The organism is Pseudomonas frederiksbergensis (assembly GCF_001874645.1).
Lineage (GTDB): Bacteria > Pseudomonadota > Gammaproteobacteria > Pseudomonadales > Pseudomonadaceae > Aquipseudomonas > Aquipseudomonas frederiksbergensis_B.
The window spans coordinates 1,801,143-1,912,851 of the sequence record NZ_CP017886.1 but is presented as its reverse complement, the minus strand read 5'-3'; the positions used below and the strand labels follow the sequence as shown (position 1 = coordinate 1,912,851).

Below are 111,709 nucleotides of genomic sequence, written 5' to 3'. Positions count from 1 at the left end.
GACCAGCAGCACTACATGAATCGTCTGGCTCGCGAGCACGAAGAAATCTATGAGGCGATTGCCCGCCAGGATTCGGATGCGGCTCGTGCGGCCATGCGCCTGCACCTGACCAACAGCCGCGAACGACTGCGCCATGCTCATGAAGAGGCAGAGGCGCAGCGTTGATAGAGGGGCTGATCGGGTGAGCGCTTAGTCTTCGATACGAAGCACTACGGGTTCCGAACACGGAGTCAAGCTGGACTCATCCGAGAACTTGTAACGTAGTTCGATGGTGCTGTTCTTGTATTTTTCCAGCTCTGCTTCAGGCACTTCCAGTTCAACGCCCGTTACTTTTATCAGGTCGTCGCAGGCGTCGTCGTAGACTCCGGTGGGTTCTTCAGGGCCGGCCCAGTCAGGGGATTCATAATCCGCTCCGAGGATCAGATAAACGCCCCAATTTGCGGGGATTTCGTCTGAGTCAGGAATCTGGACTTTCAGGGCGCCACTCAGGCTCGATAACGTGACCGTCGTTTCCTTTGCAGGTGTGCTGACAGGGAATTGGGTCAGCATCGGGATCGAAAAACTCATGATAAGTCATCACTCCATGTGAAGCCGTCCGTGACCATTCAGGGGCGGCGACACACTGTAGAGTGCTCTTTCATGACGTACTGGAAACGATCATGACCAAGCATTACAAGACTGCGGCGCAGTGGTGCTGGGCTTAACCGGTCTTGAGGATCGAACGATCCACCCTCACCGCCAGTTTTCCGGTTACGGGCCTGGTATCAAACGCCACACGGCCCTTGTCATCCACAGTCGCCCGAGCAACCGGTACGCCGTTGGCCAGCAACTCCAGCGGTGCTCCGTTGAGGGATTGGCCCGAGGCCAGTTCGAGTGTCAGGTTGATAGTCATCAGTGATTTCCTTATCAGGCGTTGCGGTCAATGAACGTGGTGGTGTGGGCGTCGATCGAGCCGATCAGCTCCGGCGAGCCACCACGGAACTGGCGGAAGAGGTTGCGTGAGGCACCGTTGCCCGGAACGTTCAGCGTCGGCTGGAAGCGATCGCTCAGTTCGGCGTAATTCGACCAAGGGCCGATGTAGGACTCGTTCAAGCCGTGGCTGTAGCTGAAGGCGTAACGCACGGCATTGCCAGGTAACCAGTTGGGTTCGCCGGGTGTTTGACTCTGCCATCCATCGGCCTGGATCGTCGGGGCGACGGTGGGGGATTGCAGATAGCCGGCCGGTTTGTTCGGGGTGTAATCCTTGAGCAGCAGGTAGGTGCTCCAACCCCACCAGTTGTCGATCCGGTTAGTGTCGTTAAGGTTGTTGACGTCGCTGCGGCGCAGCACCTTGTTGCCGTCCAGAACAAATAACCCGGAGAAGTTACCCAGCGGTTTTTTCACGGCGTTAAGGTCTGGCAGGTACTTCAGCGCGACGTAGCTGGAAGGGGTGGGCATAACGCCGCTGAGGAAGGTGTCGAAGACTTCATCGGCCGAGCGCTGTACCGCGAGTTTGACCTGTCTGCGGTTGGCGCTGTCGACCGAGTCGAAGTAGCGTTTGTCGCCGTAGGCATGCCATTGATCGCCGTTGGCGTTGTTCACGTTGAGGCCGTATTTGCTGTCTTCGTCGTGCATGAAGCGGGTGATCAACGAACCCAGGTCACTCGGCGTCACCACCGCCGCCAGTTGTTTACGCGGAATCCGCAGATGCCCGGCAGAGAACAGGTCGGTCAGGTAGTGATCGGCAAAGGCGTTCATCGCGTAGGCCAGTTCCAGCTGTTTGTCATCGCCACTGTTACGTGCCAGAACGGCCTGTTGCAGGGCAGCAGTGTGTCCGGCGATATACGCCAGCAGCGCCCATTCGCCGAAGTGGTCGGTGTTGTTCGCCGCCAGTTTCAGATAACGCCCCAGGGGAAACAGTGCCGAGACGAAACTGCCACCGCCAGTGATCTTGTTCCACTCTTCGGACAACGTATCACCCAGGGCGTCGTAGGCCTCGTGGGGTTGCTTGCCGTCCTTGATCGCTTGGTTGGCGGCGACGATTTCCTTCTGCATCACGCCGAGAATCAGCCCGGCTTCTGCTCGCGACGCTGGCAATACGGCCAGCGAGTTGAACGCGTTGGTAAAGCGCTGGATGCGATCAACCGGGGTCGCGCCGTCGCAGATCGGCTGGTCGGGAATGCCGTAGAAATCACCGCCTAACGAAACGATTTGGCCGTAGGTCAGCGCCAAGCCATTGGGCAGGTGCAAGGGCACTTGCCAGGCCGCAATTGCCGGTGCGTCTTTGACGAAACGCAGCAGGGTGGCATCGCCGATGGCGGTGTGTTCTCCGCCTTCGAAGCGCAGTGAAGGCTGGGTTTTCAGCGATTGTCCAGTCAGACCGGGTGTGTGATGTTTGGGGCCTTGATGGCTGTGAATCATCAGTGTCAGATGATTACCGTCACCGGAAATGGCAATGCCACGTTCGGTAAACAGCTGATCCAGATCGGCAATGATTCGATCTTCGTGTTTGAGGTTTTCCTGCGATTGGGTGTGTAAACCTGACATTTCTGGCTCCTTGATATGTCGTAGGTTGGATCTTGAATAACTGTATGTATATACAGTTGTTGTCGAGCATAGCTGGAAATTTTCCTACGTCAAGGAAGTGGTTTTTCTGATTCGGATTTTCCATCTGACGATGAAATGCAGTTGACGGTTGTATTTTAAGTTGTACGATGACTTACAACTTCGGCGAGAGCTGAACGGGTTTTCTCATCACAACGTGCGTCCAGGGTGTTCGAATAATGAATCCACAAGAACTGAAGTCCATCCTCTCCTCCGGTTTGCTGTCCTTCCCGGTTACCGATTTCAATGCTCAGGGCGATTTCCATCGCTCGGGCTATATCAAGCGTCTCGAATGGCTGGCCCCGTATGGCGCTTCGGCGTTGTTCGCCGCGGGCGGCACCGGTGAGTTCTTCTCCCTGGCGGCCAGCGAATATTCGGAAATCATCAAGACTGCGGTCGACACCTGCGCCAGCAGCGTGCCGATCCTTGCCGGAGTCGGCGGTTCCACGCGTCAGGCCATCGAGTACGCTCAGGAAGCCGAGCGTCTGGGCGCCAAAGGCCTGTTGCTGCTGCCGCATTACCTGACCGAAGCCAGCCAGGACGGCGTTGCCGCCCATGTTGAGGCGGTGTGCAAGTCGGTGAAGATCGGCGTGGTGGTTTATAACCGCAATGTCTGCCGCCTGACCGCGCCGTTGCTGGAACGCCTGGCCGAGCGCTGCCCGAACCTGATCGGCTACAAGGATGGCCTGGGCGATATCGAATTGATGGTGTCGATCCGTCGCCGCCTTGGTGATCGCTTCAGCTACCTCGGCGGCCTGCCGACCGCAGAGGTTTATGCCGCCGCCTACAAGGCGTTGGGTGTGCCGGTTTACTCCTCGGCGGTGTTCAACTTCCTGCCGAAAATGGCGATGGATTTCTACCACGCCATCGCTCGCGACGATCACGCTACCGTTGGCAAACTGATCGATGACTTCTTCCTGCCTTACCTGGATATCCGTAACCGCAAGTCGGGTTACGCGGTGAGCATCGTCAAGGCGGGCGCGAAAATCGCCGGCTACGATGCCGGTCCAGTACGTACCCCGCTGACGGACTTGACGCCAGAAGAGTTCGAAATGCTCGCGGCGTTGATGGATAAGCAGGGCGCGCAATAACCCGCTGAATCAACCAGGGCCGCTGAGCCATCGGCGGCCTTTTGTGTAAGGACTTCTGTTAAGGGGAAAGTGCTGTGGCAGACGTAAAACGATTCGACAACTTCATCGGCGGCCAATGGGTCGCGGGTGCCGAGTACTCGACCAATATCAATCCGTCCGAGTTGTCCGATGTCATTGGCGAATACGCCAAGGCTGACCTGGGCCAAGTGAATGCCGCCATCGACGCCGCTCGTGCTGCATTCCCGGCCTGGTCGACCTCGGGTATTCAGGCTCGCAGCGATGCCCTGGATAAAGTCGGCAGCGAAATCCTCGCTCGTCGCGAAGAGCTGGGTACCTTGCTGGCGCGGGAGGAGGGCAAGACCCTGCCTGAGGCCATCGGCGAAGTGTCCCGCGCCGGCAACATTTTCAAGTTCTTCGCCGGTGAATGCCTGCGTCTGTCTGGCGATTACCTGCCGTCGGTGCGTCCGGGTGTCAACGTTGAAGTCACCCGCGAAGCCCTTGGCGTGGTGGGTCTGATCACTCCGTGGAACTTCCCGATTGCGATCCCGGCGTGGAAGATCGCCCCGGCCCTGGCCTATGGCAACTGCGTGGTGCTCAAACCGGCGGAACTGGTGCCCGGTTGCGCCTGGGCGCTGGCCGAGATTATCTCCCGTGCCGGTTTCCCGGCTGGGGTGTTCAACCTGGTGATGGGCAGCGGTCGAGTGATCGGCGACGCCATGGTCAACAGCCCGAAAGTCGACGGCATCAGCTTCACCGGCTCGGTGGGCGTAGGCCGGCAGATCGCGGTTAACTGTGTGTCGCGTCAGGCCAAGGTGCAGTTGGAAATGGGTGGCAAGAACCCGCAGATCATTCTCGACGACGCCGACCTCAAACACGCTGTCGAGCTGTCGGTGCAGAGTGCGTTTTATTCCACCGGTCAGCGTTGCACGGCATCGAGCCGCTTGATCGTCACTGCCGGGATTCATGACAAATTCGTCGAGGCGATGGCTGAGCGGATGAAGTCGATCAAGGTCGGGCATGCCCTGAAGAGCGACACCGACATCGGCCCGGTGGTTTCCCAGGCACAGCTGGAACAGGATTTGAAGTACATCGACATCGGCCAGTCCGAAGGTGCGCGACTGGTCAGCGGTGGTGGCTTGGTGACCTGCGACACCGAAGGCTATTACCTCGCGCCAACACTGTTTGCCGACAGTGAGGCGGCCATGCGTATCAGTCGCGAAGAGATCTTCGGCCCGGTGGCCAACATTGTCCGGGTGGCTGATTACGAGGCGGCACTGACCATGGCCAATGACACCGAATTCGGTTTGTCGGCGGGCATCGCCACCACGTCGCTGAAGTACGCCAACCACTTCAAACGCCACTCCCAGGCCGGGATGGTGATGGTTAATTTGCCGACCGCCGGCGTCGATTACCACGTGCCCTTTGGTGGCCGAAAAGGTTCATCCTATGGATCGCGGGAGCAAGGTCGCTACGCGCAGGAGTTCTACACCGTGGTGAAGACTTCCTATATCGGCTCGTAACACGCAACACCGCGGCATCCGGTTTTGCCGGATACCGCGGATACAAAAGATTCACCCGCGCATAAAAATAATCAGTGGGAGTACATCTACATGCAAGCGACCAAGCCGACCCACGTCCGCTATTTAATCCTGCTCATGCTGTTTCTGGTGACCACGATCAACTACGCCGACCGTGCCACCATCGCCATCGCGGGCTCCAGCCTGCAAAAAGACCTGGGTATCGACGCCGTCACCCTTGGCTACATCTTCTCCGCCTTCGGTTGGGCCTACGTGGCCGGTCAGATCCCCGGCGGCTGGCTGCTCGACCGCTTCGGCTCGAAAAAAGTCTATGCCCTGAGCATCTTCACCTGGTCGCTGTTCACCGTGCTGCAAGGCTATGTCGGTGAGTTCGGCGTCTCCACCGCCATCGTCGCGCTGTTCATGTTGCGCTTTCTGGTGGGCCTGGCCGAAGCGCCGTCCTTTCCTGGCAATGCGCGAATTGTCGCGGCCTGGTTCCCGACCGCCGAGCGCGGTACCGCTTCAGCGATTTTTAACTCGGCGCAATACTTCGCCACCGTGATCTTTGCACCGCTGATGGGCTGGATTGTCTACAGCTTTGGCTGGCAGCACGTGTTTATGGTGATGGGCGGGATTGGCATCGTGTTCTCGCTGGTCTGGCTGAAAGTTATCCACAGTCCGCGTCAGCATCCGATGATCAACGAGGCCGAGTTCAAGCATATTGCTGACAATGGCGGTCTGGTGGACATGGATCACGACCAGGGCAAACGCACCGACGGGCCGAAGTGGGATTACGTGCGCCAACTGCTGAGCAACCGCATGATGCTTGGCGTGTACCTGGGCCAGTACTGCATCAACGGCATCACTTATTTCTTCCTGACCTGGTTCCCGGTGTACCTGGTGCAGGAACGCGGCATGACCATTCTCAAAGCCGGTTTCATTGCCTCGCTGCCGGCAATCTGCGGGTTTATCGGTGGGGTGCTGGGCGGGATCATTTCCGACTATCTGCTGCGCAAGGGCCATTCGCTGACCTTCGCCCGCAAGGCGCCGATCATCGGTGGGCTGTTGCTGTCGACCAGTATCGTGGCCTGCAACTACGTGGACATTGAATGGATAGTCGTGGGCTTCATGGCCCTGGCGTTCTTCGGCAAAGGCGTGGGCGCATTGGGTTGGGCGGTGGTTTCCGACACCTCGCCAAAACAGATCGCCGGCTTGAGTGGCGGGCTGTTCAACATGTTCGGCAACATCGCTTCGATCACCACACCGATCGTGATTGGCTACATCATCAGTACCACCGGGTCGTTCAAATGGGCGCTGGTGTTTGTCGGCTGCAATGCACTGGTCGCGGTGTTCAGCTACCTGGTGATCGTCGGGCCGATCAAGCGCGTGGTACTCAAAGAGCCACCCGCCAATGGCTCCGAGCTGACCAACACATTGTCTCAAGCGCATTCCTGAGGAGCGGCGTCATGCAGTTGATTGAACATTCCGACTCGCCACGCTACATCCGGCTGCACGAGCGCGACAACGTGGTGATCGTGGTCAATGACCAGGGTGTACCGGCCGGCACTGAATTCCCGGACGGCTTGGTGACCGTGGAGTTCGTGCCTCAGAGCCACAAGGTGACGCTGGATAATATTCCCGAAGGCGGTCAGGTGATTCGCTACGGCCAGACCATCGGTTACGCCTTGCAGCCGATCCCGCGGGGTAGTTGGGTCAAGGAAGATCAACTGCGCATGCCCACTGCGCCACCGCTGGACAGCCTGCCGCTCTCCACCGAAGTGCCGGCCGCACAAGCGCCGCTGGAAGGCTTCACCTTCGAAGGTTATCGCAATGCCGATGGCACCGTCGGTACGCGCAACATTCTCGGGATCACTACCACGGTGCAGTGCGTCACCGGTGTGCTCGACCATGCGGTCAAGCGCATCAAGGATGAGTTGCTGCCCAAGTACCCGCACGTCGATGACGTGATCGCGTTGACTCACAGTTACGGCTGCGGCGTAGCCATTACCGCCACCGACGCCTACATCCCGATCCGCACCGTGCGCAACCTGGCGCGCAACCCGAACCTGGGCGGCGAAGCGCTGGTCATCAGTCTCGGCTGCGAGAAATTGCAGGCCGGGCAGGTGATGCACGAGAACGACCGTTCGGTGGACCTCAGCGAGCCGTGGTTGTATCGCTTGCAGGATTCCAGTCACGGTTTCAGCGAGATGATCGAACAGATCATGGCGCTGGCCGAAACCCGGCTGAAGAAACTCGACCAGCGCCGCCGCGAGACCGTGCCGGCGTCCGAGTTGATCCTCGGCATGCAGTGCGGCGGCAGCGATGCGTTTTCCGGAATCACCGCCAACCCGGCGCTGGGTTTTGCCTCGGACTTGCTGCTTCGGGCCGGGGCAACGGTGATGTTTTCCGAAGTCACTGAAGTGCGTGACGCGATCTATCTGCTGACCTCGCGGGCGGAGACCAAAGAGGTCGCGCAGGAACTGGTGCGTGAAATGGACTGGTACGACCGTTACCTGGCCAAGGGCGAAGCGGATCGCAGCGCCAACACCACGCCGGGTAACAAGAAGGGCGGGTTGTCGAACATTGTCGAAAAGTCTTTGGGCTCAATCGTCAAATCCGGCAACAGCGCGATCAACGGCGTGCTCGGCCCCGGCGAACGGTTCAAGCGCAAAGGGCTGATTTTCTGTGCAACGCCGGCCAGTGATTTTGTCTGCGGTACCTTGCAACTGGCAGCCGGGATGAACCTGCACGTGTTCACCACCGGGCGGGGCACACCTTATGGCTTGGCGATGGCGCCGGTGGTCAAGGTCTCGACCCGAACCGAATTGGCACAACGTTGGCCGGATCTGATCGACATCGATGCCGGGCGGATTGCCACGGGACGTGCATCCATCGAGGAGTTGGGCTGGGAGTTGTTTCATTTCTATCTGGACGTGGCCAGCGGCAGGAAGCAAACCTGGGCGGAGCGGCACAAGCTGCATAACGACATTACCTTGTTCAATCCGGCGCCTATCACCTGAGACCGAGTCGTCAGGGAAAAGATCGCAGCCTGCGGCAGCTCCTACAGAATGTAAGCCGACCCAATGTAGGAGCTGCCGCAGGCTGTGATCTTTTGATCTTAAAGTGTCAGCAGTGGCTTATCATTCGCCCCCTGACGACGCCCCTCAAGGTTCACCCGGCATGCTGGCAATCTTTCTCGAAACGCTGACCATCACCGCGCCAGTCTTTGCCATGTTGTTTTTGGGCGTCCTGCTCAAGCGTATCAACTGGATCAACGACGACTTTATCCACACCGCCTCGGCGCTGGTGTTCAACGTCACCATGCCGGCGCTGCTGTTTCTCGGGATCGTGCATGCCGACCTGCACGCGGCCTTGAAACCGGCGCTGCTGATCTATTTCTCGCTGGCGACGCTGGTGTGTTTCGCCATTGCCTGGGGCTGGGCGATCTGGCGTTGCCCGCGAGAGGATCGCGGGATCTATACCCAAGGCGCGTTTCGCGGCAATAACGGGGTCATTGGCCTGGCGCTGGCGGCGAGCATGTACGGCGATTACGGGATTTCTCTCGGGGCGATTCTTGCCGCGCTGGTGATCCTGTTTTACAACACGCTGTCGACCATCGTGCTGGCGGTGTACAGCCCGGTGATCAAGTCCGATCCCTGGAGCATCTGCAAAAGCGTGCTCAGTAATCCGTTGATCATCAGTGTGATATCTGCCGCGCCGTTCGCTTATTTCAAGATCGGCCTGCCCGGCTGGCTGGAGACTTCCGGCAATTACCTGGCGCAGATGACCTTGCCGCTTGCGTTGATCTGCATTGGCGGCACGCTGTCGCTCGCGGCGTTGCGCAAGAGCGGTGATCTGGCGTTGAGTTCAAGTCTGGTGAAGATGATCGGCTTGCCGATCCTGGCCACGCTGGGTGCCTGGCTCTGGGGGTTTCGCGGGGCGGAGTTGGGGATTTTGTTCCTGTACTTCGGCAGCCCGACGGCCGCCGCCAGTTTTGTCATGGCCCGGGCGGCCAATGGCAACCATGAACTGGCGGCGGCGATCATCGTCATCACCACGTTGATGGCGGCGGTGACCACCAACCTCGGGATCTTTGTGTTGCAGTGGGGCGGGTGGATCTAAGGCAAAGATCAAAAGATCGCAGCCTTCGGCAGCTCCTACGGAGGATCGCATTCCAACTGAGCTGCCGCAGGCTGCGATCTTTTCAATGCCGCGAAATCATTCAGGCTTCTGGTAGCTATCGATCACTTCCTGCGCGGCACGAAACGCTTCCATCGCCGCTGGCACGCCAGCGTAGACCGCGCAGTGCATCAGCGTTTCGCGGATCTCGTCGACGGTGCAGCCGTTGTTCAGTGCGCCACGCACGTGGCCTTTGAGTTCTTGCGGGCACTTGAGCGAGGTCAGCGCCGCGAGAGTGATCAGGCTGCGAGTTTTCAGCGCAAGACCGTCACGGTTCCATACCGCGCCCCAGGCATGTTCGTTGACGAACTCCTGAAACGGTTGGGTCAGCTCGGTGGCATTGCCCATGGAGCGGTCGACGAAGGCGTCGCCCATGACCTGTCGACGCACTTCAATGCCGGTCGGTTTGCTGGAGGCGGGTTTGTCGGTCATGGCGATTCCCTCTTGTTGTGTTGGCGGCGCCAGGCGCGCAGTGACGTAAACAGCAAAAACGCCACCAGCGTCGGCAGGACGAAAAACAGCATCAGGTGTTCAAGCTTGCCGGCCAGCGGCATGCCCGTGGTAAACGACACGACATGCAGCCCATAAGCCAGGTACAAAGCCAGAAACAGCAGGCCTTCGGCGCGGGTAATTCGATAGCCCGAATAGAACATCGGCAAACACAGCACGCTGACCGCCAGCATCACCGGCAAGTCAAAATCCAGCGCATTGGGCGATACCGACAGCGGCGTCGGCGCAATCAGCGCGGTGATGCCCAGCACACCCAGCAAGTTGAACAGATTACTGCCGATCACGTTGCCCACGGCGATGTCGCGTTGACCACGCAGGGCGGCGATCAGCGAGGTCGCCAGTTCCGGCAATGAAGTGCTGACGGCAATGATGGTCAGGCCGATGATCCGTTCCGACAGGCCGAGTTCGGTCGCCACCTCGACCGCCGCGCTGAGCAGCAAATGCCCGGAAAACACCAGTAATGCCAATCCGGCGAGCATCAGCAGCGCGCTGCTCAACCACGGCGCGCGGGATGTGTTGTTGCCGTCAGACCGAGTGTTGTGCGGGCGCACCGAGTGGCGTGACTGACGCAGTAACAACCCGAGGTAAAACACCAGCGCGGCTAACAGAATCGTGCCGTCGAGCGGTGTCAATTGTTCATTCCAGGCCAGGGCAAACACCAGCAGACTGGCGCCGATCATCACCGGGATGTCCAGGCGCACCAGTTGCCGGGAGACCCGCAACGGGATGATCAGCGCCGAGAGACCGAGGGTGACGAGGATGTTGAAGATGTTGCTGCCAATCACGCTACCGACTGCGATGTCGGTGTTTTGCATGAGGGTCGCTTGCAGGCTGACGGCCAATTGCGGCGCGCTGCTGCCGAGGGCCACGACGGTCAGGCCGATGATCAGCGGGCGCACCTTCAAGTGCGCGGCCAGGCGCGCGGCGGCGCGGACCAGCAACTCGGCGCCGGCGATCAGCAGTACCAGGCCACCGAGCAGTTGAAGCACGCTGAGCAGTGGTAAATTGGCAAGTCCGAAAATGATCGGTGCTCCGTCTGTCAGTTGTCGAGGGCTTGCACGCGAACCCGTGCGGTGCCGCTGCCCAGCATGCCCAAGCGCCCGGCCGCTTCGTGAGACAGGTCGATCAGGCGCCCACGGGTGTGCGGCCCGCGATCGTTGATACGGACGACACAGGATTTGTCGTTATTGAGGTTGGTGACCTTCACCCGGGTGCCAAACGGCAACTGGCGATGGGCAGCGGTCAGGGAATTGGGGTTGAAACGCTCGCCACTGGCAGTGCGTTTACCTTGGTGTTTGGCGCCGTAGTACGAGGCCACGCCGGTCTTGTCGTAACCGTGTGGATCGATGACATCGGTGCTGGCGCAACCGGCCAGCAGAGAGAGCAGGGCGCACGCGCCAAGCAGACGTTTCATTGAAAGAGCTCCCAAGTGATCGTTCCCACGCTCTCGCGTGAGAACGCATCCCGTGACGCTCCGCGTCACATTGCGATGGACGCGGAGCGTCCGGGGCGGCATTCCCACGCAGAGCGTGGAAACGATCCTCGGGCGCAAGACCACGGTTTAGCCTTCGAGCTTGCTTTTCAGCAGTTCGTTGACCTGTTGCGGGTTGGCTTTGCCTTTGGAGGCTTTCATCGCCTGGCCGACGAAGAAGCCGAACATCTTGCCGCGTTTGGCTTCGTCAGCCGCGCGGTACTGTTCAACCTGTTCGGCGTTGGCGGCGAGCATTTCGTCGAGTACGGCCGAGATCGCGCCGCTGTCGGTGACTTGCTTCAGGCCGCGCTTATCGATGATCTCGTCTGCGCTGCCTTCGCCGCCGGCCATGGCTTCGAACACGGTCTTGGCGATTTTGCCGGAGATGGTGTTGTCCTTGATGCGCAACAGCATGCCGCCCAACTGCTCGGCCGAGACCGGTGCTTCGTCGATTTCCAGGCCTTGCTTGTTCAACAGGCTGCCCAGCTCGACCATGACCCAGTTGGCCGCCAGTTTGGCGTCACCGGCGATGCTCACGACTTTTTCGAAGTAGTCCGCTTGCTCACGGCTCGACGCCAATACGCTGGCATCGTAGACCGACAGGCCGAACTGCTCCTGGAAGCGCTCGCGTTTTTGCGGTGGCAGTTCCGGCAGGGTGGCGCGGACGTCATTGAGGAACGAGTCCTCGATGACCACCGGCAACAGGTCCGGATCGGGGAAGTAACGGTAGTCGTTGGCTTCCTCTTTGCTGCGCATGGCGCGGGTTTCGTCTTTGTTCGGGTCGTACAGGCGCGTCTGCTGGATCACCTTGCCGCCGTCTTCGATCAGTTCGATCTGACGACGCACTTCGGTGTTGATCGCCTTCTCGATGAAACGGAACGAGTTGACGTTCTTGATCTCGCAGCGCGTGCCGAACTCAACCTGGCCCTTTGGACGGATCGACACGTTGCAGTCGCAACGCAGCGAACCTTCAGCCATGTTGCCGTCGCAGATCCCCAAGTAGCGCACCAGCGCGTGGATCGACTTGACGTAGGCCACGGCTTCCTTGGCGCTGCGCATGTCCGGTTCGGAAACGATTTCCAGCAGCGGTGTGCCGGCACGGTTCAAGTCGATGCCGGTGGCGCCGTTGAATTCTTCGTGCAGGCTTTTACCGGCGTCTTCTTCCAGGTGCGCGCGGGTGATGCCGACGCGTTTGACCGTGCCGTCTTCCAGCGGGATGTCCAGGTGGCCCTTGCCGACGATCGGCAATTCCATCTGGCTGATCTGGTAGCCCTTCGGCAGGTCTGGATAGAAGTAGTTCTTGCGGGCGAACACGTTGTGCTGGCCGATTTCGGCGTCAATCGCCAGGCCGAACATCACCGCCATGCGCACCGCTTCCTGGTTCAGCACTGGCAGCACGCCGGGCATGCCCAGGTCTATCAGGCTGGCCTGGGTATTCGGTTCGGAGCCAAACGTAGTGGCACTACCGGAGAAAATCTTCGATTGGGTGGCGAGCTGGGTATGAATCTCCAGCCCGATCACGACTTCCCATTGCATGTGTTTCTCCTCAGAAGCCTGTCGGGGTGCGGGTGTGCCAGTCAGTGTTGAGCTGATACTGGTGGGCGACGTTCAACAGACGGCCTTCCTGGAAATACGGGGCGAGCAGTTGCACGCCGACCGGCAGACCCTCGACGAAACCGGCAGGCATCGACAAGCCCGGCAGGCCCGCGAGGTTGGCGGTGATGGTGTAGACGTCTTCCAGGTACGCAGCGACCGGGTCGCTGTTCTTGGCGCCGAGTTTCCAGGCCGGGTTCGGCGTGGTTGGGCCGAGGATGATGTCGACCTCATTAAAGGCCGCCATGAAGTCGTTCTTGATCAGGCGACGGATCTTTTGCGCCTTCAGGTAGTAGGCGTCGTAGTAACCGGCCGACAGCGCGTAGGCGCCGACCATGATCCGGCGCTGCACTTCCGGGCCGAAACCTTCGCCGCGCGAACGTTTGTACAGGTCAGTCAGGTCTTTCGGGTTTTCGCAGCGATAGCCGAAACGCACGCCGTCGAAACGCGACAGGTTGGAAGAGGCTTCTGCCGGAGCGATCACGTAGTACGCAGGAATCGCGTGCTGCATGTTCGGCAGGCTGATTTCCTTGACCACCGCGCCGAGCTTTTCCAGCGCCTTGACGCTGTTGTGGATCAGTTCGGCGATGCGCGGGTCGAGACCTGCGCTGAAGTATTCCTTCGGCACGCCGATGCGCAGACCTTGCAGCGAGCCGTTGAGGCTGGCGCTGTAATCCGGCACGGGTTCATCGATGCTGGTGGAGTCTTGCGGGTCGAAACCGGCCATGCCTTGCAGCAGGATCGCGCAGTCTTCAGCCGTGCGCGCCAACGGGCCGCCCTGATCGAGGCTGGAGGCGTAAGCGATCATGCCCCAGCGCGAAACACGACCGTACGTCGGTTTCAGGCCGGTGAGGTTGGTCAGTGCTGCCGGCTGTCGGATCGAGCCACCGGTGTCGGTGCCGGTCGCCGCAGGTAACAGACGAGCGGCAACCGCTGCCGCCGAACCTCCGGACGAACCGCCGGGTACGTGTTCGAGGTTCCAGGGGTTTTTCACCGCGCCGTAGTAGCTCGACTCGTTGGCCGAGCCCATGGCGAATTCGTCCATGTTGGTCTTGCCCAGGGTCACGGCCCCGGCAGCAGCCAGCTTGGCGACCACGGTGGCGTCATACGGCGCCTTGAAGTTGTCGAGCATCTTCGAGCCGCAGCTGGTGCGAATGCCCTGGGTGCAGAACAGGTCTTTGTGAGCGATCGGCGCACCGAGCAGGGCACCGCTCTCGCCGTTGGCCCGGCGTACGTCCGCGGCTTTCGCCTGCGTCAGTGCGAGCTCTTCGGTGACACTGATGAAACTGTTGAGCTGAGGGTCGAGCTGGGCGATACGCGCCAGCAGCACTTTGGTCAGCTCTTCGGAGGAAAACTTTTTGTCGGCGAGTCCGCGGGCGATCTCGGCCAGAGTCAATTGATGCATTGCAGGCTCTTTCCCTTTAGTCGATGACTTTCGGAACCAGGTACAGGCCGTTTTCGACCGCTGGTGCGATGGACTGATAGGCCTCGCGGTGATTGGACTCGGTCACGACGTCTGCACGCAGGCGCTGACTGGCTTCCAGTGGGTGGGCCAGAGGCTCGATACCGTCGGTATTGACAGCCTGCATTTCGTCGACCAGCCCGAGAATGCTGTTCAGGGCCGAAGTGATGTGTGGAAGATCGGCATCATTGAGGCCAAGGCTGGCCAGATGAGCGATTTTTTCCACGTCGGAGCGTTCAAGCGCCATGGGATTCTCCAGTGGAAAACAGAACGGACGTCGTCCGTGTGTTAGATTGTCGGAACACTACCGCATTTCTACGGTCATAAGGCCGCGATTGTGGGGTTTGGTGCACAGAAAAGCGGCCAATTTAACATATTGGCGCCTTGCCCAAAATCCCTGTCGTTGTTAGAGTTTGCCGCACTTTTTTACCCACGCGTTGCCTAGGGTCCCTTTCCCATGTTCAAGAAACTGCGTGGCATGTTTTCCAGCGATCTTTCCATTGACCTGGGCACTGCCAACACCCTTATTTACGTGCGCGAGCGCGGTATCGTCCTGAATGAACCATCGGTTGTGGCTATTCGGACGCACGGTAATCAGAAAAGTGTCGTTGCTGTCGGCACCGAGGCCAAGCGCATGCTCGGTCGTACACCGGGCAACATTGCTGCCATTCGTCCGATGAAGGACGGCGTCATCGCCGACTTCAGCGTCTGCGAAAAGATGCTGCAGTACTTTATCAACAAGGTTCACGAAAACAGCTTTCTGCAGCCTAGCCCTCGTGTGCTGATCTGCGTTCCATGCAAATCCACTCAGGTTGAACGTCGTGCCATCCGTGAATCGGCCCTGGGTGCCGGTGCCCGTGAAGTGTTCCTGATCGAAGAGCCAATGGCTGCTGCGATCGGTGCCGGCCTGCCGGTAGAAGAAGCTCGCGGTTCGATGGTCGTCGATATCGGTGGTGGTACCACTGAAATCGCATTGATCTCCCTGAACGGTGTGGTTTACGCCGAATCCGTACGGGTTGGCGGCGACCGCTTTGACGAAGCGATCATCACTTACGTGCGTCGCAACTACGGCAGCCTGATCGGTGAATCCACCGCCGAGCGCATCAAGCAGGAAATCGGTACGGCCTACCCGGGCGGTGAAGTTCGCGAAGTCGACGTTCGCGGCCGTAACCTGGCTGAAGGCGTTCCACGTGCATTCACCCTGAACTCCAATGAAGTGCTGGAAGCTCTGCAAGAGTCCCTGGCAACTATCGTTCAGGCCGTGAAAAGCGCGCTGGAGCAATCGCCGCCGGAACTGGCGTCGGATATCGCCGAGCGTGGTCTGGTACTGACCGGTGGTGGCGCCTTGCTGCGTGACCTCGACAAGTTGCTGGCCCAGGAAACCGGTCTGCCGGTGATCGTTGCCGAAGACCCGCTGACCTGTGTTGCCCGTGGTGGTGGCCGTGCGTTGGAAATGATGGATAAACACACCATGGACCTGCTCTCCAGCGAGTGATTTCGCCGGGTGCTTCTATGCTGTTGACGCGCAGGCAGCACTTTGCAGTGCTGCCTGTTGGCGTTTATCTTCTGTCAGTCTGCATCCAGGCCGGTTTGATGCCGTATGAATAAAGAGAACATTTGCCTGGGAGGAGCGGCTTATTAAACCGCTTTTCGCCAAAGGCCCCTCAATGGGCGTGCGCTTTCTGGTGCTGGCCGTGCTATCGGTCGCGCTGATGGTGGTCGATGCCCGCTTTGAAGTGCTCAAGCCTGCGCGCAGTCAGATGTCGCTGGTCTTGATGGACGCCTATTGGATCACCGACCTGCCGGAGCGGTTGTGGCAGGGTGTGAGCAGTCAATTTGGCAGCCGTACCGAGCTGGTGGCTGAAAACGAAAAACTCAAGACTGAAAACCTGCTGCTGCAGGGGCGCATGCAAAAGCTTGCGGCCTTGACCGAGCAGAACGTTCGGTTGCGCGAGTTGCTCAATTCGTCGGCACTGGTCAACGAGAAGGTCGAAGTGGCCGAGTTGATCGGCGTCGATCCCAACCCCTTCACCCATCGCATCATCATCAACAAAGGTGAGCGCGACGGCGTGGTACTCGGCCAACCGGTACTCGATGCCCGTGGTTTGATGGGGCAGGTGGTCGAACTGATGCCTTACACCTCACGGGTGTTGCTGCTGACCGACACGACCCACAGCATTCCTGTGCAAGTGAACCGTAACGGTTTGCGGGCGATTGCCAGCGGCACTGGCAATCCGGAACGCCTGGAATTGCGTCACGTTGCGGACACGGCTGATATTAAAGAGGGCGATCTGCTGGTCAGCTCCGGCCTCGGTCAGCGCTTCCCGGCCGGTTACCCGGTGGCGACCGTCAAGGAAGTGATCCACGATTCTGGTCAGCCGTTCGCCATCGTACGTGCAGTGCCGACCGCAGCGCTCAATCGCAGTCGTTACATGTTGCTGGTGTTCAGCGACGGCCGCACCCCGGAAGAGCGCGCCAACGAAGCGGCTCAGGCCCAGGATGCGGATCAGCATCCTGGCGGCGCGGCGATCGTGCCGGCGACCGTGCCTAAACCTGTCGCCACTGTTGCCCCGGCAGCCGCTACGACACCTGCGGCAGCAACGGCCACACCCGTGACGGCCAAGCCTGCAACCAAATCTTCGACCCCGGCCAAGCCTGCTGCGCATCCCGTAGCGGCCAAGCCACCCGCTGCGCCAAAGCCAGCTGCGGCCAAACCGCCTGCCACGGCGCCTGAAACCACCATTCAGGGGAGAGAATAATGGCCAGTACTCGACCACGTAATGGCTGGATGATCTGGCTGACGTTTGTCATCGCCTTGTTGCTCAGTATCGTACCGTTCCCGCATGTCGAGATCCTGCGTCCAATGTTCGTCGCACTGCCATTGGCGTATTGGGCATTGGAAGTGCCGGAGAAAGTCGGGATGCTCACGGCCTGGTGTCTGGGCATGATGCAAGACGTGCTGTTCGGAACCTTGCTGGGACACAACGCGCTGATTCTGACCCTGATCACCTTTCTGATCATGTCGCTGCGACCGCGCTTGCGGATGTTTCCGATGTGGCAGCAAAGCCTGGTGATTCTGGTGATCCTGGGGCTCGCACAACTGCTGCAACTGTGGCTCAGCGCCTTGACCGGTAACCGTCAAACATTGGCCGTACTTTTACCAGCGCTGATCAGCGCGTTGCTCTGGCCTTGGGTCAGCTTCGGATTGCGTGGGTTGAGCCGCCGTTACAAAATCAATTAATTCGGTCAGGCATTTGCCACTCTGACAGGGAGATGTCTTGATGAATCCGCTTTACCTCGCCTCAGGCTCACCGCGTCGGCGTGAACTGCTCACGCAGATCGGCGTGCCGTTCACCGCCATCATCGCGGACATCGATGAAACCCCTCTGACTAACGAGTCCCCTGCGGCCTATGTCGAGCGTCTGGCGCGCGGCAAGGCCGAGGCCGGTCGTGCGCAGCTGGCGCTCAACGAACCGGGTGCCCCCATTTGTGTGTTGGGTGCCGATACGGCTGTGGTGCTCGATGGGCAGATTCTTGGCAAACCGCTTGACGAAGCGCAGGCGTTGAGCATGTTGATGAGCCTGTCGGGGCGTGAACATGAAGTGCTGACCGCCATCGCCGTGCTTGATGGCCAATATTGCGAATCACGCGTGGTGCGCAGCCTGGTGCGTTTTCGCTTTATCAGTCATAAAGAGGCAGCGGCCTACTGGGCCAGCGGCGAGCCACGGGACAAGGCTGGCGGCTACGGCATTCAAGGCCTCGGCGCGGTGTTTGTCGCAGAACTCAACGGCAGTTACTCCGCCGTGGTCGGCCTGCCGCTGTGCGAAACCTTCGAGCTGCTCGGCCATTTCGGCATACCCTGTTGGCAAAACCTTATCGCGCGCCCAGCGTCGTACTGACTTGATGCGGCCATAATCGTGAATATGCCTGAACGAGACCTTGCCATGAGTGAAGAGATTCTGATCAACATCACGCCGATGGAATCGCGCGTGGCGGTGGTCGAAAACGGTGTTCTGCAAGAGGTTCATGTCGAGCGCACCCAGCGTCGCGGGATTGTCGGCAATATTTATAAAGGCAAGGTCGTTCGCGTTCTGCCAGGCATGCAGGCGGCATTTGTCGATATCGGTCTGGACCGGGCGGCCTTTATCCACGCCTCGGAAATTTCCCTGCGTGAAGGCCCAGCGGTGGAAAGCATCAGCGCACTGGTGCATGAAGGTCAGAGCCTGGTGGTGCAGGTCACCAAGGATCCGATCGGTTCCAAGGGCGCACGCCTGACGACCCAGCTGTCGATTCCCTCGCGCTATCTGGTGTACATGCCGCGCACGGCTCATGTCGGTATTTCGCTGAAAATCGAGGATGAATCCGAGCGCGAACGCCTCAAGCAAGTGGTCACCGATTGTGTCGCGAAGGAAGGCATCAAGGAGGCGGGCGGTTTCATTCTGCGCACTGCTGCTGAAGGCGCCGGTGCCGATGAGATCCTGATGGACATCCGTTACCTGCGCCGCCTCTGGGATCAGATTGGCGCGCAGATCAAGACCGTCAGCGCACCGAACGTGATCTACGAAGACCTCGGCCTGGCCCTGCGCACCTTGCGCGATCTGGTCAGCCCGAAGATCGAGAAGATCCGCATCGACTCGCGGGAAACCTTCCAGAAAACCACGCAGTTCGTTGCCGAGCTGATGCCGGAAATCGCCGACCGTCTGGAGCACTACCCGGGCGAACGGCCGATTTTCGATCTGTATGGCGTCGAAGACGAAATTCAAAAGGCACTGGAGCGCAAAGTGCCGCTCAAGTCCGGTGGTTATCTGGTGGTCGATCCGGCAGAAGCCATGAGTACCATTGATGTGAATACTGGTGCGTTCGTCGGACACCGCAATCTTGAAGAGACTATCTTCAAGACCAACCTGGAAGCGGCCACTGCGATTGCCCGGCAGTTGCGCCTGCGTAATCTGGGCGGGATCATCATCATCGACTTCATCGACATGGAAGATGAGGAGCATCAGCGCCAAGTGCTGCGTACGCTGGAGAAACAGCTGGAGCGCGATCACGCCAAGACCAACATCATCGGTATCACCGAGTTGGGCCTGGTGCAGATGACGCGCAAGCGCACACGCGAAAGTCTCGAGCAAGTGCTCTGCGAGCCGTGCAGCAGCTGCCAGGGCCGTGGCAAGCTCAAGACCCCGGAAACCGTGTGTTATGAAATCTTTCGGGAGATCTTGCGTGAAGCCCGCGCCTATCAGGCTGAAGGCTATCGCGTACTGGCTAACCAGAAAGTGGTTGACCGGTTGCTCGACGAAGAGTCAGGCAATGTCGCGGAACTTGAAGGTTTTATCGGGCGAACCATTCGTTTTCAGGTAGAAACCATGTACTCCCAGGAACAATACGACGTGGTGCTGCTCTGATCCGCTGTGTTTTATTACTAACGGCCGGCCTCAGCTTGCTGCACGATTTCGCCATGGGAGCCAACTGACATGGATCGTCTGATCCGCATTTTGACCACATTGACCCGCTGGGGGCTGGGGCTTTGTGCGTTATTGCTGGTGCTGGCGGCGCTGTACGTCAGCCTCGGTCGCGAGTTTATTCCGTTGGTCGCCGAGTATCGCGCGGACGTCGAAGCCAAGGCCCGTGAAGCGTTGGGCATGCCATTGCAGATCGGTGGCCTGGAGGGGCGCTGGAGTGGTATGGCGCCGATTTTGCTGGCCCACGATGTGACGGTCGGTGATGGCGCCAATGCCTTGCACCTGGATCAGGTGCGGGTGGTGCCGGATGTCTGGGCCAGTCTGTTGTCGCGTGCGGTGCAGATCGCACACCTGGAACTCAATGGCCTGAAAATCAGCCTCAAGGAAGGTCAGGACGGTCAGTGGTCGCTTGAAGGCTTGCCGGTGCAGAAGGATCAGCCACTGGACCCCGAGCAACTGCTCAACCGTATGCAGAGGGTGGCGCAGTTGTCGGTGCTCGACAGCCAGATTACTTTGCTGCCGATCGACCATGTGCCGCTGACCCTGACCTATGTCGGTCTGAACCTTAAACCCGGCGTCAGCCATCAGCGCCTCGACGTTCGTCTGACCTTGCCTGACGGCCAGCCGCTGGCCATGAGTCTGAGCAGCCGGATTCGTGCCGATCAGTGGCAAGCGGCCGAAGTCGATGCCTACCTTAGCCTGCCACAAAGTGACTGGTCGAAATGGTTGCCCGAGCGCTTGACCCAGCAATGGAATTTTTCCGAGATCAAGGCCGGTGGCGAGCTTTGGGTTAACTGGAGCAAGGGCACCCTGCAACGCGCCGCGGTTCGTCTCAATGCGCCGCAAATCAAGGGTGCCTACGCCGAACGTACACCGATCAAGATCGACAATCTGGCGTTCAACGGGTATTTCCAGCGCGGTACCGAAGGTTTCCAGGTGTCCTTCGATTCTCTGGCCATGACCCTTGGGGAAACCCGTTGGGAAACCCATCTGCAACTTCAACAGACCGCGACCACTGAAAAGACCCCGGAGCTCTGGCACCTGCAAGCCGATCGCTTCGACCTCGCCCCGATCACACCATTGCTGAATGCTCTGGGGCCGCTGCCCAAAGACTTCGCCACGGTGGTCGAGCGGCTCAAGGTCACCGGTGCTTTGCGCAACGTGCTGATCGACGTCCGGCCCGAGGCGACCGATGACAGCAAATTCAGCTTCGCCGCCAATCTTGAGCGCGTCGGGTTTGATGCTTATCACGGTGCCCCGGCGGCGCGTAACGTATCCGGGAGCATCAGCGGCGACCTCGGCCAAGGCGAACTGCGCATGGACAGCAAGGATTTTTCCTTGCACCTGGACCCGATCTTCGCCCATCCCTGGCAGTACATCCAGGCCAATGCCCGGTTGACCTGGAAACTCGATCAACAAGGTTTCACCCTGATTGCGCCGTACCTGAAGGTACTGGGCGAAGAGGGCAAGATTGCCGGCGACTTCCTGATTCGCCTGCATTTCGATCACACCCAGGAAGATTACATGGACCTGCGGGTCGGTCTGCTGGAAGGTGATGGACGTTACACCGCCAAGTACCTGCCCGAGGTCTTGAGCCCGGCGCTGGATGAATGGCTGCGTACGGCGATTCTCAAAGGTGCGGTAGATGAAGGTTTCTTTCAGTATCAGGGGTCGCTGAACCACGATGCCATCGCCGCGGCACGCAGCATCAGCCTGTTCTTCAAAGTGCATGACGCCGAGCTGGCTTTCCAGCCGGGTTGGCCGCATGTCGGCAAGGTCAGCGGCGATGTGTTCATCGAGGACAGTGGGGTGCGCATTCTGGCCAGCAAGGGCCAGTTGCTCGACACCCAGGTTCGCGATATCTACGTCAACATCCCCCATGCGCCTGCCGGACAGAACCCTCACCTGTTCCTCGACGGCACGTTCGCCGGTGGTCTGGGTGATGGCCTGAAGATTCTTCAGGAGGCGCCGATCGGTACGGGGCCGACCTTCGCCGGTTGGCAGGGCGAGGGTGAATTGCAGGGCAGTCTGAAACTGGATATCCCCTTGGCCAAGGGCGAAGAGCCGAAGATTGTGGTCGACTTCAAAACCGCCAAATCGCGTCTGAAGCTGAGTGATCCTGTGCTTGAGCTGACGCAGCTCAAAGGTGATTTCCGCTTTGACAGTGCCAAGGGGCTCAGTGGCCAGAACATTACGGCACAGGCCTTTGAACGGCCGATCAGTGCTCAGATTTATGCCGAAGGCAGCCCCGGAAAACTCAACACCCGCGTCACCGCCAACGGCCAGGTGGGGGTGAAAAAACTCACCGATTGGCTGAACGTCACTCAGCCGTTACCGGTTTCCGGGACGATCCCTTATCAGTTGCAGCTCAACCTCGGCGGCGCCGACAGCCAGTTGATGGTCAGTTCCAGTCTCAAGGGCGTGGCAGTCGACTTGCCGGCACCGTTCGGCATGCCTGCTGCGCAAGGTCGCAACACGGTGTTCCGTATGACCCTGCAAGGGCCAGAGCGGCGTTACTGGTTCGACTATGGTGATCTGGCGGACTTCACCTTCGCAGCGCCCAGCGGCAATTTTGCCGATGGCCGTGGCGAGTTGTTCCTGGGTAGCGGCAACGCGCTGTTGCCGGGCGATAAAGGCCTGCGCGTACGGGGCGTGCTGTCCGAGCTGGATGTCGAGCCATGGAAAGCCCTGATTGATCGGTACGCCGGGCAGGACCCGGGCGGTAGCGCCAAGCAATTGCTCAGTGGCGCAGACTTCAAGGTCGACAAGCTCACGGGTTTTGGTACCACGCTGGATCAGGCCCGCCTGCAACTGGATCGCAAGCCGACAGCCTGGGCGTTGCAACTCGATAGCCAGCAGGCCAAAGGCAGTGTCGGGATTCCCGACGCCAAGTCCGCGCCGATTGCGATCAACCTGCAATACGTGCGGTTGCCGGCGCCTGATCCGAAGGTGCAGGCCGACGAAAATGCACCGGACCCGCTGGCTTCGGTCGACCCAACGAAAATTCCTGCACTGGATATCAAGATTGACGAGCTGTATCAGGGCGCCGACCTGGTGGGCGCCTGGTCGCTGAAGGTCCGTCCAATCGTCAAGGGCATTGCCTTCAACAGCATGAATCTGGGCCTCAAAGGCATGCAACTGCAGGGCGCGGGTGGCTGGGAAGGCGTGGCGGGTGCCAGCAGCAGTTGGTACAAGGGGCGTCTTGAGGGCAAGAACCTTGGGGATGTGCTCAAGGGCTGGGGCTTCGCGCCGACGGTGACCAGCGAAGAGTTTCATATGGACATCGACGGCCGCTGGCCCGGCTCCCCGGCCTGGGTCGGTCCGAAGCGTTACTCAGGCAGCCTGGATGCGACGCTACGCAAAGGTCAGTTCGTCGAAGTCGAAGGTGGCGCGCAGGCGTTGCGGGTGTTTGGCCTGCTTAACTTCAACTCGATCGGCCGTCGTTTGCGCCTGGACTTCTCCGACCTGTTCGGCAAAGGCCTGAGTTACGACCGGGTCAAGGGCCTTTTGGTGGCCAGCAATGGTGTTTACGTCACGCGTGAACCCATCATCATGACCGGCCCGTCGAGTAACCTGGAACTCAACGGCACGCTGGACCTGGTAGGCGACAGGGTCGATGCGAATCTGTTGGTGACCTTGCCGTTGACCAATAATTTACCGATTGCAGCACTGATTGTCGGTGCGCCAGCGGTAGGCGGTGCGCTGTTTCTGATCGACAAGCTGATCGGTGATCGCATGGCGCGCTTTGCCAGCGTCAAATACACCATCAAAGGCCCGTGGAAAGAGCCGAAAATTACTTACGACAAACCTTTCTGAATTTTTTTTGAAAAGCCACGGTTCGCCCTATGGAGTAGCATGGCCGCATACCTGATACGGAGTGGGCCATGTCTCTTGCGGTGATTCAAATGGTCAGCCAGAGCGATGTGCCGGCCAACCTGATCCAGGCTCGGCACCTGCTCGAGCAGGCGGCAGCGGGCGGTGCGCGCCTGGCGGTGTTGCCGGAAAACTTTGCGGCCATGGGCCGTCGTGACATCGCTGACATCGGTCGCGCCGAGGCCTTGGGCGAAGGCCCGATCCTGCCCTGGTTGAAACAGACCGCTCGCGACCTCAAGTTATGGATAGTGGCCGGCACCTTGCCGTTACCGCCGGTGGATCAACCGCAGGCGAAGTCCAATGCCTGCTCGTTACTGATCGATGAGCACGGTGAAACGGTGGCACGCTATGACAAGTTGCATTTGTTCGATGTCGATGTGGCGGACAATCGTGGACGCTACCGCGAATCCGATGACTATGCTCATGGCAGTAAGGTGGTGGTTGCCGATACGCCGGTCGGTCGGGTTGGCCTGACGGTTTGCTATGACTTGCGCTTTGCGGAGCTGTACAGCGAATTGCGCGCCGCCGGGGCAGAACTGATCACCGCACCGTCAGCGTTTACTGCGGTGACAGGCGCGGCCCATTGGGAAGTGTTGATTCGTGCGCGAGCCATCGAAACTCAGTGTTACGTGTTGGCGGCCGCCCAGGGTGGAATTCATCCGGGACCGCGTGAGACCTTTGGCCATGCGGCGATTGTTGACCCGTGGGGGCGTGTGCTGGCGGAACAGGATCAAGGTGAGGCCGTGCTGCTGGCCGAACGCGATAGCAGCGAACAGGCGTCCATCCGGGCGCGGATGCCGGTATCCAGTCACCGGCGCTTTTTCTCGCAGGGCGCGCAGCGACCTGCCTCAGAACGTGGAATTAAGGCGTAAAACCTATGAGCGAGTTGTTGTCCTCAGTCAGTGAACATCTGCTTGCGCCGGGCGGCGTGACGATCGAGAACCTGCAAAGCGTGCTGGGAGATCTGGCCGGCCCGGGCATCGATGCGGCCGACCTGTATTTCCAGGGACAGATTTCCGAGTCCTGGGCGCTGGAAGACGGCATCGTCAAGGAAGGCAGCTTCAACCTCGATCAGGGTGTCGGCGTGCGTGCGCAATCGGGTGAAAAAACCGGTTTTGCCTACAGCAATGCGATCACCCTTGAAGCCCTGGGCCTGGCAGCCCGTGCTGCTCGTTCGATCTCTCGTGCCGGGCAAAACGGTACGGTGCAAGCGTTCAGTACCCAAGACGTTGCCCGCCTGTACGGGCCCGACAACCCACTGGAAGTGATGACTCGCGCCGAGAAGGTCGAGTTGCTCAAGCGTATCGACGTGGCCACTCGCGCGCTCGATTCGCGTATCCAGCAAGTCACCGTGAGCATGGCCGGAGTCTGGGAACGGATTCTGGTGGCCTCCACTGACGGTGGTCTGGCGGCGGATGTGCGACCGCTGGTGCGCTTCAATGTCAGCGTGATCGTCGAGCAGAACGGTCGCCGCGAACGGGGTGGTCATGGCGGCGGCGGGCGTACCGATTACCGCTATTTCCTCGCTGAAGACCGTGCCATGGGCTACGCCCGTGAGGCGTTGCGTCAGGCGCTGGTGAATCTCGAAGCCATTCCGGCACCGGCCGGCACCTTGCCGGTGGTTTTGGGTTCGGGCTGGTCCGGCGTGTTGCTGCACGAAGCGGTCGGTCATGGTCTGGAAGGCGACTTCAACCGTAAAGGCAGTTCGGCCTACAGCGGCCGCATGGGTGAAATGGTTGCGTCCAAACTCTGCACCATCGTCGATGATGGCACATTGGCTGGTCGCCGCGGATCGCTGAGTATCGACGACGAAGGCACCCCGACCGAGTGCACCACACTGATTGAAAACGGCGTGCTCAAGGGCTACATGCAGGACAAGCTCAATGCTCACCTGATGGGATTGGCGCGCACCGGTAACGGTCGTCGCGAGTCTTACGCGCACCTGCCGATGCCGCGCATGACCAACACTTACATGCTCGGCGGCGAAAGTGATCCGGCAGAAATCATTGCTTCGGTGAAGAAGGGTATCTACTGCGCCAACCTGGGCGGTGGTCAGGTCGACATCACCAGTGGCAAGTTCGTGTTCTCCACCAGCGAGGCGTACCTGATCGAGGACGGCAAGATTACCGCGCCCGTCAAAGGGGCAACGTTGATCGGTAACGGTCCGGAAGCCATGAGCCGGGTGTCGATGGTCGGTAACGACCTGACGCTGGACAGCGGAGTCGGGACGTGCGGCAAGGATGGTCAGTCGGTGCCGGTGGGTGTCGGCCAGCCAACCTTGAAAATTGACGCGATCACCGTGGGTGGCACGGGCGCGTAAAAAGATGTGTAGGAGCTGCCGCAGGCTGCGATCTTTTGATCTTTTAAAAGCAAAGATCGTCCGAACGCGGCCCGAATCTGCGGCAGCTCCTACAGGGGCGAGGTTATTCAGCGCAAACCGCGTTGAGTCTCGTCCAGCTCACGGATGTACTTGAAGATTTTTCGGCTGGAAGCAGGAGGCTTGTTTTGCGCAAGCTCATGCTGGGCCTGACGGATAAGGGAGCGCAGTTGCTGACGATCCGCTTCCGGGTAATCGACGACGAATTTTTCCATGACGGCATCGTCGCCGGAGATCAAGCGATCGCGCCAGCGCTCCAGGCCGTGGAAACGTTCGTTGTACTGGCGAGTGGAGGCATCGAGTTGGTCAAGCAGCGACAGAATGGCGCTGGTGTCCTGATCGCGCATCAGCTTGCCGATGAACTGCAGGTGCCGTTTACGCGCGATGTTCGCGGTGTGCTTGGGCGCGTCGGCCAGAGCCCGGCGCAAGGCGTCGGTCAACGGCAGCTTTGCCAGCAAGTCAGGCTTGAGTGTTGTAAGGCGCTCGCCAAGGTCAACCAGAGCATGCAGCTCGCGTTTGACCTGGGTTTTGCTTTTTTCTCCCCCGTCGAGGGAGTCGTCGTAAGAATCAACCATGGTGGCAGTCCGCAAAGAAACGCCGCCATGATAACCAGTCGGGGGCCGCTTGTCCGGCCCGGTCGTTCGATGACCTTAACCGAAAGCAGAATTTGAGTGGAGAACAGCATGAGTGCAGTTGAAAGCGTCGGCCCACAAGCGTTGCCGGCACTGCAAGAGCAAGTCGAGCAGATCATCGCAGAAGCCAGGCGTCAGGGCGCAAGTGCCTGCGAAGTGGCTGTGTCTCTGGAGCAGGGCCTGTCGACCTCGGTGCGTCAGCGGGAAGTCGAAACCGTTGAATTCAACCGTGATCAGGGCTTTGGCATCACCTTGTATGTGGGCCAGCGCAAAGGCTCGGCCAGTACATCGGCCAGTGGCCCCGAGGCGATTCGCGAAACCGTCGCCGCCGCCCTGGCTATCGCTAAACACACCTCCGAAGACGAGCACTCGGGCCTGGCCGACGCCGCGCTGATGGCCAAGGACTTTCCGGACTTCGACCTGTTCCATGAATGGGACATCACCCCGGAACAAGCGATCGAGCGAGCGCTGGCCTGCGAAGCGGCGGCGTTTGCCACCGACAGCCGGATCAAGAACGCCGATGGCACCACCTTGAGCACTCATCAGGGCTGCCGTGTGTACGGCAACAGCCATGGTTTTATCGGCGGTTATGCGTCGACGCGTCACAGCTTGAGCTGCGTGATGATCGCCGAGGCTGACGGCCAGATGCAGCGCGACTATTGGTATGACGTCAATCGCCAGGGCAATCTGCTGGCCGATCCGGTCAGCATCGGTCAACGTGCGGCGCAACGTGCAGCCAGCCGCTTGGGTGCACGTCCGGTGCCGACCTGCGAAGTGCCGGTGCTGTTTTCCGCAGAACTGGCGGGCGGTCTGTTCGGCAGTTTCCTGGGGGCGATTTCGGGTGGCAACCTGTACCGCAAGTCATCGTTCCTTGAAGGCGCGCTGGGCCAGAAGCTTTTCCCTGAATGGCTGACTATCGATGAGCGTCCACACCTGATGCGCGCCTTGGGCAGTTCGGCGTTTGATGGTGATGGTCTGGCGACTTACGCCAAGCCGTTCGTCGAGAAGGGTGAGTTGGTGTCTTATGTGCTGGGTACGTATTCCGGACGCAAACTCGGCATGCCAAGCACCGCCAACGCCGGTGGCGTGCACAATCTGTTCGTCACCCACGGCGACGAAGACCAGGCGGCGTTGCTACGGCGCATGGGGCGTGGCTTGTTGGTGACCGAATTGATGGGTCAGGGCTTGAACATGGTCACGGGTGACTACTCTCGCGGCGCGGCGGGTTTCTGGGTCGAGAACGGTGAAATCCAGTTCGCGGTCCAGGAGGTGACTATCGCCGGCAACATGCGCGATATGTTCAAGCAGATCATTGCGGTGGGTAATGACCTGGAGCTTCGCAGCAACATTCGCACCGGTTCGGTGTTGATCGAGCGGATGACGGTGGCGGGCAGCTAAACTTTTACCGTTATGCAAAAAAGCGCGCCACCCATTGGGTGGCGCGCTTTTTTAATGGCTGCGAAAAAGATCGCAGCCTACGGCAGCTCCTACGGGATCAGGGTTCAAATGAATATCGCGTCGAACACACGTCATGTAGGAGCTGCCGCCGGCTCGGGCCGCGTTCGGACGATCCTTTACTCGCCTTCGCCGAAATAGTTGTTGATCAGTTCCTTCAACGCATCCAGCGCATCCTGAGCTTGCTCACCTTCTGCGTTAAGGTGGATCGTCGTTCCCTTGCCAGCGGCCAGCATCATCATGGACATGATGCTCTTGCCATCGACCATCTTGTTCACGTCAGGGGTGCGGCCCACTCTGATCTCACAGGGAAACTCCGCAGCTTTGCCCACAAATTTGGCGGAAGCACGGGCATGCAGACCCAGTTTGTTGATGATTTCAATTTCCAGAGCAGGCATCGCGGTGTGAATCCTTTAGCTAAGGTCGCGGTGGCGGACCTGGACGTTCTTCAGGGATTGTTGCAGGACCTGACCCAGACGTTCGGTCAGGTAGACGGAGCGGTGATGCCCGCCGGTGCAGCCAATGGCGATGGTGACGTAAGCGCGGTTGCTGGCAGCAAAGCGCGGCAGCCATTTGAGCAGGTAAGTGGAGATGTCCTGGAACATCTCTTCGACATCCGGCTGAGCCGCCAGATACTCGGCAACCGGCTGGTCAAGCCCGGATTGAGCGCGCAGTTCCGGCTTCCAGTACGGGTTTGGCAAGCAACGTACGTCGAATACCAGATCGGCATCCACCGGCATGCCCCGCTTGAAGCCGAAGGATTCCACCAAAAACGCAGTGCCCGGCTCTGGCTGGTTCAGAAGCCGCAGCTTGATGGTATCGCGCAACTGATACAGGTTCAGGTTGGTGGTGTTGACCTTGAGGTCGGCCAGGTCAGCAATCGGTCCCAGCAGATTGGTCTCGTCATCGATGGCTTCGGCCAGCGAGCGGTTGGCGTTGCTCAGTGGGTGACGGCGGCGGGTTTCCGAGAAACGCTTGAGCAGGGTTTCTTCGTCGGCGTCCAGGTACAGCACATCGCATTGAATGTGCCGACTGCGCACTTCTTCCAGCAGCTCCGGAAAACGTGACAGATGGCTCGGCAGGTTACGCGCATCGATGGAAACAGCGACCAGTGGCTGCGCCAGTTCGGTATGAACCAGTGCGCGCTCGGCCAGTTCTGGCAACAGACCGGCCGGCAGATTGTCGATGCAGTAGTAGCCGTTGTCCTCCAGTACATCAAGGGCAGTGCTTTTACCTGAGCCAGAGCGGCCGCTGACGATGATCAAGCGCATGATTAGTGACCGTTCTGCTCGTCGAGGACAACCTGGTACAAGGCTTCATTACTTTTTGCGCTACGCAGGCGATCGCGGACTTCTTTACGATCAAGCATGCTGGCGATCTGGCGGAGCAGCTCCAGGTGCGCATCGGTAGCGGCTTGCGGGACCAGCAAAACGAACAGCAGGTCGACCGGAGCACCATCGATGGCGTCGAAATCTATAGGGGCGTCCAGGTGCATCAAGGCACTGATGGGCGACTCGCAGCCTTTGAGACGGCAGTGTGGGATGGCGATGCCGTTGCCAAAACCGGTGGAGCCAAGTTTTTCACGGGCGACCAGGCTCTCGAAGACATCCTGCATGGCCAGACTCGGCACTTCGCGGGCGATCAGGTTGGCAATTTGTTCGAGGGCTTTCTTTTTACTGCCGCCCGGCACGTTCACCAAAGAACGGCCGGGGGTCAGGATGTTTTCAAGTCGGATCATGGGTTGGGAGTATTAACGACCGGTTGCGCCTTGGAGCTGGCCCTGGGTCTTTTCCTTATGCTTTTTGAGTTGGCGATCCAGTTTGTCGGTCAGGGCGTCAATCGCGGCATACATGTCGTTATGCTCAGCGTTGGCGACCACTTCTCCACCGGGGATATGCAGCGTGGCTTCGATTTTCTGCAACAGCTTCTCGACGGTCATCGTGACCTGCACGTTGGTGATCTTGTCGAAATGCCTTTCCAATCGGTCGAGTTTTTCGCCGATGTATTTGCGCAGGGGTTCGGTCACTTCCAGTTGGTGTCCACTGATATTGACTTGCATACAGCTTCTCCTTCGTTGCCAGTGCATAAGGTGGCAGGCTGGTTTGCCTGCCACTAGAGCGTGTCCGAAAAGTTTTCGAACACACCCTGGAACGCTGTGGCGTAGCCCGTCACATCAATCGCTTGCGTTCGCTCGAAGGCGCGATCCCCAGAGACTCGCGGTACTTGGCGACGGTGCGACGGGCCACCTGAATGCCTTGTGCCTCCAGTAAACCAGCGATCTTGCTGTCACTCAACGGCTTTTTCTGATTTTCCGCGGCAACCAGTTTTTTGATGATCGCGCGGATCGCTGTGGACGAGCATTCACCGCCTTCAGAGGTGCTGACGTGGCTGGAGAAAAAGTACTTCAGTTCATAAATACCGCGTGGGGTATGCATGAATTTTTGCGTGGTCACCCGTGAAATCGTCGATTCGTGCATGCCGACCGCTTCGGCGATGTCATGCAGGACCAACGGCTTCATTGCCTCATCGCCATATTCAAGAAAGCCGCGCTGGTGCTCGACGATCTGGGTGGCGACTTTCATCAGGGTTTCGTTGCGGCTTTGCAGGCTCTTGATGAACCAGCGCGCTTCCTGCAACTGATTACGCATGAAGGTGTTGTCGGCGCTGGTGTCGGCGCGACGGACGAAACCGGCGTATTGCGGGTTGACGCGCAGACGCGGAACCGACTCCTGGTTCAGCTCGACCAGCCAACGCTCGTTGTCTTTGCGCACGATGACGTCGGGAACCACGTACTCGGCTTCGCTGGACTCGATTTGCGAGCCCGGACGCGGGTTGAGGCTCTGTACCAGTTCGATGACCTGGCGCAGTTCATCTTCCTTGAGCTTCATGCGGCGCATCAGCTGGCTGTAGTCGCGGCTGCCCAGCAGGTCGATGTAATCGATGACGAGGCGCTTGGCCTCGGCCAGCCAAGGGGTCTTGGCGGATAATTGGCGCAGTTGCAGCAACAGGCATTCGCTGAGGTTGCGTGCACCGATACCGGCCGGCTCGAATTGCTGGATGCGATGCAGGACGGCTTCGATCTCGTCGAGCTCGATGTCCAGTTCCGGATCGAAGGCTTCGAGAATTTCCTCGAGGGTTTCGTCCAGATAGCCCTGGTTGTTGATGCAGTCGATCAGGGTCACCGCGATCAGCCGATCGGTGTCGGACATCGGCGCCAGGTTCAATTGCCAGAGCAGATGGCTCTGCAGGCTCTCACCGGCGGAGGTGCGAGTGGTGAAGTCCCATTCGTCGTCATCGTTGCTCGGCAGGCTGCTGGCGCTGGTCTGGTAAACGTCTTCCCAAGCGGTGTCGACCGGCAGTTCGTTAGGGATGCGCTCGTTCCAGTCGCCTTCCTCGAGGTTATCTACCGTGGGGGCGGTTTCCTGGTAGGAGGGTTCCTGGATATCGGTATTGGGTTTCTGCTCGATGTTGTCCGCCATCGGGTCGGCGTTATCGAAGTCGTCGCCTTCTTCCTGGCGTTCGAGCATTGGATTGGACTCCAATGCCTCCTGGATTTCCTGTTGCAGGTCCAGGGTCGACAATTGGAGCAGGCGGATGGCCTGTTGCAGCTGCGGTGTCATCGTCAGCTGCTGGCCCATTCTCAAGACTAGCGATGGTTTCATGGCAGGGGCTTAACACCTTATTCGCCGGCGCACATGCGCCATCCACTACAGGGCGCCGGAGCGCCAAACATAAGCAAATTATATGCCTGAAACTGAAGTGTTTGCCTAGAGCGCTGTAACAATAAATACGTTTAGTTTTTTATTGGGACAAGCGCTCCGACGACTGACCGGACACCTCAGTGCTTACAGGCGGAACTCATGGCCCAGATACACTTCCTTGACCAGGTCGTTGGCCAGGATGGTTTCGGCGTCGCCTTCGGCAATCAGTTGGCCGTCGTTGACGATGTAGGCGGTTTCGCAGATGTCCAGGGTTTCACGAACGTTGTGGTCCGTGATCAGCACGCCGATACCCTTGGCCTTGAGGTGATGAATGATCTGCTTGATGTCGCCCACCGAAATCGGGTCCACGCCGGCGAAAGGTTCGTCGAGCAGGATGAATTTTGGTGCCGTGGCCAGGGCGCGAGCGATTTCCACGCGGCGACGTTCGCCACCGGAAAGGCTCATGCCGAGGTTGTCGCGGATGTGGTTGATGTGGAATTCCTGCAGCAGGCTTTCCAGCTCTTTGCGACGACCGGCCTTGTCGAGTTCCTTGCGGGTCTCGAGGATGGCCATGATGTTGTCGGCGACCGAGAGTTTGCGGAAGATCGACGCTTCTTGTGGCAGATAGCCGATACCCGCTCGTGCACGCCCGTGCATTGGCTGGTGGCTGACGTCCAGGTCGTCGATCAGTACGCGCCCCTGATCGGCCTGAACCAGGCCCACGATCATGTAGAAGCAGGTCGTCTTGCCGGCGCCGTTCGGGCCAAGCAGGCCAACGATCTGGCCGCTGTCGATCGACAGGCTGACGTCACGCACGACCTGGCGGCTCTTGTAGCTCTTGGCCAGATGCTGAGCTTTCAGAGTTGCCATTACTGGGCCTTCTGCTCGTCGGTTTTCTTTTTCGGCTGGATAACCATGTCGACCCGTGGGCGCGGCGCAGTCACCGAGGCGCCGGTAGCGCGGCCTGCGTTAGCAACCTGCTTGACGGTGTCGTAGACGATTTTCTCGCCTTCGGTGGTGTTGCCTTCGTTGATCACCTTGGCGCGGTCAATCAGTACGATGCGGTTTTGCGCGGCATGGTACTGGATAGTTACCCCATAACCCTTGACCGGCTGCGGATCGCCAACCTTCTGCAGTTGCTCGAAATACGCCAGGTTGCCCACCGAGGTCACGACATCGATATCGCCGGTTTTGGTGCGGGTGATGGTCACAGTGTTGCCGGTGATTTTCATCGAGCCCTGGATGATGATCACGTCACCTTTGTAGGTGGCGATGCCCTGTTTGTCATCCAGCTGAGCGTCGTCAGCCTGAATGCGAATGGGTTGCTGGCTATCGTTCGGCAGAGCCCAGGCGCTCACGCTTCCCAGTGCTGCGCCCAGACTGAGCAAAATAGGGAGAGTTTTAACGAGCCTCATACTGTCCTCTTACGTTCGATAGCAGGTGTATCCTGCTGTCTTTCAAATACGCTTTCATTCCGTTACCAGTCGATACACCACCAGCGCCGTCGATTCTAACGGCTTGCTCGGTCTGCGCATATTGCTGTTGCGGGAATACAGTCATACGACTACTGGTAATCAGCATCGGACGGTTCTGCTCATCCGTACGTGCGATACGTACCGAGTCGATCAATTCAACTTCGGTGCCGCCCGAATTGACCTCGCCACGTTCGCTCTGGACGTGCCAGGGGAATGCAGTGCCCCGGTACATGTTCAGGTCGGGCTTGGTCAGCAGGGTGATGTCGGTGGCTTTGATGTGCTCGACCTTGTCGGACGTCAAGTCGTACTGCAATTTACCATCGGGCAGATACTGCACGCTGTGGGCGTTGATGGCGTAGTAGTCGATCTGGCTCTCGTCGACGTGCGCTACCGGTTTGTCGAGAAAACGTTCCGGGCTGATGTTCCAGTAGCCAACGGCCGCGAGTAGCGCGGCAATAACCCCGAAAAACAGTATGTTGCGAATCTTCTTGCTCAGCATAAGTGGCTCACAGGTACGCGGCATTAGCCGCTTCAAGGTTGCCCTGGGCGCGCAGGATCAGCTCGCAGAACTCGCGAGCAGCACCTTCGCCGCCACGGGCCTGAGTGATGCCATGAGCCTGTTCGCGGACGAAGCTGGCGGCGTTGGCCACTGCCATGCCCAGACCAACACGGCGAATCACCGGCAGGTCCGGCAGGTCGTCGCCCAGGTAGGCAACCTGTTCATAGCTTAGGCCCAGTTGCGCCAGAAGCTCGTCGAGCACCACCAGTTTGTCCTCGCGGCCCTGGTACAGGTGAGGAATGCCAAGGTTTTTGGCGCGACGCTCGACCACCGGGGTCTTGCGTCCACTGATGATGGCGGTCGTCACGCCGGAGGCCATCAGCATCTTGATGCCCTGGCCGTCGAGGGTGTTGAACGTCTTGAACTCACTGCCGTCTTCGAGAAAGTACAGGCGACCGTCGGTCAGCACGCCATCGACGTCGAAAACCGCGAGTTTGATGTTTTTGCCACGTTGCAGCAGGTCCGTGCTCATTACATGACTCCCGCACGCAGCAAATCGTGCATGTTCAAGGCGCCCACCGGACGGTCCTCGCTGTCGACCACCACCAGTGCGCTGATTTTGTGGTCTTCCATGATTTTCAGGGCTTCGGCGGCGAGCATTTCGGCGCGCGCCGTCTTGCCATGAGGCGTCATGACGTCGTCAATGGTGGTTTGATGGATGTCGATGGTCCGGTCCAGTGTGCGGCGCAGGTCGCCGTCCGTGAAAATGCCGGCGAGTTTGCCGTCAGCTTCCAGTACCACGGTCATGCCCAGGCCCTTGCGGGTCATTTCCATCAGCGCGTCTTTGAGCAGGGTGCCGCGCACGACTTGCGGCAACTCCTGGCCCGCGTGCATGACATTTTCGACTTTCAGCAACAAGCGGCGACCCAGAGCGCCGCCAGGGTGTGAAAACGCGAAGTCTTCGGCAGTGAAACCGCGGGCCTCCAGCAAGGCAACGGCCAGTGCATCACCCATTACCAGCGCCGCCGTGGTGGACGAGGTCGGTGCCAGGTTCAGCGGGCACGCTTCGTGCTCGACATGAACATTGAGGTTCACTTCGGCAGCCTTCGCCAATGGCGAATCAGGATTGCCGGTCAGGCTGATCAGTTTGATGCCCAGACGCTTGATCAGTGGCAGTAGCGTGACGATTTCGTTGGTGGAGCCGGAGTTCGACAGCGCGAGGATGATGTCATCGCGAGTGATCATGCCCATGTCGCCATGACTGGCTTCGGCCGGGTGTACGAAAAAAGCCGTGGTGCCGGTGCTGGCGAGGGTGGCCGCAATCTTGTTGCCGATGTGCCCGGATTTACCCATGCCGACCACAACCACGCGGCCTTTGCTGGCCAGAATCATCTCGCAAGCGCGTACGAAATCTGCGTCGATGTGGGCCAGCAAGCCTTCTACGGCTTCAAGCTCGAGGCGGATGGTGCGTTGTGCTGATTGAATCAGGTCGCTGGATTGGCTCATGTCAGAAATCGTATAGCCTGATGAAAAGGCGGCGATTATAGCGGTAATGATCAAATCCCTCACGTTAGTTCGTCGTGCTTTGTTCAGGCTGCTCCCCTAAACGATGAAACGTGCGGCTTTTTGCCTGTCTTGATGCTGAACGCCGCTGGCTTCGGCCTTGGGCGCTTTGTGTTAGCAGTGATATAGTTCGTCGCCAGTTCGGCCTGCCCAGGATGTATGTGCTCTCGGCAGAGAGCGCGGCGTCCGAGTGAGAGGCTTGCATCGCAAGGAGTTTAGATGAGTGCCGATAACGCCTACGCGGTCGAGCTGAAGGGAGTGTCCTTCAAGCGCGGCGCGCGCAGCATTTTCAATAACGTCGATATTCGCATTCCGCGCGGTAAGGTCACCGGCATCATGGGACCTTCCGGTTGCGGAAAAACCACACTGTTGCGCCTGATGGGCGCGCAGTTGCGCCCTTCAAGTGGCGAAGTGTGGGTCAACGGGCAAAATTTACCCACGCTGTCTCGTAGCGATCTGTTTGATGCGCGCAAGCATATGGGCGTGCTGTTCCAGAGCGGCGCGCTGTTCACGGACCTCGATGTTTTCGAAAACATTGCCTTTCCGTTGCGTGTTCACACCCAACTTCCGGATGAAATGATCCGTGACATCGTCTTGCTCAAATTGCAGGCGGTGGGGTTGCGCGGTGCCATCGACCTGATGCCCGATGAGCTGTCCGGCGGCATGAAACGTCGTGTCGCGCTGGCACGGGCCATTGCCCTCGATCCGCAAATTTTGATGTACGACGAGCCATTTGTCGGTCAGGACCCGATCGCCATGGGCGTTCTGGTACGCCTGATCCGTCTGCTTAACGACGCCTTGGGCATCACCAGCATCGTGGTCTCCCATGATCTGGCTGAAACCGCGAGCATTGCCGATTACCTGTATGTCGTGGGCGATGGGCAGGTGTTGGGGCAGGGGACTCCCGATGAGCTGATGAACTCCGATAATCCGCGGATTCACCAATTCATGAAGGGTGATCCAGACGGGCCGGTACCGTTCCACTTTCCAGCGACGGATTACCGCGCAGATCTTCTGGGGAAGCGCTGATGCGCAAGATTTCACTAATAGAGAGAGTTCGTCGATTCGGCCAGGCCGGCATCGACAGCATCGCGGTACTCGGTCGCTCATCGCTGTTTCTGTTTCACGCCCTGCTGGGGCGTGGTGGCATCAGTGGCGCATTTGGCTTGCTGGTCAAGCAACTGCACTCGGTCGGCGTGATGTCCCTGGTGATCATCGTGGTCTCCGGGATATTCATCGGCATGGTGCTGGCGCTGCAAGGCTTCAACATTTTGTCCAGTTACGGTTCGGAGCAGGCGGTCGGGCAGATGGTTGCGCTGACGCTGCTGCGTGAACTGGGACCGGTGGTGACCGCGTTGCTGTTCGCCGGGCGTGCCGGTTCTGCGTTGACCGCTGAAATCGGCAACATGAAGTCCACCGAGCAGTTGTCCAGTCTGGAAATGATTGGCGTCGACCCGCTCAAGTACATTATTGCCCCGCGCCTGTGGGCCGGCTTCATTTCCCTGCCGCTGCTGGCGATGATTTTCAGCGTGGTCGGTATCTGGGGTGGTTCCTGGGTGGCTGTCGACTGGTTGGGTGTGTATGAAGGCTCCTACTGGTCGAACATGCAAAACAGCGTGACATTTGACGGTGATGTGCTCAATGGCATCATTAAAAGCATCGTCTTTGCCTTTGTCGTGACCTGGATCGCCGTGTTCCAAGGCTATGACTGCGAGCCCACTTCAGAAGGGATCAGTCGTGCCACCACCAAGACCGTGGTGTATGCCTCATTGGCCATTCTCGGCCTGGACTTTATTTTGACTGCCTTGATGTTTGGAGATTTCTGATGCAAAACCGCACCCTGGAAATCGGTGTCGGCCTTTTCTTGCTGGCTGGCATCCTGGCTTTAGTGTTGCTTGCTCTGCGGGTCAGTGGACTGTCCCCTGTTTCGAGCACCGACAGCTATAAACTTTATGCGTATTTCGACAATATCGCCGGTTTGACGGTCAGATCAAAAGTGACCATGGCCGGTGTGACCATCGGCAAGGTCACGGCTATCGATCTGGATCGCGACAGTTTCACCGGTCGAGTGACGCTGCAGTTGGAGAAACGCGTAGATAATCTGCCGACGGACTCCACTGCATCTATTCTCACCGCGGGCCTGTTGGGCGAGAAGTACATCGGTATCAGCGTGGGCGGGGAACAGGCCCTGCTCAAGGATGGTGGAACTATCCATGACACGCAGTCGTCGCTGGTGCTTGAAGACCTGATCGGTAAATTCCTGCTCAACACCGTTAGCAAAGACGCCAAATAAGGAGTTTTTTGATGATCTCTACCTTGCGACGTGGCCTGTTGGTATTACTTGCGGTCTTGCCGTTCATGGCTAACGCCATGGCTGCGCCGTCCGCACACGATATCGTGCAGGACACCACCACTCGGTTGCTCGCCGATCTGTCGGCCAATAAAGCGAAGTACAAGCAGGATCCGAAAGGCTTTTACGATGCCTTGAACACCATCGTTGGGCCGGTGGTGGATGCCGAGGGCATCTCCAAGAGCATCATGACGGTCAAGTACTCGCGCAATGCCACCCCTGCGCAAATGAAAACCTTTGAAGATAACTTCAAGCGTGGCCTGTTCCAGTTCTATGGCAATGCCTTGCTCGAGTACAACAATCAGGGCATTGTCGTTGACCCTGCCAAGGACGAGTCGGGAGACCGTACAACCGTTGGTATGACGGTCAAAGGCAGCAATGGCGCAATCTACCCTGTGTCTTACACACTCGAAAAGATCAATGGCGAGTGGAAACTGCGTAACGTGATCATCAACGGCATCAACATCGGCAAACTGTTCCGTGATCAGTTCAGCGACGCGATGCAGCGCAATGGCAATAACCTGGACGCGACCATCAATGGTTGGGCCGGTGAAGTCGCCAAAGCCAAGGAAAAGACCGAAGCGGAAACGACCCAGAAGAAGCCAGCTCAATGAGTGAGTCGGCTGTCAGCATGGGCGAGGCCGGTGAGCTGATGCTCAGTGGTGTACTCGATTACCGTACCGGGCCGGCTCTGCGCAAGCAGGGCCAGGCGTTGATCAAATCGAGTACGGTGTCGGCATTGGTACTTGATTGCTCGGGTGTGCAAAAGTCCAGCAGCGTCGGTTTGTCGTTGTTGCTGTGTTTCATGCGTGACGCGCAAGCGGCGGGCAAGGCACTGAGCATCCGTGCTCTGCCTGACGACATGCGTGAAATCGCTCAGGTCAGCGAATTGACCGAGCTCTTGGCGCACCCATAACTATCATCTATAAAGAAGTCCCCCGTCAGAGTCCTGCTATGCGGGGTTCGCAGGCGCGGGGCTTTTTTGTATGATGTCCGACCCGCGCGCACAGGGCGCCGATTGAGGTTGAGCATGCAGGCCAACGAAGTGAAGAGCTTTCTTGAAGGAAAGCTGTCCGAGACTCTTTTATCAGTACAGGTAGAAGTTGAGGGCGAAGGCTGCAACTTTCAGCTGAACGTGATTAGCGATGAACTGGCGGCATTGAGCCCGGTCAAGCGTCAGCAGCAGATCTATGCCCATTTGAACCCATGGATCACCGATGGCAGCATCCATGCGGTTACTATGAAATTTTTCAGCAGCGCGGCCTGGGCCGAGCGCACCTGAGCCCAAGGGCGTCGAGATTCTTATGGATAAATTGATTATTACCGGCGGCGTTCGTCTTGATGGCGAAATCCGTATTTCCGGGGCAAAGAACTCTGCCCTGCCGATTCTGGCTGCAACGCTGCTGTGCGATGGCCCCGTAACGGTCGCCAACCTGCCGCACCTGCACGACATCACTACCATGATCGAGCTGTTCGGTCGCATGGGTATTGAGCCGGTGATCGACGAAAAACTCAGCGTCGAAATCGACCCGCGTACCATCAAGACCCTGATTGCTCCGTACGAACTGGTGAAAACCATGCGTGCGTCGATTCTGGTTCTGGGCCCGATGGTCGCGCGTTTCGGTGAGGCTGAAGTCGCACTGCCTGGCGGTTGCGCTATCGGTTCGCGTCCGGTCGACCTGCACATCCGTGGCCTTGAAGCCATGGGTGCAACCATTGACGTGGAAGGCGGTTACATCAAGGCGAAGGCGCCAGAAGGCGGTTTGCGCGGTGCAAACTTCTTCTTCGATACCGTCAGTGTGACCGGTACCGAGAACATCATGATGGCGGCCGCTCTGGCCAAGGGCCGCAGCGTTCTGGCAAACGCCGCTCGCGAGCCTGAAGTCGTCGACCTGGCGAACTTCCTGAACGCCATGGGCGCGAAGGTTTCCGGTGCCGGCACCGACACCATCACCATCGATGGCGTCGAGCGTCTGCACACCACGACTTACAAAGTCATGCCAGACCGTATCGAAACCGGTACTTACCTGGTGGCTGCTGCCGTGACTGGCGGCCGCGTGAAGGTCAAGGACACCGATCCGACCATCCTTGAAGCTGTTCTGGAAAAACTCAAGGAAGCGGGCGCCGAAATCACCACCGGCGAAGACTGGATCGAGCTGAACATGCACGGCAAGCGGCCGAAAGCCGTCAATGTGCGTACCGCTCCGTACCCGGCGTTCCCGACTGACATGCAGGCGCAGTTCATCTCCCTCAACGCGATTGCCGAAGGCACTGGCGCAGTGATCGAGACGATCTTCGAAAACCGTTTCATGCACGTCTACGAGTTGCACCGCATGGGCGCTCACATCCAGGTCGAAGGCAACACGGCGATCGTCACCGGCATCGAAAAGCTCAAGGGCGCGCCAGTCATGGCCACCGACCTGCGGGCTTCGGCCAGCCTGGTGATTTCGGCACTGATCGCCGAAGGCGACACGCTGATCGATCGCATCTACCACATCGACCGTGGTTACGAGTGCATCGAAGAGAAACTGCAGATGCTCGGCGCGAAAATCCGCCGCGTGCCGGGCTAGTTTCTGCTTTATGGGCACAAGGAGGTGCCCGACTGTTGAATCGTTCAAGTCGAGCCTGTCGTTTCAGGCTCGACGTTTGTCCGGCGCCGTTTGTGACCGGGCATAAGTATCCTGATAAGGACTGACGTTTCCCATGTTGACCATCGCACTGTCCAAGGGCCGCATCCTCGACGACACCCTGCCGCTTCTGGCTGAAGCGGGCATCGTGCCGACCGAGAATCCGGACAAGAGCCGCAAGCTGATCATCCCCACGACCCAGGCCGATGTGCGCTTGCTGATCGTGCGCGCCACCGATGTGCCGACCTACGTCGAGCATGGCGCCGCTGACCTGGGCGTCGCCGGTAAAGATGTGCTGATGGAATACGGCGGCCAGGGCCTGTACGAGCCACTGGATCTGCAAATTGCCCAGTGCAAGCTGATGACCGCCGGTAAAATCGGTGCGGTCGAGCCCAAGGGCCGTCTGCGCATCGCTACCAAGTTCGTCAACGTTGCCAAGCGTTATTACGCCGAGCAGGGCCGTCAGGTCGACATCATCAAGCTTTATGGCTCGATGGAGCTGGCACCGCTGATCGGTCTGGCGGACAAGATCATCGACGTGGTCGATACCGGTAACACGCTGCGGGCCAACGGCCTGGAGCCACAGGATTTCATTGCTGCCATCAGCTCCCGGCTGATCGTCAACAAAGCTTCGATGAAAATGCAGCACGCTCGTATCCAGGCGTTGATCGACACCCTGCGCAAGGCAGTGGAGTCTCGACACCGCGGCTGATTCACCAGCGCAACGTTGAGTCGCGCCCGTCTATCCGCCTCATAGCCAGAATTCTCAGGTGCCCAAGCGGATCGATAGTAGCTTCGGGTACCTGAGTTTTCGCCAATCCTATGAGGCTCTCGCTATGACCGCACCGACTGCAATTCGCCGACTCAACGCTGCTGACCCGGATTTCGCGCATCATCTGGATCATCTGCTGAGCTGGGAAAGTGTGTCTGACGACTCGGTCAATCAGCGGGTGCTGGACATCATCAAGGCTGTGCGTGAGCGCGGTGACGCGGCGCTGGTTGAATTCACCGAGAAGTTCGATGGCCTGCACGTGGCGTCGATGGCCGACCTGATCCTGCCGCGCGAGCGCCTGGAACTGGCACTGACCCGGATCACCGTGCCTCAGCGCGAAGCGCTGGAAAAAGCCGCGGCGCGGGTGCGCAGCTACCACGAAAAGCAGAAGCAGGACTCCTGGAGCTACACCGAAGCTGACGGCACGGTGCTGGGCCAGAAGGTCACGCCGCTGGATCGCGCCGGTCTGTACGTACCGGGTGGCAAAGCTTCCTATCCGTCTTCGGTGTTGATGAACGCGATTCCGGCGAAGGTTGCCGGCGTGACCGAAGTGGTCATGGTCGTGCCGACGCCACGCGGTGAAGTCAACGAACTGGTGCTGGCGGCGGCGTGCATCGCGGGCGTCGACCGGGTGTTCACCATCGGTGGTGCGCAAGCGGTTGCCGCGCTGGCCTATGGCACCGAAAGCGTGCCGAAGGTCGACAAAGTCGTCGGACCGGGCAACATCTATGTCGCCACCGCCAAGCGTCACGTGTTTGGCCAGGTTGGTATCGACATGATTGCTGGCCCGTCGGAAATCCTCGTGGTGTGCGATGGCCAGACCGATCCGGACTGGATCGCCATGGACCTGTTCTCCCAGGCCGAGCATGACGAAGACGCCCAGGCGATTCTGGTCAGCCCCGACGCCGGGTTCCTCGACCAGGTGGCGGCCAGTATCGCCAAACTGCTGCCGACCATGGAACGCGCCGACATCATCGAAACCTCGATCAATGGCCGTGGCGCGCTGATTCAGGTTCGCGACATGCAGCAGGCCATCGACGTGGCCAACCGCATTGCGCCGGAACACCTGGAATTGTCGGTCGCGGATCCGCAAGCCTGGTTGCCGCTGATCCGCCACGCCGGTGCGATCTTCATGGGCCGTCACACGTCCGAGGCCTTGGGCGATTACTGCGCCGGTCCCAACCACGTGTTGCCGACTTCTGGCACCGCGCGTTTCTCCTCGCCGCTGGGTGTGTATGACTTCCAGAAGCGTTCGTCGATCATCTTCTGCTCCGAGCAGGGTGCCTCCGAACTGGGCAAGACCGCTTCTGTGCTGGCCCGTGGCGAGTCGCTGACCGCTCACGCCCGCAGCGCCGAATACCGCATCGTTGACGAGCTCTTCATTGAAGGGCAGGGGAAATGAACATGAGTAAATTCTGGAGTCCGTTCGTCAAGGATCTGGTGCCGTACGTACCGGGCGAGCAGCCGAAACTGGCGAAGCTGGTCAAGCTCAACACCAACGAAAACCCTTACGGTCCATCGCCTAAAGCACTGGCGGCGATGCAGACCGAACTGAACGACAACCTGCGTCTGTACCCAGACCCCAACAGCGATCTGCTCAAGCAGGCGGTCGCTGAGTATTACGGCGTGCAGGGCAATCAGGTGTTCCTCGGCAATGGTTCGGATGAAGTGTTGGCCCATGTTTTTCACGGCCTGTTCCAGCACGGTCAACCGCTGCTGTTCCCAGACATCAGCTACAGCTTTTATCCGGTGTATTGCGGCTTGTACGGTATTCCATTCGATGCGGTGCCGCTGGACGAGCAGTTCCAGATTCGCGTCTCGGACTATGCCAAGCCCAACGGCGGGATCATTTTCCCCAACCCGAACGCGCCGACCGGTTGCCTGTTGGCGCTCGACGCGGTGGAGCAAATCCTCAAGGCCAACCCAGATACGGTGGTGGTCGTCGACGAAGCCTATATCGACTTCGGCGGTGAGACGGCGATCAGCCTGGTCGACCGTTACCCGAACCTGCTGGTGACTCAGACGCTCTCCAAGTCGCGTTCGCTGGCCGGTTTGCGCGTGGGCCTGGCGGTGGGGCATCCGGACCTGATCGAGGCGCTGGAGCGGATCAAGAACAGTTTCAACTCCTATCCTTTGGATCGCCTGGCGATCGTGGGTGCGGCAGCGGCGTTTGCCGATCGCGAGCACTTCGACAAGACCTGTCGGCTGGTGATCGACAGTCGCGAGTGGGTGGTCAAGCAATTGCAGGAGAAGGGGTTTGACGTGTTGCCGTCGGCGGCGAACTTCATCTTCGCCCGTCACCCGCAGCATGACGCGGCAGGCCTGGCGGCGAAGTTGCGCGAGCAAGGCGTGATCGTCCGGCACTTCAAGCAGGAACGGATTGCCCAGTTCCTGCGCATCACCATCGGTACGCCAGAGCAGAACCAGGCGTTGATCGACGGCCTTGGCGATCTCTAAATCTGCTGACTGATCATTCCCGCGCAGAGCGTGGGAACGATCTTCAGGTCGACGGTTTACTCGTGATGCGGTTTACCCAGGAACGTCAACGAACTGAACACTCCTCGCGTCGCCACATCCGGATTGCCCTTGAGCGGGATTTCCACCTGCGCGGCAATCACATTCAACCCTTCGTTGCGCACCAACACCTGCGCTCGACCTTGAGCATCGGTTTCTGTGCTCAAGGTGTTCGGCGCATTGCGATAGTCGCCAATCAACTTGATCCCCGCCGCTGGTTTGCCATCGAGCAACACCTGCACCGGCAATGATTTGCCCGGGCCAACAGTCAACGGATCGACCTCCGGCAAAATCAGCAATTTGATCTGATCAAGCTTAGGCAACTTCGCTCCCGGCTGATAAATCGCCAGGCTGTACTTGAAGGTCTGGGTCGATTCGATAGCACCCGGCACTTTGCTGCGCCCGTGATTGATCCACTTTTTGTCGGCGGTCTGCGACCACATGCCATTGTCCAGCGCCACGGCCAGCACCGCTGGCGATTTGAGCGGTTGCAGGCGCGCATGATCGGCCAGGCGTTCTACGGTAACCGGGATCATTTTGCCGCCGATGTCATAGGCCCAGGCACCGCTGATTTTCTGCGCCTTGAAGGCATCGTCTTCGGCACCGTGACCGTAGATGACTTCGATGTTGCCACGGCGTTGTTCGGTCCACAGGCCGTGGGCCGAGACTTGAGCGGCGAACAGCGTACCAAACAGCCCCAGCAGGGCCAGTGATTTAGCGTGTTGCATGGTGACTTCCTTTTACAGATTGAGTGTCAGGCTGACGGTGAAATTGCGCGGCTCGCCGGGGTTGACCCAGTAGTTGCTGTAGGAGCGCTCGTAGTATTTCTCGTCGAAGAGGTTGTTCAGATTCAGCCCCAGCGTGACGTTTTCACTGGCCTTGTAATGGGCCAGCAGGTCGACGGTATGGTAGGCCGGCAGTTCGAAGTCGCTGCCGGCTTCGCCCGAGCGATCACCGACATAGGTGTAGGCAGCGCCGACATCCGAGCCGCGCAGCAGACCTTCCTGAAACTCATAAACGCCCAGCAGACTGCCGCTGTGCCTGGCTACGCCGAGAATCCGGCTGCCGGTTGGGATGGCTTTGTCGCCTTCGGTGACCTCGGCGTCGATGTACGCGAACGCGCCGATCACCCGTACGGCATCGGTGAGTTGCCCGCTGACTTGCAGATCGAAACCCTGGCTGCGAGCCTTGCCCATGGCGCGATTGGAGTCAGTGGCGGGGTCGAGGGCGAGGACGTTTTCTTTCTCGATATGGAAGGCGGCGAGGGTGCTGCTCAGGCGTTCATCGAACAGCTCGCTCTTGATCCCGACCTCGTAGCCAACACCTTCTTCCGGGGCGAAGGATTTGCCCGTGGCATCCAGACCATTGTTCGGCTTGAACGAGGTTGAGGCATTGGCGAACAGTCCGTGCCGGGGTGTCAGTTGATAGAGCAGGCCCGCGCGTTGGGTCAGGGCGTCGTGGTTCTGGCGGCTGCGGTTGTTGAGGGCGTGATCGTCGATGGTTTGCTCGAAATGTTCGAAGCGCGCTCCGACCATGCCGCGCAGGCGGTCGGTGAAAACGATCTGGTCCTGAAGATTGAGTGCCTGACTTTCGACCTGTTCGAAAAAGTCCGGACCGGAGCGCTTGCCGTCGGGTTTGGGCTGACCATAAACCGGATTGTAGATGTCGATCGCGTAAGGGCCGCCAGCGAGGGTGGTGACCCGTTCATTCTTGCGGAAGTTTTCGTACTCGCTGCCAATCAGCAGTTCATGTTGCCAACTGCCAATGTCGAACAAACCGCGCAGTTCGAGCTGGGTGATGCTGTCGTGCCAACGGCTGTCGCGCTCGCGGTAGCGGCGGTTGACCGTGTGTTGATCTGTATTCAGCGGGCGGGTTTCCGAGGCAAAGCCCCAGAGTTTGCCTTCCTTGTAATGGCTGGCCAGGCGCAGTTTCCAGGTGTCGTTGAGGTGATGTTCGAGGGTCGCTTGCAGCAGGTTGTTGTGGTTGTCGATGTTGCCGTCGTCGGGTTCGCCAAGGAACGTCGAGCGCGAAACGCCGCTCCAGGTGTTGTTCGGTGCAACGATGCCGCGATCGAAGGTCGAGCTGTGACGGACGATCTCACTTTCCACCAGCAGGCTGGTGTCCGGATTGAGCTGCCAACTGAGTGACGGTGCGACGAACACCCGCTGGCTGTCGACGTGATCGCGGAAGCTGTGGTTGTCTTCAACCGCCAGATTGACCCGCGACAGCACATCACCTTGCGGGTCGAGCGGGGTGTTGACGTCCAGTGCTGTGCGGTAACGATCCCAACTGCCGGCGCTGGTCTGCAAGGTGCTGAAGGCTTCGGGCTGCGGTTTCTTGGTGACGATATTCACCGTACCACCAGGGTCGCCGCGACCGTAAAGGCTGGCGGCGGGTCCCTTGAGCACTTCAATGCGTTCGACGTTTGCGGCGTCTGGAGTGCTCGGGTAACCGCGGTTGGCGCTGAAGCCGTCCTTGTAGAACTCCGAGGTGGTGAAGCCGCGTACGCTGTACTCATACAGCGTCAGGCCGCCGAAGTTGTTCTGTTTCGATACGCCGCCGGCAAACTCCAGCGCGCGCTCTACATTGTGGCTGCCCAGGTCCTTGAGCACGCTGGCAGGAATCACACTGATGGATTGCGGGATGTCGCGGATCGCCGTGTCGGTTTTGGTCGCGCTGGACGATCGCGTGGCGCGATAGCCTTTCACCGGACCGGTGGCAGACTCGTAATCGGAGGTGACGCTGATGGCGTCCAGTTCAAGCGGTTGTGGGTCTTCGGCGAACACCGGATCCCCCAACAGGCCTAGAGCCAGGCCTGCCAGAGGAGCAAATTTACGAGACGGCATGAGAGCGTTCCAATAGCAATATTGAAACAATATAACATGCCTAATGAGAATGTATGCTTTTAGGGTGAGTCTGCCTCAGTGGAGATATCAGGTGTTGCCGAAGGCGCTAAAAGATCGCAGCCTCCGGCAGCTCCTACCCGCTTACTCTTCTTCTTTGACCGGTGCTGGTGGTGGACGCAGACCGATTTCTGCGGTCAGCTTGAGTTCCCTGCCGTTACGCATGACCTGAATGGTGACCTTGTCGGTCGGTTTGATCCGCGCCACCTGGTTCATCGAACGGCGGCCATCGCCGGCCGGTTCGCCGTCAATGCTGAGGATCACATCGCCCAATTGCAGGCCGGCTTTTTGTGCCGGGCCGTCGCGGAAAATCCCCGCAACGACAATCCCCGGACGCCCGGACAGGCCGTACGACTCAGCCAGTTCCTGACTCAATGGTTGCACTTCAATTCCGAGCCAGCCACGAATCACCTGACCGTGCTCGATGATCGACTTCATCACTTCCATCGCCAGCTTGATCGGAATCGCGAAACCAATGCCTTGTGAGCCGCCGGACTTGGAGAAAATCGCGGTGTTGATCCCGGTGAGGTTGCCGTTGGCGTCTACCAGCGCACCGCCGGAGTTGCCCGGGTTGATCGCGGCGTCGGTCTGGATGAAGTCTTCGTAGTTGTTCAGGCCCAGCTGATTACGCCCGGTGGCGCTGATGATGCCCATGGTCACGGTCTGGCCGACGCCAAACGGGTTGCCGATGGCCAGCGCGACATCGCCGACGCGCACGCTTTCCGAGCGGCCGACGGTGATCGACGGCAGGTTCCTCAAATCGATTTTCAGCACCGCGAGGTCGGTTTCCGGGTCGCTGCCGATCACGCGGGCGAGGGTTTCACGACCATCCTTGAGCGCGACAACAATCTGGTCGGCACCCGTGGTCACGTGGTTGTTGGTCAGCAAATAACCTTCCGGGCTCATGATCACTCCGGAACCGAGGCTCGACTCCATCCGCTTCTGCTTGGGCGCGTTGTCGCCAAAGAATCGCCGGAATTGTGGGTCTTCAAACAGCGGATGGCTGGTTTTGTTGACCACTTTGGTGGTGTAGAGGTTGACCACCGCCGGTGCGGCGATGACCACGGCATCCGCATAGGACACCGGCCCCTGTTGGGTCTGAGTGGTTAGCGGGGCTTGCTGCAGGTTCACATCCAGGCTGGGTAGTCCGACCCATTGTGGGTAACGCTGGATGATCAACAACGCGATAAGCACGCCGGCCAGCAGCGGCCAGCCAAAAAAACGCAGACCCTTGAGCATTGAAAAAATCCTGGGAGGTTACGAAGAGCCGCCTACGGCCCATAATGTCGCGCATTATACGAGGCCGTGCGCGCCTCTGAACGGGATATTTAGGAGTCTTTTATGGCCGTCGCCCTGAGCACCCTGGTAGAAGAAGCGGATCGTTACCTTGCCAGTTCACGGATTGCCGACTATTGCCCCAACGGTCTGCAAGTCGAAGGCCGGCCACAGGTCATGCGCATTGTCAGTGGCGTGACGGCCAGCCAGGCATTGCTCGATGCAGCGGTCGAAGCCAAGGCCGATCTGGTGCTGGTACACCACGGCTACTTCTGGAAAGGCGAAAACCCCTGCATCACCGGTATGAAGCAGCGTAGGCTCAAAACCCTGCTCAAGCACGACATCAGCCTCATGGCCTATCACTTGCCGCTGGATGTGCATCCGGAAGTGGGCAACAACGTGCAACTGGCTCGCCAACTGGACATTACGGTCGAAGGCCCGCTGGACCCGGAAAACCTCAAAGTGGTCGGGCTGGTCGGTTCGCTCGCCGAACCTATGACCGTGCGCGACTTTGCCCGTCATGTGCAAGAGGTCATGGGCCGTGAGCCGCTGCTGATCGAAGGCAGCAAAATGGTCCGACGTGTGGGCTGGTGCACGGGGGGGGTCAGGGTTATATCGATCAGGCGGTGCTGGCCGGTGTCGATCTGTACCTGAGCGGTGAAGCGTCCGAGCAAACCTTCCACAGCGCCCGGGAAAACGACATCAGCTTCATCGCCGCCGGCCATCACGCCACCGAACGCTTCGGCGTGCAGGCGCTGGGGGATTATCTGGCGCGACGGTTTGCTCTTGAACACCTCTTCATCGACTGCCCGAATCCAATCTGAGCAGACAGATTATCGGGGTGATGCATATTGCCCATGCCCCCTTGTAGGAGCTGCCGAAGGCTGCGATCTTTGGTCGTCGGCAGGTTCGCCCAAGATCAAAAGATCGCAGCCTTCGGCAGCTCCTACGTGGGGGCGGTTCCAAATCAACAGGTGGGGTGGTAGCCCAAACGCGGCGGTATATTCATATGCCCTTTCGATCTAGTTGGCGTCCTGATTAGAAGAGGTCGCTGTGCTAGCATTCGCCGCTCGAACACGGCCCGCTGGCCGTTCATAAGAAAGCTTTCGTGAGTAGCCATGGTCGACAAACTGACGCATCTGAAACAGCTGGAGGCGGAAAGCATCCACATCATCCGCGAGGTGGCCGCCGAGTTCGACAACCCGGTGATGCTGTACTCCATCGGTAAAGACTCCGCCGTGATGCTGCATCTGGCACGCAAGGCGTTCTTCCCGGGCAAGCTGCCGTTTCCGGTGATGCACGTCGACACCCAGTGGAAATTCAAGGAGATGTACAGCTTCCGCGACAAGATGGTCGCAGAGCTGGGCCTTGACCTGATTACCCACGTCAACCCGGAAGGCGTGGCGCAAGGGATCAACCCCTTCACCCACGGCAGTGCCAAGCACACCGACATCATGAAGACCGAAGGCCTGAAACAGGCTTTGGATCAGTACGGCTTCGACGCTGCCTTCGGTGGTGCGCGCCGCGATGAAGAGAAATCCCGCGCTAAAGAGCGCGTGTATTCGTTCCGCGACAGCAAGCACCGATGGGACCCGAAAAACCAGCGTCCGGAGCTGTGGAACGTCTACAACGGCAAGGTCAACAAAGGCGAATCGATCCGCGTATTCCCGCTGTCGAACTGGACCGAGCTGGACATCTGGCAGTACATCTACCTTGAAGGCATCCCGATCGTCCCGCTGTACTTCGCCGCCGAACGCGATGTCATCGAGAAGAACGGCACGCTGATCATGATCGACGACGAGCGCATCCTCGAGCACCTGAGCGACGAAGACAAAGCCCGCATCGTCAAAAAGAAAGTGCGTTTCCGTACCCTTGGTTGCTACCCGTTGACGGGCGCGGTGGAGTCCGAGGCCGAAAGCCTCACGGACATCATTCAGGAAATGCTCCTGACGCGAACTTCCGAGCGCCAGGGCCGTGTCATCGATCACGATGGCGCAGGCTCAATGGAAGACAAAAAACGTCAAGGTTATTTCTAAGGGGCTGTCATGTCGCATCAATCTGATTTGATCAGCGAGGACATCCTCGCCTATCTGGGCCAGCACGAACGTAAAGAACTGCTGCGCTTTTTGACCTGCGGTAACGTCGACGACGGCAAGAGCACCCTGATCGGGCGCCTGCTGCACGACTCCAAGATGATCTACGAAGACCATCTGGAAGCCATTACCCGCGACTCGAAAAAAGTCGGCACCACCGGTGACGATATCGACCTGGCGTTGCTGGTCGACGGCCTGCAGGCCGAGCGTGAACAAGGCATCACCATTGATGTCGCGTACCGCTACTTCTCCACCGCCAAGCGCAAATTCATCATCGCCGACACCCCTGGCCATGAGCAGTACACCCGCAACATGGCCACCGGTGCCTCCACCTGTGACCTGGCGATCATCCTGGTCGACGCCCGTTACGGCGTGCAGACCCAGACCCGTCGCCACAGCTTTATCGCCTCGTTGCTGGGCATCAAGCACATCGTCGTCGCCATTAACAAGATGGACCTCAAGGACTTCGATCAGGGCGTGTTCGAGTCGATCAAGGCCGACTACCTGAAGTTCGCTGAAGGCTTGAAGATGAAGCCCACCAGCATGCACTTCGTGCCGATGTCGGCGCTCAAGGGCGACAACGTGGTGAACAAGTCCGAGCGCTCGCCGTGGTACACCGGCCAGTCGCTGATGGAAATCCTTGAAACCGTGGAAGTGGCGGGCGACCGTAACTTCACCGACCTGCGTTTCCCGGTGCAGTACGTCAACCGGCCGAACCTGAACTTCCGCGGTTTCGCCGGCACCCTGGCCAGCGGTATCGTCAAGAAGGGCGACGAAGTCGTGGTGCTGCCGTCGGGCAAGAGCAGCCGCGTGAAGTCCATCGTCACCTTTGAAGGTGAGCTGGAACACGCAGGCCCGGGTCAGGCGGTGACGCTGACCATGGAAGACGAAATCGACATCTCCCGTGGCGACTTGCTGGTGCATGCCGACAACGTGCCGCCGGTCACCGACAGCTTCGAAGCGATGCTGGTATGGATGGCTGAAGAGCCGATGCTGCCGGGCAAGAAATACGACATCAAACGCGCCACCAGTTACGTGCCGGGCTCCATCGCCAGCATCGTCAACAAGGTCGACGTGAACACCCTGGAAGAAGGCCCGGCCAGTGCCTTGCAACTGAACGAGATCGGTAAGGTCAAGATCAGCCTCGACGCGCCGATTGCCCTCGACGGTTATGAGAGCAACCGCACCACCGGTTCGTTCATCATCATCGATCGCTTGACCAACGGCACGGTCGGCGCCGGCATGATCGTCGCTCAGCCTTTGGCTCACGGCAGCGCTACGCACCACGGCAAGTTGGCCCATGTAGCCACCGAGGAGCGTGCCCAGCGCTTCGGCCAGCAACCGGCCACCGTGCTGTTCAGCGGCCTCTCGGGTGCGGGCAAAAGTACCCTGGCCTATGCGGTTGAACGCAAACTGTTCGACATGGGCCGTGCGGTGTTTGTACTGGATGGCCAGAACCTGCGTCACGACCTGAACAAAGGTCTGCCGCAGGATCGCGCCGGGCGTACCGAGAACTGGCGTCGTGCGGCTCACGTCGCACGTCAGTTCAACGAAGCCGGTTTGTTGACCCTGGCTGCGTTCGTCGCACCGGACGCGGAAGGCCGTGAACAGGCCAAGGCGCTGATCGGCGGCGAGCGTTTGCTGACCGTTTACGTGCAGGCGTCGCCGATGGTCTGCGCCGCGCGTGATCCGCAAGGCTTGTACGCCGCGGGTGGCGATAACATCCCGGGTGATTCCTTCCCGTACGATGTGCCGCTGGACGCTGACCTTGTGGTTGACACGCAGACGTTGTCGCTGGAAGAAAGCGTCAAGCAAGTGCTGGATCTGCTGCGTAAACGCGGCGCGATCTAAGCGTTAGCCGGTCATGAAAAACCCGCCGATGAGCAATCATCTGCGGGTTTTTTTGTGTCCTTTGGATTGCCAGGATCGTCCGAACGCGGCCCGAACCTTCGGCAGCTTCTACAGGGGGGCGGCGTACACCCGTAGGAGCTGGCGAAGCCTGCGATCTTTTGATCTCAGGCTCTTGGATTCTCCCGATGCATCTGTTCCAGCAGCGCATCCTTGTCTTCCCATAACTGGTTGATCCAGCCCTGGAACTCCAGGCGGTACATGCCATCCTGGTCGTAGTTCTTGCCGATGAATTGCGGCGGGATCTTCAGCGCCTGAAAGTGCACCACCACGTCTTTCACGTTGCCGCACAGCAGGTCCCAATAACCGGGGCGCCCGGCCGGGTAGTGAATGGTCACGTTGACGATGGCTTCCAACTGCTCGCCCATGGCATCCAGCACAAACGCGATACCGCCAGCCTTGGGCTTGAGCAGGTGACGGAACGGCGATTGCTGTTGTGCATGCTTGCCTTCGGTAAAACGTGTGCCTTCGACGAAGTTGAAAATCCCCACCGGGTTATTGCGGAACTTGTCGCAGGTCTTGCGCGTGGTTTCCAGGTCCTTGCCTTTCTTCTCCGGGTGTTTTTCCAGATAGGCCTTGGAGTAGCGTTTCATGAACGGGAAGCCCAGTGCCCACCACGCCAGACCAATCACCGGTACCCAGATCAGCTCTTGCTTGAGGAAGAACTTCAACGGGCGAATCCGGCGGTTGAGCACGTATTGCAACACCATGATGTCGACCCAGCTCTGGTGGTTGCTGGTGATCAGGTACGAGTGCTGATAGTCCAGGCCTTCGAGCCCGCTGAGCTTCCAGCGCGTGTGCCCGAGCAAGTCCATCCAGGCCTTGTTGTTGCTGATCCAGGCTTCATGGATGTGGCTCATCAGCCAGTCGGTAAAGCGCTGTGCGATGGGGAAGGGCAGCAGTAATTTGAAGATCGCCACGACAAACAGCGGTGTGCAGCAGACGATAGTGTTCAGTGCCAACAACAGCGAGGCGATCACGCCTCGCAAGGGTGCAGGTAGAAAGTCCAGCATTTAAACATCCATAGGTCGGTTGGCGGCTTGAATCGCAGTCAGGGCAATGGTGTAGACGATGTCGTCGACCTGAGCGCCGCGTGGCAAATCATTGACCGGTTTGCGCAGGCCTTGCAGCATCGGCCCGAGGCTGACGCAGTCGGCGCTGCGTTGCACGGCTTTGTGGGTGGTGTTACCGGTGTTCAGGTCGGGGAAAATGAACACCGTCGCGCGACCGGCTACCTGACTGTTCGGCGCCAATTGTCGGGCCACGTCTGCGTTGGCCGCGGCGTCGTACTGCAACGGCCCGTCGATCAGCAGCGCGTTTTGCGCTTCGTGGGCGAGCAGAGTGGCCTCGCGGACTTTCTCGACTTCTTCGCCGCTGGCCGACTCACCGCTGGAATAGCTGAGCATCGCCACCCGTGGCGTGATCCCGAAGGCTGCGGCAGAGTCGGCGCTTTGCAGGGCGATTTCGGCCAGCTCGCTGGCGCTCGGGTGCGGGTTCATGATGCAGTCGCCGTAGACCAGCACTTCCTCCGGGAACAGCATGAAAAATACCGACGACACCAGCGTGCAACCGGGGGCGGTCTTGATCAATTGCAACGCCGGGCGAATGGTATTGGCGGTGGAGTGAATGACCCCGGACACCAGCCCGTCGACTTCATCCAGCGCCAGCATCATGGTGCCGATCACCACGGTGTCTTCCAGTTGTTGCTCGGCCATTGGAGCGTTGAGGCTTTTGGTCTTGCGCAGCGCGACCATCGGCTCGACATAGCGCTGACGGATCAGGTCCGGATCGAGAATCTCCAGGCCCTCAGGCAACTCGATACCCTGGGCACGCGCGACCGCTTGCACGTCTTCGGGTTTGGCCAGTAACACACAGCGAGCAATGCCGCGCGCCTGGCAGATCGCCGCCGCCTGCACCGTCAACGGCTCACTGCCCTCAGGCAGGACAATGCGTTTGTTGGCAGCCTGGGCGCGTTGGATCAGTTGATAGCGGAACACCGCCGGCGACAGGCGCATTTCACGCGGCGTACCGCAGCGTTGGTGCAACCAGTTGGCGTCGAGGTGGCTGGCGACGAAATCGGTGATGATCTCCGCACGCTCGCGGTCGTCGATCGGGATTTCCTTGTTCAAACCGTTCAATTGGTTGGCGGTGTCGTAGGAGCCAGTGCTCACCGACAACACGGGCAGACCAGCCTGCAAGGCACCTCGGCAGAGGTCCATGATCCGTGGGTCAGGCAGGGTGTCGCTGGTCAGCAACAGCCCGGCCAGCGGCACGCCATTCATCGCCGCGAGGCTGACGGCAAGGATGATGTCGTCGCGATCGCCGGGGGTCACCACCAGCACGCCGGGTTTGAGCAGTTCGACCGTGTTGCGCATGGTGCGGGCACAAATGATGATCTTGGTCATGCGCCGGGTTTCGTAGTCGCCGGCATTGAGCACCTGAGCGCCCATCAGGTCTGCCACGTCGCGGGTGCGCGGCGCGTTCAGTTCCGGCTGGAACGGAATGCAGCCAAGCAGCCGGAAGTCGCCGCTGCGCAGCAAGGGCGAGTGTTCCTTCAAGCGGGCGGCGAAAGCCTCCATGCTTTCATCAGTACGCACTTTGTTAAGGATCACGCCGAGCACTTTTGGGTCCTTCGGACCGCCGAACAATTGCGCCTGCAACTCCACTCGGCCAGACAGTTCGGTGAGCACTTCGTTTTCCGGCGCCGAGACCAGAATCACCTCGGCATCCAGGCTTTTCGCCAAGTGCAGGTTGACTCGTGCGGCGTAGCTGGCGCTGCGGGTCGGGACCATGCCTTCGACGATCAGCACGTCTTTGCCAATGGCGGCTTGCTGGTACAGGGTGATGATTTCTTCCAGCAACTCATCCAGCTGACCGTCGCCGAGCATCCGTTCGACGTGGGCCAGGCCCAGCGGCTGCGGCGGCTTCAGACCGTGGGTGCGGGCCACCAGTTCGGTGGAGCGTTCAGGCCCGGTGTCGCCTGGATGTGGCTGGGCAATCGGTTTGAAGAAGCCGACTTTCAGGCCGGCTCGCTCAAGGGTACGCACCAGCCCGAGGCTGATGGAGGTCAGACCCACACCAAAATCGGTGGGCGCGATAAAAAAAGTTTGCATGCGGATTCTCTGGAGGTGCATGGCAATGGCGACGGCCTATATCTGACTGTCTGCCGAAATCAGGCGTCAAGGTTATCGCTAACCGAGCCTTGAGCGCACCAACCGCAATCAAAGGGTTGGCCTATTTTTTCAATACGTTTGGCAGGGGCCAGCACCCAGGCCCGTGATTGCCACGGTGGCTGGTGGCGCAGATGCTGGGTATGGCCGCAGGAAAGCTCGACAACCCAGTGTCCGTCCTCGTCCTGATGGAAGCCTTGGATCGTCGACCCTGTCGAAGCGACCCGTCCGTCCGGGTTCCGTTCGCTTTCAGGCGTTTGCTTCGCTAAACTTGGTCTTTCTATATTCCTATGCAAAAGGTCTCGCCCCATGCTGATCGCCGCCAATAAGGCTGTCTCCATCGACTATACCCTGACCAACGACGCTGGTGAGGTCATCGACAGCTCCGCCGGCGGCGCGCCGCTGGTCTACCTGCAAGGCGCAGGTAACATCATTCCTGGCCTGGAAAAGGCTCTGGAAGGCAAAGCCGTTGGTGAAGAACTGAAAGTCTCCGTAGAACCTGAAGATGCCTACGGCGAATACGCTGCCGAACTGGTCAGCACTCTGAGCCGCAGCATGTTCGAAGGCGTCGACGAACTGGAAGTGGGCATGCAGTTCCACGCTTCCGCGCCAGACGGCCAGATGCAAATCGTCACCATCCGTGATCTGGACGGCGACGACGTGACCGTTGACGGCAACCACCCGTTGGCCGGCCAGCGTTTGACCTTCCAGGTCAAAATCATCGACATCCGTGATGCCAGCCAGGAAGAAATCGCTCATGGTCACGTCCATGGCGAAGGTGGCCATCACCACTGATTTTCTGCGCTAAGCTTTCGAGAACTGGAGAGGCGCCCGAGGGGCGCCTTTTTAGTCCGCGGCGGTCCTTGGCGACATCGCCAAGTGGCTGTTTCGAGAAGAACACGGGAAATTTGGAGTCCGTCATGAGTGCTTTTCACGACCTTACATTGAAAGCTTTGGATGGCCAGGAGTTGCCTCTGGCGCCCTTCAAAGGGCACGTCGTGCTGGTGGTCAACGTCGCCTCCAAGTGTGGATTGACCCCACAGTACGCCGCTCTGGAAAACCTCTACCAGCAATTCAAGGGCAAAGGCTTCAGTGTGCTGGGTTTGCCGTGCAACCAGTTTGCCGGGCAAGAGCCAGGCACTGAAAACGAGATCAAAGAGTTCTGCAGTCTCAACTATGGCGTGACCTTTCCGCTGTCCAGCAAGCTGGAAGTCAACGGTCACGATCGCCATCAGCTGTACCGGTTGTTGGCGGGTGAGGGCGCGGAATTCCCGGGTGACATCACCTGGAACTTCGAGAAATTCCTCTTGGGTAAAGATGGTCGCGTGCTGGCCCGTTTCTCGCCACGTACTGCGCCGGATGATCCGACGATCGTTCAGGCGATCGAAAAAGCCCTGGTCTGAACATCAAAAGATCGCAGCCTGCGGCAGCTCCTACAAGTAGCGTTGATCCGTAGGAGCTGGCGTAGCCTGCGATCTTTTCGCTTCTACCCTTTAATCACCCAAATCAATAGTGCTTCGCAAAACCTTGCACGCTCCATATTATCGCCGTCATAAACCTCGCCTCTCCATGGAGTGCCGCATGCCTGTCAAAGCCTTGTTCAAACCGTTCAACCTCGGCGCCCTGGAGTTGCCGACCCGTGTGGTCATGGCGCCGATGACCCGTTCGTTTTCCCCGGGTGGCGTGCCGAATTCGAACGTCATCGAGTACTACCGCCGCCGCGCCGCCGCGGGTGTGGGTCTGATCATCACCGAGGGCACCACGGTGGGCCACAAGGCCTCCAACGGTTACCCGAACGTTCCGCACTTTTACGGCGAAGCGGCGTTGGCCGGCTGGAAAAAAGTCGTGGATGCGGTGCATGCCGAAGGCGGCAAGATCGTTCCGCAATTGTGGCATGTTGGCAGCGTACGGCGCATCGGCACCGAACCGGACGCCAGCGTGCCGGGCTACGGGCCATCGGAAAAACTCAAGGACGGTCAGGTCGTGGTTCACGGCATGACCAAGCAGGACATTCAAGACGTGATCGCAGCGTTCGCCCAAGCCGCCAAAGATGCGCAGAGCATTGGCATGGATGGCGTCGAGATCCACGGCGCCCATGGCTATCTGGTCGACCAGTTCTTCTGGGAGGGCAGCAACCAGCGCACCGACGAATACGGTGGCAGCCTGGCCAATCGTTCGCGTTTCGCCATCGAGTTGATCCAGGCCGTGCGTGCGGCGGTCGGTCCGAACTACCCGATCATCTTCCGGTTTTCCCAGTGGAAGCAGCAGGACTACACCGCGCGTCTGGTGCAAACCCCGGAGGCGTTGGGCGAATTTCTTCAGCCGCTGTCCGATGCCGGCGTGGATATTTTCCACTGCTCGACGCGGCGTTTCTGGGAGCCGGAGTTCGACGGCTCCGAGTTGAACCTGGCAGGCTGGACCCGCAAACTGACGGGCAAGCCGACCATCACCGTGGGCAGCGTGGGGCTGGACGGTGAGTTCCTGCAGTTTATGGTCAACACTGACAAAATCGCACAGCCGGCCAGCCTCGAGAAACTGCTGGAACGCTTGAACAACGATGAGTTCGACCTGGTGGCCGTGGGTCGCGCCTTGCTGGTCGACCCGGACTGGGCGCTGAAAGTCCGTGAGGGTCGCGAGCAGGACATCCTGCCGTTCAGTCGTGAGGCGTTGATGACGCTGGTTTGATCGAATGGGGCATGGCCAGCAAAGGCCGTGCCCCAGCTTGCGCCTCGCAGGCCCCGCGCAACTGCCCTTCAAACTGCTCGATGATTGCCCCCCAACCCTGCCGGCTGGCGTGCTGACGCGCGTTGAGTCGTACGCAGCGCAAGGTTTCTGTTTCTTCCAGCAGCCAACGGGCGGCATCGCAAAACGCCTCTACGTCCCCCGGCATCGCCAGTACGCCGTTGTAGCCATGGCGAATGTGCTGAGCCGCGGCTGCCTGATCGTAGGCCACCACACCCAACCCGGAGGCCAGGGCTTCGAGCACCACATTGCCGAAGGTTTCAGTCAGGCTTGGAAACAGAAACAAATCCCCGGACGCATAGTGGCAGGCCAGGGCTTCGCCGTGCTGTGAGCCGCAGAAGATCGCCTCGGGCAGCTCCTTTTCCAGCATCGCTCGCTGCGGGCCATCACCGACCACGATCAGCTTCATCCGGCGCTGTGGATAAGTCGACTGCAAGGTCTGGAAACAGCGTTTGAGCAGACCCAGGTTCTTTTCCTGAGCGAGCCGACCGACATGAATCACCGCGACATCGTCGTTTTTCAGCCCCCAGCTTTCACGCAGCGAATCCAGCCGTTTGGCCGGGTGAAACAGTTGGCTGTCGACGCCGCGGGACAGCACCGCCAGACGCTCAAAGTGTCGGCGCTCCAACTCCATTCGCTGACTGGCGCTGGGTACCAGCGTCAGTTTGGAGCGGTTATGGAACCCGCGCAGGTAATGCGTCAGTAACCGGGTCAAGAGCCCGAGACCGTACTGGCTGGAGTACTGCTGGAAGTTGGTGTGAAAACCACTCACCACCGAAATACCCAGCCGCCGTGCCGCCCGCAAGGCCGACAAACCCAGCGGGCCTTCGGTGGCGATGTAGAGCACGTCCGGGCGATGACGCGTCCAGCGTCGCAGTAATTTGTGCATCGACGACTGGCCCCATTGCAGTCCCGGGTAACCCGGCAGCGGCCAGCCGCGGCAGAGCAGCAACTCGTCGTCACTGAGGCGGGTTTGATCGCTGCCCTGGCGCGGTCGCACCAGTTCTACACGGTGCCCGCGCGCGCGCAGGCCATCGCACAAACGGCCAAGGGTATTGGCTACGCCGTTGATTTCCGGAGGGAAGGTTTCGGTGATCAGAGTGATATGCAGAGCTGTCGTCATGACCTCAGTGTCGGCTGAGGCCATGTCGCCATTGTGTCAGTGCGATGATGGATTTGTGACGCAATCAGGCCGGCTTGGCCGCCAGGTTTTCCGCGCCGCGCTCGCGCACCCAAAACAGCGTTGCGCCTGCCACGGCGGCCGGCATCATCAGGATGTTGACCACCGGAATCAGCAGCGCCAGATAAACGATCCCGCCAAAACTCATACTCTGCCAGCGCTTCTCGCGCAGCCAGGCGAGCATCTCATCCCACCCAAGCTTGTGGTTATCCGCCGGGTAGTCGATGTACTGGATTGCCATCATCCACACGCCGAACAATAACCACAGCGGTGCAGCGACCAGGTTGACCACCGGGATGAATGAAAGGATCAGCAGCGCGAGGGCTCTGGGCAGGAAGTAGCCGAGTTTGCGCATCTCCCGGGCGAAGGTGCGCGGGATCATGGCGATCAGCTCGCCCCAGCTGAAGGTCGGGAAGTCGTCAGTGCCACGCACCACCACTTCGACTTTCTCTGCGAGAAAACCGTTGAAGGGCGCAGCGATCACGTTGGCCAGCAGGGTGAAGGTGAAAAACACCATCAGCGCCACCAGAACCACGAACAGCGGCCAGAGCACATAGCTGAGAAAACTCAGCCAGCTCGGCAGTGAAGGCATCAGGGTGTCGACCCACAGGCTGAACTGATGGCCGGCGAAGTAAATTAATCCGACGAACAGCACCAGGTTGATGGCCAGCGGCAACAGCACGAACAAACGCAGGCCAGGGCTCAAGACCAGCTTCAGGCCCTCGCGCAGGTATTGCGGGCCGGACAGAACGGGTGCGGGCATAGTGGGCTCCGAGCAATGAGAAAACGCGCCGACCTTACCGGCTTTGCCACACAGGCGAAAGTGCGGTAATGACATCGACATTAACTGTAACAAAGGCGCCTTTAAATCAGCCTCCTGGGTATAGAGACCGCCTATGAGCTGGATTGTTATTCCGTATTTCCTTAATCTTCGCCTCCTCGATACGCTGCACCCACTATTTTTCAGGGCTGTCCAACTACGGCGCTTCCCCAAGTGCTTGCTCGGTCCTTTTTTATTCCAGCCGGTCATCCGGCGTTCCGCGCCAGATTGAACGGGCCGGTCGATAGGAGTGAGTCATGTCTGATGTACGTCATTCGCGAGTGATTATTCTCGGTTCCGGCCCTGCCGGTTACAGCGCTGCGGTCTATGCTGCCCGCGCTAACCTCAAGCCATTGCTGATCACCGGCATGCAGGCCGGCGGTCAACTGACCACCACCACCGAAGTCGACAACTGGCCGGGTGACGTGCACGGTCTGACCGGCCCGGCATTGATGGAGCGGATGAAAGAGCACGCCGAGCGCTTTGAGACCGAAATCGTTTTCGACCACATCAACGCCGTCGACTTCGCCGCCAAGCCGTACACCCTGACGGGCGACAGCGCCACTTACACCTGCGACGCGCTGATCATTGCGACCGGTGCCAGCGCTCGTTACCTGGGCCTGCCGTCGGAAGAAACCTTCATGGGCAAAGGCGTGTCGGCTTGCGCAACCTGCGATGGTTTCTTCTATCGCAACCGTGAAGTGGCCGTGGTCGGTGGCGGCAACACCGCTGTTGAAGAGGCGCTGTACCTGGCCAACATCGCCAGCAAAGTCACCCTGATTCATCGTCGCGAGACTTTCCGCGCCGAGAAAATCCTGATCGACAAGCTGCACGCACGGGTTGCCGAAGGCAAGATCGTCCTCAAGCTGAATTCGACCCTTGACGAAGTACTGGGCGACAACATGGGCGTGACCGGTGCACGCTTGAAGAACAACGACGGCAGCTTCGACGAGCTGAAAGTCGACGGCGTGTTCATCGCCATCGGCCACACCCCGAATACGTCGCTGTTCGAAGGCCAACTGACCTTGAAAGACGGTTATCTGGTGGTGCAGGGCGGCCGTGAAGGCAACGCGACGGCGACCAGCCTTGAAGGGATCTTCGCTGCCGGTGACGTGGCTGACCACGTTTATCGTCAGGCGATCACCTCGGCCGGCGCCGGTTGCATGGCGGCACTGGACGCAGAGCGTTACCTGGACGACCTGCAGAACGCTTCGTTCTGAAGTCGTTGAAATGAAAAAAACCGGCCTAGGCCGGTTTTTTGTGGCCGACACAAAAAAGATCGCAGCCTGCGGCAGCTCCTACATGGTTTTGTGTACACCTGTAGGCGCTGCCGCAGGCTGCGATCTTTTGATCTTGAATCAGCGACGTGTCAGTGGCTGAGCCGTGAACTTCACCCCGGCCAAACCCTGCGCAATCAACGCACGGATGTTGCCATGATCGCTGCCATCCGGCGTGGCAACCACAGAGCGGTAATGCTCGCCGAACGCCAGCAGCGCCTCTTCATCGCTCAAGCCTTCCAGCAGCGCCAGGCCGAGGGTCTTGCACGAACCTTCGTTCTGTCCCGCGGCGTTTTCCACGCCACCGTTGTTGAAGGCTTGTGGCTGGTAATCATAGCCAGCGGTGATGAACGCCAGGGTATCGGCGAAGGCATGTTCACCGCTCTTGAGGCTGGCGCGCAGGGTGTTCAGATCAGTCATGGGTTTTTCCTTTGGCGAACGCCGCTTGCTGGTCGGCGTTGGCTTCTTGCTGGTAGTGGGCTTTCCACTCGGCGTACGGCATGCCGTAAACCACTTCGCGGGCGTCATCGAGGCTGACCTCGATCTGGCGTTCGTCGGCGGCTGCCTTGTACCACTTGGACAGGCAGTTGCGGCAGAAACCCGAGAGGTTCATCAGGTCGATGTTCTGCACATCCTTGCGACTGTCCAGGTGCGCGACCAGTCGGCGGAAAGCAGCAGCTTCAAGTTCCAGGCGTTGTTGTTCGGTCATGATGGGCTCGGTGCAATCAAACGTGGCGCGGATAATAAAAGCCTGGCGGTTTATGCGCCAGACACGGTCAGCGACTCGCGGCGAGGGTAATCGATACCGACTCGGCGAAACGCAGGGCGTGGGGTTTGTCGACTTCGACTTCGGCGTAAAGCACGCTCTGGTTGGCCATGACCAGATCGAGTAACTCCTGGGTCAGGCGTTCGAGCAGGGCGAACCGATTGCCTTCCACGTGGGCGATGATCGCCTTGGTAATGGTGCGGTAATTGAGCGCATGATCGATGTCGTTGTCGCGCACGGCGTCTTGCGCGGCATAAAGGATGGTCAGGTTGATCAGCACATCCTGCTTGTTGAGGATTTCGTCCTCATTGATTCCGATGAAGGTCCGCAGACACAGGTCCTTGACCCGGATCCGGGCCATTCCTGGTTGAAGTTGTGGCATTGCTACTTGCTCCGTCCAATCAATTGCAGGAACTCCTGACGGGTGTTGCTCGACTCGCGGAAGGCGCCGAGCATCACCGAGGTGTTCATGGTCGAATTCTGTTTCTCGACGCCGCGCATCATCATGCACATATGCTGGGCCTCGATCACTACCGCAACACCGGCGGCCTGGGTCACGCGTTGCACCGCCTCGGCGATTTCCCGGGTGAGGTTTTCCTGGATCTGCAAACGCCGGGCGAACATGTCGACGATTCGCGCGATCTTCGACAGACCCAGCACCTTGCCGGTAGGAATATAAGCCACATGGGCCTTGCCGATGAAGGGCAGCAGGTGATGTTCGCAAAGCGAGTAGAGCTCGATGTCGTCAACGATCACCATTTCATCGTTGTCAGACGCGAACAGCGCGCCATTGACGATCTCGTCGACGCTCTGTTCGTAACCATGACACAGGTACTGCATGGCTTTGGCTGCACGCGCCGGGGTGTCCAGCAAGCCTTCACGGTCGGGGTCTTCACCGACGCCGATAAGGATCTCGCGGTAGCTCTGGGACAGGGAGTTCTGGGGCAGCGATAGGGTCATGGAACATCCTCGCGGGGGGCGGCCTACTTGACGTGCCGTCCGCCGTTGACGGTCAGCGTCGTACCGGTGACATAAGGGTTGTCCAGCAAATAGCGCAGGCTCTGGTAGATAACCTCACTGCCAGGTTCGATACCCAGCGCGGATTTGGCCAGGACCTTGGCGCGGTACGCCGCGTCGTCGTCGGGGTTAAACAGTAGCAGGGCCGGCGCGATGCCGTTGACCTTGATTTTCGGTGCGTATTTCGCGGCGAAGGACAAGGTCAGGCTGTCGAGCCCGGCTTTGCTGGCGCAGTAGGCAATGTGCTTGCTGCTGCCCTTGCGCGTGACATCGTCGCTGATATGCACGATGTCGGCGGGGTTGGAGCGCTCCAGCAAGTCGGCACAATGCAGGTTGATCAGATAGGGCGCCAGCATGTGCACGCTGAACATCTGGGTGAAGGCGGCCACTTCGGTGTCAGGGGTTTCGGCCAGCCATGCGGAAGCGTTATGCACAATCGCCCGCAAGCTCTGGGTATGGGCTTTCAATTGCGTGATGAACGCCAGGATCCCGGCTTCGCTGGAAAAATCGGCAAACAGTGCAATCGCGCCAAGGTCGCGCAGTGTTTGCACGCCAGGGCGTTCGCTGCGGTAGCTGATGATCACGTGATGACCTTCTTCCAGCAACCGTTGCGCGCAGTGCAGACCGACGCGCTGGCTGGCGCCGGTGATGAGGATCGGAGCAGAAGAAGAGGTCATGGATGGCTCGCATCGCGGGTATGGCAAAACTATACCAGCGACAGCCTGCGCAATGCCCTGAAAAGATCGCAGCCTCCGGCAGCTCCTACAACAGCCAGGCTAAACCTCACATCATGGGAGCTGCCGTAGGCTGCGATCTTTTAACGATTCTGGGTGGACGGTGTCGAGGGCAATGGCCGTGCCGAAGCGCTGTTCAACCAGCCGGCCAGCAGGTGGGTCGACAGTGGAATGAAGAAGTAGACCATCAAAGGCGTCAGGGCGAGGGTGCTGACAAATACCCGGATCAGCAGGCCCATGTCGCCCAGCAGCGGGCCGAATACAAAGTTGAACAACAGCGAGACCGGGAAAAATGCCAGCCAGATCGCCACGGCCTGTTTCCAGCGAGGCGGACGTTGCCCGCCTGCACCGAACCAACCGTCGATGCCGCTGACCCGATGCTCGGAAGGGTGGGCAAACAAGTCGCTGCCGCGTCCCAGCCACGCAGTGCGTGAGGCGGAGTGCTCCCAGGCATGCAGGGTCCGTTCATCGGCGAAGCGGAAGATAATCTGGAATTCGTCATCACCGGGCGGCGGAGCGAGCACGCCAGAGCCGAGATAACCGGGAAAGTCGGTAGCCAGTTGTTCGCCTTCGCGCAGCCAGGCGATCAGGTCCTGATAACGCCCGCTGGCAACGCGGCGCGCAACCATCAGGGTGACGGGTGAGGTAGACATTGTGTATCTCCATAGGACAGGCACGCGGTTCCGGGTAGGAGGCGTACAAAACGCAGCACCGGGGTAAAGGGCTGCGTCTAAAAACAAGCAAGGATTATTCCTGATTTCACTCAATGCACCAGAGACGTTGGTCAGATAAAACTTTCTTGTATATAGGAGGCCGATCAGGGATAAGTGGAATCCAATCTGACACGGGCGTCCCAGTAATGGCGGCTAGCACTGCGATTCACCCGCCCCCTCTCTCGATAACGCAAGAGCAACTGTTCCCAATTCGTGAAGTGGCGCGCCTGACGGGCGTCAATCCGGTGACCTTGCGCGCCTGGGAGCGGCGCTACGGGTTGATTCAGCCGACACGCACCGAAAGTGGGCATCGTCTGTATTCCATGACCGATATTGAACGGGTTCAGAGCATTCTTGGCTGGATCGGGCGGGGCGTGGCAGTCAGCAAGGTGGGCAAGATTCTGGCGAAGACCAGCGACGTTTTGGCGTTGTCGAGCATCATCCCGGATGAGCTGGTTCAGGCCGACTATGCCCAGTGGCAAGCGCAGATCACCGCAGCGGTCAGCAATTTTGACGATGTGGAGTTGGGGCGGATCTACGGTCAGGTGTTTTCTACCTATTTACTGACGGTGACGTTCCAGGACATTTTCATGCCGCTGTGGACGCAACTACTTCAGCAGCAAGACAAGTTCGGACACGTCAGCGAATGGGTGATGCTGGATGGTTTCCTTCGTGCCAGGGTTCTTCAGCGTCTGGTTTTGTTGCGAGGCTCGCAGCTGTTGCGGGTCGTCGTTGCAGCCATTGAGGGGCACTGCCGTGAGCTTGAGTTGCTATTGGCTGCCTTGTACATGGGCAGTCCGGATTTAGGCGTCAGGGTGCTGGCACTGGGGCAACCCTTTGATGAGCTGATCCTGGTCTGTGAAAAGATTAAGCCGCATGCGCTGGTGCTGTTCTCCAATTGCGCGCCGGTGCCTGATTTCTCCCACCGTCTGAATCGTCTGGCTATGGGGCTGGATTGCCGCCTGATGCTAGCGGGCGATTCGGCCGATCTGGCACAAGAGAGCCTGGCCGGATCGTCGATTGGCTGTATTGGACGTGAAGGGGTGTTGATGCAGCAGCGTTTGCAGCAGTTCCTCGCGGGAACGCTCAATACCTGACACTCAGATGTGCAACGTGGGGTGTGTCAGGCGATGTTGCTGAAGAATGTACTGACGCAGGCGTTCGGTTTCATCCTTGTCGCTTTGGTTGAGCCGATAGGCGTAATAGCCCTGTTCGGTTTCTCGCTCGAAGGCCCCGCGCAACGCAATGCGTTCGTAGCCTGAAGGGCTGAACCACAGCGCGAAACTTTTCGGCGGTTTGGTACGGTTGCGTACTTCCAGCAAAATTCCTTTGAACGACACTTCGTGCACCCACAGCGTGCCGGGTTGGCCTTTGGCGTTCTCCAGGGCTACGGGCTCTTCAAGCGCCAGACGCCAGGGGCGAACCATCGGCCCGTCCTCGTAGATGCTCGGTACGCCCAGGCGCAAATGCAGCGCATGAAACTCATCCTCGACCAAATGCAGTGGAAAGGTCATTTGCTGATTGTCGAAGTGTGCCTGAATGGTGACCTGTTCATTGGCCGCCAGACGTGTCAATAAATCTCGGATTTGCGAGCCCCCATTCACCAGCAGGCTCGACGTCGCATCACGAACGTTAAGCTGCGGGTTGTGCTGCATGGTCTGGATGAAGTCCAGTTCATCCTGAGTCAGGAGGGCATCGCGATGCATGGTTTACTCGAAAGAAATGATGACAAAGTCATTGGTGATTGTAGTTAATGACCATTAATTCGACAGCTTGTTTTAACCGTTTGTCGCTTTGAGTGCCTGAAGTTCTGCTTCAACTTCGGCCAGTTGGGCGTCCAGTTGTTCAATCCGTTGAATCGGCTGGGCATTGATCATCAGAAAGTCCTTTCTGCGCAAAATGGTGCACTGCATTCTATGACATGGCTGTGGACTGTCCACTGGCCATCAGTGCTCATTGCGAGGCAATCGCAGTTTTTTTGCGTCAGCTGTTAATATCCGAGTCTTTTACTTTGCTTCAGGATCAGATTGATGAAAGTCGCCATCCTTTCCGGCTCGGTGTACGGCACGGCTGAAGAAGTCGCCCGGCATGCGGCCAACCTTCTCAAAGCGGCAGGTTTTGAAACCTGGCACAACCCGCGTGCAACGCTGGCCGATGTCCAGGCGTTTGCTCCCGAGGCCTTTCTGGTCGTGACCTCGACCACCGGCATGGGTGAGTTACCGGACAACCTGCAACCGCTGTATTCGACGATTCGCGATCAGCTACCCGCTGCCTGGCGCGGCTTGCCGGGAGCGGTGATCGGTCTGGGGGATGCCAGCTACGGCGACACGTTCTGTGGTGGCGGTGAACAAATGCGCGAGCTGTTCGGTGAGTTGGCCGTCCGTGAAGTACTGCCCATGCTGCGCCTGGACGCCAGTGAAAGCGTGACCCCGGAAACCGACGCCGAACCTTGGCTGGCGGAACTGATCAGCGCGCTGCACGGCTGACCGGACGCTCGCACCTGTTTGCTGCGCCGCTACTGGCCCCGGGTGTTGTGACGTCGCTCACGTTAATTAGCGACCGAAGGCTTGCTGACTCGTCAGGTCAGTAAGCTGGCTGCCAATGCAACTACACGAATCCCGACAGCTGACTAGACTGCGTTCACCCCCACAAAATAATAAAAACCAGAGGTCCTTGCCGTGAGCGTAACCCCCGTTCAATCGACATCCGATGTGAAAGCTCAGGCCAGCGCCGCTGCAGGCGCCAAGGCGATGATTACCGGCGTGACCAAAAGTGCTCAAGGGATGGGCGGCGCGCTGGCCTGGCCGGCGTTGCTGCGTAAACTCGATCAACCCGCTCCGGGTTACAGACTCTAATGCAACTCGCCGAAATCCCGCTATGCGTCTGGCGCAAACGCGGCCAGAGCTTTGTGTTCCGTGGCCAGACCATTCGCTATTGGGTGGCCGGGCAGGGTGAGCCGTTGTTGCTGATCCACGGTTTTCCCACCGCCAGTTGGGATTGGCATTACCTTTGGCAACCCTTGACCCAGCGGTATCGGGTGATCGCTTGCGACATGCTCGGTTTTGGCGACTCGGCCAAGCCGCTGGACCATGAATACTGCCTGTTGGAGCAGGCCGATTTGCAGCAGGCACTGTTGGATTATTTGGGCGTCAGGCAGCCTGTGCACCTCCTGGCGCATGATTACGGTGACAGCGTGGCTCAGGAATTATTGGCCCGGCATATTGAGGCACGTATCGAGATTGGCAGTTGTGTGTTCCTCAATGGTGGCCTGTTTCCCGAAACCCATCGGCCGGTGTTGATGCAAAAACTGTTGCTCAGTCCATTGGGCTGGATGATCGGGCGGGCGTTCAGCCGGGATGGGCTGGTCAAGAGTTTCCGGCAGATCTTTGGCCCCCAGACCCGTCCGAGTGAAAGCGAACTGGACGATTTCTGGAGCCTGATCGACAACAACCGCGGCACGCGGATCATGCACAAACTGATCAACTATGTGCCGCAACGCCGCATGCAGCGTGATCGCTGGGTCAGTGCCATGCAAGCTGGCGCCGTTCCATTACGCGTGATCGACGGCGAAGTCGACCCGGTGTCCGGCGCCCACATGCTCGAACGTTACCGCCAACTGATCCCCAATCCGGACACAGTATCGCTACCCGGAATTGGTCATTACCCGCAAATCGAGGCGCCGCTCCAGGTGCTCAAACACTACCTGGCATTTCGTGACCAACTGGATCCCCCCGCGCTGAAAACCGCCTGTTCCTGACCCCCACGTATTGCCCCTTGTTGTCACCCATCACACTGGAGCTGCCTGGCTGCAGTGGCGCAGATCACTGCATCCGGCAATCAGCGCAGACCGACTGAGTAGCGTTCTCTCATCAGAGTCTTTTGCGCATGAGAATATTTATCATTAGTATTGGCGCACCGTTGACCCTGCGTAGGGCATGGATCACGTTGAGTCGACCTTTGATGATCAATACGCCACCCGAATCCCAGAACATTGACGGCACCGAAAGACCGGACAGTCGCGCGTATTTTTTGCAGGTATTCTTGTCCCAGCGTCCGCAAATGGAAGCGTTGGTCAGTCGGCGCGTGGGTTGTCGGGCGACTGCCGCAGATCTGGTGCAGGACCTGTTTTTGCGCTTCTGGCGCCGACCGCAGGTGCATGTCGAAGAACTCAGCACTTACCTGCTGCGCTGCGCCGGCAATATTGCTATCGATCATCTGCGCAGCGAAGGTGCACGAGTAAGGCTCAGTGAAGGCTGGTTGCCGGAACAACAGCACAACCTCAGCGCCGAGCCACAAGCGGCGCTGGAAGCTGGCAACGACCTGCGTCATGTCGAGGCGGCGTTGCGCGGTTTGCCCGAACGTACCCGGCAGATTTTTTTGCTCAACCGCATTCACGGACGCAAGTACGCCGAAATCGCCAAGGCCATGGGGCTTTCCCAAAGTGCCGTGGAAAAACATATGATGCGTGCCCTCGAAGCCTGCAAGGCCAGTCTGCGAGAGCCCACATCTCGCACGCCAGGGAAAGCACCGTGAATCACACCGCCAGCGTCACTCCGACACCGGCTCAGGAGCAGGCTGCGATGGCCTGGCTGAGCCTGTTGCATGACCAGCCGAGCAGCGGCGATCAAGCCACGTTCGGCCGTTGGTTGCAGGCCGATCCGGCGCATGCCGAAGCCTATGCCCGGGCGCAGGTGGTCTGGGATTTGAGCGAAGTGCCGGCCCGCACCTTGGCCGAGGAAGAGGCTTTTACCTTGCAGGGTTACCTCAATACGATGAACCGCTCCAGGCGTTCCAGCGTGCGTCGCTGGTCTGGCGGTTTGGCCATGGCCGCCTGCTTGCTGCTGATGGTTTCGATAGGCGCCGGTTGGCAGCCGTCGCGCTGGCTCGATGATTCAGGGGCGGATTATGTCTCGGCGCCGGGTGAAGTGCGCAGCGTGATCCTGGACGACCAATCCCGAGTCACCCTCGATGCCGACAGCGCCATTGCCGTGGATTTCAGCCACGGTGAACGGCATGTTCGGGTGCGCCGCGGAGCGGCCTTTTTCAGCGTGACCCATACCGGTGAGCCCTTTGTGGTCGACGCTGAAAAGGGCGAAGCGCGGGTGCTCGGGACGCAGTTCGAAGTGCGATTGCAACCAGCAGGCGCACAGGTGACGGTGCTCTCGGGACGCGTTGGAGTGACGCCGACCAAGGGCGCCGAGCAGCAGGTGCTAACGGCTGGCCAGCAAGTGGCTTATGGCGCCGGCACCATGGCAAAACTCCACGCCGTCGACAGTGAAGCGCAACTGGCGTGGCGTCAGGGCTGGCTCAATTATTACAAGTCACCCTTGGCCGACGTGGTGAAGGACCTCGACCGGTATTACCCGGGACGGATCATCGTGCTCAACGACGACCTGGCCGCACGACGGATCAGTGGCAGCTTTCCAAGCAAAGACCCGCAAGCGGTGCTTGACTCCCTGCAAGGCGTACTGGGGTTCGAGCAGCTCAGCCTGTTGGGACGAATGATCATTTTGCGCTGAACAGGCACTGACCGAGTCCGGTGTTTCGGTCCCACTCCTACGGATTTCGACTAGCGAACAAGGATGAGTTCATGACACGCCATTCCCTGCCAAGACTACTCAGTGCCGTCGCCCTGGCCATCGTCGCGTTGAGCGGTTGCACTCATGTTCAGCCGCCAGCACCCCCGGTTGCCGTGAACATCGTGGCGATCAACGACCTGCACGGTTACTTGCAGGCCAACCCGTATTCGTTTCATGACAGCACGGCCGCTGGCGGTGTGCACGTGCTCAAGGCCGGGGGTATTGCGACCCTCGGCGGGATGCTGACGCAACTGCGCAAGGATGATCCGCAGTTGTTGTTCATCGGTGCTGGCGACCTGGTGGGCGGCAGTCCGCCGCTGTCGGCGATGTGGGCCGATGAACCGACGTTCGAAGCGCTGCGGTACATGGGCATGAAACTCAGCGCCATCGGTAATCATGAACTGGACAACGGCAAGGCGGAGTTCCTGCGCCAGCTCAATGGTGGCTGCGAATCCATTCGCCCGACCAAGGCTTGTCAGTTTCGCGCCAGCTATCCCGGCAGTGGCTTTCCGTATCTGGCGGCGAACCTGATCGACACTGATACCGGTAAAACCCTGTTGCCGCCGTACCGTATCGAAGAGGTCAAAGGCCAGAAAATCGCCTTTGTCGGCGCGGTACTGCGTGATGTTGCATCCGTGGTCAGCGCCAAGGGCATGCAGGGTTTGCGTACCGAGGACGAAGCGGAGTCGATCAACCGGCTGATTCCCGAGCTCAATCGTCAGGGCGTCAATGCAATTGTCGCGGTGGTGCACCAGGGCGGTTCAACCCCCGAACCCTACGATAAGCAGGACTGCAGTCAACTGCGCGGCGATATCGTTGACGTGGCCAAGCGACTCGATCCTGCGGTCGATGTGTTGATCTCCGGGCATTCCCATCAAGGTTATCTGTGCAAGGTCGGTCCTCTGCTGGTGACCCAGGGCAATTCCTATGGGCATCTGATAACCCACCTCACGCTCGATGTGACCCCCGGTCAGCATCGGGTCACGCGCATTCAAGCGGCCAACCTGCTGGCCGATCCGGCGCAGTATCCCGCCGATCCGCAGCTGCTCGCCTTGCAGCGGGAAGTTGAAACACGCAGCAATAACGTGCTGCTCAAACCCGTCGGCGCCATCGCGGCTTCACCGATCACTCGACGTACCGAGGCGGCGGGCGAGACGCCATTGGGCGACTTGATCGCCGATGCGCAACTGGCAACGGGCACTGCACAAGGTGCGCAGATCGCCTTCATGAACAACGGCGGCATTCGTGGCGACCTGGCCCTGGAGCCTGGTCTCAAACGCCTGAACTATGGGCAGCTGGCAACGGTGCAGCCGTTCAACAATACCTTGATTGCCTTCGACCTGAAGGGACGGCAACTCGAACAATTGCTCAATCAGCAATGGAAGACTGAAGACGATTTTGATGTGCTACAGGTTTCCAAGGGCTTCAGTTATCGCTGGGACTCCACGCGCCCGCTGGACAGTCGAGTGATCCCCGGCAGTGTTCGCCTTAACGGTAAACCGCTGCAGCCCGAGCGCAATTATCGCCTGGTGATGAACGGCTTTCTGGCTGACGGTGGCGATCGCTTCAGTCTTTTCAAGCAGGGGCTCAACCGTAGTGATCTGGGCGTGACGGACCTGGATAGCCTGATCAATTACCTGCGCCGGATGGATCAACAGGGTAAACCTGTTGGATCGGCGCAGAGTGCAGGGCGCATCGTGAAGGTGAAATAGCTGACCCCAGTCACACATCACCGCCCCCGTAGGAGCTGCCGCAGGCTGCGATCTTTTAAATCAAGATCAAAAGATCGCAGCCTGCGGCAGCTCCTACGGGGGGCGTCTTGCAAATAATTTCAAAAAAGGAGTGAGGTAAACCCGAGTGACATCCGTGTAGTGGTGAAAGTGCGATTCATTCGCATCCGCAGCGTTTCTACACACAGGTCACGAGCAATGAAGTCCAAGGCAAAATCAGTGGCAGGCGGTTCGGTTAAACAGTGGTTTGGCGCTTCTGCGCTGGCCGTTTCTGCGCTCGCCTTGTTGCCGTTGAGCGTGGCTTGCGCCGCGCAGTCCAGCGAGCAACACAACGCGCTGTTCAGCTTCAGCATCGCCGCCAAACCGTTGCCCCAGGCCTTGAGCGACTTCAGCCGCGTCACCGGCATCAGCGTGGTTTACACCGACGAAGCGCCCTACGGTCTCAGCGCACCGGCCATCAATGGGGAGTTGAGCGCCGAGCAAGCCATGCAACGCTTGTTGAGCAAATCCGGTTTCACCTTCCGCCAGACCGACGGCCACACCCTGGTCCTTGAACCACAACCCACTGAGGGCGCGCTGAATCTTGGCGCGACCACCATCACCTCGACGGTTGAGCAACCGATGAGCTATCAGCCGCCGTCCATCACCTCAGTGGCACGTTCATCGGCCTCGCTCCAGGAAATCCCCCAGACCATCAACGTGATCCCGGCCCAGGTGCTGCGCGACCAGGTGCCGCGCAACCTGGACGATGCGCTGGCCAATGTCAGCGGCATCACCCAGGGCAACACCTTGGGCAGTACTCAGGATTCGGTGATGACTCGCGGTTTCGGTGACAACCGCAACGGCTCGATCATGCGCGACGGCATGCCGATCGTGCAGGGCCGTGGCTTGAACGCTTCGGTGGATCGGGTTGAAGTCTTGAAGGGGCCCGCCTCGTTGCTCTACGGGATCCAGGACCCAGGTGGCGTGGTGAACATGGTCAGCAAGAAGCCCGAGTTGCAGCCATACAACGCCTTGACCGTGCGTGGTTCGAGCTATGGCAATGGCAAGAACGGCAGCGGTGGCAGCCTCGACAGCACCGGTGCACTGGGTGATTCCGGCCTGGCTTATCGAATGGTGCTGGACCATGAAGATGAAGACTACTGGCGCAATTTCGGCACGCATCGCGAGACGGTGATCGCACCGTCCCTGGCCTGGTTCGGCGAGAGCACCAAGCTGCTGTTCGCCTACGAGCACCGCGAGTTTTTTGCACCGTTCGACCGTGGCACCGCCATCGACCCGAAAACCAATCATCCGTTGGACATCCCGCGGGGTCGCCGTCTCGATGAGCCGTTCAACAATATGGAAGGCCGTTCGGACCTGTACCATTTCGAAGCCGACCACGAGCTCAACGACAACTGGAAAGCCCACTTCGGTTACAGCTGGAACCGCGAAACCTACGACGCCAGCCAGGTTCGTGTGACGGCCATCGCCCCCCAAAAGGGCACGCTGACCCGCAGCATGGACGGTACTCAAGGCGCCTTGACCACTGATCGTTTTACTACCGCCAGCCTCGAAGGCAAGGTCGATGTGGCCGGCATGCAACACGATCTGGTGTTCGGTGTGGATGACGAATACCGCAAGATCTACCGCGCCGACCTGATCCGGCAGAAGAGCAAGCTTGCGTCGTTCAACTATCTGGACCCGGTCTACGGTCGTGAGGTGGAGGGCTCCACGGTCAGCGCGGCGGATAGCGATCAGACCGATCTGCTGCGCAGCGATTCGGTGTTTTTGCAGGACTCGATCCACTTGACCGACCAGTGGATTCTGGTGGCCGGCGGACGCTTTCAGGAGTACGACCAGTACGCCGGCAAGGGCCGCCCGTTCAAGGCCAACACCGACAGCAACGGTCAGAAGTGGGTGCCGCGCGCCGGCCTGGTGTATCGCTACACCGATGAGCTGTCGTTCTACGGCAGCTACACCGAGTCCTTCAAACCGAACTCGACCATCGCGCCATTGAGCGGCAGCACGGTCGTGCTCGATGGCAGCGTTGCACCGGAAGAAGCCAAGTCCTGGGAGCTGGGTGCCAAGCTCGATGTTCCGGGCCGCGTGACCGGCAACATCGCACTGTTTGACATCAAGAAACGCAACGTGCTGGTGGCCAACTCCGAGAATCCGTTGGTTACCACTTACAGCGCGGCGGGTGAGGTGCGTTCCCGTGGCCTGGAAATGGACCTGACCGGTCAGTTGAGCGACCGCTGGAGCATGATCGGCAGCTACGCCTACACCGACGCCGAGGTCACCGAAGATCCGGTTTACAAAGGCAAACGACTGCAAAACGTGGCGAAAAACACTGGCTCGCTGTCAGCGGTCTATGACTTCGGCACCCTTGTCGGTGGCGACCAGTTGCGGGTGGGCGCGGGCGCCCGGTATGTCGGCGAGCGGGCCGGTAACGCGGTGAACGACTTCGACCTGCCGAGCTATACCGTGGCCGACGCCTTCGCCACCTACGACACCAAACTCGACGGGCAGAAGGTCAAGTTCCAGCTCAACGTGAAAAACCTCTTCGACCGCACGTATTACACCTCGGCCGTCAGCCGGTTCTTTGTGTCGATGGGCGACTCGCGCCAGGTGTCATTGTCCAGCACCCTGGAGTTCTGATGAAAACGTTGAAGATTGCTATGTTGGCCCTGGCATTCAGCGGCGCGGCGTTTGCCACGCCCGCGCCGGATGCCCGGGTCTATCATCGCGAGCAGCAGGTAACCTTGCCAGGGTCGGGAGACAGCTGGGGCTTTGTCGCCCTCGACCCAACGCGGCCTTATCTGTTTTTGGCCCGCCGCGAAAATGGCTTGAGCGTGTTCGATGTCGACAAACAACGCTTGCTGAAAACCATCGACGGCTCAGCGGGCGCCAACGGCGTGGTATTCGTGCCGACATTGAACCGGGTGTTTGTACTCAACACCGACGGCAGTCTGGGCGTGGTCGAGTTGTCCACACTCAAACTGCTCAAGCGTATCCCGGTGGCCCAGAGCAACCTCAACAGCGCGGTGTATGAGCCGCGCAGCGGTCAGGTGATCATCGTCAGCGGACGGCGTGCCGATCGTTCGACCTTGTTCGTGTTCGATCCGAAGCAAGAGCGCATCACCGCTGCACATGAACTGGACGTGAAGAAAATCGACCCGTTGCTGGTCAAGGGCGACGGCAGTTTCTTCCTGCCGATGCGTGATGAGGGCAAAGTCGCACGTTTCTCGGCGAGCAGTTTTGAAGTCCTCGACACCTGGCAGTTCGAAGGCTGCACGCGGCCCAGCGCCCTGGCTCAGGACGCCGAACGCGGGCGTTTGTTCATCGCTTGCCGAGGCGACAAACCGCAACTGGTCGTTGCCGATCTTCAGAGCGGTGCGCTGAAGGCTCGTTTGCCGATCCCCCGTGACGTCAACGCCCTGGCCTATGACGCGGACAATCGGCGGTTGCTGATCCCCAGCGGGGTCGATGCCAACCTGAGCATCGTCCAGCAGCTCGATGCCGATCACTACCAGGCGCAGGCCCGCATCAGCAGCTTGCCGATGGCTTACAACATGGCCTTCGATCCGTTGAGCAAAAAGGTTTACCTGCCGGCGATGGACTTTACCCAGCCCGCGCCGAGCAAGGCGCAACCCAAGCCGGCCCCGCTGTTTCACGCTGACACTTTTTCGGTCACCACGCTGGCCCCGTAGGCGCTGGCGAAGCCTGCGATCTTTTGGCGTCGGAAAGGCCGCTGAAGATCAAAAGATCGCAGCCTGCGGCAGCTCCTACGGGAGGAGCATTGTGTCGAGGCAGGGTTAGCGCAAAAACGCCTGACGGTATTCGCCGGGTGTGCCCTTCATGGCCTGACGAAATCGATGGGTAAAATGGCTGGCGCTGGCAAAACCGCAGGCCAGTGCAATCTCACCGAGCGGTTGAGAAGTACTGCGCAGTAAATGCCGTGCGTGAGTCAGGCGGCGGGCCAACAGGTATTGATGCGGCGGCAGGCCGAAGCTTTCGCGAAACATCCGTGCGAAGTGATACTCCGACAAGGCGCACAAACCGGCCAACTGACCGAGGCTGATTGGCTCGGCCAATCGGTGATCGATGTACTCGACCAGTTGCCGACGCTGATGGGCCGCCAGCCCACCCTTGAGGCGCAAACCCTGTCGCAGGCCGACCTGGCTGAGTAACGTGTGGCTGAGCATTTCATGCGCGAGGCTGCTGGTCAGCAGGCGTTCACCGGGTTCGTCCCAGTTCAACTCAATCAACTGCCGGAAACGCCGAGCCTGAACCGGGTCTTCGAGAAAGGTGCTTTCCTGTAGTTGCAGCTCACGCGGTTCACGGTCGAGCAGGGTGACGCAGCCGAGGGCAAATTGCTCGGGGCTGAAGTACAAGTGAGCGAGGCGAATCTCACCGTTGATCACCCAGGCTGACTGGTGTTCGGCGGGCAGGATGCAGAGTTTGTCCGGGCTGCCCTTGGTGTCGGGTTGCTCGCGGCGAAAGGTCCCGGTGCCACCGGCGATGTAGCAGGAGAGGGTGTGATGACCCGGCGCTTCATAGTCCTGGGCGTCGTGATGGTTGCTCCACAGGGCTGCAGCCATGCCATCACCGAGCTCTGCGCTGTGCTCAAGGCGAGCATTGGGCGAGCGGTTGAGGGCTTGAAAGACTTGCAGGGTTTCCAGTGCGGGCATGATCGGCTCTCTCCAACGCCTTGCATCCTACTCCGTCGCCTTGCCGCTGCCAGCCTGTCTGCCGACAAAAAGCGCAAGTTTAGGCAAGTGCAGGGCCTGCCTCGGGAACAGACTGAAGGTCATCTTCAGGAGTTACCGTCATGAATCTCTCGTTATACCTGCTGACCGTGCTGATCTGGGGCACCACCTGGATCGCCTTGAAACTGCAACTGGGGGGGTGGCGATTCCGGTGTCGATCGTCTATCGCTTTGGTCTGGCGTCGCTGGTGCTGTTCGGGATGTTACTGCTCAGCCGCCGCCTGCAAGTGATGAACTGCCGTGGGCACTTGATCTGCCTGGCCCAGGGGCTGTGCCTGTTCAGCATCAACTTCATGTGCTTTCTCAGTGCCAGTCAGTGGATCCCCAGCGGCTTGGTCGCTGTGGTGTTCTCCACCTCCACGTTGTGGAATGCGTTGAACTCGCGGGTGTTCTTTGGCCAGAAAATTGCGCGCAATGTGCTGATGGGCGGCGCACTGGGGCTGTTTGGGCTGGGCTTGTTGTTCTGGCCGGAACTGGTCGGCCATACCGCCAGCCCGCAAACCCTGCTCGGCCTGGGTCTGGCGCTGCTCGGCACCCTGTGTTTTTCGGCGGGCAACATGCTTTCCAGCCTGCAACAGAAAACCGGCCTCAAACCGCTGACCACTAACGCCTGGGGTATGGCCTATGGCGCCGCGATGTTGTCGATGTACTGCCTGGTCAAAGGCATTCCTTTCGATATTGAATGGAACACCCGTTACATCGGCTCGTTGTTGTATCTGGCGATTCCCGGCTCGGTGATTGGCTTCACTGCTTACCTGACCCTGGTCGGGCGCATGGGCCCTGAACGCGCGGCCTATTGCACCGTACTGTTCCCGGTGGTGGCATTGAACGTGTCGGCTTTCGCCGAGGGCTATCAATGGACCGCACCTGCATTGGTCGGGTTGGTACTGGTCATGTTGGGTAACGTGTTGGTGTTTCGCAAACCCAAGGTGCAGGTGACGGCGGGGAGTGGCAAGTTGGCGTGATCAGGTTATAGAGCGCGGCGTTGATCAATGGTCGATCTTGAGTGCCAGGAAGATCAGCGCCGTCATCATGTAGTCGATAACGTTTCGGGTCCAGGTCATGGCATTCCACTCCTTGGAGGTGTCCATGTCGAACCATTCATTACCGACAACTTGCAAGCAAAAGTAGTAAACGAATATACCGATCATCAAACCGACAATGGCGTATTTTTTGGCTTCGTGAAACTCTTTGCGGGGGGCATGCAGTTTTTTGTAAAGCTGGTAAGCGCCCAATAAACAACAGACGGTATAAGTTATTTCAAACGTGATAATCATCCAATAGATGCGATGGTGCAGCATGGGTGAAGTGATAGCTCGATAGCGCAGTTCGTTGTTGGGGCGGGTCGTGTCCATGCTGAGTATGTGTCCGACGAATTCGTAGTTGGACGAGTAATCGGTCAAGTTGCTGAATACAATCAGCAGGCCAAATATGCCGGCCATTAAAACCATGCCAAGCTTGCTGCGCCTTATCACGCAGGCCGTGGTGAAATGAGTCATGTGACGTATTCTCCAGTTTCATGTTCTGCCGAGGACAGTTTGTGTGCGTTTGAGTTTATAACGCTGACGGTGCACGGGGCGGGAGACTGAAGTGCGAATTGTGTCGCGGGGTGTGTTGTTTATATAAATAGCGTACGAGTTGCCGGTGTTGAATGTTTATATAAGGATTGTCGGCGTTTGGTTGTTTTACTTGTGGGGCAACCCGGGAGCCGGCACACCGAAGTGGCGTGCCTGCTCATTGATCAGCCTTTCCATACCTGCGGATTAACCAGATCCTGCGGCCGCTCGCCCAGCAGGGCGCTGTGCAAGTTGGCCAAGGCGCGATGGGCCATGGCTTCTCGGGTTTCGTGAGTGGCCGAACCGATGTGCGGCAAGGTCACGGCGTTCTTCAACTGGAACAGCGGCGACTCGGCCAGTGGTTCCTTCTCGTAGACATCCAGCCCCGCACCGCGGATCCGCTGGTTCTGCAAGGCCTCGATCAGCGCCGGTTCATCGACCACCGGGCCACGGGAAATATTCACCAGAATCGCACTCGACTTCATCAGCGCCAGTTCGCGGTGGCTGATCAGGTGCCGGGTCTTGTCGCTGAGCGGCACCACCAGGCAGACGAAATCGGCTTCGGCCAGCAATTGATCAAGGCTGCGAAACTGCGCGCCGAGTTCCTGTTCAAGGTTGGCCTTGCGGCTGTTGCCGCTGTACAGAATCGGCATGTTGAAGCCCAGACGACCGCGACGGGCAATGGCCGCGCCGATGTTGCCCATGCCGACGATGCCCAGGGTTTTGCCATGCACGTCGCAACCAAACAGCGGCGCGCCGACAGTGGCCTGCCATTGCCCGGCCTTGGTCCAGGCGTCCAGCTCGGCGACACGCCGGGCGCTGCTCATCAGCAAGGCAAAGGCCAGGTCGGCGGTGCTTTCGGTCAGCACGTCCGGGGTGTTGGTGAGCATGATCCCGCGTTCGTTGAAGTAGTTCAGGTCATAGTTGTCGTAGCCGACCGAGACACTGGACACCACTTCGAGTTTGCTGGCGTTCTCCAACTGGGCCCGACCGAGCTTGCGACCGACGCCGATCAAGCCGTGAGCGTGGGGCAGGGCGTCGTTGAACTGTGCATTGATGTCACCCTGCTTGGGGTTGGGCACGATCACATCGAAGTCGTGTCGCAAGGACTCGACCATTTCGGGCGAGACACGGCTGAAGGCAAGTACAGTCTTTTTCATCGCAGGAAGGCTCGTCAGGCGGAGGAGAATGCCAAGCACGCTAACATTCTCTGGCAGGGTTTTGCGAGGGCAGAAAAGATCGCAGCCTGCGGCAGCTCCTACACGAACCCCAACCCCGTAGGAGCTGCCGCAGGCTGCGATCTTTTTCTAATTGGCCACCCGAGCCCCGGCCAGACTCCCGCTCAACTCATACGCCGCCAATTCCGCCTGATGCGCCGCCAGAATTTCCGGCAGCGACCCGCGCAGGTACTCGACCCAGGTCTTGATCTTCGCATCCAGGTACTGGCGCGAGGGGTAGATGGCGTACAGGTTCAGCTCTTGCGAGCGGTAGTTGGGCATGACCCGCACCAGGCTGCCATTACGCAGGCCTTCGATGGCGGCGTAGACCGGCAGCACACCGACACCCATGCCGCTGATGATCGCGGTTTTCATGGCGTCGGCGGAGTTCACCAGAAACGGTGAGCTGTTGATGGTGACCATTTCCTGGCCTTCCGGGCCGTCGAACAGCCACTTCTCCAGCGGAATCACCGGGCTGACCAGGCGCAGGCAGGCGTGATTCAACAAGTCGCTGGGCTTCTGCGCGCAACCGTTGGCTTTTACGTAAGCGGGTGACGCGCAGACGATGCTGTAAGTGATGCCCAGCCGTTGCGAGACGAAACCCGAATCCGGCAGTTCGCTGGCAAGCACGATGGATACGTCGTAGCCCTCGTCGAGCAAGTCCGGTACGCGGTTGGCCATGGTCAGGTCGAACGTCACGTCTGGATGGGATTTGCGATAACGGGCGATGGCGTCGATCACGAAGTGCTGACCGATCCCGGTCATGGTGTGCACCTTGAGTTGCCCGGCCGGGCGCGCATGGGCGTCGCTGGCCTCGGCTTCGGCTTCCTCGACATAGGCGAGGATCTGCTCGCAGCGCAGCAAATAACGTTTGCCGGCCTCGGTCAGGGCGATGCGGCGAGTGGTGCGGTTGAGCAAACGGGTTTGCAGGTGGGCTTCCAGGTTGGAGACCGCGCGCGAGACGTTGGCCGTCGTGGTATCAAGCTGCACGGCAGCGGCAGTGAAGCTGCCGGCTTCGGCGACACAGCTGAAGGCGCGCATGTTTTGCAAAGTGTCCATGGGGTGCTCTCGGGTGCGATGACAAATTGTGACACGAAGTTACGGAATGCTGTGACCCCGACCAAGGGATTATCTCGTTAACGGTAACAAAGATTCACAGGAATCCCGGCTTATCGCCGCACTGGCCCACCCCTAGAATTGCGCCGATCTCTGTAGAAGCTGCCGAAGGCTGCGATCTTTTGATCTTCGGCGCCTTCGAGGGCGCCAGAAGATCGCAGCCTTCGGCAGCTCCTACGGGTCGTCCCCTCCCTCTCAGGAATTTGCAGCAGTGCCGCGTCGCATCAGCAGAGAGCTGAAGACTCTCAGTGTTTGGGCTTTATCGTTAGCCATCAGCGGCTGCATCGGAACCGGGGGTATTGCCCCACAGGGCAAGGCATTCGACGCCAACACATTAGCCACCGACGAGGCCATCCAGAGCGCCGCCAAAGACGCTCACTGGCCCACCGCCCAGTGGTGGCGGGCCTATGGCGATCCGCAACTCAATCATTGGGTCGACCTCGCCGTGCAAGGCAGCCCGAGCATGGCCATGGCCGCCGCCCGTGTGCGTCAGGCCAAGTCGATGGCCGGTGTGGCCGAGTCTGCCGAGTCGTTGCAGGTCAACGGCGAATCCACCCTCAAGCGCCACAACTGGCCGACCGATCAGTTCTACGGTCCGGGTGAGCTGGCCAACACCACCACCTGGGACAACAACGCCACCCTCGGTTTCAGCTATGCCCTCGACCTCTGGGGCCGCGAAAGCAATACCACCGAACGCGCCGTCGACATGGCGCACATGAGCGCCGCCGAAGCGCGCATGGCTCAACTTGAATTGCAGAACAACGTGGTGCGCGCCTACATCCAGTTGTCGCTGCATTACGCGCAGCGGGACATCGTGGTCGCGACCCTCAAGCAACAACAGCAAATTCTCGACCTCGCGCAAAAGCGTCTGGACGGTGGCATCGGCACTCATTTCGAAGTCAGCCAGGCACAAACTCCGTTGCCGGAAACCCATCGGCAACTGGACGCGCTGGACGAAGAAATTGCCCTGAGCGGCAATCAACTCGCCGCGCTGGCAGGCAAAGGCCCGGGGGAGGGTGCACGCTTGCAGCGTCCGACGCTGTCTCTGTCCGCCGCACTGAAATTGCCCTCGGCATTGCCCGCGCAGTTGCTCGGCCAACGCCCGGACGTGGTCGCCAGTCGCTGGCAAGTCGCGGCCCAGGCGCGCGGGATCGATGTGGCGCACGCCGGGTTTTACCCCAACGTCAATCTGGTTGGCAGCCTCGGTTACATGGCGACCGGCGGCGGGGCGCTGGAGTTCCTGAGCGGTAAGAAGCTCAACTACAGCGTGGGGCCGGCGATCTCCTTGCCGATCTTCGACGGTGGGCGCTTGCGCTCGGAATTGGGCGAAGCCTCGGCCGGCTATGACCTCGCCGTGGCCAACTACAACCAGACCCTGGTCAATGCGCTCAAAAGCATTTCCGACCAGCTGATCCGCCGCGAGTCCATGGACAAGCAGCAAGCCTTCGCCGCCGAGTCGGTGGCCGCTGCGCAGAAAACCTACGACATCGCAATGATCGCCTATCAGCGCGGGCTCACCGATTACCTCAACGTGCTGAACGCCCAGAGCCTGTTGTTCAAGCAGCAGCAAGTGCAACAACAGGTTCAGGCTGCACGCTTGAGCGCCCATGCCGAATTGGTCACCGCCCTCGGTGGCGGGCTCGGCGCGGGTAACGACGTGCCGGATAACAGCAAAACCCAGGCGCCGAAATCCCCCGCCATTCTCTCTGCCCTCGATCACTGAACAGGACGCCATGACTCCCTTGCCTGCACCGCTGCGCTGGCTGTATTCCCTTGAATGGCGCCGCGGTTTTTTTGACTGGGCACGCAGTGACGGCGTGACCTGGGTCTACATCTTCAAGGTGCTGATCGCCGCGTTCCTGACCCTCTGGCTGGCCATGCGCCTGGAACTTCCGCAACCACGCACGGCGATGATCACCGTGTTCATCGTCATGCAGCCGCAGAGCGGTCAGGTGTTCGCCAAGAGCTTTTATCGCTTTCTCGGCACGTTGGCTGGCTCGGCGGTAATGGTCGCGCTGATTGCCCTGTTCGCACAGAACACCGAACTGTTTCTCGGTGCATTGGCGATTTGGGTCGGGATCTGCACGGCCGGCGCCGCGCGTTATCGCAACTTCCGCGCTTACGGTTTTGTGCTCGCCGGTTACACCGCCGCGATGGTCGGTTTGCCGGCGCTGGCGCACCCGGACGGTGCGTTCATGGCGGCGGTCTGGCGGGTGCTGGAAATCTCCCTGGGGATTCTCTGCTCAACCTTGGTCAGCGCCGCGATTCTCCCGCAAACCGCCAGCGCCGCGATGCGCAACGCCTTGTATCAGCGCTTCGGGGTGTTCGCACTGTTCGTGACCGATGGCTTGCGGGGTCGCAGCCAACGCGAGGCTTTCGAAGCTGGCAACGTGCGTTTTATCGCCGAAGCCGTGGGTCTGGAAGGGTTGCGCAGCGTCACCGTGTTCGAAGACCCGCACATGCGGCGGCGCAATGGTCGGCTCAGTCGCTTGAACAGCGAATTCATGGGCATCACCACTCGTTTCAACGCCTTGCATCAGTTGCTTGAACGCTTGCGCAGCAGTGGTACGGAACAGGTGGTGGCGGCGATCAAACCGGGCTTGCAGGACCTGGCCGAAGTGCTCGATGGCTTCTCGGGGCGTGCGCTGACGCATGCCGATGCGGCACGTCTGGCGGCGCAATTGGCGGCCTATAAAGAAGGACTGCCGGCGCGGGTGCGCAGCTTGCGGGCGCTTTTTCAGGAGAGCGAACCGAGCGACGCCGAGCAACTGGATTTCCACACCGCGTACGAGTTGCTCTATCGCTTCGTCGACGAAGTACACAGTTATGCACAGACCCACGCATCGCTGGCCGAGCACAGCCACGAACGCGAGCAATGGGACGAACCCTACACCCCGAAAACCAACGGGTTGGCCTCGGCCGCTGCGGGCATTCGGGCGTCGTTCATTCTGATTGTGCTGGGCAGTTACTGGGTCGCCACCGCGTGGCCGAGTGGCGCGACCATGACCTTGATCGCTGCGGCCACGGTCGGTCTCTCGGCGGCCACCCCGAACCCCAAACGCATGGCGTTCCAGATGGCCTGCGGAACGTTGCTCGGTGCGCTGATCGGCTTCGTCGAGATGTTTTTCATCTTCCCGTGGATCGACGGTTTCCCGTTACTGTGCGTGATGCTGGCGCCGGTGATCGTACTCGGTTCGTTCCTCACCTCACGACCGCAGTACGCCGGTGTCGGCCTGGGTTTGCTGATCTTTTTCAGCACCGGTTCAGTGCCGGACAACTTGACCGTCTACAACCCCTACACCTTCATTAATGACTACATCGCCATGGTCATGGGCATGTTGGTGTGCGCGGCGGCGGGGGCGATCATCTTGCCGCCCAACAGCCGCTGGTTATGGCGGCGACTGGAGCAAGACTTGCGCGGGCAAGTGGTGTTCGCCATCAGCGGCAAACTCAAGGGGCTGGCCTCAGGTTTTGAAAGCAGCACCCGCGATCTGGTGCACCAGGCCTATGGCTTGGCCGCCGGACAACCGCAGGTACAGAGCCAATTGCTGCGCTGGATGTTTGTGGTGCTGGAAGTCGGCCACGCGATCATTGAGTTGCGCAAGGAACAGGCGATTCTCCCGGTGCACCCGGCCTATGCCGAATCTCAACCGTGGCGCCAGGCGATCCGGGTCATGGGGCGCTCATTGGTGCGGTTGTTTCTGCAACCGAGCCAGAGCAATCTGGAGCGCAGTCTGGTGGCTGTCGACCACGCCATCAGCCGTGTCCAGGCCACCGACGAACCCTTCGCCCCGCACTTCGACACCTCCGCCCTGCGCCGGGTGAAGAGCTACCTGCATTTCATCCGCACGTCGTTGCTCGACCCGCAATCGCCGCTGGCGGCACTCGCTGCCCCTCAAGGACCTGACCATGCCTCGTGAAATTGCCTTCCACGGCGTCTACATGCCGACCATGACCCTGATGTTTTTCATCGCTGCGGCGGTGGCCTGGGCGCTCGACCGGTTTTTGTCCGGGTTTGATCTGTACCGCTTCTTCTGGCACCCGGCGCTTTTGCGCTTGAGCCTCTTCACCTGTTTGTTCGGCGCCCTCGCGCTGACTGTTTACCCTTGAGACCGATTCGATGAAAAAGCTCTTCAGTCTGCTCGCGACCTTGTTGGTACTGGCCCTCGCGCTGTGGATCGGCCGGACCCTCTGGGTGCATTACATGGACACCCCGTGGACCCGCGATGGCCGGGTGCGCGCCGACATCATCAACGTCGCCGCCGACGTCACCGGCGAAGTGATCGACGTGCCGGTGCGTGACAACCAACAGGTCAAAAAGGGCGACCTGCTGATGCAGATCGACCCTGAGCATTACCAGATCGCGGTGAAACAGGCGCAGTCGCAGGTGGCTTCGCGCAAAGCCACCTGGGAGATGCGCAAGGTCAACGCGCACCGCCGCGCCGACCTCGACAACCTGGTGATCTCCAAGGAAAGCCGCGACGACGCCAGCAACATCGCCGACTCGGCGCTGGCCGACTACCAACAGGCCCAAGCTCAGCTGGAAGCGGCCGAGTTGAACCTCAAACGCACCAAAGTACTGGCAGCAGTGGACGGTTACGTGACGAACCTCAACGTTCATCGCGGCGACTACGCGCGCATCGGCGAAGCGAAAATGGCCGTGGTCGACATGCACTCGTTCTGGGTCTACGGCTTCTTCGAAGAAACCAAACTGCCCCACGTGCGCGTCGGCGATAAGGCCGACATGCAATTGATGAGCGGTGAAGTGCTCAAGGGCCATGTCGAAAGCATTTCGCGCGGCATCTACGACCGCGACAACCCGGAAAGCCGCGAGCTGATCGCCGACGTGAATCCAACCTTCAACTGGGTGCGTCTGGCCCAACGGGTGCCGGTGCGGATTCACATCGATGAAGTCCCGGACGGGGTGCTGCTGGCGGCGGGGATTACCTGCACGGTGGTGGTCAATCAGGTTGATCAGCAATAGCGCCTGAGCTGAAACGACAAAACCCGCCAGCCTTGTGAAAAGGCGGCGGGTTTTGTTTTGTTCGGGCAGGGAAATACGCGATGAACGATAACGCCGTCTACCTGACGAGCCCCAAATTCGTAGCAGCTGTCGAGCCTGCGAGGCTGCGTTCGAGGACGTAGTCCTCGCAAATCCTGCATACGCGGTTTACCTGAAAGAACGCGCTGCCTGATTTCACGACCGCTTCGCGGCCGAACGCAGCCTCGCGGGCTCGACAGCTGCTACGGGCGCCGGGCTCTTATCCGCTACTGCGGTGAATCCGGTGGATCAAGGTGATCCAGCGCCCGATTCACCGCCAACTCGGCCAGCGAAATCATCTGCTGAATCGCCAATGCGGTATTGCGCTTGGGGCCTTCAAGCTCAAACGCCAGATCGCTGGCCATGACATTCACCGAGGCGAGCGTCTCGCAGGCGTGGGCCAATAGGGTTTCAGAGTCGACGTCGGGGGCTATGACAAAAATGCAGCCGGGACGTCGGTCGGTTAACAATGCCTTGGTCTCAGGCAGTACCAGGTAATGATCGAGCGCACGGTGTGCGGCGGCGTGGAGTTCTTTTGAATCGAGGGAGGCGTAGGGAGAGGTGCTTTCGGTTTCAGTGGGATTGGGGGTAGCTTTAGACATAGTGATGCTCCAATAGGTTGAGTCACTCCTATGAGATATCCGGGCTACCACACCCGATCGCTGAATGGGCAGCGACCCGAAAAGGTTATCCGTCCCTCATCTCCCAGCGCAACCGTCAAAACGTGTCGGAACCGTCCTCAGAAGCGCGGGCCATTGTCCTTCAAAAACCTACACGACATAAACGTCCTTTTATTCCGGTTCCGGGATAAATGAATCCGTTTCTCTCCCAGGATCAAAAGATCGCAGTCTGCGCCAGCTCCTACGCCGAATGACATGCACCGCGTAGGAGCTGCCGAAGGCTGCGATCTGTTGATCTGTTTTCTTGTTCAACCCTGGCAATACGTCTCATGCAAATGCCGCCACAGCAGCGCGCCTGACGGCAGCTTTTCAATCACTGCCGTCGCACGCCGATCGTTCAGCACGCCGCTCGCATCGGATTGCAGTTCGCGATAGCTGACGGTGGCGCCGCTTGCGTGTTGGTCAATCCCGCGCAGTTCGCTCAGGCCGATTCGCAAGCCCGGGCGAGCACCACCGAGTTTATCGAACAGCTCGCTCAAGCCCGGATAATCCAGCGCGTTGCCGCCGGGCACGATCATCGAAAACTGCGGCGAGAAGCGCGCCAGCAACTGCGTCAGTACGCCTTTGTCGGCCGTGCCGGAAAACCATTGCTCGATGTCGACGAGGGTCTGGGTCACTTCGTTGAAGTAGGGGGTGTAGTCGGTCATGTTCTTTCCTTGAATTGAGCGCAGGGTAGGAGCGTCGGTGTTCTAAACGTTTAAAGCTGGCCAGTCAGGCCAAACCGCTTCATCAACCCGCATTCCAGCAACCCCTTGGGCAGCAACCCCGCCAGCAGCGGCAACGCTCGACTGCCATTGCCCAGGCGCAGCAAGCGCGGCGGTTTGCTGTGCTGCACGGCTTTGAGCAGGTCAGCCGCGAACTGCGAGGCTGGGGTCGGGTTGTCCTGGGAAGCCTTGGCCCGAGCGCGAATTCCCTCGCGCAGCGGCCACCAGGGCGATTGTTCGCTGATCAGCAGTTCGGCTTCAAGGCCTGCGTTCCTGGCGAAACTGGAGGCGATGGCGCCGGGCTGGACTTCCATCACCCGGATACCGAAGGGCGCCAGTTCCATGCGCAGCGCATCGCTCAAGGCATGCACCGCGGCTTTCGAGGCGCAATAGGCACCGGCGAACGGTGTGACCAACACACCGGAGACGCTGCCGATATTCACCACCAGGCCTCGGCTGCGGCGCAATACCGGAAACAGCGCGCGGGTGACACCGACCACGGCGAACACGTTGGTTTCGAACTGGCGTTGCATCGCCGCTACACCGCCGTCGAGCAGTGGTCCCATGGCGCCGTAACCGGCGTTGTTGATCAGCACGTCGAGGCCGCCGTGTTGCTGATTAATGCGTTCGCTCAAGTGTTCGAGTGCCGGCCCGTCGTTGACGTCCAGCTGCACGGCGGTAAAACCGGCGTCAGCCAGAACCGCCACGTCCTCAGCCTTGCGCGCGGTGGCCAACACCTCGAAACCGGCGTTTTTGAAGGCGTCGGCCAAGGCGCGGCCAATGCCGCTGGAACAACCGGTGATTAACGCGATGGGCATGGCGCGGTCCTTGTGCAAAAAGAGGGGGAAGGGGAAGGATCAGTCAGAGAAACTACCCTGCAAACGCTCGGCGCGAAACTCCAGGGTTTGCGGACGATAACCGGGGCGCAGCGGCGGCATCGGCAAACAGTCCTCCCAATCGGCGCCGGCCTGCAATTCACCGGGGCCGCGGTAGCGGGGGGCGGCGTATTGATTGTCCGCCAGGTTGACCGTGTCACCCGGCGCATAGGCAGCGATCCGCCAGCGCAGTTCAGTCAGCGGCACGTCGTTGCCGTTGTTCAGCTTCAGCAGCAGCGGGCGATCGGCCGGGCAATGTTCCGGTGCATAGCTGATGCGCAACTCCAGCCGCGCCAGTTGCTTGATCTCGCGGTTGTCCAGCCATACCACCCACACGGCCACCAGCCCCAACCCGATGGCCGCTGCCAAAGAGACCGGCAAGGCCTTGGCCGGATAGCGCAGCAACAGGAACAGCCAGGTGATGACCAGCAGGACGCCAATGAACATGCAGCGAAACCTCGGAAGGGGAGACGGTCATGCTACCTAAGCGTAGATGGGATTGGCGATGGCTGAGAGCCGCCGCAGCGCTAATCGGCTGCGGCAAAGACCAGGGAAAAGGTGGGCGAGACGTATCAGTCGTCGCCCACCGATTTCGGATGCGTCGCATCAGACTTCGTCAGGATGATTGATATAAGGTGCGTTTCTTTCCTGAATGTTCAGGTTGAAAACCAAGGGCGCTCCACCTTTGTCAGCAATATAGATGTAGGGGGAGTCGTGGACGTTATGTACATGCATCAATCCCGAGTTTCTAACTTGCAAGTAGATGCGGGTTCTGTCTTTGTTTAAATGATCAAGAGTGAGGGGCTTGCCGTTATTATGTAGCAGATGAAAAGTTTCTGATCCGGTTGGAGGGAATGCTCCAATTAGCCCTTCTTCACTGGTGCTGAGGCATTTTCCATAATATGAACCGGGTGTTCGAATATAGAGTCTGTAGCCGAGGTTGGTGTGCCTGAAGTAAAGCGTTAGTCGAGGTCTGGCATCGATTGGGGCTTCGGGGCGCAACCCCAGGAAGTGTGAATCGTCCCGTTCTTGTGGGCGCCCGGTAAAAAAGCCACCGCTGAACAAGGTAGATGTAACTATCGTCCGCTTGCCGTGCATCACGTCCAGGAAGTGCAATAGACTGGTTTCAGTGCCAAGGGTCGCAATAAAAGTTTTTTGCCGATCTGTAGTCATGAGATATTCACGGTATGAAGTCATTAAGCCGCACCGCGGCTCAGAATTTCGAATTTGAAATCCAAGGGCTTTGCGCGGACTATTCCTGTGCAAACGAGGCCGCCCACAGGGGTGTTGCCGCGCACACTCAGAGTGCGACCGCCCCTGGTCTGGATCCTGAGAGTCGGGTTCCCGTTGCCGATCTGGTCAAGAGTGATAATGCGTCCGTTCTGATCAAGCAAGTTGTAGGTTGTCTGCGCCGAGTCAGGGCGAAAGGCGCCGATGAAGTCCTTGTCTTCGTTGCTCAATGCATAGCGGTGATACAGGCTGTCGGTGAAAAGATAGATGGAGTAGTAGTCGTCAATGCAATAAAAGTAAAACTTGAGCTGCTGGAACGGCGCGTCAGACTTTACACAAAGATAATTGGAAACATCCATGATGGCATCAAATGACCAAGTGTCGTAATCCGGTTTTTTGACGTGGGTGGTTTTGCCATGAGTTATTTTTGGAATGTGCAGATTGCCGTAGTTGGTTTTCATTGTGGCAACAAAGGAGCGTTCTTTGTTCTGGCTCATAGTGTGTATTCCATTTTTGTTGTTGGGTGTTGACAGTCTCGAGTGTGCTCGGCTGGCTGTTAAGCTAACAGTAAGATGGTTTTAATGAGTGGTTGTTTGGTGAATGGATGTTTCAGTAGTTGCTGCTTTAAAGAGTGCGCGCAGCGTTGCGGTAGTTTGAATGGCGAGCAAAAAAACGCCCAGCCTGCTGCGGATAGGGAACGCAGTCGGCTGGACGGGGGCTTCCTGTTATAGCGATCAATCACTGCGCGATGGTTTTCACCGACACCCCTCGTTCAATCGGCGTAGAGCGACCATGGATATCCTCAAAGCGCTCGATATCATCGTCGCCCAGGTAGCTTTACTCGGGGGCGTGGTCGCGCAGGAAAACCAGGTGATCGGGTTTCGACTGTTCAGCGCTGTAGCGGTAACCCTGCACGTCAAATTGCTTGAGCGCAGCCGGGTCGTTGATGCGTTCCTGGATCACGAAACGGCTCATCATCCCACGGGCTTTTTTCGCGTAGAAACTGATGATTTTGTACTGGCCGTTCTTCAGGTCCTTGAACTCGGTGTTGATGATCCGGGCGTTCAAGGCGTTGCGTTTGACCGCCGAGAAGTACTCGTTGGAGGCGAGGTTGAGCAGCACGTCATCGCCTTGGTCGGCCAGGGCGTCGTTCAGCCACTCGCTGATTTGCGTGCCCCAGAAGGCGTATAGGTCTTTGCCACGGGCATTGGCCAGTTTGGTGCCCATCTCCAACCGATACGGCTGCATCAGGTCCAGCGGGCGCAGCAGGCCGTAGAGGCCCGAGAGCATGCGCAAATGGCGTTGGGCGTAGTCGAAATCGGCTTCGCTGAAGGTCTGGGCATTCATGCCGGTGTACACGTCACCTTTGAATGCCAGCAGCGCCTGCTTGGCGTTGGCCGGCGTGAATGCCGGGGTCCAGCTGCCAAAGCGTGCGGCGTTGAGGCCACCGATCTTGTCGGAAACGTGCATCAACTCGCTGATCTGTGCCGGGCTCAACTCGCGCAGTTGCAGGATCAACTCCTGGGAATGGTCCAGGTACTGCGGCTGAGTGAAGCGCTGGGTGGCCGGTGGTGTTTCGTAATCGAGAGTCTTGGCGGGGGAAATCACCATCAGCATGAAGTCGTCTCCTTTAATCGTGCGGGGATTCTAGGGGGTTGTCCCGGTTGACTCCAGCTATCAAGGCCATAGGTGATCGGCGGTGCGGCCGAAAAGATCGCAGCCTGCGGCAGCTCCTACATACGCCAATCCACGTAGGAGCTGCCGCAGGCTGCGATCTTTTGACCTTCTCGGGATATAGTGCTGCGCGGGTTTTGTTATGGAGACATCCCTTTGCGTATCGCTTTACTGTTTTGTGCCTGGTTGTTCAGCGTTGGCGCTTTTGCCGCGCCCAACGACCTTGCCACGCTGGATCGCAGCACCTGGCCAGAACAACTCGGCAACCCGACCCTGTTCGATGTCGCTTCACGCGCGGAAATCCTCACCTTCGCCCGGGCCTTGCTGGCCAGTGAGTCGCTGGACGAAGCGGCGTTAAAGCAGCGCCTGGGGTTACGCATGATCAACCTTGAGTCGATCAACACACTGCGCGCGCGCATGTGGCAGCGCTTGCTAGCGAACTACAACTTTGCCCAGCAGAGCTGCGATCAGGATGCGTCTTTCTGTTTTCTGGTCGAAGACATGGACACCCTGCGAGAGCAGGCCGGCAAGTTCCAGCTCGGCGAAGACTCCTATTACGCCCGATGGGCCGAGCCGAGCCGGCGTTTTCATGAGCGCTATCTGGACGAACAATTGCGCAAGGCCGCGCTGTTTCCGCAGACCAGCAGCGAAGTTGAACTGTTCGGCGACTACGAGCGTAACGGCGATGAGCTCAACGATCGGCTGTTTGTGCTGAGCTTCGACAGCGCCGCCCGCCTCGCGCCGGACAACACTGCGTGGCTGGCCGAGTACCTGCGCAAGTCGAACCTGAGCGGGACCTTCTTTGTGCTGGGCAGCGACATCCAGAACCGCCTGGCACAGCATTCGGTGGCCGAGCTGCAAGCGTTGTACTCAAAACAATGCATCGGTGTGCAGGGCTGGGAATTCCGCTCCCACAGCCATTGGCAGGATTGGCAGTATTCAGTCACTCGCAGCGTCGAACTGGTGAAGAACAATCTGCCGGAGAACTTCGTGCCGTTGTTCCGCCCGCCCAATGGCCAGCGTCGCGCCGATGCGCAAGGTTTCTTCAAGGCTCAGGGGGTGCAGGTTGCACTGTGGGACATCGATCCTGCGGACGGCAGTCATCAGCTCACGGCTGAGCAGAGCGCACAGCGAGTGCTGACATTGATGCTGTTGTGGCGCCACGGGGTGATCAATTTCAACGTCAAACAGGACGTGGTGAAAACGGCAATGCCGTGGTTGTTGACGTACACCGCGCAAAGCGGGATCGGCTGGGAAGATTGTCAGGACGCTTTTCGCTGAAACGCGCCCTCCCCAAAAAAACCCGGAAACATTGGGGCAGAGGTGATTTTGAGAGAGATTTCGATGCAGGCGGACTTCCGACTTTAACGGTGTCTGCGCGGCGCGCCAAGGGCTTTTCGTCACTCTGGAAAATAAACTTCAAAAAAGCGTCAAAGTGCTTTTTTCTGTCACAGGTTTTGGAGTATTACGAAGACAGACCGCCGAAACCTGCAACACAGGTGGCGTCTTCCAAGACCCCGTGTGTGCAGTTCACTTGAGTCGTGCAGTTCATATGAGTACGGCAGGTGAATTCGGTGGCCACTTCGAGGCGCAGCACTGTCATGGTATTGCGTCGACTGGCTCCCACAAAGGTGACCGAGTATGGATGATCACGGACGTAGCCCCTCCAACCAGCCAATCCTTTATGTACTCGATACCAACGTATTGATCCACGATCCCAACGCGCTCCTGAACTTCGAAGAACACCACGTTGCCATCCCGATGACCGTCCTTGAAGAGCTGGACAAGCTCAAGGGCGGCCATCACAGTGTGGCGGCCGAATGCCGTCAGGCCATTCGCCTGATCGACAAGACGCTGGGCGACGCCTCTCCCCAAGACGTTGAACTGGGTGTACCGATCCAGCGCGGAAAAAGCGGGCCCAAGGGTTTGCTGTCGATCCTGATGAGCAAGCGCGCCGAGCCGAACATCATTCTGCCCGAGCACCTGAACGACAACATCATCATCAACCAGTTGATTGACCTGCACGCGCGCGAACCAAAACTGCCCGTGGTGCTGGTCACCAAAGACATCAACATGCGCCTCAAGGCCCGGGCTTGCGGGATCGCGGCCGAGGACTACAGCACCGACCAACTGGTTGACGACGTATCGCTGCTGCCTAACGGTTATCACAACATGACCGGCTCCTTTTGGGACCTCGTGAGCAAGGTCGAAACCCGTCAGGACCATGGCCGCACCTGGCACCAGGTGAAGCTGATCGACAACCTGCCGGCGGTGCATATCAACGAGTTCATCATCGACGAACAGGGCTTTGTCGGCTGGATCAAGGAGATCGAGGAAGACCGTCTGCTGATCCTCGACCTGCATCAGGAACCCCTGTTGCACCAGGAAGCCTGGGGCCTGAAACCACGCGACATCTACCAGAGCCTTGCCTTGTTCGCCTTGCTCGATCCGGACATTCATCTGGTCAATCTGTCGGGTGCTGCGGGCTCGGGTAAAACCATCCTGGCGTTGGCGGCCGCGATCGAGCAGACCATGGTCAGCAAGCGCTACCGGCGCATCATCGCCACCCGCAGCGTGCAGGGACTGGACCAGGAAATCGGTTTCCTGCCAGGCACCGAAGCAGAAAAAATGGAGCCTTGGCTGGGCGCCATCACCGACAACCTCGAAGCGTTGCACATGGATGACGAAAGCACCCATGGCAGCGTCGACTACATCCTCAGCAAAGTGCCGTTGCAGTTCAAATCCCTCAACTACATCCGGGGCCGCAGCTTCCAGCAGAGCCTGATCCTGATCGACGAATGCCAGAACCTCACCCCGCACCAGATGAAAACCATCATCACCCGTGCCGGCGCCGGTTCCAAAGTGGTGTGCCTGGGCAACCTGGCGCAGATCGACACCCCTTACCTGTCCGCGACCAGCTCCGGGCTGACCTACCTGACTGAACGTTTCAAGGACTTCCCCAACGGTGTACACATCACCCTGCAAGGGGTGCCACGTTCGATTCTGGCCGAATACGCCGAATCTCATTTGTAAGCGTTGCACCAAAACCGGGCGGCCACAAAGCCGCCCGGTTTAATGAGATGGTCACCCCCACACCCTGCGAGGGCTACGCTTTCGCAGGGTGTTTTGTTTTCGGAGGCCATCATCATGAGCGAGTCAGCGCTGATCGGAATCGATCTCGGTAAACACAGTTTCCATCTGCACGGCCAGGACAAATCCGGGCGAGAGGTGTTTCGCAAGAAGCTCTCGCGCCCACAGATGATGCAGTTCTTCGGCAACCTACCGGCCTGTACCGTGGTGATGGAGGCGTGTGCCGGCGCGCATTTTGTCGCTCGTCAGCTGATCGCCATGGGGCATCAGGCCAAACTGATTTCTCCGCAGTTCGTCCGGCCCTTCGTCAAGGGCAACAAAAACGACTTCGTGGATGCCGAGGCCATTTGCGAAGCCGCTTCACGTCCGTCGATGCGCTTCGTCTCGCCTAAAACCGAGGCCCAGCAGACTCTTTCCGTTCTGCACCGCCTGCGCGAATCGCTGGTGCACGACCGCACCAAAGCCGCCAATCAGATGCACGGTTTCCTGTTGGAGTTTGGTATCAGCCTGCCCAAAGGTCTGGCGATCATGAAACGTTTGGCGAGTATCTTGGCCGAGCATGAGTTGCCGGTTCGGCTCACCGGGCTGTTGCAACAACTGCACGATCACTTCGTTTGCCTGGATGAGCAGATCAAGGAACTGGATAAAGAGCTGGCAAGCCAACTGGCCGCCGATGATCTGGGCAGTCGCCTGCTGAGCATGCCGTGTGTCGGCCCGATCACCGCCAGCCTGTTGGCTGTCGAAATGGGCGACGGCCAACAGTACAAGTGCAGTCGCGACTTCGCCGCGTCTGTGGGTCTGGTGCCCAGACAATACAGCACCGGTGGCAAGGCGAATTTGCTCGGCATCAGCAAGCGCGGTGACAAGCACCTACGGCAATTGCTGGTGCAGTGTGCTCGGGTCTACATGCAAAGGCTGGACTACCAGCGCGGCCGTTTGGCCGACTGGGTACGCTCAATGCTGACGCGACGCCACTCGAACGTGGTGGCCTGTGCCTTGGCTAACAAGCTGGCGCGGATCGCGTGGGCGCTAGCGGCCCACCATACGCAGTATGAAGCAGGGCCAGACGCGCTGAACGCCTGACCCTGCGGTTGTTGCAGTACCACGAACCACCCTTCAGGTTTTGCGATAGCTGAACAACGGATGACGTGAACGGCCCACCGGCCTGACGAACAACCTGGCACAAAAATCGGCTTTAGAAAGCCGTCGGTTTTTTCAGGATCGTCAGGCGCGACTCTCATCGTGGCGCGGGGCATGCCCCAAACAGACGCCGGATAGATTTAAGCAAGCCAACCACTTCACCCATTAATCAGTATTGCAAAAACGGGGGTGACCATAGATTTTATTGCACAGCGAAATTCCCCGTAGGAGCTGCCGCAGGCTGCGATCTTTTGGCGTTTGCGAGAGCATTGAAGATCAAAAGATCGCAGCCTGCGGCAGCTCCTACGAGGTACGTTGTTGAGCGGACAATCAAACTCGCGAAAAATTGACCCACAGGTTTACAATCGTTGCTCCTGATCAGGAGTAACGATGTGCTGACTCATCTCGATTCCCAAGGTCGCGCCACTATGGTCGACGTCACTGAAAAAGCCGTGACGTTCCGTGAAGCCACGGCCGAAGCGCTTGTGCGTATGCTCCCTGAAACCCTGCAGATGATCGTCAGCGGTGGTCACCCCAAAGGTGATGTGTTCGCCGTGGCGCGCATTGCCGGCATTCAGGCGGCGAAGAAAACCTCTGATTTGATCCCGCTGTGCCATCCACTGATGCTCACCAGCGTCAAGGTCGAGCTGAGTGCCGAAGGCCTCGATGCGGTGCGCATCGTTGCCCGCTGCAAACTGTCCGGGCAGACCGGGGTGGAAATGGAAGCCCTGACCGCCGCCAGTGTCGCCGCGCTGACGATCTACGACATGTGCAAGGCCGTGGACCGTGGCATGGTCATTGAAACCGTGCGTTTGCTGGAGAAGCTCGGCGGCAAGAGCGGGCATTACCAGGTGGCGGATCAATGAAATTGACGGTGAAGTTTTTCGCCCGTTACCGCGAGGCGCTGGGCGTTGATTCGTTGAGCGTCGAAGGCGATTTCGCCACGGTCGACGATGTGCGTTTGCTGTTGGCGCAACGTGAGGGTGCCGAGGTGCTGAGCGAGCAGAACCTGATGTGTGCGCGTAATGAAGACGTGTGCCAGCTAGACGACCCGCTTGTCGATGGTGATGAAGTGGCGTTTTTTCCTACCGTCACCGGAGGCTGAGCCATGGCGATTCGTGTGCAGTCCACGGCGTTCGATCCGGGCGCTGAAGTCAATGCGATGCATGCGGCGAATGTCGGTGTCGGTGCGGTGGTGAGTTTTGTCGGGTATGTCCGCGACTTCAACGACGGGCTCGATGTGGCCGGGATGTTTCTCGAGCACTACCCGGGCATGACCGAAAAAGCCCTCGGCAAAATCGCCGTTGAGGCCGAACAGCGCTGGCCGCTGCTCAAGCTGGAAGTGCTGCACCGCATCGGCGCTTTGGAGCCGGGCGAGCCCATCGTTTTCGTCGGTGCTGCCAGTGCCCATCGCCAGGCGGCATTCGACGCCTGCGCCTTTGTCATGGACTACCTGAAAACCCGCGCACCGTTCTGGAAGAAGGAAAACACCAGCGACGGCCCGCGATGGGTGGAAGGGCGTGACAGCGATCACGCGGCGGCTGATCGCTGGAAGTAACGTTTCCTCGTGTGACCCCTAAAAGATCGTCCGAACGCGGCCCGAGCCTGCGGCAGCTCCTACACAAGCCAATCTGTGTAGGAGCTGCCGCAGGCTGCGATCTTTTGATCTTAACAATCCCTAAATCACCTGCGATGAACTGCCGGAATAACTGCGCACGCCCGATTGACGTAAAATACATAAAAGTCCAGTATGGAATTATAAGTACAAAAAAGCGTTTCCCATTCCACTTTCTTCTGTCTTGCCAAACCAACAACAACCCGCGAGAAAACGAACATGAAGAAGCTCCCCCTGATCGGTGGCCTGGCCCTGAGCCTGTTGGCGTGCAGCAGTCTGTTTGCCGCCGAGAAAACCCTGCGCATCGGTATCGAAGCGGCTTATCCGCCGTTTGCCTCCAAGACCTCGGATGGAAAAATCACCGGTTTCGACTATGACATCGGCAACGCGTTGTGCGCGCAGATGAAGGTCAAGTGCGAGTGGGTCGAGGGCGAGTTTGATGGTCTGATTCCTTCCCTCAAGGTGAAGAAAATCGATGCCGCGCTGTCGTCCATGACCATTAACGAAGACCGTAAAAAGTCGGTGGATTTCACCCATAAGTACTACTTCACCTCATCGCGGCTGGTGATGAAAGAAGGTGCGGTGGTTGATGACCAGTACGCCAGCCTCAAGGGCAAGACCATTGGTGTGCAGCGTGCCACCACCACTGATCGCTACGCCACCGAGGTGTTCGAACCCAAGGGCATCAACGTCAAGCGTTACAGCAACAACGAAGAAATCTACATGGACCTGGCAGCCGGGCGGCTCGATGCCATTTTTGCCGATACCATTCCGCTGAGTGATTTCCTGTCGATGCCGCGTGGCGCCGGTTACGCCTTTGTCGGGCCGGAGCTCAAGGATCCGAAATACGTGGGGGAGGGCGCCGGGATTGCGGTGCGCAAGGGCAACACCGAGTTGGTTAGCCAACTGAACAGTGCCATCGACGGGATTCGCGCCAACGGCGAATACCAGAAGATTGAAGCCAGGTACTTCAAGTCGGATATCTACGGCGATTGATCTGAAAAGATCGCAGGCTCCTACGCCGAACGCGTTTCCCGTAGGAGCTGCCGCAGGCTCGGGCCGCGTTCGGACGATCTTTTGATCTTTAGCCTTTCAATTCTTTCAAATGCTTGTACACCGTCGCCCGGCCCATGTTCAGTACGTTGGCCACATAGTTGGAGGCGCTTTTGCCTTTGAAGGCGCCTTCGGCGTGCAACGCCAGCACCAGCTCGCGTTTGTGATCACGGGTCAGCAGGTTCAGGCTCAACTGACGCTCGCGCAGCCAGGCATGCAGGAAGGTGTTGATGCGCTCCTGCCAGTCGTCGCGAAACAGCGCGTCAGGTTGCGGGATCAGCTTGCTCGGCGACAGGAACAGGTCCAGTGCCGCTTTCGCGTTTTCGAACAGCGAGATGTTCAGGTTGATGCACAGCACCGCCTGCGGACGACCTTCACCGTCGCGCAGCACGGTGCTCAAGCTGCGAATCTTCTGGCCGTCCCAATTGAGTTTTTCGTACGGTCCGATGTTGGTTTCGCTGACGTCTTCGCTGAGCATGTCTTCCAGTGCCGAATCATCACCGATGTCCCGTTTCGACAGGTTATTGGCGATGTAGTCGACTTTCTGCGTGCGCAAGTCATGCAGCACCACCTCGGCATGGGGGAAGAACAGCGTGGCGATCGCATCGGCGATTGCGCGGTAGTTGTCCAGGGCCGGGTCTTTTTCAGGTGCGTTCATACAGTGGAACTCCAGGCAGCGTCAGCGCCCGTAACAATGGGCGCGGGGAGTTTGCCGCAATCGTGTCGGCACGTCACCTCAGTGGATCAGCCCAGGCGGGCAGGGGAGAGCATTCCTGCATCCAGACCGAACCGGGTGAGCTGCTCGGGTAACGCCGCGCCACGTACCAGTGCCGCGCTGGCCTGGCCCATGGCCGGTGACGTCTGGATACCGTAGCCACCCTGTGCCGCGACCCAGAACAGCCCCGGCACTTTCGGATCGAAGCCGGACAGCAAATCACCGTCGCGCACGAAGCTGCGCAGGCCGGCCCAGGTCCGGGTCGGGCGGCGGATAGTCAGGGTGGTGGCCTCTTCGATCTGGTAGATCCCCATGGCGATGTCCAGTTCTTCAGGCTGCACGTCATGCGGCTCGACCGGGTCGGCATTGGCCGGCGAACCCAGGAACATTCCGGCATCGGGCTTCATGTAGAACGATTCGTCGAGGCTGACCAGCATCGGCCAGTCATGGCTAGCCACACCTTCGGGGCCGGCGAAGATGAAGGCTGCGCGACGCTTGGGTTGCAGGCCGATTGAGGCGGCGCCGGCCAGCTCGCCGATCTTGTCGGCCCAGGCACCGGCCGCATTGATGATGATCGGTGCGCTGAAGGTCTGCCGGGCGGTTTTCACTTGCCAGAGATTGTTCGCATCGCGCGTCAGTCTCAGGACTTCGCTGTCGGTGTGCACTTCGCCCTGGTTACGTCGGATGCCCCGCAGGTAGCCCTGGTGCAGGGCGTCGGTGTCGATATCCGTTGCGGTAGGGTCGTAGATTGCCCCGTGAACCTTCTCGCGGCGCAGGATCGGAATGCGTGCGCAGGCTTCGTCAGCGCTGAGCAATTGCATCTGCGGCACGGTCGCCTTGGCGCTCAGGTACTGATGGTTCAATTCGTCCGGATCGCCAGTGAAGTCGACAGTCATCTCGCCGCGCGGGGTCAGCAGCGGGTGTTCGCAGAAACCGGCTGGCGGTGCATCGAAGAAGTCCCGGCTGGCCTGGGTCAGTGCGCGCACTTGCGGCGTACCGTAAGCGGCGGAGTACAAAGCGGCCGAACGCCCGGTGGAATGGTAGGCCGGGTGGGATTCGCGTTCGAGCACGATCACCCGACCATGCTGCGACAGCCAGAAACCGGTGGAAGCACCGGCGATACCACCGCCGATGATGATGAAGTCTGCCTGGGTCATGAGCGTTTCCTGATGGGCGTAAATGCCAATGGTATCGATGCCCCTGTAGAAGCTGACGAGTGGAACGAGGCTGCGATCTTTTTAGAGGCAAGGTCAAAAGATCGTCCGAACGCGGCCCGAGCCTTCGGCAGCTCCTACAGGGGGCGTGGTGTCACTTCAGCAGTTGGTAGACGGCATTGGCCAGTGCGATGTCTTCCAGGCCCAGACCGATCGAGCGGAAATATACATGGCGATCATAAGCCGGACGTAGCGTCTGTTCGCTCAGCAGTTCGGCCAGGTCGCCCACGATCGAGTTTTTGTCCCATCCGTGCTGTTCGCTGGCGATCAACATTTCGCCGGCAGAGCCTGGAGTGGTCCGGCGATAGTCGCAATAGACCTGCATGTCACTCAGCGTTTCAGGTGGCACCTCGTGGGCACGTACTGCGTTGGTACTGATGGACGTGATCAGCGCCGGTTTGCTCAAGGTCCGTGGGTCGATCACAGGTCCGGCGGACGAGGTGCACAGCATGATCACGTCAGCGTCCTGGATCGCCTCTTCGCGGCTATCGAGTACTTGCAGGCGCGAGTCGATGGCCGAGAGCTGCGCGAGCATTTGCGGATCCCGGCTCGCGAGATTCGGCGAGTAGAGGCTGATGTTTTGCCAGTCCCGCACATTCTTCACGTAATGCAGGTGCGCTTGGGCGACCGGGCCGCTGCCGATGATTGCCAGGCGCGAGGCCTGCGGCAGAGCGAGGGCATCAACGGCGACGGCAGTGGTCGCGGCGGTGCGTGCGGTGGTCAGTTCACCGGCATCGCAGAGCAGCAGCGGCTGGCCGGTTTGCATTGACATCAGCAGCGTCCAGGCGGTTACCAGTGGACCTTCCTTGCGCACGATATAGGGCGAGGTTTTAACGCCGTACACACCGTCTTCGGCCAACACCCCGAGGTAGTTGATGAAGTCACCGGCACCTTGTGGAAACTCCACCCGTTGCTGGGCTGGTTGCACGGCCTGACCCGCGGCCAGGTCGCGGAACAGCTTGCGCAGGATCTTCGGCACGTCGACTTGATCAAGCAGTTCGCGGGCCTGGGGTTGGGCGATCACATAAGGTGTGCTGGACATGCGGATGCTCCGTGGAATCGCAAATAAACTAATTTGTCCATTGTGGACTTATTGTTCTGTTTGGCAATATCCAGGCGTAAAAAAAGCGCAGCCGTTTGTGGCTGCGCTTTGGTGGTTGCGACGCGAGCTTAAGGGCGTTTGCGTTCAACCGCTCGTAGCAGATGGGTCGGCGGGGTTTCGCAACTGATCTTGCGGCCCAGCAACGCCTCGATGGACGGTAGCTGGTAGGAGTCATCTTCACCGGCGAAGCTGATGGACACGCCATCGGCGCCCGCCCGACCGGTACGGCCAATGCGGTGGACGTAATCGTCCGGCACTTCCGGCAGGGTGAAGTTGATCACGTGGCTGATGCCGTCGATGTGAATTCCGCGACCGGCGACATCGGTGGCCACGAGGACGCGGATCTTGCCTTCGCGGAAACCTTCCAGGGTCTTGATGCGCTTGTGCTGCGGAACATCACCCGACAGCTGGGCCGCGTTGACGCCGTCACGCACCAGGCGTTCTTCGATGCGCCGCACTTCGTCCTTGCGGTTGGCGAAGACCATCACCCGCTCCCAACCGTTGTCGGTCACCAGGTTGTAGAGCAGCTTGTATTTATCGGCGCCGGCAACGGCGTAGATGTGCTGTTCGACGTTTTCGCTGGCCACGTTCTCGGATTCGATTTCAACGATGGATGGGTCGGTAGTCCATTGCTTGGCCAGGTTCATCACGTCTTCGGTGAAGGTGGCAGAGAACAGCAGGGTCTGGCGTTCGCTCTTCGGTGGAGTCTGGCGAATGATCTGACGCACTTGTGGGATAAAGCCCATGTCGAGCATCCGGTCGGCTTCGTCGAGCACCATCACTTCGACCATGTCCAGGTGCACGTCGCCGCGCTGGTTGAAGTCCAGCAGACGGCCCGGGGTCGCGACGAGGATGTCGCAGTGGCGGGCTTCGAGGTGCTTGAGTTGCTTGTCGAAGTCCATGCCGCCAACGAAGGTCATGACGTTGAGGCCGGTGTATTTGGTCAGGTTGGCCGCGTCCTTGGCGATCTGCACCACCAGTTCACGGGTCGGTGCAATGATCAGCGCCCGTGGCTCGCCCATGTAGCGCTCTTTCGGCGGCGGGGTTTGCAGCAGTTGGGTGATGATCGAAATCAGGAACGCGGCGGTTTTGCCAGTGCCGGTCTGGGCACGACCGATGGCATCTTTGCCGGCCAGGGTGAAACCCAATACCTGCGCCTGGATCGGCGTGCAGTATGGGAAGCCCAGGTCCTGGATGGCGTGCATCAGTTCCGGGGCCAGCTTGAAATCATGAAAACGGGTTTTGCCTTCCTGCGGTTCGACGGCGAAGTCTTCGAGTGTCCAGGCGACAACAGGCGGTTTCGGCGCGCGTTCGCGGCGCGGTTGCGCAGGTTTTGGCGTCTCGCTGCGCGGTTGCTGTGTAACAGGAGCGGCAACAGGCTCGGTGGCCGGAGTGTTCGCCGGTGTGTATTTCGGTGCCGCGGCAGCTGCGGTCTGGCCAGGCTGATGACCGTCGGTGCGGTTGCCGGGTGTGTGAGAAGGTGCGCTGGAGCTGGGCGCGAGCTGCTCAGCCTCGCTTTTACCGAACATTTTCTTGAGTGCTTTGAGCACGGTCATCTCATCAATTGGTTAAGGAATGTACGCCGGCCAGTGTAATGCAAGAAACAGGCGCGGCGTACATACACCTACAGGAAGTTTCTGTATTAGCGCAAGCGGTCCGCGAGCCAGACGCCAATATCGCGAATTTCTTCGGGTAACACTTCGTGACCCATTGGGTATTCCTGCCATGTCGCGGTGACACCACGGGTCTTCAAATGCTCGTACGCACTGCGCCCCATGGAGTTCTGGACGACATCGTCGTATTGGCCATGCAGGCACAGCACGGGAATCCGCTGTTGGCTGGCAGAAAGTTGCAGCTCATCGCTGAACGTCGGTGCATAGGTGGAGAGGGCAAGTACGCCACCCAGCGGTCCCTGCCATTTCAGGAAAGCGCTGTGGAGCACGACTGCGCCCCCTTGGGAAAACCCTGCAAGAAATATCCGCGAGGCGTCTATTCCGCTGGCTCGCTGCTCTTCGATCAGCGTTATGACGGTTTGGGCCGACACCTCCAGCTCTTCGTGACTGATGCTCCGGGCGGGGCTCATGGCCTTGATGTCGTACCAGCTTGGCATCTCGTAACCCCCATTGATGGTCACTGCTCGGGTCGGCGCCTGAGGCAGGACGAAGCGGGTGGTCAACAGGCTTTCCTGCAGGGCTTCGGCCACTGGCAGAAAGTCATAGCGGTCGGCGCCCAGGCCGTGCAGCCAGATTACGCAGGCGTCCACAGGCTTGCTGGGCTGAAGAATCAAGGGCTCGGTCATGGTTGCTCCATTGTGGTGCGCAGATTCCCATGCAGTGCGAGAAGATGGGGCATGCGAGGTTGATTGGTTAATAAAGTGTCGCAAATTTGTAAGTTTTTCTATTGACCCGTGGCTGAATCGCTTTAGCCGCAACTGTGGTACGGGCCTTGCTATGGAAAGCGTGAAGTGATTGCTCTCAGCCACGGCGGTAACACTATCAGTCACTGTCGGCTGTGGGATAGCAAGAATCCGGTAATGGATGTTCGCCAGTGGCCGCTACGGGCTTCGCGAACGTGAAAGGGCTATAGCCCGTTCGGCCGATTGGTGAGAAGTGAGTTTTCCATTATGTGGATTATCTCCTACTAGACTCATAGCTTAGGTCTTACGCCGCTTGACCCTAAAAAAGCCAACACGGGTCAACAGCGCCTCATAAGGGTGCGGCAGGACTCAAGCTCCGACACAACAAGAGCAAAACTGGAGGTTTGAATGAAGATGTTGAAATCCACCCTGGCAGTCGTGACTGCGGCCGCAGTACTCGGTATCAGTGGGTTCGCTCAGGCGGGTGCAACCCTGGATGCGGTGCAGAAGAAAGGCTTCGTGCAATGTGGCGTGAGCGACGGTTTGCCGGGTTTCTCGGTTCCGGACTCTACCGGCAAGATCGTCGGCATCGATGCTGACTACTGCCGTGCCGTTGCTGCTGCCGTCTTCGGTGACGCGACCAAGGTCAAATTCAGTCAGTTGAACGCCAAGGAGCGTTTCACTGCTCTTCAATCCGGCGAAATCGACATGCTGTCGCGTAACTCCACCATGACCAGTTCCCGCGATGCGGGCATGGGCCTGAAGTTTCCTGGCTTCATCACGTATTACGACGGCGTAGGCTTCCTGGCCAACAGCAAGCTGGGCGTGAAGAGTGCCAAGGAACTGGATGGCGCGACCATCTGCATCCAGGCCGGTACCACTACCGAGCTGAACGTGTCCGACTACTTCCGTGCCAACGGCCTGAAGTACACCCCGATCACCTTCGATACCTCCGATGAAAGCGCCAAGTCGCTGGAATCCGGCCGTTGCGACGTGCTGACCTCCGACAAGTCCCAGCTGTACGCACAGCGCAGCAAACTGGCTTCGCCTAAAGATTATGTGGTTCTGCCGGAAACCATCTCCAAAGAACCTCTGGGCCCGGTCGTGCGTAACGGTGACGATGAGTGGCTGGCGATCGTTCGTTGGGTTGGCTACGCGATGCTCAACGCCGAAGAGGCCGGTATCACGTCGAAAAACGTCGTGACTGAAGCCAAGTCGACCAAGAACCCGGACGTTGCCCGTCTGCTGGGCGGCGACGGTGAATACGGCAAGGACCTGAAACTGCCGAAGGACTGGGTCGTCAAGATCGTCAGTCAGGTCGGTAACTACGGTGAAGTCTTCGAGAAAAACCTCGGCAAGAGCACTCCGCTGGAAATTGACCGTGGCCTGAATGCGCTATGGACCAACGGCGGCATTCAATACGCACCACCTGTGCGCTGATGGTTCTATCACCCGGCGGGCCAACCGCCGGGTGATGTTCTGTTCCATTATTTCTGGGGCACTTCATGCAAAATTCAATCGGCGCACCAAAGCAGAGGCTCAGCCTCAGCGATCCAAAAGTGCGTGCGTGGCTCTTCCAGATCATCACGATTGTCGCGGTCGTCGCGATGGGCTGGTATCTGTTCAACAATACGCAAACCAACCTTCAACACCGGGGCATTACCTCCGGTTTCAGCTTTCTGGAGCGCAGCGCCGGGTTCGGCATCGCGCAACACCTGATCGACTACACCGAATCGGACAGCTATGCCCGGGTGTTTGTCATCGGCTTGCTCAACACCTTGCTGGTGACCGTTATCGGCGTGATTCTGGCGACGATTCTGGGGTTCATCGTTGGCGTGGCACGGCTGTCGAAGAACTGGATCATCAACAAGCTGGCGACGGTTTACGTTGAGACTTTCCGCAACATTCCGCCGCTGCTGCAAATCCTGTTCTGGTACTTCGCGGTGTTCCTGACCATGCCAGGGCCGCGCAACAGCCATAACTTCGCCGACACCTTCTTTGTCAGCAGCCGTGGCCTGAACATGCCGGCCGCGCAGATGGCTGGCGGGTTCTGGGCGTTTGTGATCAGCGTCGTGGTGGCTATCGTCGCCATCGTGCTGATGTGCCGCTGGGCCAACAAGCGCTTCGAAGCGACCGGCGTGCCGTTCCACAAGTTCTGGACCGGCCTGGCGTTGCTTCTGGTGATTCCAGCCGTGTGCGCGCTGATCTTCGGCGCGCCACTGCATTGGGAATTGCCGAAGCTGCAAGGTTTCAACTTCGTCGGTGGCTGGGTGCTGATCCCGGAACTGCTGGCCCTGACCCTGGCCCTGACGGTGTACACCGCGGCGTTCATCGCCGAGATCGTGCGTTCCGGGATCAACTCGGTCAGCCACGGCCAGACCGAAGCGGCGCGTTCGCTGGGTCTGCGCAACGGCCCAACCCTGCGTAAGGTCATCATCCCGCAAGCCTTGCGGGTGATCATTCCGCCATTGACCAGCCAATACCTGAACCTGGCGAAGAACTCCTCGCTGGCCGCCGGTATCGGTTACCCGGAAATGGTTTCGTTGTTTGCCGGCACGGTGCTGAACCAGACCGGGCAAGCCATCGAAGTTATTGCCATCACCATGAGCGTGTACCTGGCAATCAGTATCAGCATTTCCCTGCTGATGAACTGGTACAACAAGCGCATTGCGCTGATCGAGCGGTGAGGAAAGGCGCATGACGACTCATATTTTCAAACCTGACATGCCACCACCGGGCAACCGAATCGGTATCGTGGCGTGGATGCGCGAGCACATGTTCTCCAGTTGGATCAACACGCTGCTGACGCTGTTCGCGTTCTACCTGATTTATCTGGTGGTGCCGCCGATCCTGCACTGGGCGATTCTTGATGCCAACTGGGTGGGCACCACGCGCGCCGATTGCACCAAGGAAGGCGCTTGCTGGGTGTTCATTCAACAGCGTTTCGGCCAGTTCATGTACGGGTATTACCCGCCTGAACTGCGCTGGCGCGTCGACCTGACGGTGTGTCTGGCAATCATCGGCGTGGCACCGTTGTTCATCTCGCGCTTCCCGCGTAAAGCGGTATACGGGCTGAGCTTTCTGGTGCTCTATCCGATCGTTGCCTACATCCTGCTGCACGGTGACATTTTTGGCCTGACTAACGTTGCGACCAGTCAATGGGGCGGTCTGATGCTGACCCTGGTGATCGCCACCGTCGGTATCGTCGGTGCATTGCCGCTGGGGATCATGCTGGCACTGGGCCGTCGCTCGAACATGCCGGCGATTCGCGTGGTCTGCGTGACCTTCATCGAGTTCTGGCGGGGCGTGCCGTTGATCACGGTACTGTTCATGTCTTCGGTGATGCTGCCGTTGTTCCTGCCTGAAGGCATGAACTTCGACAAACTGCTGCGGGCGTTGATCGGCGTGATCCTGTTCCAGTCGGCCTACGTGGCTGAAGTGGTGCGCGGTGGTCTGCAAGCGATCCCTAAAGGTCAGTACGAAGCCGCTGCAGCGATGGGCCTCGGTTACTGGCGCAGCATGGGCCTGGTGATTCTGCCGCAAGCCCTGAAGCTGGTGATCCCTGGCATCGTCAACACCTTCATTGCGCTGTTCAAGGACACAAGCCTGGTGATCATCATCGGCCTGTTCGACCTGCTCAACAGCGTCAAGCAAGCCGCCGCCGACCCGAAATGGCTGGGCATGGCCACTGAAGGCTATGTGTTCGCGGCCCTGGTGTTCTGGATTTTCTGTTTTGGTATGTCCCGCTATTCCATGCATTTGGAACGCAAGCTGGACACAGGCCACAAGCGTTAGGAGCGTAGTTTATGAGTGAAGCGATCAAACAGCCTGTGAGCCCTGAAGGCATTATTCAGATGCAGGGCGTGAACAAGTGGTACGGCCAGTTCCACGTGCTGAAAGACATCAACCTGAACGTCAAACAAGGCGAGCGCATCGTTCTGTGCGGGCCGTCGGGTTCCGGCAAGTCGACCACCATTCGCTGTCTGAACCGTCTGGAAGAGCACCAGCAGGGCCGCATCGTGGTCGATGGTGTGGAGCTGACCAACGACCTGAAGCAGATCGAAGCGATTCGTCGTGAAGTCGGCATGGTGTTCCAGCACTTCAACCTGTTCCCGCACCTGACCATCCTGCAGAACTGCACGCTGGCACCGATGTGGGTCCGCAAGATGCCCAAGCGCCAGGCGGAAGAAATTGCCATGCATTACCTGGAGCGCGTGCGCATTCCAGAGCAGGCGCACAAGTTTCCGGGGCAACTGTCCGGTGGTCAGCAACAGCGTGTGGCGATTGCCCGCGCGCTGTGCATGAAACCGAAAATCATGCTGTTCGACGAACCGACCTCGGCACTCGACCCAGAGATGGTGAAAGAGGTTCTGGACACCATGATCGGTCTGGCCGAAGACGGCATGACCATGCTCTGCGTGACACACGAAATGGGCTTCGCCCGGACCGTGGCCAACCGCGTGATCTTCATGGACAAGGGTGAAATCGTCGAACAGGCCGCGCCGAACGACTTCTTCGACAACCCGCAGAACGAACGCACCAAGCTGTTCCTGAGCCAGATTCTGCATTGATCGAAGTCAGGCAATGAAATAAACCCGGACCTGTTCCGGGTTTATTTTTGTCCGGGGTTTATGGCGCGGTAACGCCTTCGCGTTCTTGATCCTTGATTTCCAGCCGTTGGCGCAGATCCAGACCTTCGTTCAGCGATTGCACTTCAGCCATCAGGTGAGGATGGCGATCAAGCAGACGCATCAGCATGAATAGCGGCTGAGGAGGGGCGATTTCGCCACGCTCGTAACGGGAAAAGGCATTGTGCCCGCCGCCCGACAGTAATTTCACTGCCTCCTTTTGCGTAAGGTGCAGTTTGCGGCGGATGCGTTTCATCTCGGCTGCCATGAGCTGCCGGGAGTCCTCAAGCAATTGATCACTAGCCTCGGAGTAACGTTCTGCACTGCCGTCATCGAATTCGATTTCACTACAGGCTTGGCACTCCCATCCGGAAATATCGTGCACCTGACGCGTCAACTGTCTGAAGTCGATGGTGAAGCTTCGCCCGTCGAAATGCTGCATCCCGTCCTGGGTACCGCAGCTGAAGCATTGCTGTGTTTTCATGTGTCTCTCTCCTTGAAGGAGATTACCGGCGGACCACCGCCTGGGCGGTAGGTCACCTTGAGGTAGATCTCCATATCACGAATTCTTGCGTGGTAGACGTCCTGCCAGATCTGATAGTCCGTGTAAGTTGTCATGGATTTGTAGAGCATCCTCTGCTCCAGGGCGCAGACGATTTGCTGCATTTGGGCAAGACTCAAATCGAGCCTTCGGCCTCCTTCCCGTGCGCTGCCGGTAAACGCTTTGGAACCTAGCCTTACTACCTCCGCCTTGACCACCGACAGGTCGTAATGAGGTGTGTTCTTTTCCATAAGACACCTTGCACCTTGAGATGTAAATTACCCCCAAAGGGTAATTTTAACAATCGAAAATCCCGATCCCTTTCCTGCCTTCTAACCCTAGAAGCTTGTCCTTTCAGACGGAGCTGACTAACATGTCAGAAAATTCATCCTATGATTGGATGAAAGGTGAACCCTATGTCAGAAATTTCTCCACTCCTTAAGCGGTCCTTGGTCGATCAAGCCCTGGATCAGCTCCGTCGACGCATCAACCAGGGTGTGTGGACGGTCGGGCAGCGCTTGCCCACCGAACCGGAGTTGTCCGCCGAGCTGGGCATCAGCCGCAACACCGTGCGCGAAGCGATGCGCGTGCTGGCGTTTTCCGGCTTGATCGAGATTCGTCAGGGCGACGGCAGCTATGTGCGGGCGGTGATCGATCCGCTGGACACGATGAAGGCGTTGTCGCGCTGCTCCCTCGAGCAGGCGCGGGAGACGCGACACATCCTCGAAGTCGAGGCCATTGGCCTCGCAGCCCAGCGCAGAACCGAGGAAGACCTGGTGGCACTGCATGAGGCATTGGGTGTCAGCGGCAGTCACTACCACGGCGACCTCGACAGCTACATCGCCTGCGATCTGGTGTTTCACCGTCGTTTGGTGGACGCCGCGCATAACCCGACGCTCAGCGAGTTGTATCGCTATTTCTCAAGCATCATCGGCGCGCAACTGCGCCAGACCCTCAACATCACTCCCAGACGTCAAGAGGTGTTCGACCTGCATATCGAACTGCTCAATGCCGTCGAACAGCGCGACCCGGAGCGGGCCAAAGCCATTTCCCGGCAGTTGATCAATGAACCTTGAAACCGAGAACCTCATGTCCAGCCAGCAGGCGAGCCCCCACAGCACGACCCAACCCAAGCGCACGGCAGAGCTCGAAGAGCTGTTGATCGATGCCGAGGCCGATGACGAACAGGTCCAGCAAAGCCATCCGGTTTTGCGCCGACCCTGGTTGTTGCTGCTGGGGCTGATACTGGTGGCACTGAACCTGCGTCCGGCGCTATCGAGCATGGCGCCGATGCTCAGCGAGGTCTCGAAGAACCTCGGTTTGTCGGCTGCCCAGGCGGGTTTACTGACTACGTTACCGGTGCTTTGCCTTGGGCTGTTCGCGCCGCTGGCGCCGCTGTTGGCGCGACGTTTTGGCGCCGAGCGGGTGGTGCTGGGAATCCTTCTGATGCTGGCCGGCGGGATTATTTTGCGCAGTTCGTTCGGTGAGATCGGACTGTTTGCCGGCAGCATTCTGGCGGGCGCCAGCATTGGCGTGATCGGCGTTTTGTTGCCGGGCATCGTCAAGCGCGACTTCGCTAAACACGCAGGCACCATGACCGGCGTCTACACCATGGCTTTGTGCCTGGGCGCTGCGATGGCGGCGGGCGCGACCGTGCCGTTGAGCGAATATTTCGACAAGCGCTGGGCATTGGGCCTCGGCTTCTGGGTGATTCCGGCGCTGGTCGCGGCAGTTTTCTGGTTACCGCAAGTCGGTCAGAAACACGGCGCGCACAACGTGGCGTATCGGGTGCGCGGTCTGCTGCGTGATCCATTGGCCTGGCAGGTAACGCTGTACATGGGCCTGCAATCCTCGCTCGCCTACATCGTCTTCGGTTGGTTGCCGTCGATTCTGATCGGCCGTGGCCTGACCCCGACCCAGGCCGGACTGGTGCTGTCCGGTTCGGTGATTATCCAGTTGGCCAGTTCGCTGGCGGCGCCGTGGCTGGCGACACGCGGCAAGGATCAGCGGTTGGCGATCGTCGTCGTCATGCTCCTGACCCTTGGCGGTCTGTTCGGCTGTCTGTATGCGCCGATCGAAGGCCTGTGGGGCTGGGCGATTCTGCTCGGGTTGGGGCAGGGCGGTACGTTCAGCCTGGCGCTGACCCTGATCGTGCTGCGTTCGCACGATGCCCACGTGGCGGCCAACCTGTCGAGCATGGCCCAGGGTTTCGGTTACACCCTGGCGTCCATGGGGCCGTTTGCGGTCGGCTTGGTACACGACTGGACTGGCGGCTGGACTGCGCTGGGCTGGATTTTCGGCGTGATTGGCCTCGGCGCAATCATTGCCGGCCTCGGCGCCGGGCGTTCGCTGTACGTTCAGGCGGTCAGCGAAAAGGTCTGACGAACCCGACCGGTATTACAAATAAACAACGTCCAGCGTCGCCGCGCCGTCGAGTTGCACGTCGGCGCTCAGGTCCAGCTCGGAGGTGGGCGCGATGACCGTTTCGACGGTCACCCGGCTCGTCAGGCTGCGGATGCCAATCGGCCCGGCGCTGCTGCCGGCCACGTCGGTAAAGCCCAGGTAGCTTCTGGCGCCAATCGGAATTGAACGGCTATTCGACGAACTCCAGGCCACGCCGCCGGTGGTGGAGTCGGTTCGATACACCTGCGGCCATCCATCGACGACCGTGTTGGCCGGGTCGAAATTCAGCGAATACAAGCCGATTTTGTTGCCGCTGCTGTCGCGGTTCAGACCGTAGTAGATCTCGCTGTTGACGATGGCCGAGCCGTCGCGATTATCGCGCATCAGCAAGGCGAAACGCGCGGGCGCATCGCACTGGAGGTTGAGGTCGAGTGTCTGATCGCGCAGTTGCGTGCGCTTGTCGACGCTCAGGTACTGGCGGGAGATTTTGCCGTAGTCGACGAGGCCGTTGTTGGACAGGCTTGGGGTGCAGGCTAGCGGAGTGATGCGGCCTGTGACTGTCAGGTCGACCGCCGATGCCGCGAGGGTGCAAGGGGCTTGAGCGATCAGCACGACAGCTGCAAGGGCTGTAAGAACAGGTTTCACCGGTAAATTCCTTTTTCGGGTGGAGGCCATAGGCGCTGAACCGTTGGCTGACGCCGCGAGCGATTCAGCGCTGGAGGCGTTAGAGGTACTTCATTTCAAGCGTGGCCGAACCATCGATTTTCACTTCGTTGGTCAGGTCGAGCAAAGAGGCTCTCTCGATGGAAGTGTTGAGGGCCAGCTCCAGAGTGAGGTCTTGAACGTTGATCGGATAACTGGCATCAGCCGGGGCGGCCACCGATGCGTAGTCGCCCGGCATCCAGAACAAATGGCCGTGCCAGCCAGTTTCGCCATCCTTGGATTTGATCGGCAGTACGGACACGCCGTCGGCCACGGCACTCATCATGACCAGCAAATATTTGCCGATGTTCTGGGTGCCGTTGATTTTGCCTAGGCCGAACATTGAATTGAGCGCGCTGGAGCCCGCGCGGTTATCGATGCCCAGCAATGCGAACCGGGTGGCGGCATCGCATTTTACGGTCAGGTCCAACGTGCGATCTTCGAGGGGGTGGATGTGTCCTGATTCAGGTCTCTTGCCGAGATCTTGCCGTAATCGACCACTCCGTTACCGGACAAACTCGGTGTGCAAGCACTCGGCGTGATGGTGCCCGTGACGGTCAGGTCCGTGCTCGAAGCCGCCAGTGCATAAGGCGCAAGGCTGATCAATGCAGTGGTTGAGAGCGCCGCAAAACACTTTTTCATTATTGAATGCTCATTCATTTAAAAATCGAAGGTTCTTGCAGTCGGCACTGAACCG

Annotated in this window: 112 protein-coding genes and 4 pseudogenes (1 of these 116 running past the window's edge); 59 read left to right on the top strand and 57 right to left on the bottom strand. The window is 59.2% G+C overall.

Annotated features, from left to right (window positions below):
* On the top strand, window positions 1–165 hold the 3' portion of the coding sequence (locus BLL42_RS09515; RefSeq protein ID WP_174553329.1) for a FadR/GntR family transcriptional regulator. 582 nt of this gene lie to the left of the window's left edge; 165 of the gene's 747 nt are visible here — the last part of the coding sequence; the start codon falls outside the window, past its left edge; the stop codon is at window positions 163–165.
* Window positions 166–189: 24 nt separating this feature from the next.
* Here the strand turns inward: BLL42_RS09515 and BLL42_RS09510 are convergent, their stop codons facing one another.
* The 3 genes from BLL42_RS09510 to BLL42_RS09500 form a co-directional block, all read right to left on the bottom strand.
* A complete protein-coding gene (locus tag BLL42_RS09510) occupies window positions 190–567 on the bottom strand; it encodes a hypothetical protein (protein WP_071551831.1) in 378 nt (125 codons plus the stop codon).
* A 133-nt stretch (window positions 568–700) separates the two neighbouring features.
* Window positions 701–892, bottom strand: a complete 192-nt coding sequence (locus BLL42_RS09505; RefSeq protein WP_071551830.1) for a hypothetical protein — start codon at window positions 890–892, stop codon at window positions 701–703.
* Window positions 893–906: 14 nt separating this feature from the next.
* The gene (locus tag BLL42_RS09500; RefSeq protein ID WP_071551829.1) at window positions 907–2,526 is read right to left on the bottom strand and encodes a phospholipase; all 1,620 of its coding nucleotides are present in this window, start codon (window positions 2,524–2,526) and stop codon (window positions 907–909) included.
* 236 nt (window positions 2,527–2,762) lie between these two features.
* On the opposite strand from BLL42_RS09500, the gene kdgD reads away from it, so the two are divergent.
* From kdgD to BLL42_RS09475, 5 genes are all read left to right on the top strand, one after another.
* The gene (gene kdgD / locus BLL42_RS09495; RefSeq protein WP_071551828.1) at window positions 2,763–3,674 is read left to right on the top strand and encodes a 5-dehydro-4-deoxyglucarate dehydratase; all 912 of its coding nucleotides are present in this window, start codon (window positions 2,763–2,765) and stop codon (window positions 3,672–3,674) included.
* A 74-nt stretch (window positions 3,675–3,748) separates the two neighbouring features.
* Window positions 3,749–5,194, top strand: a complete 1,446-nt coding sequence (locus tag BLL42_RS09490; RefSeq protein ID WP_071551827.1) for an aldehyde dehydrogenase family protein — start codon at window positions 3,749–3,751, stop codon at window positions 5,192–5,194.
* 24 nt (window positions 5,195–5,218) lie between these two features.
* The gene (locus tag BLL42_RS09485; RefSeq protein ID WP_269086210.1) at window positions 5,219–6,646 is read left to right on the top strand and encodes an MFS transporter; all 1,428 of its coding nucleotides are present in this window, start codon (window positions 5,219–5,221) and stop codon (window positions 6,644–6,646) included.
* Window positions 6,647–6,657: 11 nt separating this feature from the next.
* Window positions 6,658–8,211 carry a galactarate dehydratase gene (gene garD, locus BLL42_RS09480; RefSeq protein ID WP_071551825.1) on the top strand — a complete coding sequence of 518 codons (1,554 nt, stop codon included), beginning with the start codon at window positions 6,658–6,660 and terminating at the stop codon, window positions 8,209–8,211.
* Window positions 8,212–8,371: 160 nt separating this feature from the next.
* Window positions 8,372–9,313: an AEC family transporter gene (locus BLL42_RS09475; RefSeq protein WP_071551824.1), complete on the top strand. Its 942-nt coding sequence runs from the start codon at window positions 8,372–8,374 to the stop codon at window positions 9,311–9,313.
* A 96-nt stretch (window positions 9,314–9,409) separates the two neighbouring features.
* Here BLL42_RS09475 and BLL42_RS09470 read toward each other — a convergent pair whose 3' ends face one another.
* The 6 genes from BLL42_RS09470 to gatC form a co-directional block, all read right to left on the bottom strand.
* Window positions 9,410–9,802, bottom strand: a complete 393-nt coding sequence (locus tag BLL42_RS09470) for a carboxymuconolactone decarboxylase family protein (protein ID WP_071551823.1) — start codon at window positions 9,800–9,802, stop codon at window positions 9,410–9,412.
* On the bottom strand, window positions 9,799–10,869 hold the full coding sequence (locus BLL42_RS09465; protein ID WP_071551822.1) for a calcium/sodium antiporter: 1,071 nt from the start codon (window positions 10,867–10,869) through the stop codon (window positions 9,799–9,801). The genes BLL42_RS09470 and BLL42_RS09465 overlap by 4 nt, the downstream gene beginning before the upstream one ends.
* 50 nt (window positions 10,870–10,919) lie before the next feature.
* Complete coding sequence (locus BLL42_RS09460; protein WP_071551821.1) at window positions 10,920–11,294, bottom strand: septal ring lytic transglycosylase RlpA family protein; 375 nt, start codon at window positions 11,292–11,294, stop codon at window positions 10,920–10,922.
* Window positions 11,295–11,441: 147 nt separating this feature from the next.
* Window positions 11,442–12,887 carry an Asp-tRNA(Asn)/Glu-tRNA(Gln) amidotransferase subunit GatB gene (gatB, locus tag BLL42_RS09455; RefSeq protein ID WP_071551820.1) on the bottom strand — a complete coding sequence of 482 codons (1,446 nt, stop codon included), beginning with the start codon at window positions 12,885–12,887 and terminating at the stop codon, window positions 11,442–11,444.
* Between the two features lie 10 nt (window positions 12,888–12,897).
* Window positions 12,898–14,349 (bottom strand): Asp-tRNA(Asn)/Glu-tRNA(Gln) amidotransferase subunit GatA, encoded by a 1,452-nt coding sequence (gene gatA, locus BLL42_RS09450; protein ID WP_071551819.1) that lies wholly within the window; start codon window positions 14,347–14,349, stop codon window positions 12,898–12,900.
* A 16-nt stretch (window positions 14,350–14,365) separates the two neighbouring features.
* Complete coding sequence (gene gatC / locus BLL42_RS09445) at window positions 14,366–14,653, bottom strand: Asp-tRNA(Asn)/Glu-tRNA(Gln) amidotransferase subunit GatC (protein WP_019691880.1); 288 nt, start codon at window positions 14,651–14,653, stop codon at window positions 14,366–14,368.
* 210 nt (window positions 14,654–14,863) lie between these two features.
* Here gatC and mreB point away from each other — a divergent pair, with 210 nt between their 5' ends.
* The 8 genes from mreB (at window position 14,864) to tldD (ending at window position 26,058) form a co-directional block, all read left to right on the top strand.
* On the top strand, window positions 14,864–15,901 hold the full coding sequence (gene mreB, locus BLL42_RS09440) for a rod shape-determining protein MreB (RefSeq protein ID WP_002555108.1): 1,038 nt from the start codon (window positions 14,864–14,866) through the stop codon (window positions 15,899–15,901).
* 142 nt (window positions 15,902–16,043) lie between these two features.
* On the top strand, window positions 16,044–17,165 hold the full coding sequence (gene mreC / locus BLL42_RS09435; protein WP_269086213.1) for a rod shape-determining protein MreC: 1,122 nt from the start codon (window positions 16,044–16,046) through the stop codon (window positions 17,163–17,165).
* A complete protein-coding gene (gene mreD, locus BLL42_RS09430; RefSeq protein WP_071551817.1) occupies window positions 17,165–17,647 on the top strand; it encodes a rod shape-determining protein MreD in 483 nt (160 codons plus the stop codon). The genes mreC and mreD overlap by 1 nt, the downstream gene beginning before the upstream one ends.
* Window positions 17,648–17,687: 40 nt before the next feature.
* Entirely contained in the window at window positions 17,688–18,305 is a 618-nt protein-coding gene (locus BLL42_RS09425; protein WP_071551816.1) for a Maf family protein, read from the top strand.
* 45 nt (window positions 18,306–18,350) lie between these two features.
* Complete coding sequence (gene rng / locus BLL42_RS09420; protein WP_071551815.1) at window positions 18,351–19,808, top strand: ribonuclease G; 1,458 nt, start codon at window positions 18,351–18,353, stop codon at window positions 19,806–19,808.
* Between the two features lie 69 nt (window positions 19,809–19,877).
* Window positions 19,878–23,681: a YhdP family protein gene (locus BLL42_RS09415; RefSeq protein WP_071551814.1), complete on the top strand. Its 3,804-nt coding sequence runs from the start codon at window positions 19,878–19,880 to the stop codon at window positions 23,679–23,681.
* A gap of 68 nt (window positions 23,682–23,749) precedes the next feature.
* A complete protein-coding gene (locus BLL42_RS09410) occupies window positions 23,750–24,610 on the top strand; it encodes a carbon-nitrogen hydrolase family protein (RefSeq protein ID WP_071551813.1) in 861 nt (286 codons plus the stop codon).
* Window positions 24,611–24,615: 5 nt separating this feature from the next.
* Entirely contained in the window at window positions 24,616–26,058 is a 1,443-nt protein-coding gene (tldD, locus tag BLL42_RS09405; protein ID WP_071551812.1) for a metalloprotease TldD, read from the top strand.
* A gap of 107 nt (window positions 26,059–26,165) precedes the next feature.
* Here the strand turns inward: tldD and yjgA are convergent, their stop codons facing one another.
* Window positions 26,166–26,690, bottom strand: coding sequence for a ribosome biogenesis factor YjgA (gene yjgA / locus BLL42_RS09400; RefSeq protein WP_071551811.1), 525 nt, complete (start codon window positions 26,688–26,690; stop codon window positions 26,166–26,168).
* A gap of 108 nt (window positions 26,691–26,798) precedes the next feature.
* On the opposite strand from yjgA, the gene pmbA reads away from it, so the two are divergent.
* Complete coding sequence (gene pmbA / locus BLL42_RS09395) at window positions 26,799–28,145, top strand: metalloprotease PmbA (protein WP_071551810.1); 1,347 nt, start codon at window positions 26,799–26,801, stop codon at window positions 28,143–28,145.
* Between the two features lie 176 nt (window positions 28,146–28,321).
* On the opposite strand, the gene BLL42_RS09390 is transcribed toward pmbA, so the two are convergent.
* The 10 genes from BLL42_RS09390 to BLL42_RS09345 all read right to left on the bottom strand — a co-directional run bounded on the left by BLL42_RS09390 (window position 28,322) and on the right by BLL42_RS09345 (window position 35,383).
* On the bottom strand, window positions 28,322–28,600 hold the full coding sequence (locus tag BLL42_RS09390; protein ID WP_071551809.1) for an HPr family phosphocarrier protein: 279 nt from the start codon (window positions 28,598–28,600) through the stop codon (window positions 28,322–28,324).
* Window positions 28,601–28,615: 15 nt separating this feature from the next.
* Window positions 28,616–29,473, bottom strand: a complete 858-nt coding sequence (gene rapZ / locus BLL42_RS09385) for an RNase adapter RapZ (RefSeq protein WP_071551808.1) — start codon at window positions 29,471–29,473, stop codon at window positions 28,616–28,618.
* 2 nt (window positions 29,474–29,475) lie between these two features.
* Entirely contained in the window at window positions 29,476–29,940 is a 465-nt protein-coding gene (gene ptsN, locus BLL42_RS09380) for a PTS IIA-like nitrogen regulatory protein PtsN (RefSeq protein ID WP_071551807.1), read from the bottom strand.
* Between the two features lie 12 nt (window positions 29,941–29,952).
* Window positions 29,953–30,261: a ribosome hibernation-promoting factor, HPF/YfiA family gene (gene hpf, locus BLL42_RS09375; protein ID WP_071551806.1), complete on the bottom strand. Its 309-nt coding sequence runs from the start codon at window positions 30,259–30,261 to the stop codon at window positions 29,953–29,955.
* A 109-nt stretch (window positions 30,262–30,370) separates the two neighbouring features.
* Entirely contained in the window at window positions 30,371–31,864 is a 1,494-nt protein-coding gene (locus BLL42_RS09370) for an RNA polymerase factor sigma-54 (protein WP_071551805.1), read from the bottom strand.
* Window positions 31,865–32,047: 183 nt separating this feature from the next.
* The gene (gene lptB / locus BLL42_RS09365; RefSeq protein WP_019691895.1) at window positions 32,048–32,773 is read right to left on the bottom strand and encodes an LPS export ABC transporter ATP-binding protein; all 726 of its coding nucleotides are present in this window, start codon (window positions 32,771–32,773) and stop codon (window positions 32,048–32,050) included.
* The gene (lptA, locus tag BLL42_RS09360; RefSeq protein ID WP_071551804.1) at window positions 32,773–33,318 is read right to left on the bottom strand and encodes a lipopolysaccharide transport periplasmic protein LptA; all 546 of its coding nucleotides are present in this window, start codon (window positions 33,316–33,318) and stop codon (window positions 32,773–32,775) included. The genes lptB and lptA overlap by 1 nt, the downstream gene beginning before the upstream one ends.
* Window positions 33,305–33,877 carry an LPS export ABC transporter periplasmic protein LptC gene (lptC, locus tag BLL42_RS09355; RefSeq protein WP_071555725.1) on the bottom strand — a complete coding sequence of 191 codons (573 nt, stop codon included), beginning with the start codon at window positions 33,875–33,877 and terminating at the stop codon, window positions 33,305–33,307. Before lptC ends, lptA begins: the two co-directional genes overlap by 14 nt.
* Window positions 33,878–33,884: 7 nt before the next feature.
* On the bottom strand, window positions 33,885–34,409 hold the full coding sequence (locus BLL42_RS09350; RefSeq protein ID WP_071551803.1) for a KdsC family phosphatase: 525 nt from the start codon (window positions 34,407–34,409) through the stop codon (window positions 33,885–33,887).
* The gene (locus tag BLL42_RS09345; RefSeq protein ID WP_071551802.1) at window positions 34,409–35,383 is read right to left on the bottom strand and encodes a KpsF/GutQ family sugar-phosphate isomerase; all 975 of its coding nucleotides are present in this window, start codon (window positions 35,381–35,383) and stop codon (window positions 34,409–34,411) included. Before BLL42_RS09345 ends, BLL42_RS09350 begins: the two co-directional genes overlap by 1 nt.
* A gap of 276 nt (window positions 35,384–35,659) precedes the next feature.
* Here BLL42_RS09345 and BLL42_RS09340 point away from each other — a divergent pair, with 276 nt between their 5' ends.
* The 10 genes from BLL42_RS09340 to hisC all read left to right on the top strand — a co-directional run bounded on the left by BLL42_RS09340 (window position 35,660) and on the right by hisC (window position 43,646).
* Window positions 35,660–36,469, top strand: coding sequence for an ATP-binding cassette domain-containing protein (locus BLL42_RS09340; protein ID WP_071551801.1), 810 nt, complete (start codon window positions 35,660–35,662; stop codon window positions 36,467–36,469).
* On the top strand, window positions 36,469–37,266 hold the full coding sequence (gene mlaE, locus BLL42_RS09335; protein ID WP_071551800.1) for a lipid asymmetry maintenance ABC transporter permease subunit MlaE: 798 nt from the start codon (window positions 36,469–36,471) through the stop codon (window positions 37,264–37,266). Before BLL42_RS09340 ends, mlaE begins: the two co-directional genes overlap by 1 nt.
* Window positions 37,266–37,733, top strand: a complete 468-nt coding sequence (gene mlaD / locus BLL42_RS09330) for an outer membrane lipid asymmetry maintenance protein MlaD (RefSeq protein WP_071551799.1) — start codon at window positions 37,266–37,268, stop codon at window positions 37,731–37,733. The genes mlaE and mlaD overlap by 1 nt, the downstream gene beginning before the upstream one ends.
* A gap of 11 nt (window positions 37,734–37,744) precedes the next feature.
* Window positions 37,745–38,404, top strand: coding sequence for an MlaC/ttg2D family ABC transporter substrate-binding protein (locus BLL42_RS09325; RefSeq protein ID WP_071551798.1), 660 nt, complete (start codon window positions 37,745–37,747; stop codon window positions 38,402–38,404).
* Complete coding sequence (locus BLL42_RS09320; protein ID WP_071551797.1) at window positions 38,401–38,706, top strand: STAS domain-containing protein; 306 nt, start codon at window positions 38,401–38,403, stop codon at window positions 38,704–38,706. Before BLL42_RS09325 ends, BLL42_RS09320 begins: the two co-directional genes overlap by 4 nt.
* Window positions 38,707–38,820: 114 nt before the next feature.
* Window positions 38,821–39,072 (top strand): BolA family protein, encoded by a 252-nt coding sequence (locus BLL42_RS09315; protein WP_019691904.1) that lies wholly within the window; start codon window positions 38,821–38,823, stop codon window positions 39,070–39,072.
* A gap of 22 nt (window positions 39,073–39,094) precedes the next feature.
* Complete coding sequence (gene murA, locus BLL42_RS09310; RefSeq protein ID WP_019691905.1) at window positions 39,095–40,360, top strand: UDP-N-acetylglucosamine 1-carboxyvinyltransferase; 1,266 nt, start codon at window positions 39,095–39,097, stop codon at window positions 40,358–40,360.
* Between the two features lie 133 nt (window positions 40,361–40,493).
* Window positions 40,494–41,129 carry an ATP phosphoribosyltransferase gene (gene hisG / locus BLL42_RS09305; RefSeq protein WP_071551796.1) on the top strand — a complete coding sequence of 212 codons (636 nt, stop codon included), beginning with the start codon at window positions 40,494–40,496 and terminating at the stop codon, window positions 41,127–41,129.
* A 124-nt stretch (window positions 41,130–41,253) separates the two neighbouring features.
* Entirely contained in the window at window positions 41,254–42,591 is a 1,338-nt protein-coding gene (gene hisD / locus BLL42_RS09300; protein ID WP_071551795.1) for a histidinol dehydrogenase, read from the top strand.
* A gap of 2 nt (window positions 42,592–42,593) precedes the next feature.
* Window positions 42,594–43,646 carry a histidinol-phosphate transaminase gene (hisC, locus tag BLL42_RS09295; RefSeq protein ID WP_071555724.1) on the top strand — a complete coding sequence of 351 codons (1,053 nt, stop codon included), beginning with the start codon at window positions 42,594–42,596 and terminating at the stop codon, window positions 43,644–43,646.
* A 56-nt stretch (window positions 43,647–43,702) separates the two neighbouring features.
* Here the strand turns inward: hisC and BLL42_RS09290 are convergent, their stop codons facing one another.
* The 3 genes from BLL42_RS09290 to algW all read right to left on the bottom strand — a co-directional run bounded on the left by BLL42_RS09290 (window position 43,703) and on the right by algW (window position 47,845).
* Window positions 43,703–44,431, bottom strand: coding sequence for a DUF4198 domain-containing protein (locus BLL42_RS09290; protein ID WP_071551794.1), 729 nt, complete (start codon window positions 44,429–44,431; stop codon window positions 43,703–43,705).
* A 12-nt stretch (window positions 44,432–44,443) separates the two neighbouring features.
* Window positions 44,444–46,549, bottom strand: coding sequence for a TonB-dependent siderophore receptor (locus BLL42_RS09285; RefSeq protein WP_071551793.1), 2,106 nt, complete (start codon window positions 46,547–46,549; stop codon window positions 44,444–44,446).
* A gap of 141 nt (window positions 46,550–46,690) precedes the next feature.
* Window positions 46,691–47,845 (bottom strand): Do family serine endopeptidase AlgW, encoded by a 1,155-nt coding sequence (gene algW, locus BLL42_RS09280; protein WP_071551792.1) that lies wholly within the window; start codon window positions 47,843–47,845, stop codon window positions 46,691–46,693.
* Window positions 47,846–47,947: 102 nt separating this feature from the next.
* Here algW and BLL42_RS09275 point away from each other — a divergent pair.
* The 3 genes and pseudogenes from BLL42_RS09275 (at window position 47,948) to cysN (ending at window position 51,825) form a co-directional block, all read left to right on the top strand.
* A pseudogene (locus BLL42_RS09275) lies at window positions 47,948–48,705 on the top strand (Nif3-like dinuclear metal center hexameric protein).
* A 294-nt stretch (window positions 48,706–48,999) separates the two neighbouring features.
* Window positions 49,000–49,917, top strand: a complete 918-nt coding sequence (gene cysD / locus BLL42_RS09270) for a sulfate adenylyltransferase subunit CysD (RefSeq protein WP_071551791.1) — start codon at window positions 49,000–49,002, stop codon at window positions 49,915–49,917.
* A gap of 9 nt (window positions 49,918–49,926) precedes the next feature.
* Complete coding sequence (gene cysN / locus BLL42_RS09265) at window positions 49,927–51,825, top strand: sulfate adenylyltransferase subunit CysN (RefSeq protein ID WP_071551790.1); 1,899 nt, start codon at window positions 49,927–49,929, stop codon at window positions 51,823–51,825.
* A 164-nt stretch (window positions 51,826–51,989) separates the two neighbouring features.
* On the opposite strand, the gene yihG is transcribed toward cysN, so the two are convergent.
* From yihG to BLL42_RS09250, 3 genes are read right to left on the bottom strand one after another with little or no spacing between them, the layout of a single operon-like run.
* Window positions 51,990–52,895, bottom strand: coding sequence for a 1-acylglycerol-3-phosphate O-acyltransferase, YihG family (yihG, locus tag BLL42_RS09260; protein ID WP_071551789.1), 906 nt, complete (start codon window positions 52,893–52,895; stop codon window positions 51,990–51,992).
* Window positions 52,896–54,995 (bottom strand): phosphate acetyltransferase, encoded by a 2,100-nt coding sequence (gene pta / locus BLL42_RS09255; protein ID WP_071551788.1) that lies wholly within the window; start codon window positions 54,993–54,995, stop codon window positions 52,896–52,898.
* A 59-nt stretch (window positions 54,996–55,054) separates the two neighbouring features.
* Window positions 55,055–55,393, bottom strand: coding sequence for a DUF3565 domain-containing protein (locus tag BLL42_RS09250; RefSeq protein WP_071555723.1), 339 nt, complete (start codon window positions 55,391–55,393; stop codon window positions 55,055–55,057).
* Between BLL42_RS09250 and BLL42_RS09245 the strand changes: the two genes are divergently transcribed.
* The 3 genes from BLL42_RS09245 (at window position 55,362) to BLL42_RS09235 (ending at window position 57,737) form a co-directional block, all read left to right on the top strand.
* The gene (locus tag BLL42_RS09245) at window positions 55,362–55,847 is read left to right on the top strand and encodes an FKBP-type peptidyl-prolyl cis-trans isomerase (RefSeq protein WP_071551787.1); all 486 of its coding nucleotides are present in this window, start codon (window positions 55,362–55,364) and stop codon (window positions 55,845–55,847) included. The two genes, BLL42_RS09250 and BLL42_RS09245, sit on opposite strands and share 32 nt — an antisense overlap.
* Before the next feature lie 125 nt (window positions 55,848–55,972).
* A complete protein-coding gene (locus tag BLL42_RS09240) occupies window positions 55,973–56,455 on the top strand; it encodes a glutathione peroxidase (protein ID WP_071551786.1) in 483 nt (160 codons plus the stop codon).
* A gap of 178 nt (window positions 56,456–56,633) precedes the next feature.
* Window positions 56,634–57,737 carry an NADH:flavin oxidoreductase gene (locus BLL42_RS09235; protein WP_071551785.1) on the top strand — a complete coding sequence of 368 codons (1,104 nt, stop codon included), beginning with the start codon at window positions 56,634–56,636 and terminating at the stop codon, window positions 57,735–57,737.
* Here the strand turns inward: BLL42_RS09235 and BLL42_RS09230 are convergent.
* Window positions 57,706–58,941: a glycosyltransferase family 4 protein gene (locus BLL42_RS09230; protein ID WP_071551784.1), complete on the bottom strand. Its 1,236-nt coding sequence runs from the start codon at window positions 58,939–58,941 to the stop codon at window positions 57,706–57,708. The two genes, BLL42_RS09235 and BLL42_RS09230, sit on opposite strands and share 32 nt — an antisense overlap.
* A 40-nt stretch (window positions 58,942–58,981) precedes the next feature.
* A complete protein-coding gene (gene cysZ, locus BLL42_RS09225) occupies window positions 58,982–59,737 on the bottom strand; it encodes a sulfate transporter CysZ (protein ID WP_071551783.1) in 756 nt (251 codons plus the stop codon).
* A 314-nt stretch (window positions 59,738–60,051) separates the two neighbouring features.
* On the opposite strand from cysZ, the gene trxB reads away from it, so the two are divergent.
* The gene (gene trxB / locus BLL42_RS09215; RefSeq protein WP_071551782.1) at window positions 60,052–61,014 is read left to right on the top strand and encodes a thioredoxin-disulfide reductase; all 963 of its coding nucleotides are present in this window, start codon (window positions 60,052–60,054) and stop codon (window positions 61,012–61,014) included.
* A gap of 138 nt (window positions 61,015–61,152) precedes the next feature.
* Here the strand turns inward: trxB and BLL42_RS09210 are convergent, their stop codons facing one another.
* The 6 genes from BLL42_RS09210 to BLL42_RS09185 form a co-directional block, all read right to left on the bottom strand.
* Window positions 61,153–61,491, bottom strand: a complete 339-nt coding sequence (locus BLL42_RS09210) for a HopJ type III effector protein (protein ID WP_071551781.1) — start codon at window positions 61,489–61,491, stop codon at window positions 61,153–61,155.
* On the bottom strand, window positions 61,484–61,780 hold the full coding sequence (locus tag BLL42_RS09205) for a DUF1244 domain-containing protein (protein WP_071551780.1): 297 nt from the start codon (window positions 61,778–61,780) through the stop codon (window positions 61,484–61,486). Before BLL42_RS09205 ends, BLL42_RS09210 begins: the two co-directional genes overlap by 8 nt.
* Before the next feature lie 67 nt (window positions 61,781–61,847).
* Complete coding sequence (gene folX, locus BLL42_RS09200; protein ID WP_071551779.1) at window positions 61,848–62,219, bottom strand: dihydroneopterin triphosphate 2'-epimerase; 372 nt, start codon at window positions 62,217–62,219, stop codon at window positions 61,848–61,850.
* Window positions 62,220–62,221: 2 nt separating this feature from the next.
* A complete protein-coding gene (folE, locus tag BLL42_RS09195; protein ID WP_071551778.1) occupies window positions 62,222–62,797 on the bottom strand; it encodes a GTP cyclohydrolase I FolE in 576 nt (191 codons plus the stop codon).
* A 23-nt stretch (window positions 62,798–62,820) separates the two neighbouring features.
* Entirely contained in the window at window positions 62,821–63,531 is a 711-nt protein-coding gene (folM, locus tag BLL42_RS09190) for a dihydromonapterin reductase (protein ID WP_071551777.1), read from the bottom strand.
* Window positions 63,532–63,671: 140 nt separating this feature from the next.
* The gene (locus BLL42_RS09185; protein ID WP_071551776.1) at window positions 63,672–64,241 is read right to left on the bottom strand and encodes an antibiotic biosynthesis monooxygenase; all 570 of its coding nucleotides are present in this window, start codon (window positions 64,239–64,241) and stop codon (window positions 63,672–63,674) included.
* Window positions 64,242–64,447: 206 nt separating this feature from the next.
* On the opposite strand from BLL42_RS09185, the gene BLL42_RS09180 reads away from it, so the two are divergent.
* On the top strand, window positions 64,448–65,398 hold the full coding sequence (locus BLL42_RS09180; protein ID WP_071551775.1) for a MerR family transcriptional regulator: 951 nt from the start codon (window positions 64,448–64,450) through the stop codon (window positions 65,396–65,398).
* 3 nt (window positions 65,399–65,401) lie between these two features.
* Here BLL42_RS09180 and BLL42_RS09175 read toward each other — a convergent pair whose 3' ends face one another.
* A complete protein-coding gene (locus BLL42_RS09175; RefSeq protein WP_071551774.1) occupies window positions 65,402–66,007 on the bottom strand; it encodes a hypothetical protein in 606 nt (201 codons plus the stop codon).
* 324 nt (window positions 66,008–66,331) lie between these two features.
* On the opposite strand from BLL42_RS09175, the gene BLL42_RS09170 reads away from it, so the two are divergent.
* From BLL42_RS09170 to BLL42_RS09140, 8 genes and pseudogenes are all read left to right on the top strand, one after another.
* Window positions 66,332–66,787 carry a flavodoxin gene (locus tag BLL42_RS09170; protein ID WP_071551773.1) on the top strand — a complete coding sequence of 152 codons (456 nt, stop codon included), beginning with the start codon at window positions 66,332–66,334 and terminating at the stop codon, window positions 66,785–66,787.
* A gap of 249 nt (window positions 66,788–67,036) precedes the next feature.
* Window positions 67,037–67,156, top strand: a pseudogene (locus BLL42_RS29590) (class II aldolase/adducin family protein); the annotation flags it as partial.
* A complete protein-coding gene (locus tag BLL42_RS09165; RefSeq protein WP_071551772.1) occupies window positions 67,156–68,058 on the top strand; it encodes an alpha/beta fold hydrolase in 903 nt (300 codons plus the stop codon). The pseudogene BLL42_RS29590 and the gene BLL42_RS09165, both read left to right, overlap by 1 nt.
* 200 nt (window positions 68,059–68,258) lie before the next feature.
* A complete protein-coding gene (locus tag BLL42_RS09160; RefSeq protein ID WP_408004021.1) occupies window positions 68,259–68,834 on the top strand; it encodes an RNA polymerase sigma factor in 576 nt (191 codons plus the stop codon).
* Window positions 68,831–69,820: a FecR family protein gene (locus BLL42_RS09155; RefSeq protein ID WP_071551770.1), complete on the top strand. Its 990-nt coding sequence runs from the start codon at window positions 68,831–68,833 to the stop codon at window positions 69,818–69,820. The genes BLL42_RS09160 and BLL42_RS09155 overlap by 4 nt, the downstream gene beginning before the upstream one ends.
* Window positions 69,821–69,891: 71 nt before the next feature.
* Window positions 69,892–71,592 carry a bifunctional metallophosphatase/5'-nucleotidase gene (locus BLL42_RS09150; RefSeq protein ID WP_071551769.1) on the top strand — a complete coding sequence of 567 codons (1,701 nt, stop codon included), beginning with the start codon at window positions 69,892–69,894 and terminating at the stop codon, window positions 71,590–71,592.
* Window positions 71,593–71,808: 216 nt separating this feature from the next.
* Entirely contained in the window at window positions 71,809–74,250 is a 2,442-nt protein-coding gene (locus BLL42_RS09145; RefSeq protein WP_071551768.1) for a TonB-dependent siderophore receptor, read from the top strand.
* Window positions 74,250–75,302 carry a WD40 repeat domain-containing protein gene (locus BLL42_RS09140; RefSeq protein ID WP_071551767.1) on the top strand — a complete coding sequence of 351 codons (1,053 nt, stop codon included), beginning with the start codon at window positions 74,250–74,252 and terminating at the stop codon, window positions 75,300–75,302. Before BLL42_RS09145 ends, BLL42_RS09140 begins: the two co-directional genes overlap by 1 nt.
* Before the next feature lie 105 nt (window positions 75,303–75,407).
* On the opposite strand, the gene BLL42_RS09135 is transcribed toward BLL42_RS09140, so the two are convergent.
* Window positions 75,408–76,283, bottom strand: a complete 876-nt coding sequence (locus tag BLL42_RS09135) for a helix-turn-helix domain-containing protein (RefSeq protein ID WP_071551766.1) — start codon at window positions 76,281–76,283, stop codon at window positions 75,408–75,410.
* 140 nt (window positions 76,284–76,423) lie between these two features.
* On the opposite strand from BLL42_RS09135, the pseudogene BLL42_RS09130 reads away from it, so the two are divergent.
* Window positions 76,424–77,325, top strand: a pseudogene (locus tag BLL42_RS09130) (DMT family transporter).
* A gap of 24 nt (window positions 77,326–77,349) precedes the next feature.
* Here the strand turns inward: BLL42_RS09130 and BLL42_RS09125 are convergent.
* From BLL42_RS09125 to BLL42_RS09115, 3 genes are all read right to left on the bottom strand, one after another.
* Window positions 77,350–77,859, bottom strand: coding sequence for a DUF2165 family protein (locus tag BLL42_RS09125; protein ID WP_071551765.1), 510 nt, complete (start codon window positions 77,857–77,859; stop codon window positions 77,350–77,352).
* A 242-nt stretch (window positions 77,860–78,101) separates the two neighbouring features.
* Entirely contained in the window at window positions 78,102–79,076 is a 975-nt protein-coding gene (locus BLL42_RS09120) for a 2-hydroxyacid dehydrogenase (RefSeq protein WP_071551764.1), read from the bottom strand.
* Between the two features lie 147 nt (window positions 79,077–79,223).
* Entirely contained in the window at window positions 79,224–80,192 is a 969-nt protein-coding gene (locus tag BLL42_RS09115; RefSeq protein ID WP_071551763.1) for a LysR family transcriptional regulator, read from the bottom strand.
* 268 nt (window positions 80,193–80,460) lie between these two features.
* On the opposite strand from BLL42_RS09115, the gene BLL42_RS09110 reads away from it, so the two are divergent.
* From BLL42_RS09110 to BLL42_RS09095, 4 genes are read left to right on the top strand one after another with little or no spacing between them, the layout of a single operon-like run.
* A complete protein-coding gene (locus tag BLL42_RS09110) occupies window positions 80,461–81,972 on the top strand; it encodes an efflux transporter outer membrane subunit (protein WP_071551762.1) in 1,512 nt (503 codons plus the stop codon).
* 10 nt (window positions 81,973–81,982) lie between these two features.
* Complete coding sequence (locus BLL42_RS09105) at window positions 81,983–84,169, top strand: FUSC family protein (protein WP_071551761.1); 2,187 nt, start codon at window positions 81,983–81,985, stop codon at window positions 84,167–84,169.
* A complete protein-coding gene (locus BLL42_RS09100; protein ID WP_019691945.1) occupies window positions 84,159–84,359 on the top strand; it encodes a DUF1656 domain-containing protein in 201 nt (66 codons plus the stop codon). The genes BLL42_RS09105 and BLL42_RS09100 overlap by 11 nt, the downstream gene beginning before the upstream one ends.
* A gap of 10 nt (window positions 84,360–84,369) precedes the next feature.
* Window positions 84,370–85,233, top strand: a complete 864-nt coding sequence (locus BLL42_RS09095; RefSeq protein ID WP_071551760.1) for an efflux RND transporter periplasmic adaptor subunit — start codon at window positions 84,370–84,372, stop codon at window positions 85,231–85,233.
* A 284-nt stretch (window positions 85,234–85,517) separates the two neighbouring features.
* On the opposite strand, the gene BLL42_RS09090 is transcribed toward BLL42_RS09095, so the two are convergent.
* From BLL42_RS09090 to yaaA, 8 genes and pseudogenes are all read right to left on the bottom strand, one after another.
* On the bottom strand, window positions 85,518–85,892 hold the full coding sequence (locus BLL42_RS09090) for a DUF6124 family protein (RefSeq protein ID WP_071551759.1): 375 nt from the start codon (window positions 85,890–85,892) through the stop codon (window positions 85,518–85,520).
* A 326-nt stretch (window positions 85,893–86,218) separates the two neighbouring features.
* Window positions 86,219–86,617, bottom strand: coding sequence for a DUF4440 domain-containing protein (locus BLL42_RS09085; protein ID WP_071551758.1), 399 nt, complete (start codon window positions 86,615–86,617; stop codon window positions 86,219–86,221).
* Between the two features lie 50 nt (window positions 86,618–86,667).
* Window positions 86,668–87,492 carry an SDR family oxidoreductase gene (locus BLL42_RS09080; RefSeq protein ID WP_071551757.1) on the bottom strand — a complete coding sequence of 275 codons (825 nt, stop codon included), beginning with the start codon at window positions 87,490–87,492 and terminating at the stop codon, window positions 86,668–86,670.
* 39 nt (window positions 87,493–87,531) lie between these two features.
* Window positions 87,532–87,996, bottom strand: a complete 465-nt coding sequence (locus BLL42_RS09075) for a multidrug transporter (protein ID WP_071551756.1) — start codon at window positions 87,994–87,996, stop codon at window positions 87,532–87,534.
* Window positions 87,997–88,155: 159 nt separating this feature from the next.
* On the bottom strand, window positions 88,156–88,746 hold the full coding sequence (locus tag BLL42_RS29585) for a hypothetical protein (protein ID WP_129586942.1): 591 nt from the start codon (window positions 88,744–88,746) through the stop codon (window positions 88,156–88,158).
* Entirely contained in the window at window positions 88,746–89,276 is a 531-nt protein-coding gene (locus tag BLL42_RS09070) for a hypothetical protein (RefSeq protein WP_071551755.1), read from the bottom strand. Before BLL42_RS09070 ends, BLL42_RS29585 begins: the two co-directional genes overlap by 1 nt.
* Before the next feature lie 241 nt (window positions 89,277–89,517).
* Window positions 89,518–89,616: pseudogene (locus BLL42_RS29235) on the bottom strand (alginate biosynthesis protein AlgA); the annotation flags it as partial.
* Window positions 89,617–90,396, bottom strand: coding sequence for a peroxide stress protein YaaA (gene yaaA / locus BLL42_RS09065; protein WP_071551754.1), 780 nt, complete (start codon window positions 90,394–90,396; stop codon window positions 89,617–89,619).
* A 213-nt stretch (window positions 90,397–90,609) separates the two neighbouring features.
* Here yaaA and BLL42_RS09060 point away from each other — a divergent pair, with 213 nt between their 5' ends.
* The 7 genes from BLL42_RS09060 to aotJ all read left to right on the top strand — a co-directional run bounded on the left by BLL42_RS09060 (window position 90,610) and on the right by aotJ (window position 97,294).
* Window positions 90,610–91,734: a polysaccharide deacetylase family protein gene (locus BLL42_RS09060; protein ID WP_071551753.1), complete on the top strand. Its 1,125-nt coding sequence runs from the start codon at window positions 90,610–90,612 to the stop codon at window positions 91,732–91,734.
* A gap of 360 nt (window positions 91,735–92,094) precedes the next feature.
* The gene (locus BLL42_RS09055) at window positions 92,095–93,486 is read left to right on the top strand and encodes a PhoH family protein (RefSeq protein WP_071551752.1); all 1,392 of its coding nucleotides are present in this window, start codon (window positions 92,095–92,097) and stop codon (window positions 93,484–93,486) included.
* 114 nt (window positions 93,487–93,600) lie between these two features.
* The gene (locus BLL42_RS09050) at window positions 93,601–94,626 is read left to right on the top strand and encodes an IS110 family RNA-guided transposase (protein ID WP_071550690.1); all 1,026 of its coding nucleotides are present in this window, start codon (window positions 93,601–93,603) and stop codon (window positions 94,624–94,626) included.
* A gap of 449 nt (window positions 94,627–95,075) precedes the next feature.
* Window positions 95,076–95,549 (top strand): cyclic pyranopterin monophosphate synthase MoaC, encoded by a 474-nt coding sequence (gene moaC, locus BLL42_RS09045; protein WP_071551751.1) that lies wholly within the window; start codon window positions 95,076–95,078, stop codon window positions 95,547–95,549.
* Window positions 95,546–95,788 carry a MoaD/ThiS family protein gene (locus tag BLL42_RS09040; RefSeq protein ID WP_071551750.1) on the top strand — a complete coding sequence of 81 codons (243 nt, stop codon included), beginning with the start codon at window positions 95,546–95,548 and terminating at the stop codon, window positions 95,786–95,788. Before moaC ends, BLL42_RS09040 begins: the two co-directional genes overlap by 4 nt.
* Window positions 95,789–95,791: 3 nt before the next feature.
* A complete protein-coding gene (gene moaE, locus BLL42_RS09035; RefSeq protein WP_071551749.1) occupies window positions 95,792–96,241 on the top strand; it encodes a molybdopterin synthase catalytic subunit MoaE in 450 nt (149 codons plus the stop codon).
* Between the two features lie 276 nt (window positions 96,242–96,517).
* Window positions 96,518–97,294, top strand: a complete 777-nt coding sequence (aotJ, locus tag BLL42_RS09030; RefSeq protein ID WP_071551748.1) for an L-arginine-binding protein AotJ — start codon at window positions 96,518–96,520, stop codon at window positions 97,292–97,294.
* Between the two features lie 88 nt (window positions 97,295–97,382).
* On the opposite strand, the gene BLL42_RS09025 is transcribed toward aotJ, so the two are convergent.
* From BLL42_RS09025 to BLL42_RS09005, 5 genes are all read right to left on the bottom strand, one after another.
* Window positions 97,383–98,009 (bottom strand): helix-turn-helix transcriptional regulator, encoded by a 627-nt coding sequence (locus BLL42_RS09025; protein ID WP_071551747.1) that lies wholly within the window; start codon window positions 98,007–98,009, stop codon window positions 97,383–97,385.
* Window positions 98,010–98,095: 86 nt separating this feature from the next.
* The gene (locus BLL42_RS09020; RefSeq protein ID WP_071551746.1) at window positions 98,096–99,223 is read right to left on the bottom strand and encodes an NAD(P)/FAD-dependent oxidoreductase; all 1,128 of its coding nucleotides are present in this window, start codon (window positions 99,221–99,223) and stop codon (window positions 98,096–98,098) included.
* Window positions 99,224–99,374: 151 nt separating this feature from the next.
* Complete coding sequence (locus tag BLL42_RS09015; protein WP_071551745.1) at window positions 99,375–100,322, bottom strand: ornithine cyclodeaminase family protein; 948 nt, start codon at window positions 100,320–100,322, stop codon at window positions 99,375–99,377.
* Window positions 100,323–100,450: 128 nt separating this feature from the next.
* Window positions 100,451–101,938 carry an ATP-dependent RNA helicase RhlB gene (gene rhlB, locus BLL42_RS09010; RefSeq protein WP_071551744.1) on the bottom strand — a complete coding sequence of 496 codons (1,488 nt, stop codon included), beginning with the start codon at window positions 101,936–101,938 and terminating at the stop codon, window positions 100,451–100,453.
* An 86-nt stretch (window positions 101,939–102,024) separates the two neighbouring features.
* Complete coding sequence (locus BLL42_RS09005) at window positions 102,025–102,681, bottom strand: alpha/beta hydrolase (RefSeq protein WP_071551743.1); 657 nt, start codon at window positions 102,679–102,681, stop codon at window positions 102,025–102,027.
* A 465-nt stretch (window positions 102,682–103,146) separates the two neighbouring features.
* On the opposite strand from BLL42_RS09005, the gene BLL42_RS09000 reads away from it, so the two are divergent.
* From BLL42_RS09000 to BLL42_RS08985, 4 genes are all read left to right on the top strand, one after another.
* Window positions 103,147–104,178, top strand: a complete 1,032-nt coding sequence (locus tag BLL42_RS09000; protein ID WP_071551742.1) for an amino acid ABC transporter substrate-binding protein — start codon at window positions 103,147–103,149, stop codon at window positions 104,176–104,178.
* Window positions 104,179–104,243: 65 nt separating this feature from the next.
* Window positions 104,244–105,425: an amino acid ABC transporter permease gene (locus BLL42_RS08995; RefSeq protein WP_071551741.1), complete on the top strand. Its 1,182-nt coding sequence runs from the start codon at window positions 104,244–104,246 to the stop codon at window positions 105,423–105,425.
* Window positions 105,426–105,435: 10 nt separating this feature from the next.
* Complete coding sequence (locus BLL42_RS08990; protein WP_071551740.1) at window positions 105,436–106,533, top strand: amino acid ABC transporter permease; 1,098 nt, start codon at window positions 105,436–105,438, stop codon at window positions 106,531–106,533.
* A gap of 11 nt (window positions 106,534–106,544) precedes the next feature.
* Complete coding sequence (locus BLL42_RS08985) at window positions 106,545–107,309, top strand: amino acid ABC transporter ATP-binding protein (RefSeq protein WP_071551739.1); 765 nt, start codon at window positions 106,545–106,547, stop codon at window positions 107,307–107,309.
* A 58-nt stretch (window positions 107,310–107,367) separates the two neighbouring features.
* Here the strand turns inward: BLL42_RS08985 and BLL42_RS08980 are convergent, their stop codons facing one another.
* Window positions 107,368–107,850 (bottom strand): type II toxin-antitoxin system MqsA family antitoxin, encoded by a 483-nt coding sequence (locus BLL42_RS08980; RefSeq protein ID WP_071551738.1) that lies wholly within the window; start codon window positions 107,848–107,850, stop codon window positions 107,368–107,370.
* On the bottom strand, window positions 107,847–108,158 hold the full coding sequence (locus BLL42_RS08975) for a type II toxin-antitoxin system MqsR family toxin (protein WP_071551737.1): 312 nt from the start codon (window positions 108,156–108,158) through the stop codon (window positions 107,847–107,849). Before BLL42_RS08975 ends, BLL42_RS08980 begins: the two co-directional genes overlap by 4 nt.
* Before the next feature lie 165 nt (window positions 108,159–108,323).
* Between BLL42_RS08975 and BLL42_RS08970 the strand changes: the two genes are divergently transcribed.
* Both BLL42_RS08970 and BLL42_RS08965 read left to right on the top strand, forming a co-directional pair.
* Window positions 108,324–108,983, top strand: coding sequence for a FadR/GntR family transcriptional regulator (locus BLL42_RS08970; RefSeq protein WP_071551736.1), 660 nt, complete (start codon window positions 108,324–108,326; stop codon window positions 108,981–108,983).
* Window positions 108,973–110,289: a CynX/NimT family MFS transporter gene (locus BLL42_RS08965; protein ID WP_071551735.1), complete on the top strand. Its 1,317-nt coding sequence runs from the start codon at window positions 108,973–108,975 to the stop codon at window positions 110,287–110,289. The genes BLL42_RS08970 and BLL42_RS08965 overlap by 11 nt, the downstream gene beginning before the upstream one ends.
* Before the next feature lie 15 nt (window positions 110,290–110,304).
* Here BLL42_RS08965 and BLL42_RS08960 read toward each other — a convergent pair whose 3' ends face one another.
* From BLL42_RS08960 to BLL42_RS30855, 3 genes are all read right to left on the bottom strand, one after another.
* Entirely contained in the window at window positions 110,305–110,955 is a 651-nt protein-coding gene (locus BLL42_RS08960; protein WP_071551734.1) for a DUF1120 domain-containing protein, read from the bottom strand.
* A gap of 79 nt (window positions 110,956–111,034) precedes the next feature.
* Complete coding sequence (locus tag BLL42_RS08955; protein WP_330220784.1) at window positions 111,035–111,442, bottom strand: DUF1120 domain-containing protein; 408 nt, start codon at window positions 111,440–111,442, stop codon at window positions 111,035–111,037.
* On the bottom strand, window positions 111,433–111,654 hold the full coding sequence (locus BLL42_RS30855; RefSeq protein ID WP_330220783.1) for a DUF1120 domain-containing protein: 222 nt from the start codon (window positions 111,652–111,654) through the stop codon (window positions 111,433–111,435). The genes BLL42_RS08955 and BLL42_RS30855 overlap by 10 nt, the downstream gene beginning before the upstream one ends.
* Window positions 111,655–111,709: the final 55 nt, after the last annotated feature.

Excerpts from the sequence above, each read along its gene's own strand:
- BLL42_RS08995 (WP_071551741.1), top strand. The coding sequence starts at position 104,244 with ATGCAAAATTCAATCGGCGCACCAAAGCAGAGGCTCAGCCTCAGCGAT.
- BLL42_RS08975 (WP_071551737.1), bottom strand. The coding sequence starts at position 108,158 with ATGGAAAAGAACACACCTCATTACGACCTGTCGGTGGTCAAGGCGGAG.
- BLL42_RS09020 (WP_071551746.1), bottom strand. The coding sequence starts at position 99,223 with ATGACCCAGGCAGACTTCATCATCATCGGCGGTGGTATCGCCGGTGCT.
- BLL42_RS09235 (WP_071551785.1), top strand. The coding sequence starts at position 56,634 with ATGCCTGTCAAAGCCTTGTTCAAACCGTTCAACCTCGGCGCCCTGGAG.
- BLL42_RS09025 (WP_071551747.1), bottom strand. The coding sequence starts at position 98,009 with ATGAACGCACCTGAAAAAGACCCGGCCCTGGACAACTACCGCGCAATC.
- rhlB (WP_071551744.1), bottom strand. The coding sequence starts at position 101,938 with ATGACCGTGCTCAAAGCACTCAAGAAAATGTTCGGTAAAAGCGAGGCT.
- BLL42_RS09080 (WP_071551757.1), bottom strand. The coding sequence starts at position 87,492 with ATGCCCATCGCGTTAATCACCGGTTGTTCCAGCGGCATTGGCCGCGCC.
- BLL42_RS09240 (WP_071551786.1), top strand. The coding sequence starts at position 55,973 with ATGAGTGCTTTTCACGACCTTACATTGAAAGCTTTGGATGGCCAGGAG.
- BLL42_RS09170 (WP_071551773.1), top strand. The coding sequence starts at position 66,332 with ATGAAAGTCGCCATCCTTTCCGGCTCGGTGTACGGCACGGCTGAAGAA.
- BLL42_RS09425 (WP_071551816.1), top strand. The coding sequence starts at position 17,688 with ATGAATCCGCTTTACCTCGCCTCAGGCTCACCGCGTCGGCGTGAACTG.
- hisG (WP_071551796.1), top strand. The coding sequence starts at position 40,494 with ATGTTGACCATCGCACTGTCCAAGGGCCGCATCCTCGACGACACCCTG.
- lptC (WP_071555725.1), bottom strand. The coding sequence starts at position 33,877 with ATGCTGAGCAAGAAGATTCGCAACATACTGTTTTTCGGGGTTATTGCC.
- algW (WP_071551792.1), bottom strand. The coding sequence starts at position 47,845 with ATGCTCAAGGGTCTGCGTTTTTTTGGCTGGCCGCTGCTGGCCGGCGTG.
- mlaD (WP_071551799.1), top strand. The coding sequence starts at position 37,266 with ATGCAAAACCGCACCCTGGAAATCGGTGTCGGCCTTTTCTTGCTGGCT.
- cysN (WP_071551790.1), top strand. The coding sequence starts at position 49,927 with ATGTCGCATCAATCTGATTTGATCAGCGAGGACATCCTCGCCTATCTG.
- hisC (WP_071555724.1), top strand. The coding sequence starts at position 42,594 with ATGAGTAAATTCTGGAGTCCGTTCGTCAAGGATCTGGTGCCGTACGTA.
- BLL42_RS09120 (WP_071551764.1), bottom strand. The coding sequence starts at position 79,076 with ATGAAAAAGACTGTACTTGCCTTCAGCCGTGTCTCGCCCGAAATGGTC.
- BLL42_RS09105 (WP_071551761.1), top strand. The coding sequence starts at position 81,983 with ATGACTCCCTTGCCTGCACCGCTGCGCTGGCTGTATTCCCTTGAATGG.
- BLL42_RS09510 (WP_071551831.1), bottom strand. The coding sequence starts at position 567 with ATGAGTTTTTCGATCCCGATGCTGACCCAATTCCCTGTCAGCACACCT.
- BLL42_RS09345 (WP_071551802.1), bottom strand. The coding sequence starts at position 35,383 with ATGAGCCAATCCAGCGACCTGATTCAATCAGCACAACGCACCATCCGC.
- hisD (WP_071551795.1), top strand. The coding sequence starts at position 41,254 with ATGACCGCACCGACTGCAATTCGCCGACTCAACGCTGCTGACCCGGAT.
- yjgA (WP_071551811.1), bottom strand. The coding sequence starts at position 26,690 with ATGGTTGATTCTTACGACGACTCCCTCGACGGGGGAGAAAAAAGCAAA.
- BLL42_RS09050 (WP_071550690.1), top strand. The coding sequence starts at position 93,601 with ATGAGCGAGTCAGCGCTGATCGGAATCGATCTCGGTAAACACAGTTTC.
- BLL42_RS09415 (WP_071551814.1), top strand. The coding sequence starts at position 19,878 with ATGGATCGTCTGATCCGCATTTTGACCACATTGACCCGCTGGGGGCTG.
- ptsN (WP_071551807.1), bottom strand. The coding sequence starts at position 29,940 with ATGATCCGACTTGAAAACATCCTGACCCCCGGCCGTTCTTTGGTGAAC.
- pmbA (WP_071551810.1), top strand. The coding sequence starts at position 26,799 with ATGAGTGCAGTTGAAAGCGTCGGCCCACAAGCGTTGCCGGCACTGCAA.
- BLL42_RS09075 (WP_071551756.1), bottom strand. The coding sequence starts at position 87,996 with ATGTTCATTGGCGTCCTGCTGGTCATCACCTGGCTGTTCCTGTTGCTG.
- BLL42_RS09475 (WP_071551824.1), top strand. The coding sequence starts at position 8,372 with ATGCTGGCAATCTTTCTCGAAACGCTGACCATCACCGCGCCAGTCTTT.
- rapZ (WP_071551808.1), bottom strand. The coding sequence starts at position 29,473 with ATGCGCTTGATCATCGTCAGCGGCCGCTCTGGCTCAGGTAAAAGCACT.
- garD (WP_071551825.1), top strand. The coding sequence starts at position 6,658 with ATGCAGTTGATTGAACATTCCGACTCGCCACGCTACATCCGGCTGCAC.
- BLL42_RS09505 (WP_071551830.1), bottom strand. The coding sequence starts at position 892 with ATGACTATCAACCTGACACTCGAACTGGCCTCGGGCCAATCCCTCAAC.
- BLL42_RS09145 (WP_071551768.1), top strand. The coding sequence starts at position 71,809 with ATGAAGTCCAAGGCAAAATCAGTGGCAGGCGGTTCGGTTAAACAGTGG.
- mreB (WP_002555108.1), top strand. The coding sequence starts at position 14,864 with ATGTTCAAGAAACTGCGTGGCATGTTTTCCAGCGATCTTTCCATTGAC.
- BLL42_RS09100 (WP_019691945.1), top strand. The coding sequence starts at position 84,159 with ATGCCTCGTGAAATTGCCTTCCACGGCGTCTACATGCCGACCATGACC.
- BLL42_RS09085 (WP_071551758.1), bottom strand. The coding sequence starts at position 86,617 with ATGACCGACTACACCCCCTACTTCAACGAAGTGACCCAGACCCTCGTC.
- BLL42_RS09000 (WP_071551742.1), top strand. The coding sequence starts at position 103,147 with ATGAAGATGTTGAAATCCACCCTGGCAGTCGTGACTGCGGCCGCAGTA.
- BLL42_RS09390 (WP_071551809.1), bottom strand. The coding sequence starts at position 28,600 with ATGCCTGCTCTGGAAATTGAAATCATCAACAAACTGGGTCTGCATGCC.
- BLL42_RS08980 (WP_071551738.1), bottom strand. The coding sequence starts at position 107,850 with ATGAAAACACAGCAATGCTTCAGCTGCGGTACCCAGGACGGGATGCAG.
- murA (WP_019691905.1), top strand. The coding sequence starts at position 39,095 with ATGGATAAATTGATTATTACCGGCGGCGTTCGTCTTGATGGCGAAATC.
- BLL42_RS09055 (WP_071551752.1), top strand. The coding sequence starts at position 92,095 with ATGGATGATCACGGACGTAGCCCCTCCAACCAGCCAATCCTTTATGTA.
- folM (WP_071551777.1), bottom strand. The coding sequence starts at position 63,531 with ATGACCTCTTCTTCTGCTCCGATCCTCATCACCGGCGCCAGCCAGCGC.
- trxB (WP_071551782.1), top strand. The coding sequence starts at position 60,052 with ATGTCTGATGTACGTCATTCGCGAGTGATTATTCTCGGTTCCGGCCCT.
- BLL42_RS09070 (WP_071551755.1), bottom strand. The coding sequence starts at position 89,276 with ATGAGCCAGAACAAAGAACGCTCCTTTGTTGCCACAATGAAAACCAAC.
- BLL42_RS09095 (WP_071551760.1), top strand. The coding sequence starts at position 84,370 with ATGAAAAAGCTCTTCAGTCTGCTCGCGACCTTGTTGGTACTGGCCCTC.
- moaE (WP_071551749.1), top strand. The coding sequence starts at position 95,792 with ATGGCGATTCGTGTGCAGTCCACGGCGTTCGATCCGGGCGCTGAAGTC.
- BLL42_RS09320 (WP_071551797.1), top strand. The coding sequence starts at position 38,401 with ATGAGTGAGTCGGCTGTCAGCATGGGCGAGGCCGGTGAGCTGATGCTC.
- tldD (WP_071551812.1), top strand. The coding sequence starts at position 24,616 with ATGAGCGAGTTGTTGTCCTCAGTCAGTGAACATCTGCTTGCGCCGGGC.
- BLL42_RS09125 (WP_071551765.1), bottom strand. The coding sequence starts at position 77,859 with ATGACTCATTTCACCACGGCCTGCGTGATAAGGCGCAGCAAGCTTGGC.
- BLL42_RS09470 (WP_071551823.1), bottom strand. The coding sequence starts at position 9,802 with ATGACCGACAAACCCGCCTCCAGCAAACCGACCGGCATTGAAGTGCGT.
- lptB (WP_019691895.1), bottom strand. The coding sequence starts at position 32,773 with ATGGCAACTCTGAAAGCTCAGCATCTGGCCAAGAGCTACAAGAGCCGC.
- aotJ (WP_071551748.1), top strand. The coding sequence starts at position 96,518 with ATGAAGAAGCTCCCCCTGATCGGTGGCCTGGCCCTGAGCCTGTTGGCG.
- BLL42_RS09175 (WP_071551774.1), bottom strand. The coding sequence starts at position 66,007 with ATGCATCGCGATGCCCTCCTGACTCAGGATGAACTGGACTTCATCCAG.
- BLL42_RS09015 (WP_071551745.1), bottom strand. The coding sequence starts at position 100,322 with ATGTCCAGCACACCTTATGTGATCGCCCAACCCCAGGCCCGCGAACTG.
- BLL42_RS30855 (WP_330220783.1), bottom strand. The coding sequence starts at position 111,654 with ATGAAAAAGTGTTTTGCGGCGCTCTCAACCACTGCATTGATCAGCCTT.
- BLL42_RS09005 (WP_071551743.1), bottom strand. The coding sequence starts at position 102,681 with ATGACCGAGCCCTTGATTCTTCAGCCCAGCAAGCCTGTGGACGCCTGC.
- cysZ (WP_071551783.1), bottom strand. The coding sequence starts at position 59,737 with ATGCCCGCACCCGTTCTGTCCGGCCCGCAATACCTGCGCGAGGGCCTG.
- BLL42_RS09140 (WP_071551767.1), top strand. The coding sequence starts at position 74,250 with ATGAAAACGTTGAAGATTGCTATGTTGGCCCTGGCATTCAGCGGCGCG.
- mreD (WP_071551817.1), top strand. The coding sequence starts at position 17,165 with ATGGCCAGTACTCGACCACGTAATGGCTGGATGATCTGGCTGACGTTT.
- BLL42_RS09040 (WP_071551750.1), top strand. The coding sequence starts at position 95,546 with ATGAAATTGACGGTGAAGTTTTTCGCCCGTTACCGCGAGGCGCTGGGC.
- BLL42_RS29585 (WP_129586942.1), bottom strand. The coding sequence starts at position 88,746 with ATGACTTCATACCGTGAATATCTCATGACTACAGATCGGCAAAAAACT.
- BLL42_RS09245 (WP_071551787.1), top strand. The coding sequence starts at position 55,362 with ATGCTGATCGCCGCCAATAAGGCTGTCTCCATCGACTATACCCTGACC.
- BLL42_RS09135 (WP_071551766.1), bottom strand. The coding sequence starts at position 76,283 with ATGCCCGCACTGGAAACCCTGCAAGTCTTTCAAGCCCTCAACCGCTCG.
- BLL42_RS09285 (WP_071551793.1), bottom strand. The coding sequence starts at position 46,549 with ATGCCGTCTCGTAAATTTGCTCCTCTGGCAGGCCTGGCTCTAGGCCTG.
- kdgD (WP_071551828.1), top strand. The coding sequence starts at position 2,763 with ATGAATCCACAAGAACTGAAGTCCATCCTCTCCTCCGGTTTGCTGTCC.
- BLL42_RS09230 (WP_071551784.1), bottom strand. The coding sequence starts at position 58,941 with ATGGCCTCAGCCGACACTGAGGTCATGACGACAGCTCTGCATATCACT.
- BLL42_RS09315 (WP_019691904.1), top strand. The coding sequence starts at position 38,821 with ATGCAGGCCAACGAAGTGAAGAGCTTTCTTGAAGGAAAGCTGTCCGAG.
- cysD (WP_071551791.1), top strand. The coding sequence starts at position 49,000 with ATGGTCGACAAACTGACGCATCTGAAACAGCTGGAGGCGGAAAGCATC.
- gatC (WP_019691880.1), bottom strand. The coding sequence starts at position 14,653 with ATGGCGCTTGAACGCTCCGACGTGGAAAAAATCGCTCATCTGGCCAGC.
- BLL42_RS09115 (WP_071551763.1), bottom strand. The coding sequence starts at position 80,192 with ATGGACACTTTGCAAAACATGCGCGCCTTCAGCTGTGTCGCCGAAGCC.
- BLL42_RS09500 (WP_071551829.1), bottom strand. The coding sequence starts at position 2,526 with ATGTCAGGTTTACACACCCAATCGCAGGAAAACCTCAAACACGAAGAT.
- BLL42_RS09410 (WP_071551813.1), top strand. The coding sequence starts at position 23,750 with ATGTCTCTTGCGGTGATTCAAATGGTCAGCCAGAGCGATGTGCCGGCC.
- BLL42_RS09290 (WP_071551794.1), bottom strand. The coding sequence starts at position 44,431 with ATGCAACACGCTAAATCACTGGCCCTGCTGGGGCTGTTTGGTACGCTG.
- mlaE (WP_071551800.1), top strand. The coding sequence starts at position 36,469 with ATGCGCAAGATTTCACTAATAGAGAGAGTTCGTCGATTCGGCCAGGCC.
- BLL42_RS09340 (WP_071551801.1), top strand. The coding sequence starts at position 35,660 with ATGAGTGCCGATAACGCCTACGCGGTCGAGCTGAAGGGAGTGTCCTTC.
- BLL42_RS09180 (WP_071551775.1), top strand. The coding sequence starts at position 64,448 with ATGGCGGCTAGCACTGCGATTCACCCGCCCCCTCTCTCGATAACGCAA.
- BLL42_RS09370 (WP_071551805.1), bottom strand. The coding sequence starts at position 31,864 with ATGAAACCATCGCTAGTCTTGAGAATGGGCCAGCAGCTGACGATGACA.
- BLL42_RS09165 (WP_071551772.1), top strand. The coding sequence starts at position 67,156 with ATGCAACTCGCCGAAATCCCGCTATGCGTCTGGCGCAAACGCGGCCAG.
- folX (WP_071551779.1), bottom strand. The coding sequence starts at position 62,219 with ATGCCACAACTTCAACCAGGAATGGCCCGGATCCGGGTCAAGGACCTG.
- lptA (WP_071551804.1), bottom strand. The coding sequence starts at position 33,318 with ATGAGGCTCGTTAAAACTCTCCCTATTTTGCTCAGTCTGGGCGCAGCA.
- BLL42_RS09090 (WP_071551759.1), bottom strand. The coding sequence starts at position 85,892 with ATGTCTAAAGCTACCCCCAATCCCACTGAAACCGAAAGCACCTCTCCC.
- BLL42_RS09185 (WP_071551776.1), bottom strand. The coding sequence starts at position 64,241 with ATGTCTACCTCACCCGTCACCCTGATGGTTGCGCGCCGCGTTGCCAGC.
- BLL42_RS08965 (WP_071551735.1), top strand. The coding sequence starts at position 108,973 with ATGAACCTTGAAACCGAGAACCTCATGTCCAGCCAGCAGGCGAGCCCC.
- BLL42_RS09250 (WP_071555723.1), bottom strand. The coding sequence starts at position 55,393 with ATGGAGACAGCCTTATTGGCGGCGATCAGCATGGGGCGAGACCTTTTG.
- BLL42_RS08990 (WP_071551740.1), top strand. The coding sequence starts at position 105,436 with ATGACGACTCATATTTTCAAACCTGACATGCCACCACCGGGCAACCGA.
- yihG (WP_071551789.1), bottom strand. The coding sequence starts at position 52,895 with ATGCTGGACTTTCTACCTGCACCCTTGCGAGGCGTGATCGCCTCGCTG.
- yaaA (WP_071551754.1), bottom strand. The coding sequence starts at position 90,396 with ATGCTGATGGTGATTTCCCCCGCCAAGACTCTCGATTACGAAACACCA.
- rng (WP_071551815.1), top strand. The coding sequence starts at position 18,351 with ATGAGTGAAGAGATTCTGATCAACATCACGCCGATGGAATCGCGCGTG.
- BLL42_RS09350 (WP_071551803.1), bottom strand. The coding sequence starts at position 34,409 with ATGAGCACGGACCTGCTGCAACGTGGCAAAAACATCAAACTCGCGGTT.
- pta (WP_071551788.1), bottom strand. The coding sequence starts at position 54,995 with ATGCAAACTTTTTTTATCGCGCCCACCGATTTTGGTGTGGGTCTGACC.
- BLL42_RS08970 (WP_071551736.1), top strand. The coding sequence starts at position 108,324 with ATGTCAGAAATTTCTCCACTCCTTAAGCGGTCCTTGGTCGATCAAGCC.
- BLL42_RS09460 (WP_071551821.1), bottom strand. The coding sequence starts at position 11,294 with ATGAAACGTCTGCTTGGCGCGTGCGCCCTGCTCTCTCTGCTGGCCGGT.
- BLL42_RS09150 (WP_071551769.1), top strand. The coding sequence starts at position 69,892 with ATGACACGCCATTCCCTGCCAAGACTACTCAGTGCCGTCGCCCTGGCC.
- BLL42_RS09325 (WP_071551798.1), top strand. The coding sequence starts at position 37,745 with ATGATCTCTACCTTGCGACGTGGCCTGTTGGTATTACTTGCGGTCTTG.
- gatB (WP_071551820.1), bottom strand. The coding sequence starts at position 12,887 with ATGCAATGGGAAGTCGTGATCGGGCTGGAGATTCATACCCAGCTCGCC.
- folE (WP_071551778.1), bottom strand. The coding sequence starts at position 62,797 with ATGACCCTATCGCTGCCCCAGAACTCCCTGTCCCAGAGCTACCGCGAG.
- hpf (WP_071551806.1), bottom strand. The coding sequence starts at position 30,261 with ATGCAAGTCAATATCAGTGGACACCAACTGGAAGTGACCGAACCCCTG.
- BLL42_RS09210 (WP_071551781.1), bottom strand. The coding sequence starts at position 61,491 with ATGACTGATCTGAACACCCTGCGCGCCAGCCTCAAGAGCGGTGAACAT.
- BLL42_RS08985 (WP_071551739.1), top strand. The coding sequence starts at position 106,545 with ATGAGTGAAGCGATCAAACAGCCTGTGAGCCCTGAAGGCATTATTCAG.
- BLL42_RS09205 (WP_071551780.1), bottom strand. The coding sequence starts at position 61,780 with ATGACCGAACAACAACGCCTGGAACTTGAAGCTGCTGCTTTCCGCCGA.
- gatA (WP_071551819.1), bottom strand. The coding sequence starts at position 14,349 with ATGCATCAATTGACTCTGGCCGAGATCGCCCGCGGACTCGCCGACAAA.